Origin of the sequence: Maribacter vaceletii, from assembly GCF_003634105.1 — a bacterium.
In the GTDB taxonomy this organism is placed as follows: Bacteria; Bacteroidota; Bacteroidia; order Flavobacteriales; family Flavobacteriaceae; genus Maribacter_B; species Maribacter_B vaceletii.
The window spans coordinates 57,672-173,014 of the sequence record NZ_RBIQ01000010.1 but is presented as its reverse complement, the minus strand read 5'-3'; the positions used below and the strand labels follow the sequence as shown (position 1 = coordinate 173,014).

The 115,343-nt window shown below is 32.0% G+C and carries 108 protein-coding genes, 1 tRNA gene and 3 pseudogenes (1 of these 112 only partly in view); 78 read left to right on the top strand and 34 right to left on the bottom strand.

Features of this window, described 5'->3' with window-relative positions:
- Positions 1-13 precede the first annotated feature (13 nt).
- Positions 14-883: a family 16 glycosylhydrolase gene (locus CLV91_RS13730; RefSeq protein ID WP_121068793.1), complete on the top strand. Its 870-nt coding sequence runs from the start codon at positions 14-16 to the stop codon at positions 881-883.
- Positions 884-1,032: 149 nt separating this feature from the next.
- Here CLV91_RS13730 and CLV91_RS13725 read toward each other — a convergent pair whose 3' ends face one another.
- Genes CLV91_RS13725 through CLV91_RS13715 form a run of 3 tightly spaced genes read right to left on the bottom strand, consistent with a single transcriptional unit; the run spans position 1,033 to position 1,915 of the window.
- The gene (locus CLV91_RS13725; RefSeq protein ID WP_121068792.1) at positions 1,033-1,212 is read right to left on the bottom strand and encodes a hypothetical protein; all 180 of its coding nucleotides are present in this window, start codon (positions 1,210-1,212) and stop codon (positions 1,033-1,035) included.
- Between the two features lie 44 nt (positions 1,213-1,256).
- Positions 1,257-1,418 carry a DUF1328 family protein gene (locus tag CLV91_RS13720; protein WP_121068791.1) on the bottom strand — a complete coding sequence of 54 codons (162 nt, stop codon included), beginning with the start codon at positions 1,416-1,418 and terminating at the stop codon, positions 1,257-1,259.
- Positions 1,419-1,465: 47 nt separating this feature from the next.
- Complete coding sequence (locus CLV91_RS13715) at positions 1,466-1,915, bottom strand: ferritin-like domain-containing protein (RefSeq protein WP_121068790.1); 450 nt, start codon at positions 1,913-1,915, stop codon at positions 1,466-1,468.
- A 465-nt stretch (positions 1,916-2,380) separates the two neighbouring features.
- On the opposite strand from CLV91_RS13715, the gene CLV91_RS13710 reads away from it, so the two are divergent.
- The 4 genes from CLV91_RS13710 (at position 2,381) to CLV91_RS13695 (ending at position 5,493) form a co-directional block, all read left to right on the top strand.
- On the top strand, positions 2,381-2,890 hold the full coding sequence (locus CLV91_RS13710; RefSeq protein WP_121068789.1) for a Dps family protein: 510 nt from the start codon (positions 2,381-2,383) through the stop codon (positions 2,888-2,890).
- A gap of 52 nt (positions 2,891-2,942) precedes the next feature.
- Positions 2,943-3,824, top strand: a complete 882-nt coding sequence (locus tag CLV91_RS13705; protein WP_121068788.1) for a mechanosensitive ion channel family protein — start codon at positions 2,943-2,945, stop codon at positions 3,822-3,824.
- 40 nt (positions 3,825-3,864) lie between these two features.
- Positions 3,865-4,314: a hypothetical protein gene (locus tag CLV91_RS13700; protein WP_121068787.1), complete on the top strand. Its 450-nt coding sequence runs from the start codon at positions 3,865-3,867 to the stop codon at positions 4,312-4,314.
- A 150-nt stretch (positions 4,315-4,464) separates the two neighbouring features.
- Complete coding sequence (locus CLV91_RS13695) at positions 4,465-5,493, top strand: helix-turn-helix transcriptional regulator (protein ID WP_121068786.1); 1,029 nt, start codon at positions 4,465-4,467, stop codon at positions 5,491-5,493.
- Between the two features lie 70 nt (positions 5,494-5,563).
- On the opposite strand, the gene CLV91_RS13690 is transcribed toward CLV91_RS13695, so the two are convergent.
- The 3 genes from CLV91_RS13690 to CLV91_RS13680 are packed head-to-tail and all read right to left on the bottom strand — an operon-like array spanning position 5,564 to position 6,445.
- Positions 5,564-5,764 carry a hypothetical protein gene (locus tag CLV91_RS13690; protein ID WP_121068785.1) on the bottom strand — a complete coding sequence of 67 codons (201 nt, stop codon included), beginning with the start codon at positions 5,762-5,764 and terminating at the stop codon, positions 5,564-5,566.
- A gap of 1 nt (position 5,765) precedes the next feature.
- On the bottom strand, positions 5,766-6,113 hold the full coding sequence (locus CLV91_RS13685; protein ID WP_121068784.1) for a hypothetical protein: 348 nt from the start codon (positions 6,111-6,113) through the stop codon (positions 5,766-5,768).
- Entirely contained in the window at positions 6,113-6,445 is a 333-nt protein-coding gene (locus tag CLV91_RS13680) for a YtxH domain-containing protein (RefSeq protein ID WP_121068783.1), read from the bottom strand. The genes CLV91_RS13685 and CLV91_RS13680 overlap by 1 nt, the downstream gene beginning before the upstream one ends.
- Before the next feature lie 230 nt (positions 6,446-6,675).
- On the opposite strand from CLV91_RS13680, the gene CLV91_RS13675 reads away from it, so the two are divergent.
- From CLV91_RS13675 to CLV91_RS13640, 8 genes are all read left to right on the top strand, one after another.
- A complete protein-coding gene (locus tag CLV91_RS13675; RefSeq protein WP_121068782.1) occupies positions 6,676-7,053 on the top strand; it encodes a hypothetical protein in 378 nt (125 codons plus the stop codon).
- A 150-nt stretch (positions 7,054-7,203) separates the two neighbouring features.
- Entirely contained in the window at positions 7,204-8,010 is an 807-nt protein-coding gene (locus tag CLV91_RS13670) for an MbnP family protein (RefSeq protein WP_121068781.1), read from the top strand.
- A gap of 53 nt (positions 8,011-8,063) precedes the next feature.
- Positions 8,064-9,101: a cytochrome-c peroxidase gene (locus tag CLV91_RS13665; RefSeq protein ID WP_121068780.1), complete on the top strand. Its 1,038-nt coding sequence runs from the start codon at positions 8,064-8,066 to the stop codon at positions 9,099-9,101.
- Positions 9,061-10,068, top strand: a complete 1,008-nt coding sequence (locus CLV91_RS13660; RefSeq protein WP_245987193.1) for a transporter — start codon at positions 9,061-9,063, stop codon at positions 10,066-10,068. Before CLV91_RS13665 ends, CLV91_RS13660 begins: the two co-directional genes overlap by 41 nt.
- A gap of 265 nt (positions 10,069-10,333) precedes the next feature.
- Positions 10,334-11,950 (top strand): sodium:solute symporter, encoded by a 1,617-nt coding sequence (locus CLV91_RS13655; protein ID WP_121068779.1) that lies wholly within the window; start codon positions 10,334-10,336, stop codon positions 11,948-11,950.
- A 211-nt stretch (positions 11,951-12,161) separates the two neighbouring features.
- Positions 12,162-13,646, top strand: coding sequence for a xylulokinase (locus CLV91_RS13650; RefSeq protein ID WP_121068778.1), 1,485 nt, complete (start codon positions 12,162-12,164; stop codon positions 13,644-13,646).
- A gap of 15 nt (positions 13,647-13,661) precedes the next feature.
- Positions 13,662-14,987, top strand: coding sequence for a xylose isomerase (gene xylA / locus CLV91_RS13645; RefSeq protein ID WP_121068777.1), 1,326 nt, complete (start codon positions 13,662-13,664; stop codon positions 14,985-14,987).
- Positions 14,988-15,110: 123 nt separating this feature from the next.
- Positions 15,111-16,133 carry a LacI family DNA-binding transcriptional regulator gene (locus CLV91_RS13640; RefSeq protein WP_121068776.1) on the top strand — a complete coding sequence of 341 codons (1,023 nt, stop codon included), beginning with the start codon at positions 15,111-15,113 and terminating at the stop codon, positions 16,131-16,133.
- On the opposite strand, the gene CLV91_RS13635 is transcribed toward CLV91_RS13640, so the two are convergent.
- A complete protein-coding gene (locus CLV91_RS13635) occupies positions 16,130-17,539 on the bottom strand; it encodes an aldehyde dehydrogenase family protein (protein WP_121068775.1) in 1,410 nt (469 codons plus the stop codon). The genes CLV91_RS13640 and CLV91_RS13635 overlap by 4 nt on opposite strands.
- 200 nt (positions 17,540-17,739) lie before the next feature.
- Between CLV91_RS13635 and CLV91_RS13630 the strand changes: the two genes are divergently transcribed.
- From CLV91_RS13630 to uxuA, 8 genes are all read left to right on the top strand, one after another.
- A complete protein-coding gene (locus tag CLV91_RS13630) occupies positions 17,740-19,458 on the top strand; it encodes a GMC family oxidoreductase (RefSeq protein ID WP_121068880.1) in 1,719 nt (572 codons plus the stop codon).
- A gap of 4 nt (positions 19,459-19,462) precedes the next feature.
- Positions 19,463-20,179, top strand: coding sequence for a gluconate 2-dehydrogenase subunit 3 family protein (locus CLV91_RS13625; protein ID WP_121068774.1), 717 nt, complete (start codon positions 19,463-19,465; stop codon positions 20,177-20,179).
- Positions 20,180-20,194: 15 nt separating this feature from the next.
- On the top strand, positions 20,195-21,028 hold the full coding sequence (locus CLV91_RS13620) for a sugar phosphate isomerase/epimerase family protein (RefSeq protein WP_121068773.1): 834 nt from the start codon (positions 20,195-20,197) through the stop codon (positions 21,026-21,028).
- Between the two features lie 127 nt (positions 21,029-21,155).
- A complete protein-coding gene (locus CLV91_RS13615; protein ID WP_121068772.1) occupies positions 21,156-21,887 on the top strand; it encodes a M15 family metallopeptidase in 732 nt (243 codons plus the stop codon).
- Positions 21,874-22,809: an alpha/beta hydrolase gene (locus CLV91_RS13610; RefSeq protein ID WP_121068771.1), complete on the top strand. Its 936-nt coding sequence runs from the start codon at positions 21,874-21,876 to the stop codon at positions 22,807-22,809. Before CLV91_RS13615 ends, CLV91_RS13610 begins: the two co-directional genes overlap by 14 nt.
- Before the next feature lie 61 nt (positions 22,810-22,870).
- Positions 22,871-22,944: transfer RNA gene (locus CLV91_RS13605), tRNA-Pro, on the top strand.
- A 225-nt stretch (positions 22,945-23,169) separates the two neighbouring features.
- Positions 23,170-24,423 carry a site-specific integrase gene (locus CLV91_RS13600; protein ID WP_121068770.1) on the top strand — a complete coding sequence of 418 codons (1,254 nt, stop codon included), beginning with the start codon at positions 23,170-23,172 and terminating at the stop codon, positions 24,421-24,423.
- The gene (uxuA, locus tag CLV91_RS13595) at positions 24,401-25,228 is read left to right on the top strand and encodes a mannonate dehydratase (protein WP_121068769.1); all 828 of its coding nucleotides are present in this window, start codon (positions 24,401-24,403) and stop codon (positions 25,226-25,228) included. The genes CLV91_RS13600 and uxuA overlap by 23 nt, the downstream gene beginning before the upstream one ends.
- Before the next feature lie 292 nt (positions 25,229-25,520).
- On the opposite strand, the gene CLV91_RS13590 is transcribed toward uxuA, so the two are convergent.
- Positions 25,521-26,390: an AraC family transcriptional regulator gene (locus CLV91_RS13590; RefSeq protein ID WP_121068768.1), complete on the bottom strand. Its 870-nt coding sequence runs from the start codon at positions 26,388-26,390 to the stop codon at positions 25,521-25,523.
- 136 nt (positions 26,391-26,526) lie between these two features.
- On the opposite strand from CLV91_RS13590, the gene CLV91_RS13585 reads away from it, so the two are divergent.
- The 14 genes from CLV91_RS13585 (at position 26,527) to CLV91_RS13520 (ending at position 46,455) form a co-directional block, all read left to right on the top strand.
- Positions 26,527-27,933, top strand: coding sequence for a sugar porter family MFS transporter (locus tag CLV91_RS13585; RefSeq protein ID WP_121068767.1), 1,407 nt, complete (start codon positions 26,527-26,529; stop codon positions 27,931-27,933).
- Between the two features lie 37 nt (positions 27,934-27,970).
- Positions 27,971-28,663, top strand: a complete 693-nt coding sequence (locus CLV91_RS13580) for an RraA family protein (protein ID WP_121068766.1) — start codon at positions 27,971-27,973, stop codon at positions 28,661-28,663.
- Between the two features lie 2 nt (positions 28,664-28,665).
- A complete protein-coding gene (locus tag CLV91_RS13575) occupies positions 28,666-28,944 on the top strand; it encodes a UxaA family hydrolase (RefSeq protein ID WP_121068765.1) in 279 nt (92 codons plus the stop codon).
- Positions 28,944-30,134, top strand: a complete 1,191-nt coding sequence (locus CLV91_RS13570; protein ID WP_121068764.1) for a UxaA family hydrolase — start codon at positions 28,944-28,946, stop codon at positions 30,132-30,134. Before CLV91_RS13575 ends, CLV91_RS13570 begins: the two co-directional genes overlap by 1 nt.
- 10 nt (positions 30,135-30,144) lie before the next feature.
- A complete protein-coding gene (locus tag CLV91_RS13565) occupies positions 30,145-30,909 on the top strand; it encodes an SDR family NAD(P)-dependent oxidoreductase (protein WP_121068763.1) in 765 nt (254 codons plus the stop codon).
- 12 nt (positions 30,910-30,921) lie between these two features.
- The gene (locus CLV91_RS13560) at positions 30,922-31,932 is read left to right on the top strand and encodes a zinc-binding alcohol dehydrogenase family protein (RefSeq protein ID WP_121068762.1); all 1,011 of its coding nucleotides are present in this window, start codon (positions 30,922-30,924) and stop codon (positions 31,930-31,932) included.
- Between the two features lie 9 nt (positions 31,933-31,941).
- Positions 31,942-32,733 carry an SDR family oxidoreductase gene (locus CLV91_RS13555; protein WP_121068761.1) on the top strand — a complete coding sequence of 264 codons (792 nt, stop codon included), beginning with the start codon at positions 31,942-31,944 and terminating at the stop codon, positions 32,731-32,733.
- 63 nt (positions 32,734-32,796) lie between these two features.
- Entirely contained in the window at positions 32,797-34,374 is a 1,578-nt protein-coding gene (locus CLV91_RS13550; RefSeq protein WP_121068760.1) for an alpha-L-fucosidase, read from the top strand.
- 4 nt (positions 34,375-34,378) lie between these two features.
- Positions 34,379-36,667, top strand: a complete 2,289-nt coding sequence (locus CLV91_RS13545) for an alpha-L-fucosidase (protein WP_121068759.1) — start codon at positions 34,379-34,381, stop codon at positions 36,665-36,667.
- Between the two features lie 18 nt (positions 36,668-36,685).
- Entirely contained in the window at positions 36,686-38,941 is a 2,256-nt protein-coding gene (locus CLV91_RS13540) for an alpha-L-fucosidase (RefSeq protein WP_121068758.1), read from the top strand.
- 3 nt (positions 38,942-38,944) lie between these two features.
- Positions 38,945-41,473, top strand: a complete 2,529-nt coding sequence (locus tag CLV91_RS13535; protein ID WP_121068757.1) for a glycoside hydrolase family 2 TIM barrel-domain containing protein — start codon at positions 38,945-38,947, stop codon at positions 41,471-41,473.
- 118 nt (positions 41,474-41,591) lie between these two features.
- Positions 41,592-43,217 (top strand): alpha-L-fucosidase, encoded by a 1,626-nt coding sequence (locus tag CLV91_RS13530; protein ID WP_245987192.1) that lies wholly within the window; start codon positions 41,592-41,594, stop codon positions 43,215-43,217.
- A gap of 35 nt (positions 43,218-43,252) precedes the next feature.
- Positions 43,253-44,842 carry an alpha-L-fucosidase gene (locus CLV91_RS13525; RefSeq protein WP_211333226.1) on the top strand — a complete coding sequence of 530 codons (1,590 nt, stop codon included), beginning with the start codon at positions 43,253-43,255 and terminating at the stop codon, positions 44,840-44,842.
- 32 nt (positions 44,843-44,874) lie between these two features.
- Positions 44,875-46,455, top strand: a complete 1,581-nt coding sequence (locus CLV91_RS13520) for an alpha-L-fucosidase (RefSeq protein ID WP_121068756.1) — start codon at positions 44,875-44,877, stop codon at positions 46,453-46,455.
- Positions 46,456-46,581: 126 nt separating this feature from the next.
- Here CLV91_RS13520 and CLV91_RS13515 read toward each other — a convergent pair whose 3' ends face one another.
- The 13 genes from CLV91_RS13515 to CLV91_RS13455 all read right to left on the bottom strand — a co-directional run bounded on the left by CLV91_RS13515 (position 46,582) and on the right by CLV91_RS13455 (position 58,219).
- The gene (locus CLV91_RS13515; RefSeq protein WP_121068755.1) at positions 46,582-46,968 is read right to left on the bottom strand and encodes a nuclear transport factor 2 family protein; all 387 of its coding nucleotides are present in this window, start codon (positions 46,966-46,968) and stop codon (positions 46,582-46,584) included.
- Between the two features lie 22 nt (positions 46,969-46,990).
- Positions 46,991-48,079: an alkene reductase gene (locus CLV91_RS13510; protein ID WP_121068754.1), complete on the bottom strand. Its 1,089-nt coding sequence runs from the start codon at positions 48,077-48,079 to the stop codon at positions 46,991-46,993.
- A gap of 22 nt (positions 48,080-48,101) precedes the next feature.
- Positions 48,102-48,479: a DoxX family protein gene (locus CLV91_RS13505; RefSeq protein WP_121068753.1), complete on the bottom strand. Its 378-nt coding sequence runs from the start codon at positions 48,477-48,479 to the stop codon at positions 48,102-48,104.
- 12 nt (positions 48,480-48,491) lie between these two features.
- Positions 48,492-49,148 carry a peroxiredoxin family protein gene (locus CLV91_RS13500; protein WP_121068752.1) on the bottom strand — a complete coding sequence of 219 codons (657 nt, stop codon included), beginning with the start codon at positions 49,146-49,148 and terminating at the stop codon, positions 48,492-48,494.
- A gap of 90 nt (positions 49,149-49,238) precedes the next feature.
- Entirely contained in the window at positions 49,239-50,120 is an 882-nt protein-coding gene (locus tag CLV91_RS13495) for a helix-turn-helix domain-containing protein (protein ID WP_170146761.1), read from the bottom strand.
- Positions 50,121-50,261: 141 nt separating this feature from the next.
- Complete coding sequence (locus CLV91_RS13490; RefSeq protein ID WP_121068750.1) at positions 50,262-51,185, bottom strand: PNPOx family protein; 924 nt, start codon at positions 51,183-51,185, stop codon at positions 50,262-50,264.
- An 80-nt stretch (positions 51,186-51,265) separates the two neighbouring features.
- Positions 51,266-51,631, bottom strand: a complete 366-nt coding sequence (locus CLV91_RS13485) for a DsrE family protein (RefSeq protein WP_121068749.1) — start codon at positions 51,629-51,631, stop codon at positions 51,266-51,268.
- Positions 51,632-51,721: 90 nt separating this feature from the next.
- On the bottom strand, positions 51,722-52,306 hold the full coding sequence (locus tag CLV91_RS13480) for a TetR/AcrR family transcriptional regulator (RefSeq protein WP_121068748.1): 585 nt from the start codon (positions 52,304-52,306) through the stop codon (positions 51,722-51,724).
- A 253-nt stretch (positions 52,307-52,559) separates the two neighbouring features.
- Positions 52,560-53,873, bottom strand: a complete 1,314-nt coding sequence (locus tag CLV91_RS13475) for an NAD(P)-binding protein (RefSeq protein WP_121068747.1) — start codon at positions 53,871-53,873, stop codon at positions 52,560-52,562.
- Between the two features lie 53 nt (positions 53,874-53,926).
- A complete protein-coding gene (gene styC, locus CLV91_RS13470; RefSeq protein WP_121068746.1) occupies positions 53,927-54,412 on the bottom strand; it encodes a styrene-oxide isomerase StyC in 486 nt (161 codons plus the stop codon).
- Positions 54,413-54,461: 49 nt separating this feature from the next.
- Complete coding sequence (locus CLV91_RS13465; protein WP_121068745.1) at positions 54,462-55,157, bottom strand: OmpW/AlkL family protein; 696 nt, start codon at positions 55,155-55,157, stop codon at positions 54,462-54,464.
- 53 nt (positions 55,158-55,210) lie between these two features.
- Positions 55,211-56,641, bottom strand: coding sequence for an aldehyde dehydrogenase family protein (locus CLV91_RS13460; RefSeq protein ID WP_121068744.1), 1,431 nt, complete (start codon positions 56,639-56,641; stop codon positions 55,211-55,213).
- A 27-nt stretch (positions 56,642-56,668) separates the two neighbouring features.
- Positions 56,669-58,219: a long-chain-fatty-acid--CoA ligase gene (locus CLV91_RS13455; protein ID WP_121068743.1), complete on the bottom strand. Its 1,551-nt coding sequence runs from the start codon at positions 58,217-58,219 to the stop codon at positions 56,669-56,671.
- A gap of 181 nt (positions 58,220-58,400) precedes the next feature.
- Here CLV91_RS13455 and CLV91_RS13450 point away from each other — a divergent pair, with 181 nt between their 5' ends.
- A complete protein-coding gene (locus tag CLV91_RS13450) occupies positions 58,401-59,291 on the top strand; it encodes a helix-turn-helix domain-containing protein (protein ID WP_170146760.1) in 891 nt (296 codons plus the stop codon).
- A 1,019-nt stretch (positions 59,292-60,310) separates the two neighbouring features.
- Here CLV91_RS13450 and CLV91_RS17005 read toward each other — a convergent pair.
- Positions 60,311-60,391 (bottom strand): hypothetical protein, encoded by an 81-nt coding sequence (locus CLV91_RS17005; RefSeq protein WP_394340498.1) that lies wholly within the window; start codon positions 60,389-60,391, stop codon positions 60,311-60,313.
- Between the two features lie 410 nt (positions 60,392-60,801).
- Here CLV91_RS17005 and CLV91_RS16900 point away from each other — a divergent pair, with 410 nt between their 5' ends.
- Positions 60,802-60,978: a hypothetical protein gene (locus CLV91_RS16900; protein ID WP_170146759.1), complete on the top strand. Its 177-nt coding sequence runs from the start codon at positions 60,802-60,804 to the stop codon at positions 60,976-60,978.
- On the top strand, positions 60,975-61,208 hold the full coding sequence (locus CLV91_RS17100) for a helix-turn-helix domain-containing protein (RefSeq protein WP_170146758.1): 234 nt from the start codon (positions 60,975-60,977) through the stop codon (positions 61,206-61,208). Before CLV91_RS16900 ends, CLV91_RS17100 begins: the two co-directional genes overlap by 4 nt.
- Positions 61,209-61,620: 412 nt before the next feature.
- Here the strand turns inward: CLV91_RS17100 and CLV91_RS13430 are convergent, their stop codons facing one another.
- The 4 genes from CLV91_RS13430 to CLV91_RS13415 form a co-directional block, all read right to left on the bottom strand.
- Positions 61,621-63,153: an alpha-L-fucosidase gene (locus tag CLV91_RS13430; RefSeq protein ID WP_121068739.1), complete on the bottom strand. Its 1,533-nt coding sequence runs from the start codon at positions 63,151-63,153 to the stop codon at positions 61,621-61,623.
- A gap of 177 nt (positions 63,154-63,330) precedes the next feature.
- Positions 63,331-65,025 carry a RagB/SusD family nutrient uptake outer membrane protein gene (locus CLV91_RS13425; protein ID WP_121068738.1) on the bottom strand — a complete coding sequence of 565 codons (1,695 nt, stop codon included), beginning with the start codon at positions 65,023-65,025 and terminating at the stop codon, positions 63,331-63,333.
- A 35-nt stretch (positions 65,026-65,060) separates the two neighbouring features.
- Positions 65,061-68,486, bottom strand: coding sequence for a SusC/RagA family TonB-linked outer membrane protein (locus CLV91_RS13420; RefSeq protein ID WP_121068737.1), 3,426 nt, complete (start codon positions 68,484-68,486; stop codon positions 65,061-65,063).
- A gap of 224 nt (positions 68,487-68,710) precedes the next feature.
- On the bottom strand, positions 68,711-70,027 hold the full coding sequence (locus CLV91_RS13415) for a FecR family protein (RefSeq protein ID WP_147406425.1): 1,317 nt from the start codon (positions 70,025-70,027) through the stop codon (positions 68,711-68,713).
- Between CLV91_RS13415 and CLV91_RS13410 the strand changes: the two genes are divergently transcribed.
- The 20 genes and pseudogenes from CLV91_RS13410 to CLV91_RS13315 all read left to right on the top strand — a co-directional run bounded on the left by CLV91_RS13410 (position 69,991) and on the right by CLV91_RS13315 (position 87,345).
- Positions 69,991-70,590, top strand: coding sequence for an RNA polymerase sigma factor (locus CLV91_RS13410; RefSeq protein WP_121068735.1), 600 nt, complete (start codon positions 69,991-69,993; stop codon positions 70,588-70,590). The two genes, CLV91_RS13415 and CLV91_RS13410, sit on opposite strands and share 37 nt — an antisense overlap.
- 370 nt (positions 70,591-70,960) lie before the next feature.
- Positions 70,961-71,191, top strand: a pseudogene (locus CLV91_RS17095) (helix-turn-helix domain-containing protein); the annotation flags it as partial.
- Between the two features lie 45 nt (positions 71,192-71,236).
- A complete protein-coding gene (locus CLV91_RS13400; RefSeq protein ID WP_121068876.1) occupies positions 71,237-72,040 on the top strand; it encodes an integrase core domain-containing protein in 804 nt (267 codons plus the stop codon).
- Between the two features lie 796 nt (positions 72,041-72,836).
- Positions 72,837-73,172, top strand: a complete 336-nt coding sequence (locus tag CLV91_RS13395; protein WP_121068734.1) for a single-stranded DNA-binding protein — start codon at positions 72,837-72,839, stop codon at positions 73,170-73,172.
- 76 nt (positions 73,173-73,248) lie between these two features.
- Complete coding sequence (locus tag CLV91_RS13390) at positions 73,249-73,698, top strand: JAB domain-containing protein (protein WP_121068733.1); 450 nt, start codon at positions 73,249-73,251, stop codon at positions 73,696-73,698.
- A 12-nt stretch (positions 73,699-73,710) separates the two neighbouring features.
- Entirely contained in the window at positions 73,711-73,908 is a 198-nt protein-coding gene (locus CLV91_RS13385) for a hypothetical protein (RefSeq protein ID WP_121068732.1), read from the top strand.
- A gap of 446 nt (positions 73,909-74,354) precedes the next feature.
- Positions 74,355-74,867: a BfmA/BtgA family mobilization protein gene (locus CLV91_RS13380; protein WP_121068731.1), complete on the top strand. Its 513-nt coding sequence runs from the start codon at positions 74,355-74,357 to the stop codon at positions 74,865-74,867.
- 1 nt (position 74,868) lies between these two features.
- A complete protein-coding gene (gene mobB / locus CLV91_RS13375; protein WP_121068730.1) occupies positions 74,869-75,897 on the top strand; it encodes a MobB family relaxase in 1,029 nt (342 codons plus the stop codon).
- Positions 75,894-77,336 (top strand): type IV secretory system conjugative DNA transfer family protein, encoded by a 1,443-nt coding sequence (locus CLV91_RS13370; RefSeq protein WP_121068729.1) that lies wholly within the window; start codon positions 75,894-75,896, stop codon positions 77,334-77,336. Before mobB ends, CLV91_RS13370 begins: the two co-directional genes overlap by 4 nt.
- A gap of 106 nt (positions 77,337-77,442) precedes the next feature.
- Positions 77,443-78,282 (top strand): RteC domain-containing protein, encoded by an 840-nt coding sequence (locus tag CLV91_RS13365; RefSeq protein ID WP_121068728.1) that lies wholly within the window; start codon positions 77,443-77,445, stop codon positions 78,280-78,282.
- Positions 78,283-78,531: 249 nt separating this feature from the next.
- Positions 78,532-78,810 (top strand): helix-turn-helix domain-containing protein, encoded by a 279-nt coding sequence (locus CLV91_RS13360; RefSeq protein WP_121068727.1) that lies wholly within the window; start codon positions 78,532-78,534, stop codon positions 78,808-78,810.
- A gap of 102 nt (positions 78,811-78,912) precedes the next feature.
- Positions 78,913-79,359 (top strand): hypothetical protein, encoded by a 447-nt coding sequence (locus CLV91_RS13355; RefSeq protein ID WP_394340496.1) that lies wholly within the window; start codon positions 78,913-78,915, stop codon positions 79,357-79,359.
- Positions 79,360-79,391: 32 nt separating this feature from the next.
- Positions 79,392-80,057, top strand: coding sequence for a P-loop NTPase family protein (locus tag CLV91_RS13350; RefSeq protein ID WP_121068726.1), 666 nt, complete (start codon positions 79,392-79,394; stop codon positions 80,055-80,057).
- 136 nt (positions 80,058-80,193) lie between these two features.
- Complete coding sequence (locus CLV91_RS13345; RefSeq protein WP_121068725.1) at positions 80,194-80,787, top strand: DUF6088 family protein; 594 nt, start codon at positions 80,194-80,196, stop codon at positions 80,785-80,787.
- 2 nt (positions 80,788-80,789) lie between these two features.
- Positions 80,790-81,785 (top strand): nucleotidyl transferase AbiEii/AbiGii toxin family protein, encoded by a 996-nt coding sequence (locus tag CLV91_RS13340; protein ID WP_121068724.1) that lies wholly within the window; start codon positions 80,790-80,792, stop codon positions 81,783-81,785.
- Positions 81,786-81,792: 7 nt separating this feature from the next.
- Positions 81,793-82,140: pseudogene (locus CLV91_RS13335) on the top strand (ATPase); the annotation flags it as partial.
- Between the two features lie 118 nt (positions 82,141-82,258).
- Positions 82,259-83,302 (top strand): ComEC/Rec2 family competence protein, encoded by a 1,044-nt coding sequence (locus tag CLV91_RS13330; protein ID WP_170146757.1) that lies wholly within the window; start codon positions 82,259-82,261, stop codon positions 83,300-83,302.
- A complete protein-coding gene (locus CLV91_RS13325; RefSeq protein WP_121068722.1) occupies positions 83,299-84,006 on the top strand; it encodes a hypothetical protein in 708 nt (235 codons plus the stop codon). The genes CLV91_RS13330 and CLV91_RS13325 overlap by 4 nt, the downstream gene beginning before the upstream one ends.
- A 74-nt stretch (positions 84,007-84,080) precedes the next feature.
- The gene (locus CLV91_RS13320; RefSeq protein ID WP_121068721.1) at positions 84,081-85,673 is read left to right on the top strand and encodes a hypothetical protein; all 1,593 of its coding nucleotides are present in this window, start codon (positions 84,081-84,083) and stop codon (positions 85,671-85,673) included.
- On the top strand, positions 85,657-87,345 hold the full coding sequence (locus CLV91_RS13315; protein ID WP_121068720.1) for a hypothetical protein: 1,689 nt from the start codon (positions 85,657-85,659) through the stop codon (positions 87,343-87,345). Before CLV91_RS13320 ends, CLV91_RS13315 begins: the two co-directional genes overlap by 17 nt.
- Positions 87,346-87,464: 119 nt before the next feature.
- Here CLV91_RS13315 and CLV91_RS13310 read toward each other — a convergent pair whose 3' ends face one another.
- Positions 87,465-88,070 carry an N-acetylmuramoyl-L-alanine amidase family protein gene (locus tag CLV91_RS13310; RefSeq protein ID WP_245987189.1) on the bottom strand — a complete coding sequence of 202 codons (606 nt, stop codon included), beginning with the start codon at positions 88,068-88,070 and terminating at the stop codon, positions 87,465-87,467.
- 219 nt (positions 88,071-88,289) lie between these two features.
- Here CLV91_RS13310 and CLV91_RS13305 point away from each other — a divergent pair, with 219 nt between their 5' ends.
- From CLV91_RS13305 to CLV91_RS13260, 10 genes are all read left to right on the top strand, one after another.
- Positions 88,290-88,577 carry a hypothetical protein gene (locus tag CLV91_RS13305; protein WP_121068719.1) on the top strand — a complete coding sequence of 96 codons (288 nt, stop codon included), beginning with the start codon at positions 88,290-88,292 and terminating at the stop codon, positions 88,575-88,577.
- Between the two features lie 48 nt (positions 88,578-88,625).
- Positions 88,626-88,925 carry a hypothetical protein gene (locus CLV91_RS13300; RefSeq protein ID WP_121068718.1) on the top strand — a complete coding sequence of 100 codons (300 nt, stop codon included), beginning with the start codon at positions 88,626-88,628 and terminating at the stop codon, positions 88,923-88,925.
- 18 nt (positions 88,926-88,943) lie between these two features.
- On the top strand, positions 88,944-91,349 hold the full coding sequence (locus CLV91_RS13295; RefSeq protein ID WP_121068717.1) for a TraG family conjugative transposon ATPase: 2,406 nt from the start codon (positions 88,944-88,946) through the stop codon (positions 91,347-91,349).
- Positions 91,350-91,386: 37 nt separating this feature from the next.
- Positions 91,387-91,974, top strand: coding sequence for a conjugal transfer protein (locus CLV91_RS13290; RefSeq protein ID WP_211333225.1), 588 nt, complete (start codon positions 91,387-91,389; stop codon positions 91,972-91,974).
- Positions 91,975-91,977: 3 nt separating this feature from the next.
- The gene (locus CLV91_RS13285; protein WP_121068716.1) at positions 91,978-92,820 is read left to right on the top strand and encodes a hypothetical protein; all 843 of its coding nucleotides are present in this window, start codon (positions 91,978-91,980) and stop codon (positions 92,818-92,820) included.
- A gap of 42 nt (positions 92,821-92,862) precedes the next feature.
- On the top strand, positions 92,863-93,477 hold the full coding sequence (locus CLV91_RS13280) for a conjugal transfer protein TraK (protein ID WP_121068715.1): 615 nt from the start codon (positions 92,863-92,865) through the stop codon (positions 93,475-93,477).
- 39 nt (positions 93,478-93,516) lie between these two features.
- Complete coding sequence (gene traM / locus CLV91_RS13275) at positions 93,517-94,503, top strand: conjugative transposon protein TraM (protein WP_121068872.1); 987 nt, start codon at positions 93,517-93,519, stop codon at positions 94,501-94,503.
- 74 nt (positions 94,504-94,577) lie between these two features.
- The gene (locus CLV91_RS13270) at positions 94,578-95,378 is read left to right on the top strand and encodes a DUF4138 domain-containing protein (protein ID WP_121068714.1); all 801 of its coding nucleotides are present in this window, start codon (positions 94,578-94,580) and stop codon (positions 95,376-95,378) included.
- 592 nt (positions 95,379-95,970) lie between these two features.
- The gene (locus CLV91_RS13265) at positions 95,971-96,504 is read left to right on the top strand and encodes an RNA polymerase sigma factor (RefSeq protein ID WP_121068713.1); all 534 of its coding nucleotides are present in this window, start codon (positions 95,971-95,973) and stop codon (positions 96,502-96,504) included.
- Positions 96,505-97,302, top strand: coding sequence for an anti-sigma factor (locus CLV91_RS13260; RefSeq protein WP_121068712.1), 798 nt, complete (start codon positions 96,505-96,507; stop codon positions 97,300-97,302).
- A 1-nt stretch (position 97,303) separates the two neighbouring features.
- Here CLV91_RS13260 and CLV91_RS13255 read toward each other — a convergent pair whose 3' ends face one another.
- Together CLV91_RS13255 and CLV91_RS13250 are read right to left on the bottom strand one after the other, a co-directional pair.
- Positions 97,304-98,380: a VOC family protein gene (locus CLV91_RS13255; protein ID WP_121068711.1), complete on the bottom strand. Its 1,077-nt coding sequence runs from the start codon at positions 98,378-98,380 to the stop codon at positions 97,304-97,306.
- 7 nt (positions 98,381-98,387) lie between these two features.
- A complete protein-coding gene (locus tag CLV91_RS13250; RefSeq protein ID WP_121068710.1) occupies positions 98,388-99,080 on the bottom strand; it encodes a TIGR04283 family arsenosugar biosynthesis glycosyltransferase in 693 nt (230 codons plus the stop codon).
- A gap of 141 nt (positions 99,081-99,221) precedes the next feature.
- Here CLV91_RS13250 and CLV91_RS13245 point away from each other — a divergent pair, with 141 nt between their 5' ends.
- A complete protein-coding gene (locus CLV91_RS13245; RefSeq protein WP_121068709.1) occupies positions 99,222-100,013 on the top strand; it encodes a DUF547 domain-containing protein in 792 nt (263 codons plus the stop codon).
- A 1-nt stretch (position 100,014) separates the two neighbouring features.
- On the opposite strand, the gene CLV91_RS13240 is transcribed toward CLV91_RS13245, so the two are convergent.
- The 3 genes and pseudogenes from CLV91_RS13240 to CLV91_RS17000 all read right to left on the bottom strand — a co-directional run bounded on the left by CLV91_RS13240 (position 100,015) and on the right by CLV91_RS17000 (position 105,042).
- Positions 100,015-102,237: a TonB-dependent receptor gene (locus CLV91_RS13240; RefSeq protein ID WP_121068708.1), complete on the bottom strand. Its 2,223-nt coding sequence runs from the start codon at positions 102,235-102,237 to the stop codon at positions 100,015-100,017.
- A gap of 54 nt (positions 102,238-102,291) precedes the next feature.
- Positions 102,292-103,569: a tetratricopeptide repeat protein gene (locus tag CLV91_RS13235; RefSeq protein WP_121068707.1), complete on the bottom strand. Its 1,278-nt coding sequence runs from the start codon at positions 103,567-103,569 to the stop codon at positions 102,292-102,294.
- A gap of 87 nt (positions 103,570-103,656) precedes the next feature.
- Positions 103,657-105,042 (bottom strand): annotated as a pseudogene (locus CLV91_RS17000) (DUF4331 family protein).
- Positions 105,043-105,249: 207 nt separating this feature from the next.
- Here CLV91_RS17000 and CLV91_RS13220 point away from each other — a divergent pair.
- The 9 genes from CLV91_RS13220 (at position 105,250) to trxB (ending at position 114,328) form a co-directional block, all read left to right on the top strand.
- Positions 105,250-105,780 carry a hypothetical protein gene (locus CLV91_RS13220; RefSeq protein ID WP_121068704.1) on the top strand — a complete coding sequence of 177 codons (531 nt, stop codon included), beginning with the start codon at positions 105,250-105,252 and terminating at the stop codon, positions 105,778-105,780.
- A 159-nt stretch (positions 105,781-105,939) separates the two neighbouring features.
- Positions 105,940-106,380 carry a thioredoxin family protein gene (locus tag CLV91_RS13215; RefSeq protein ID WP_121068703.1) on the top strand — a complete coding sequence of 147 codons (441 nt, stop codon included), beginning with the start codon at positions 105,940-105,942 and terminating at the stop codon, positions 106,378-106,380.
- 2 nt (positions 106,381-106,382) lie between these two features.
- On the top strand, positions 106,383-107,366 hold the full coding sequence (locus CLV91_RS13210; protein WP_394340495.1) for an FAD:protein FMN transferase: 984 nt from the start codon (positions 106,383-106,385) through the stop codon (positions 107,364-107,366).
- Positions 107,363-107,575, top strand: a complete 213-nt coding sequence (locus CLV91_RS13205) for a DUF4266 domain-containing protein (protein ID WP_121068701.1) — start codon at positions 107,363-107,365, stop codon at positions 107,573-107,575. Before CLV91_RS13210 ends, CLV91_RS13205 begins: the two co-directional genes overlap by 4 nt.
- Before the next feature lie 22 nt (positions 107,576-107,597).
- Positions 107,598-108,926, top strand: a complete 1,329-nt coding sequence (locus tag CLV91_RS13200; protein ID WP_121068871.1) for a DUF3570 domain-containing protein — start codon at positions 107,598-107,600, stop codon at positions 108,924-108,926.
- 244 nt (positions 108,927-109,170) lie between these two features.
- Positions 109,171-111,201 (top strand): transketolase family protein, encoded by a 2,031-nt coding sequence (locus tag CLV91_RS13195; protein ID WP_121068700.1) that lies wholly within the window; start codon positions 109,171-109,173, stop codon positions 111,199-111,201.
- An 18-nt stretch (positions 111,202-111,219) separates the two neighbouring features.
- Complete coding sequence (gene fsa / locus CLV91_RS13190; RefSeq protein WP_121068699.1) at positions 111,220-111,873, top strand: fructose-6-phosphate aldolase; 654 nt, start codon at positions 111,220-111,222, stop codon at positions 111,871-111,873.
- A 242-nt stretch (positions 111,874-112,115) separates the two neighbouring features.
- Positions 112,116-113,243: a formylglycine-generating enzyme family protein gene (locus CLV91_RS13185; RefSeq protein ID WP_317124779.1), complete on the top strand. Its 1,128-nt coding sequence runs from the start codon at positions 112,116-112,118 to the stop codon at positions 113,241-113,243.
- A gap of 119 nt (positions 113,244-113,362) precedes the next feature.
- A complete protein-coding gene (gene trxB / locus CLV91_RS13180) occupies positions 113,363-114,328 on the top strand; it encodes a thioredoxin-disulfide reductase (protein ID WP_121068697.1) in 966 nt (321 codons plus the stop codon).
- Between the two features lie 58 nt (positions 114,329-114,386).
- Here trxB and CLV91_RS13175 read toward each other — a convergent pair whose 3' ends face one another.
- Both CLV91_RS13175 and CLV91_RS13170 read right to left on the bottom strand, forming a co-directional pair.
- A complete protein-coding gene (locus CLV91_RS13175; protein WP_121068696.1) occupies positions 114,387-114,833 on the bottom strand; it encodes a hypothetical protein in 447 nt (148 codons plus the stop codon).
- Between the two features lie 100 nt (positions 114,834-114,933).
- A protein-coding gene (locus CLV91_RS13170; RefSeq protein ID WP_121068695.1) for a pyridoxal phosphate-dependent aminotransferase family protein crosses the window boundary here: on the bottom strand, positions 114,934-115,343 show its 3' portion. The gene runs 646 nt beyond the window's last position; 410 of the gene's 1,056 nt are visible here — the last part of the coding sequence; its start codon lies beyond the right edge, outside the window; its stop codon occupies positions 114,934-114,936.

Here is a 115,343-nt window from a genome sequence, read left to right as displayed (position 1 = left end):
AAAATAGTTTATCATGAAATTAAATAAAGGTTGCGTTGTGTTAGTGGTATTGTTAGTTGTTAATATGACTTTTGCTCAAAATTCACCTTATTTTTTAGAAGGACAAGACCCAACAGATGGCGGTAAATGGAAATTAGTAAAGAAAATGTCTGATGAGTTTAATGGAAATAAGGTAGATGAAAGTAAGTGGCAAATCTCTGGTCAAGGTTGGATAGGGAGAGCTCCAGGGCTATTTCAAGCTGAAAACTTAAAGGTTGAAAATGGCAAACTTCAAATTACAACTAAAAAACTAACAGAGCCAATTATCAAAAAAGGAAAAAAATTTACCCATGGAGGTGGTTATGTAGGTTCATGGCAAGGAATGACTTATGGGTATTACGAGTGTAAAATGAAAGCTAATAAAACATTTATGTCATCTACATTTTGGTTAATCAATGAAGGAAGAGGGATTAAAGGGTGTGATAAAAGAACAACCGAATTAGATATTCAGGAATGTGTTGGTGAAATTGTAAGTGATGCTAAATGGATGATAGACTTTGATCAAAAAATGAATTCAAATACACATAGTAGAAACATACCAGAAGGATGTAATTTTGAAAAAGGATCTAATAAGAGTAGTGGACAAATAGGAGGGAAAGTATATGATGATTTTCATGTATATGGTGTTTGGTGGAAAAACAAAGATGAAGTATTATTCTTTTTAGATGGAAAATTAGTTAATAAGGTAAAGCCACCAGCAGATTATAATATTCCTATGCATTTAAGAATGGTTGTTGAAACTTATAATTGGAATCCGGTACCAGCTGATGGCGGAATGAATTATTCAGAGGAAGATAGAACTACAAGTTATGATTGGGTGCGTTCATGGAAATATGTTAAATAGATAAAAAAATAATAGATAAAGAAAGGTTGCCTATTTTGATAGTATTTCACCAAGTGTGTAAAAATTTAAAATTAATCAAAAAAATTATCGAAGGTTGTAACCCTCGATAATTTTTATTTACACACTTTATGTGATAGTGTCTATTATAATTAATTTTCATCTGTAGCATCATCAATTTCGTCTTCTATTTCTTCTACTCCTTCTTCAATATCATCTGCAACTTCTTCAATTCCATCTTCAATTTTTTCAGCTTTTGTTTTTTCTCTGCAACTAGATGCTGCAAGGATTATAACAAAAGTTACTAGTAATGCATATGCTGTTTTTTTCATTCTAATTTTTTTATATTAATAAATGCGATTAAAACTAAGTGTTGTTATACTTTTCTTCTTCCTGTTATTAGTGAAATAATAAAGAGAACAATAAAAATGAAAAATAAAACTTTAGCAATACTTGCTGCTCCTGCTGCAATTCCTCCAAATCCAAAGACCCCTGCAATAATTGCTAATAGTATAAAAGTAACTGTCCATCGTAACATAATTTATATTTTTTTAAGGTTAATAATTTATTTGTAGGTTTTTTATTTTAAGCTAAATCTTCTAGAGTTTTAATATTTGTAATCCCAATTTCAATAGCCTTTTTTTGCTTTCCTAAAACATGTGCTGTACTAGGTGGTAAGGTTGTTTCATTAAGAACCTCCGTATATTCTTTAACAGCTGCTTTTTCTCCTCTAATAGCTTCTTCTAAAATAGCTTCTTCATTGTCTGTTGCAAATAAAGTTTTTATATCTATCCAAGTTCTGTGTGCTTTTGCTGTCATACTATCTCCTGTTTCTATTTCTTGACCGTATGCTTTTATTTCCGTTTTAAGCTCTTGTCCAAAATTGTATCGTTCTTTAGTTTTGCGGTCAAAATATCCTTTTAAAAAAGCATTGTTTGTTTTTTCTGCTGCTTTTTTAAATCCTTTTTCAGCATCATATGTCTTTTCTAAAAGATTGTTCAATTTGTTTCCAATAGCTTCTCTGTAAGTATTCATGTTTTATGGTGTTTAAATGAACAATGATTTTGTTTAAAGATGCTCATTGCTTTACATCATAATTTCGTTTTTAAAACATTCTTTAAATTGTATTTTCTATTTAATAAGAAGAATGCAATTACATTTTGTATGTGTGTAATGTTTTATTTTTTTAGGTAGTAAAAATCTTATTTCATTTTAACTACACTCCAAAATTACAGACTATGTTTCTCTTGTCTTTGTTCATATGCAGTAATTCTTAACTCATATAAAAAAACCTTATTTTCCTAAATAAAATATAGGGTTGTATGTTTTTGCTAATAGTTACTATATAAGGTTAAGGAGTTAAAAAACCATTGTTTGAAGGCATATGTGTTAAGATATATTTTATATGAGCAAAGGTTTAAGTTATGCTAATTATAACTTTGTAGAGTAAAGGAAAAAGATATGAAAGTCATATCTGAAATGAATTAAAAGACAAATAAAATGAGTTATTTAAAATTAGACGAAAATAAATTAGAGCCTGTAGTGGATGAGTTAAATTTACTATTAGCAAATTATAATGTATACTATCAAAAACTAAGAAGTTTTCACTGGAATATTTTGGGAGAAAATTTCTTTGTTTTACATGATAAGTTTGAGGAATTATATACGGATGCTAGAATTAAAATTGATGAAATAGCTGAACGCATTTTAACATTAAGATACCATCCTGTAAGCGATTTTAGTTCGTATTTAAAAATGGGTAAAATAAAAGAAGAATCTGCTTTATTAACAGACAAGCAAATGATAGGGAGTATTTTGGATGATCACGGTCTTTTATTAGAACAAATGAGAGTAATTGTTTCTAAGGCAAATTCTGCAGGCGATGAAGGTACAATAGATATTATTGGAGGGTACATAAGAGAATTAGAAAAAACAAGTTGGATGCTTAATGCATGGAAAAAAGATACCCGTGAGCAGTTAAAAACCAATAAAATGGAAAGAGTTTCGTAACGATTATTTTTTTTTATTGAACATTGGATTTATAAATAAAAAAATATAAAAAATGAAACAAAATATAGAAGCATCTTTTTTAGAAATAATTGATAAACTTAAAGGGTGGCTAGGCGCTTTTATAGAAAATCTGCCAAATTTAGTGGTAGCTATTATTGTCATGGTTATATCCTTTTATATTTCTAGAAAAGTAAGTAAATGGATCACCAAATTAGCATCAAAAAAAATTCCCCAAGAAAGTATAACAAAACTTATTGGAAGAATATCTGCAACAGTAGTTGTTTTAATAGGATTATTTTTAGCATTAGGCGCTTTAGATTTGAGTAAAACCTTAAATACATTACTAGCTGGTGCGGGTATTTCTGGTTTAGTAATTGGTCTTGCATTGCAGGGTACATTGTCTAATTTGTTGTCGGGTGTTATTTTATCATTTCGAAAAAAAATACAGATAGGAAATTGGGTAAAAACAACGGGCTATGAAGGGGAAGTTGTAGATATTAGTTTAAATAGTTTTATTCTTAAAGAAGCAGATAATAGTATGGTTATTATCCCTAATAAAACAATAATAGAAAATCCTTTAAAAAATTACTCTCTAACCAAGACTATGCGTATTACTGTAGAGTGTGGTGTTGGGTATGAGTCCAATTTAGAAGAGGTAGAAAAAATCACAAAAAAAGCTATTGAAGGAGTTTATCACCAGAATGATGGAACAGAAGTTGAATTTTATTATATGAGTTTTGCAGATAGTTCTATAAATTTTAAATGTCGTTTTTGGGTAGATTCTAAAGATGCAAAAAATAGATTGGAAGCAAAAAGTGTTGCAATTATGGCCATAAAGAAAGCTTTTAATACTAATAATATAAACATTCCATTCCCAATTAGAACGTTAGAATTTAATAATACACTTGGTGTAAATTCACTAACAAAACAATAGTAGCTTTACCATAATTAATAATTTAAATAAAGAATAAAAAATGAGAAATATAAAAATAATAACAAGTTTAATGTTTGCTTTTTTGGTAACACAATTAAGTGCACAGATGACTCCTAAAGAAACAATGAACTCAGTGACAATTAATACCTTCAATTATATTAAAGACGGTGTTAAAAGACCATATACAGTTAAAGTTCAGGCAAGTAGAATGTATAATACAAGTTTAAAAAAAGAAAAAGATTATATTAATAAAAGTGTAAGGGTATCTAAATTAATAACAGTTAAAAATGATTTTGAACCTATGCATAGTAGAATATTATCTTTAAAATATAATAAACAAATTATAGATGATTTTGAATTGATTACTAATGAACATGGATTTACCATTACAGTACAAGGAAATAAAATACAATATATTATTGGTAAAGGAATTACTACAATAGATAATACTAATGAAGATTTTTTTATAATTGATGAGTACGATATCTAGAGCCAAATATTATAATTTACATAAAAAAGCCTCTATTTTTTAGAGGTTTTTTTATGTTTAAATGTTTATTTATTAATTATTCTTTTAAAAAAGAATAATTTTCTCATTAAAAGAATTAAATTGGTTTCTAATATTAACCAATAAAATATTTTGATAGAAATAGTAATAGATGCTAAGAGTGTAGAAGGTACAGTAAGGCAAATTAGGTCTGTAATTGGAGGAACTATAGAAGAGCAATGGGGAGAGTACACCTTAACTACTAATAGCAAACTTGCAAATGGTACTATTCGTTTTATCACTTTTGATTGGGGGGTTTCTCTTTTAGAATACGATATTACTTTTTTTGATGATATTTGCCTTGTTATGGATTCTTCAGAATACAATCCAATACATTTTACCTATTGTTTAGAAGGAGATTGTGGCCATCGTTTTGGGTATCAGCCAGAAGATGATATAAGAAAATTAGAGCAATTTCAATCGGTAATAATTACTAGCAAAGAAGGAGGATACAATTACGGTTATTTTCCAAAGGATAAAAAGCTAGCTATTAATGTTATTCAAATTAAAAGAAAACTTTTTTTAAAGAAAAGGCTTAATAATGTAGAAGAACTTAATAGAAAATTATACGAGGTTTTTTTAGATACAGATCATGATAATTCTTTTAGTTATTTTGGGACTTATAATTTAAAGCTTGCAGATAAAATAGGTGCTTTAAGAAAGATAAAAACTAAGGGTATTATTCGTATGATGAATATAGAAGGTATGGTTTACGAAATTTTATCTATGCATATTTTACAGCATGATAAGGCTATAAAGAATAAAAAACCAGCTACAAACCTTTTACGATCAGAACTGAAAATAATAAGAAGATTAGCTAAAAAAATTATAAGAAATCCATCTAAGGAATATACTTTAGATAGTTTAGCATTAGAATCTGGTTTGTCACAAGCAAAATTGCAAGAAGGTTTTAAAATCCTGTATAAGAGAACGGTTACAGAATATATAAGACATATTCGTTTAGAGGCTGCTAGAGATTACATAAGAACTACGGAAATGAATATTTCGCAAATAGTTTATACTATTGGCTTTAGTAGTAGAAGTTATTTCTCAAAAATATTTAAAAATAAGTATGGTATAAGCCCTAGTGAATTTCAAAACAACACCCTTCAAATAGGGTAGAAAATAGTTAAAAAAAATGGTGTATTCCCCACGAATACACCATTTTTTAAATCACCAACCAACTAAAATTTCATTTAATTATTTTTTTAATTAGATATAAAAAACCATATTTTTTTGCAACAGATAAAGTAGTATTTATCCAATTATATGGTTGTAAGTCTTGCTGAACATCTTGCTTAATTCCTTTAATTTCTTCTAAAGCAATTTGGCGTTCTAATTTAAGACGTTTTAAATCTAGACTTATAGATTTGAATGTTGTGTATGATTTCATTTTAATCAAAAAATTGTTTTTTTAATTTGGTAATAACTAGTTTGTTAATTTTTTCTCTAAACCTATATATAATAGTGCATATAATTAAAAGGCTTAATGCTATAATTATGCATGCATAAATCATATTACCAATAAGGTTGCCTAATGCTAATGTTCCTGCAACAATTAATAATGTAATGGATAAAAAAGCAAGACTTCCTATAATTGCTATTTTACAAAAAAGAGCAGTTGTTGTAGCAAGTTGCTGAAAAACTTTAAGGGTATAATACTCTTGTGTTTTTTGCACATATTCCTCACTATAATCAATAGCTTTTTTTGAAGTTTGATTTAAAGAATTGAATACTCCCATTATACTGTTTTCTGTAATTTTTTATTTTTATTTTTTAGAACAGTTAATTTGTTTTCTAAGGCTGTTATAACATCTTCTGTTTTGTAACTCACATCAGAAACAATGTTTTCTACTTTGGTTTCTAAAGTATCAGTATCTGTTGCTATTTTGGTAGACATTTTATCTTTAAAGTCTATCGCATTTTCTTCTAGACTCTTTTTTGTCTCACTTGCCATATCGGCTATATTTTTTCTTGTTACTTCTCCTTTTTCTGGAGCAAATAATATTCCTAATGCAGCTCCAATTGCTGTTCCTGTTATAACTCCAATTATCGTATTTCCTGTATTGCTCATGATAATAAATTTAAAATTTAGAATAATGACTTTCATTATTGCACACTACAAAGGTGTGAATATTATAAAAGTAACCTTAGCTCAAATGATGAAATGTTTAGCTTAAATACTAAAGAGGTATAATTGAAAACAGAATTTGCTAGTTGTATTAATATTAAGATGCCTTTACTAATAAGCACTTTTAACAGTAGTCATTATTTTATTCTAAAAAATAGAATTAATTTTGCAGCATGAAGCAATTTCTTTTTTTAATTGTAACCCTTACCATACTAATAAAGCCATTATGGCCATTAGTAGAGTATTGCGTTAATTACGATTATATAAAGAATGAGTTATGTGAGAATAAGGCTAAACCAATGCTAAATTGCGATGGAAAATGTTATTTAGCAAAGCAATTAGCAAAAGAATCTAAGGGAGAAGAAGATAACCCTTTTAAAAAGAACACTTCTAATACAGAGATAAAACAAGTTGTCTTTATAGAAGATTTATTAAAAATAAAATTAGAGCATCTTTTTGGCTCTGAAAAAGAAAAAAAAATAGTTTCAAATAGGACTTTAGTATCTACACTTTTTACGAAGGATATCTCACATCCACCAGAATTATCTTAATATAAAACTAAAACTATATATGTGTAAAAACCTTTACACGTAATGGTTAGTTTATCAAAAATTATTTCTTAAAGTTAATTTATTAAGAGCGTAACCACATAAAATAATGGTGGCTATGCTAATATTCTGTAGTTTAAAATATTCAAAAAAATGAAAAAGTATATAGTACCAGTTTTAGTGTTATTAAGTTTAGTTTCTGTCTCATGTTCTAGCGATGATGACGGAATGAGTGAAGAAAAATTAGAAGGCACGGGAGAAGTTTCTCTTACGTTTGATAATGGTTTTGGTGGTAATGATTTAGTTTTAAATACAGCTAACACAGCAAATGCAAATGGTGAGGTATTAACTATTTCTCGTTTTAATTATATAGTAAGTAATTTTAGATTAGTTACAAAAGATGGAGAAGAGTTTACTTTTGCAAAAGATAATAGTTACTTCATAATTAATCAAGAAGCAGGAGAAGAAACTGTTGAGTTGCCAGAAATACCTGCAGGAGAATATACTACTGTTAAATTTGGAATTGGAGTGGATCAAGAAAAGTTTCAGCAAGGAGCAGAAGGTCAAGGAGATTTTTTAGCACAAGCAGAGGCTAATAATATGATGTGGTCTTGGCAAGCTGGTTATAAGTTTTTAAATTTTGAAGGAACTTTTACTTCAGAAACAGTTACAGAAGCAGAAAATTTTAAAGTTCATATGGGCAGTCATGGGTCTAGCTTAGATAACTACAAAGAAGTTTCTATAGAATTACCTACAAATATTAAGGTTTCTAATGAAATGGACTCTAACATTCATTTAAAGATAGATGCTAGTAAAATCTTAATTAGCAGTACAAGTAATATCAAATTTTCTGAGCAAGCTGTTATTATGGTAGATGAGGTTAAATCTCCACAAATAGCTGTTAATGTTACTGAAATGTTTACGGTAGATCATGTACATAATGGTAGTGGCCATAACTAGATAAACAAAGCGATAATAGATACGTACTATTTGTTATCGCTTAATTTTTTTATATGAGATTATTTTATCTAGTATATATAGCAATCGTATTAGTTTCATGTTCTGCTCCAAAGGAAGATTACGTTGAAAATAATGAACTTTTAGAATTTTCGGTACCATCTAATTTTCCAGAACCAGTTTATCCCATAGATGCAAACCCACCAACAAAGTTTGGTTTTGAGTTAGGAAAAAAGCTGTTCTATGATGGTAAGTTATCTTCTAACGGATTTATTTCTTGTGGTTTTTGTCATGAGCAAAGAACCGCTTTTACGCATCACGGGCATCAATTTAGTCATGGTGTTGATGATAAAGAAGGAACTAGGAATACACCACCAATACAAAATGCGGCATTTATGCCAGAATTTACCTGGGACGGAGCCACATCACATTTAGACTTGTTTCCAATTATACCAATTACAAATGAGGTAGAAATGGGAGAGACAATGGGTAATGTTCTCTTAAAATTAAATGCAGATGAAGAGTACAATGGAATGTTTGCCGCTGCTTTTGATGATGGAGAAATTAATGCAGAAAATTTTCTAAAAGCACTTTCTCAGTTTATGGTAATGATGGTTTCCGCAGAATCTAAATACGATAAATATAGTAGAGAGGAAGAAGGAGTAGAGTTTACCGCTTTAGAAAAAAAAGGATTAGCAATTTTTGCTCAAAAATGCGCAAGTTGCCATAGTTCAGATTTGTTTACAGACCATAGCTTTAGAAACAATGGTTTACCACCAAATCCTAAATTAAATGATATTGGTAGGGCAGAAGTTAGTGGAGCAGAACAAGATAAGTATAAATTTAAAGTACCAAGTCTTAGAAATGTTGCTCTTACAGCACCTTATATGCATGATGGTAGGTTTGGAACACTAATGAACGTTCTAAACTTTTATGATAGTGGTGTAGTAAACTCTGAAACACTAGACCCAATTTTAAATAATGATGAATTAGGTGTAAAATTAGAAAATGATGAAAAGGAAGCTTTAATAGCATTCTTAAACACTTTAACAGATGAAAATTATATTAATGATGCGCGTTTTGCAGAGTATTAAACTATTTGTAGTAGTTATTTTTTTAGCAAGTACAACCTATAGTTTTGCAAACGATATTCCTTTTAAAAATAACCCAAAACCTTGTTTAAATTACAAACTTGGTTATTATGATTTTTGTGATACTTGCGGTTGTGGAAGTAGTGGTGGTAGTATGGGTTTTGGTACAGGTCTAAATAATAATTTTTTTGGGCTTAGATATATAAGCCAAGAATATAGATCTAGAGATGGTATTTTTGCTGATTCTCCATGGATAACTGAGAATTTTAATACTATCCAAGCATGGGGAAACATTCCAGTATCTAAAAGGGCTACTATAAATGTTATACTTCCTTATCAATTTCATAATAGACAATTTGTAGATAATACAGAACAAACTATAAATGGTTTAGGAGATATTAGTATTTTAGGAATGTATAATTTACTTAAGAAAACTCCTGATAGCATAATATCAATTAAACCAGAACATTATATACAATTAGGAGGTGGGGTAAAAATGCCAACCGGAAAATATGATAGTTCTAATAATACAGGAAGTGTAAATCCTAGTTTTCAATTAGGAAATGGTAGTTGGGACTATATTTTAGCAATTAATTATGGTTTTAATTATAGAAACTGGGGTGTTAGTACATTAATAAACTATACTATAAAAACTGAAAATCCTAAAAAGTATCATTTTGGTAACCAATTTAATTATGGTGTAAACATTTTTAAAAGCTATTATATTTCAGATTTTTCATTAACTCCTATAGTTGGTATTGCTGGTGAAGTATATGAAACTAATAAAGAGTTTAACTTAGAGGTAGCAAATACAAAAGGCGATATTTTCTTAGGAAAGGTAAGTTTAGAAGCTAGTTACAACAAATATTCCTTAGGAATTTTAGGTATGTTGCCAATTTCTCAAAATTTAAATAGTGGACGTGTAGAACTTAAAAATAGAATTTCAGTTTATTTAAATGTGAATTTATAAGTGTTATTTTTAAATATATCTTTGTTAAAGCTTTCTATTTTTTAGAAAGCTTTATTTTTTTTTAAACTTAGTATTAAATACGAAAAGGCTTTCGCTTCGTATTTATTAGCTAATATGTTCTTGTAACAGCCTTTATTCGTTACTATTTGTATTCTTGTTTTAATTAAATCTTCAGTGTTGCTAATTCCTTTAAAACCAAACATATCTACTGTAATTAGATATAAATTACTACATTAAATGGGTTAAATTAAATACAAGTAAAAGAATGACTACAATAATGGAAAATGCAGATTGGTGGGTTTTAGGAACCTATTTTGCTGCATTAATAGGTGTTGCTATTTGGGTAATACTTCAAAAAAATAAAGACACTGCAGATTATTTTTTGGCTGGTAGAAATGTTGGTTGGTTTGTTATTGGTGCATCTATTTTCGCATCTAATATAGGTTCAGAACATGTAGTAGGCTTAGCAGGAACAGGAGCAGAGTCTGGAATGCCAATGGCACATTATGAACTTCATGCATGGATAGTTTTGCTTTTAGGATGGTTGTTTTTGCCATTTTATTTTAGGAGTAATGCATTTACAATGCCCGAGTTTTTAGAAAAAAGATTTGATGCTCGTTCTAGGTGGTTTTTATCTGTTTTTTCTCTCGCAGGTTATGTAATAACTAAAGTATCTGTTACTATTTATGCTGGAGGTATTATTGTTTCCGAACTATTAGGAATTCCTTTTTGGTATGGCGCAATAGGAATTGTTGTTTTTACAGGGGGATATACAGTAATTGGGGGAATGAAAGCTGTAATTTACACAGAAACTTTACAAACAGTAGTTCTTATTTTAGGATCTGTAATTATTACGTATTTAGGATTACAAGAAGTAGGTGGTTGGCAGGTACTTAAAGAAACTGTAGGGCCAAGTCATTTTAATATGTGGAGACCAATAAGCGATCCGGATTTTCCTTGGACAGGAATGTTGTTCGGAGGTACAATAGTTGGTATATGGTATTGGTGTACGGATCAGTATATTGTACAAAGAACACTAGCTGCAAATAATATTAAAATAGGTAGGAGAGGTGCAATTTTTGGAGCATATTTAAAGATTTTGCCAATATTTATTTTCTTAATTCCTGGAATTATAGCTTACGCTTTATCGCAACAAGGAGTATTAAGTTATGAAAAAGCAGATCAGGTATTTCCAGTATTAGTAAAAACCTTATTGCCGGTGGGTTTAAAAGGTCTAGTGGCAGGAGGTTTAATGGCTGCTTTAATGAGTTCATTAGCTTCCGTTTTTAATTCTTGTTCTACCATATTTACCATAGATATTTATAAAAAACTAAAACCTAATACAGATGAAAAAAAATTGTTATCAATAGGAAAAGTAGCAACAAGTATTGTAGTAGTTTTAGGTATTATTTGGATTCCTATAATGGAAAAAATTGGAGGAGGAACCTTGTATCAATATTTACAAAGTGTACAGTCATATATTGCACCACCTATAACAGCAGTTTTTCTGTTAGGAGTTCTTTGGAAAAGAACAAATTCGCAAGCCGCAATAGTTACATTGTTTTCTGGTTTGGTAGTAGCTACTTTACGTATAATGGCAGAAATATACCAGAGTAGTCTTTCGGGTGGGTTGTTAGAATTTGCAACAATAAACTTTGCCCATATGGCTATATTTATGTTTCTACTTTCTATTGTAATTTGCATAGGAGTAAGTTTAGCTACCGATCCCCCAAATTATGCTGCTATCTCTGGACTTTCTTTTGGAACTTTAACTAAGGAAGACAAACGTGTAAATAAAGAGAGTATAACTACAATAGATATAATACTTTCTATAGTTTTAATAGTAATTGTAATAGCAATACTTTCCTATTTTGTTGGGTAATGTAATTAGTAAATTACGAAAAGCTTTTCGAAAATTTTCGTGAACAACGAAAATTTTAGTTAAGTTATTGTTTTTTAGGTTATTATGAAGTATGTTGAGTTGGTGTTAAGGTGTTTTTTTACTGTTTTATATATTGTATAAAAGAGAAAAGTATAGTGTTTATTTAGTCTTTAAATTATATTTGAGAAAAGTATTAACCATTTAAAAGTATATGTATTATATAGGTTTAGATATAGGAAGCTCTTCGGTAAAAGTAGCATTAGTAGCTATAGATACTGGTAAAAGTATTGGTGTTGTTCAAGAGCCAGAGACAGAAATGTCTATGTTAGCTATAAAAAATGGTTGGGCAGAGCAAAATCCTGAAGATTGGTGGCAGTACGCTTGTAAAGGTATAAAAGTAATCAAGAAAAAATACAATGTTTCTAGAACCCAAATAAAAGGTATTGGTATTTCTTATCAGATGCACGGTTTAGTAGTTGTAGATAAAAAAGGACAACCGTTAAGAGATTCTATTATTTGGTGTGATAGTAGAGCAGTAGCCATTGGAGATAAAGCATTTAAAGAATTAGGAGAAGAAACTTGTTCTTCAAAATTATTAAATTCTCCAGCAAATTTTACTGCTTCAAAATTAAAATGGGTAAAGGAGAACGAACCAGATATATATAAGAATATTTATAAGTTTATGCTTCCCGGAGATTATATAGCATATAAATTCTCTAATGTAATAAATACCACAATATCTGGATTATCTGAAGGAATATTATGGGATTTTAAGAAAGATAGTGTTGCAAATTTTCTTTTAGAACACTATGATTTAGATGCGCATTTGGTTCCAGATATCGTAGATACATTTGCAAATCAGTCTCAAGTAAATGGGCAAGGAGAAAAAGAAAGCGAATTAGCAGCAGGAACACCCATATTTTATAGAGCAGGGGATCAACCTAATAACGCATTATCCTTAAATGTATTAAACCCAGGAGAAGTTGCAGCAACAGGAGGTACTTCAGGTGTTGTTTATGCCGTAACAGATAGTTTGTCTAGTAAAGAGAGTTCTAGGGTAAATAATTTTGCGCATGTAAATTATAAAAAAGGAGAAGCACCAAGAATAGGTAAACTGTTATGTATAAATGGAGCTGGAATACAATATAGATGGTTATTAAATAATTTAGATGTTTCTTCTTATGAGGAAATGAATGTTTTGGCGTCTAAAATTCCTGTAGGTTCAGACGGTGTTTGTGTTATTCCTTTTGGTAATGGAGCAGAAAGAATGTTAAACAATAAAGAAATAGGAACAAGGGTAGTAAACCTAAATTTAAATAACCATACCAAAGCACATATTTGTAGGGCAGCTTTGGAGGGTATTGCCTTTTCTTTTGTTTATGGGATGGATATTTTAAAGACAGACGGAATAAAGGTAAACGTAATGCGTGCAGGGAATGATAATCTTTTTAGGTCCAAAATTTTTGCCAATACTATAGCCACTTTAATAGAGTATGAAATTGAAATTTATAAAACAACAGGGGCAATAGGTGCGGCAAGAGCTGCAAATTTATATTTAGGAGATTTTAAGAAATTTAGCAAATCTATAATGGATAATGATCATGTAATGACATTTATGCCATTAAAGGATAAAGAAGCCTATATAAAGGCATATGAAAATTGGAAACAAGAACTAGAGTTAATTACGAATAAATAAATACAAGCATATAAAATGGCAATACTAGGAGATAAAGAATATTTTAAAGGGATTGATGCAATTAAATTTGAAGGAAAAGAATCTGATAATCCGCTTGCATTTAAATACTATAATCCAGAACAAATAGTTGCAGGTAAAACAATGCGCGAACATTTTAAATTTGCAATTGCGTATTGGCATACATTCTGTGGTCAAGGGTCTGATCCTTTTGGGCCAGGAACTCAAAGCTTTGAGTGGGATAAAGCTGCAGACCCAATACAAGCAGCAAAAGATAAGGCAGATGCTGCTTTTGAATTCATTAGTAAAATGGGGTTCGATTATTTTTGTTTTCATGATTTCGACTTAATTCAAGAAGCACCAACCTTTGTAGAATCTGAAAAAAGATTAGTTACTATTACAGAGTATTTAAAAGAAAAAAAATCGGAATCTGGAATTAAATTACTTTGGGGAACAGCAAACTGTTTTTCTAATCCAAGGTATATGAATGGAGCTTCTACAAATCCAGATTTTAATGTTTTAGCTAGAGCAGGTGGGCAAATAAAGTTAGCCCTAGACGCTACTATAGCCTTAGGAGGAGAGAATTATGTTTTTTGGGGAGGTAGAGAAGGTTATATGTCTTTACTTAATACCGATATGGGACGAGAGTTAGACCATATGGGGCAGTTTTTAGCAATGGCTAGAGACTATGCACGTGCACAAGGCTTTAAAGGAAATTTCTTTATAGAGCCTAAGCCAATGGAACCTATGAAGCATCAATATGATTTTGATTCTGCTACTGCTATTGGTTTTTTAAAAGAATATGGTTTAGAGAAAGACTTTAAAATGAATATAGAAGTTAACCATGCAACTTTAGCACAGCATACTTTTCAGCATGAATTAGAGGTAGCGGCAAAAGCTGGTATGCTGGGTAGTTTAGATGCTAACCGTGGCGATTACCAAAATGGTTGGGATACAGACCAGTTTCCTAATAATATTCAAGAAACAACAGAAGCAATGTTGGTATTCTTAAAAGCTGGTGGTTTACAAGGTGGCGGAGTTAATTTTGATGCAAAAATTAGAAGAAATTCTACAGATTTAGAAGATGTTTTCTTAGCTCATATTGGTGGCGCAGATACTTTTGCGAGAGCATTATTAACGGCAGATAAAATTATTACTTCATCTGCTTATGATAAATTAAGAGAGGAACGTTATAGTTCTTTTGATTCTGGTAAAGGAAAAGATTTTGAAGCAGGTAAATTAAGTCTTCAAGATTTATATAAAATTGCACAGGATAATGGAGAGTTAAAATTACAAAGTGGTAAGCAAGAATTGTTCGAAAATATAATCAATCAGTATATATAAAAAAGACAAAAGCAGTTAAGGTTATGGTCTTAACTGCTTTTTTTAATTATAAGTTTAATGTATCTTTCTATCCTTCGTTAATTAGTTTTTGTGAATTCATAAGGCTATTATTAGAGTATTGTAATGAAAAAAATAACACTTAAAGATATTGGTAAGCATTTTGGGGTGTCTATTTCTACAGTATCTAAGGCAGTACGCGATAGTCATGAAATTAGCACAGAACTAAAATTAAAAATTCAAAAATACGCTAAGGAAAATAACTATAAACCTAATAAGGTAGCTCTTAGTTTGTTAAATAAGAGTACAAAAACAATTGGAGTAGTTATACCTAATATTCTTAATTATTTTTTTATTCAAGTTCTTTATGGGATAGAAAAAATTGCTAATGAAAAAGGATATAATATAATTAGTTGTATTAGTGATGAGTCTAATGAAAAAGAGGGTAAAACATTAGAAGTTTTAGATGCTGGTACAGTAGACGGGCTTATAATGTCTTTAACCAATGATTCCGATTTAAATAAAAATATTGGTTATTTACAAGAGATTGCAAGTAGCCAAATTCCTGTTGTTCTTTTTGATAGGGTTTCTGATGCTATAAACTGTGATAAAGTTATTGTAGATGATTATGAATCGGGTTTTAAAACTACAGAATATTTTATAAATATTGGGTGTAAAAATATAGCAGTAATTACGCCAATTGGTAATTCTAATATTGGAAAATTAAGAGTAGATGGGTATAAAAAGGCACTACATAAAAATGGAATTTCTTTTGATGAAGGAATGGTATTGAATATAGAGCCTAAACATGACTTAGATTTAGAAATGTCTTTTTTATTAAATTATAAAAAGATAGATGCACTTCTTTGTTTGGATGAAATAACTGCAGTAAAAGTTCAAAGCATAGTAAAAGAAAGAGGATATTCTGTTCCTGGAGATATATCTATAATAGGATTTACAAACGGTCAACTATCTAAATATGTAACCCCAGCAATGACTATGGTTAGCCAGCATGGTAAATATATTGGAGAAATTGCATCAAAAATGCTAATTAAGAGAATAGAAGAACCAGATGGTGGAGAACCTTTTGAAACTAAAGTTATAAAGACTAGTTTAATAGTTAGGGAATCTACCAAAAAAATAAATTAAAACCATCTTATAGCGCTGTAAATTAATTTCATTTTCTCCTTGGTATAAGGAGGGCACAAAAAATCTATAGCACTAATTGTATGTTGTTTTAATATAGAACGCATATTAGAAAATTCCTGAAAACCATAAATGCCATGAGCTTTTCCAATACCACTAGTATTGCTACCACCAAACGGTAAATTATGATTAGAATATTGTAAAACAACATGATTAATACAGGTGCTACCAGCTCTTGTGTTTTGTATAATAAAGTTTGTATTTTTTTTATTAGAACTAAACACATATAGAGCAAGAGGTTTACTTTTTGAGTTTATATAGTCTATAGTTTCTTCTATATTTTCATAAAAAATAATAGGTAATATTGGACCAAAAATTTCATCCTCAAGTAAAGAAGCATTGCTAGGTAAATTTGTGATAATTGTTGGGGATATAAAATTGTCTTCCGCATTTGTAACACCACCATAAGCAATAGTCGCATTTTTATTTTTAGCGTCGTTTAAATGGCTATTTAAGCGTAAAAAATGTTTTTTATTTATGATTCTACAATAAGAATTAGATTGTTTACTTTCTTCTCCATAAAATGTATCTATTTGGTTTTTTAAAGCAGATAAAAATTGTTTTTCTATTTTTTTGGATATTAAAATATAGTCAGGAGCAACACAAACTTGACCATTATTAATAAACTTACCCCAAGCAATACGTTTTGCAGCTTTTTCAATGTTGGCAGTTTCATCAATTATAACAGGAGATTTACCGCCTAACTCTAATGTTACAGAGGTTAAATTTTCTGCAGCAGTTTTCATTACAATTTTTCCTATTGCAGGAGATCCTGTAAAAAATATATGATTAAAAGGTAGTTTTAGTAGTTCTTGAGAAACAGTAGCATCCCCTTTAATTAAAGTAATTTCATTTTCTTTAAAAACATTTGCAATAATGGTTTGCATAATAGTAGAAGTAGCAGGAGACAATTCAGATGGTTTTATAATTACAGTATTGCCCGCAGCAATTGCAGAGACTAATGGACCAAAAGTTAAATTAAAAGGAAAATTCCAAGGGGATATTAATAAACAAACCCCTTTTGGTTCATAATGAATCCAAGAACTGGAGCCTATTAATGAAAATGGAGTAGTAACTTTTTGCTTTTTAGTCCATTTCTTTAAGTTTTTAATAGCAAATTTAATTTCACTTAAAACAGGGTAAATTTCAGTCAGTTCTGTTTCTGCTACTGGTTTTTTAAAATCTGAAAGTAAAGCATCACAAATTTGAGATCTATATGTTTTTTCTAATGCAAATTTTAAAGCTTGTAATTTTTTTATTCGGTCTTTGTAGTTAGAGTTTGCTATGTGTTGTTGGTTGTTTTTTTGTAAGGTAAATGCTTGCTGAAATTTATTTAAGAATTGGGACATAAGAATTTTATACGTGCTATTTAGTAGTACACAAGATAAAAATTGTTTTCAAATGGTAAAGTAAAAACACATGTAGGGTTTAAAAATAATGCTATTTGTTTTTGTATAAAAAAACTTTATAAAAGTTAACAACTGTTTGTTCAAGGTCTTTTTTATAAGTAAATAGTTGTAAATTGAAAGAATTAACTAATACGAAAAAAATGCAAATTAAAGAAACATCTAAAATTTATGATGTCATCATTGTAGGCTCTGGAGCCGGTGGTGGCATGGCCACAAAAATTTTAGGGGATGCAGGTTTAAAAGTAGCCGTCGTAGAGGCGGGTCCTTTTTTTGACCCCAAATCCCCAGAACAACAAACACAGCTAAAATGGCCGTATGAGTCTCCCAGACGGGGAGCAAGTACAGTAAGACCATTTGGCGATTTTGATAGCGCTTATGGCGGTTGGGAAATAGAAGGTGAGCCTTACACAAGAAAAAACGGGACAAAGTTTGATTGGTTTAGATCTAGAATGCTAGGAGGAAGAACCAACCACTGGGGGCGTATATCTTTACGTTTTGGTCCAGACGATTTTAAAAAGAAAAATATTGATGGGTTAGGAGATAATTGGCCCATTGGTTATGAAGATGTTAAGCCTTACTATGACAAAGTAGATAAACTTATTGGTGTTTTTGGAACCAAAGAAGGACTTAGAAATGATCCAGACGGATTCTTTTTGCCCCCACCAAAGCCAAGATTACATGAGCTTTTTTATATTAAAGGAACTAAAAAAAGTAACATACCAGCCATTCCTTCTAGAATGTCTATGTTGACTAAAAAAATTAACGAAGATCGTGGTGTTTGTTTTTATTGTGGGCAATGCGCAAGAGCTTGCCAAGTGTATGCAGATTTTTCTGCAGGTACATGTTTAATTTTTCCAGCACAGAAAAACGGAGGACAAATAGACCTTTTTGTAAACGCTATGGTTCGTGAGGTAACAACTAATGCAGAGGGGAAAGCAACAGGAGTTTCCTATATTAATAAAGAAGATAGAAAAGAATATAAATTAAAAGGAAAGATTGTTGTACTAGCAGCATCTGCTTGTAGTTCTGCTCGTATTCTTCTAAATTCAAAAAGTAAACAACACCCTAATGGATTAGGTAACAGCAGTAATATTGTTGGTAAATATTTGCATGATTCTACAGGTGCTAGTAGGTCTGCATTTATTCCAGATTTAATGAATAGAAAAACCTATAATGAAGACGGTGTAGGTGGTATGCATGTTTATACACCTTGGTGGTTAGATAATAAAAAATTAGATTTTCCTAGAGGATATCATATAGAACAATGGGGAGGCTTAGGAATGCCAAGCTATGGATTTGGATTTAATCCAAATGATTTAAATAAGTATATTGGAGAAAAAGTTGGTGGTTATGGGGAAAGTTTGCGAGACGATGTAAAAAAATATTATGGCTCCGTAATTGGTGTATCTGGTAGAGGAGAGTCTGTAGCAATGAAAGATAACTATTGCGAAATAGATCCAACTACTGTAGATGAGTTTGGAATACCAGTACTTCGTTTTCATTACAAATGGTCTAATTTTGAAATTAAGCAGGCCAAGCATATGCATGAAACCTTTGAGGAGATTATTCATAATATGGGAGGTCATATTTTACAAGATAGGCCTAGTAAAGAGCAAGAATATGGTTTGCTGGCTCCAGGTAGAATAATCCATGAAGTTGGTACTACAAGAATGGGAGATAATAAGAAGACTTCTGTGGTTAATAAATACCAACAATTACATGAAGCAGATAATGTGTTTGTAGTTGATGCTGGTCCTTTTGTATCGCAGGCAGATAAGAATCCTACGTGGACAATCTTAGCACTTTCTTGGAGAACATCAGATTATATTATAGAGCAATTAAAACAACAAAACATCTAGAGAAATGGACAGAAGAAAAAGTATAAAATCTATTATCCTTGGCTCTGTTGCAGGAGGTTTAGCTGTAAATGGTTGTAAGCCAGTATCCGAGGAGTCATTAATTGCACCTACTGTTAAGGTAGATGAAAAACATTTTGGAAGAACTCCTTTAGAGAAAGAGTTAATAGCAGAATTAAATGCAAAGACATTTTTTAACCCTCATGAGTTAGAAACTATAGAAGTTCTTTGTAACTTAATTTTACCAGCTACTGCAACTATTGGTGGTGCTTTAGAAGCTGAGGTTCCAGAATTTATTGAGTTTATGTCAAAAGATATACCAGAGTATCAACCAAAGTTAAGAGGTGGTTTAATGTGGTTAGATCATAAATGTAATACAGATTTTGGCTCAGAATTTAAATCATCTATAGAAACACAACAAAAAGAAATATTAGATGCAATTGCATACCCAGATATTAAAGTTCCTGAGAATAAAAGACCATTAGAAGTACAATTCTTTTCTTTAATCAGAAATCTTACGCTTACTGGGTATTATACCAGTAAAATAGGAATAGAAGATATTGGCTATAAAGGAAATACACCTAATATTTGGGATGGTGTTCCACAAGATGTTTTAGAAAAACATGGTGTTTCTTATAATGAGGAATGGATCGCAAAATGTATAGATCAAAGCAAGCGTTCAGACATTGCAAAATGGGACGAAAATGGAAATTTATTAACGTAATTAAGAATAAAGAATATGAAAATTAGTAAAAAGTATAGAACAGCATTAATATTAGCTTTAGGGTTTGGAACAATACAAAGTTCTGCTCAAGATATAGGGATACAGCTTTGGAGTTTAAGAAACCAATTTAAAACAGATATACCAGGTACATTATCTACTATAAAGAGCTGGGGTATTACTAAGATAGAAGGGGGAGATAGTTACGGAATGTCTTTTAAAAAATTTAATGGGTTGCTTAAAAAGAATGGTTTAGATATGGTCAGTATTGGAGCCTCTTTTAAAGAATTAGAAGACACTCCAGAAAAGATTTTAAGTAGCGCTAAAGCCTATGGAGCAAAGTATGTTATGTGTGCTTGGGTACCTCATAATGATAATGATTTTGCAATAGAAGAAACCAAACATGCTACAGAGGTTTTTAATAAAGCAGGTAAGCTATTAAAAGAAAATGGAATAACACTAGCATATCACGCGCATGGATATGAATTTAGACCGTATAAAGATGGGACTCTATTTGATTATATGATGCAGAATGCAGAAAATTTCACCTTTGAGATGGATTTATTTTGGGTGCAACATGGAGGAGAAGACCCTTTAGCGTTAATGAAAAAATACCCTAAAAAAGTTACATTACTACATTTAAAGGATATGAAAAAAGGAGTTGTAGGGAACAATACAGGGCATGAAGATGTAGAAACTAATGTAGTTTTAGGCACAGGACAAATTGATATTGCTGGTGTTGTTGCTGAAGCTAAAAAATTAGGAGTAGAATATATGTTTATTGAAGATGAGTCTTCTAGTGTAGTAGAACAGGTGCCACAAAGTTTAGAATACTTAAAGAGTTTAGAATAAAATAAGCGTTTAAATTTAGCATGAAAGCCAATTCCTATAGTTACTTAGGAATTGGTTTTTTGTTTTATACAATTTCTAAAAATAATAGTATCTTTCTATTTTTAACACACAATTTTTAAATATTAAAATGAGAGTATTAGCTATCCTATGTTTTTGTGTATTTTTCTCTTGTAAAGAGAAAGTAAAAGAGGTTAAACCAGGCGAAAATTTAAAGACAGCTATTGCGGATAGCATTAAAGAAGAAAAATCAATTTCTATTATAATTCCAGAAGAGCAAAAACTAAAAACGTTTAGTGGAGTTGCAGATTCTACTTTTATACGTTTGGCAGATTATAGTAATGATTTTGCATACGATATGCGTTATGCTACAGAGAACAACTTTCTAAAAGCAAAGGTGTATGATTGCGCGGAATGTTATACAAGAGCAAAAACAGCAAAAGCATTAATAGCGGCAAATAAAGAATTTCTTAAAAATGGCGTAAAAATAAAATTTTATGATTGCTATAGACCAAATTCTGTGCAGTATAAAATGTGGAAAATTGTACCAAATCCACAATATGTAGCAAACCCCAAAAAAGGTTCTATTCATAATAAAGGGGGGGCTGTAGATATTACTCTAGTAACTCTAAATGGGAAAGAACTAGATATGGGGACAGATTTTGATTTTTTTGGAAAAAGAGCGTATCATGATAATTTAGATTTACCAAAAGAGATTTTAGATAATAGAAAATTGCTAAAAGAAACCATGGAAAAACATGGTTTTTGGTCTATTAGAACAGAGTGGTGGCATTATAATTTAGGCTCTGCAAGTAATGATAAAATAGCTAATTTTAAATGGGATTGCAATGAAGTTCATTAGTATTAAAAGGTATTTAATTGTTGTTATGTCTTTAACTGTTTTTGGTTGTGCATCTAAAGAAAGGGTAATAGAACTTTGGCCAGAAGGAAAAATACCCAACCATATAAAAACGGAAGAGAAAGAAGTTCATGAACAAACTAATATTCTTAGAATTAAAAATGTTCAGACCCCTACTATAGAAGTTTTTTTACCTGATGAATCAAATGCTACTGGCAAGGCTATGTTAATTTTTCCTGGAGGAGGCTATGGTTTATTGGCGTACGATTGGGAGGGTACGGATATTGCTAAATTTTTAAATAACCATGGTATAGCAGGTATAGTGGTTAAATACAGATTACCGTCAGATAAAACACAAACTAAAAAACATACGGTACCTCTTATTGATGCTCAGAGAGCTATAAGGTTAGTTCGAAGTAGGGCGGAAGATTGGAATATTGATAAAAATGAAATTGGTATTATTGGTTTTTCTGCTGGTGGTCATGTAGCATCCACATTAGGAACGCAGTATAATAAAAATGTTTATGAACCTATAGATAAGATAGATGAATTAAGTGCAAGACCAGACTTTATGGCGTTAATTTATCCTGTGATAACGATGGGAGAAAAAACACATAAAGGCTCTAAAAAGAAATTGTTAGGGGAAAATCCTTCGGAGGCTTTGGTTAATGCGTATTCTAATCATCTACATATAAATAAAGAAACACCTGTAACTTTTCTTGTGCATGCTATAGATGATAAAGCTGTACCTAAAGAGAATAGTGAGTTTTTTCATGGGCTAATGTCTACACAAGGAGAAGGTATGTCTTCTTTATACCTTTATAAAAAAGGCGGACATGGATTTAGTTTAGCTAAAGAAAAGCCACATTTAAAGGAATGGTCCAAAAAATTAATTAGTTGGGTAAATGAATTAGAATCTGATTAAATTTTTTTAATAATACTATTTAAGTCTTTAACAACTTTAATATTTTTGCTAATTATAATTTCGGGATGTAGCGCAGTCCGGTAGCGCACTCGGCTGGGGGTCGAGTGGTCGCAGGTTCAAATCCTGTCATCCCGACAAAAAGGGTTCTAAGTAGAATCTAAAAATATCTAATCAAATGATTTTCAATGAATTGAATATTTTTTGATTTCATTTGATTGGCATTAATATCAAAACAAAAGTTACCTATTCGGTTACCTATTTTGAACCGATTTTTTTCATTACATTGTAACTACTTAGCGTTTGACTTTCGCTTCGATTTGACTTTCGTAAACAAATCGAGTATTCATTAAAAGCGAGAACATGCAGACTTCAAGAACTTTCAGTATTCATTTTTGGTTGAATTTAGCCAAGAAAAAAGATGATTTAGCCCCCATTTATGCGCGAGTAACAGTAGATGGAAAGCGTGCAGAAATCAGTTTAAAACGAGAAACATCGGTTACCTATTGGGATGCCAAATCCAAGAAAACAAGCTCCAGGACACCCGAAGGTAAGGAGTTGAATGCCTATTTGGATCAAGTAAAGGCTAAGTTGTTATTGTGTTATAAGCAGTTGACTTCTGGTTTTGAGTTAGTTACTTCTAATTCTGTAAAGGCTAGGTTCGTCGGTCAAGACGAGGAACACAAAACTCTATTGGATTTAGTGCTCTACCATAATGAAAATATGCAGGGTAAACTGAAAGAAGGAACCTTAAAAAATTATTACACTACCGAAAAATATTTAAAACGATTTCTCATTAAGAAAAAGAAAACAGCCGATATCTATTTAAAGCATTTGAATTACAGTTTCATTATCGATTTTGAGCAGTATTTAAGAAAAGGTCCTTCACTTCAAAATACTAGCCCATTAAATAATAATGGTATAATGAAGCATTTGGAAAGACTTCGTAAATTAATGAATTTTGCCATGGACTTGGAATGGTTGGACAAAAATCCATTTGCACGTTATAAACTTAAATTCAGTAAGTATAAAAAGGAATTTCTTTCCAAGTATGAACTAAAAGATTTTAGAGAGGCAGTAATTGATAATAATGGGCATCAGATTGTTAAAGATGTTTTTTTGTTTGCCTGCTATACGGGATTATCATATACTGATGTTAAAAATTTGAACGAGTCAAATATATTTAAAGGAATAGACGGTGACTATTGGATATTTACCCGTCGTGAGAAGAATGAACAACCTGTAAAGATTCCATTGTTTGATATAGCATGGGATATTCTAAAAAAATATAGTTCTTATTCGGAAAAGAATAATGGACAATTATTACCAGTATATTCTAATCAGAAAGTAAATGTGTATTTAAAAGAAATAGCTAGTTCTTTAAATATCAATAAAAATCTAACCTTTCATTCGGCAAGGCATACTTTTGCAACCACAGTAACACTTTCAAATGGAGTTCCTATTGAAACTGTATCAAAATTATTAGGTCATACTAAAATTTCAACTACTCAAGTTTACGCAAGGGTTTTGGAAAAAAAGATAAGCGATGATGTAAGACTTTTAAAAGAAAAGTTTCGTGTTTCATTTAGGCAAGATGACGGGATTAGAAGATGGTAGTATGGCTCTACGATTTGATAAAGTTGAAATGGCAATTTTTGAAAAATATATTATGAATGTCGAAGTGATAGAGGAAGCTTATACTTCGAATATATTAAAGAGGGCAGAGATACTTTTTTCAGAAATGACAACTAAAGAAAAGCATAACTTGCAAGAAAGGATTTTAATGGGACTTCCTGGAATTGTAAATGATTTAACAATACCGGTTTTTAAAATAATGATTGCACAATATGATAATTTATCACATTCAGATTTGAAGAGGAATTTATCCTATTTTCTAAAGGAAGTTATACCAGTCTGCGAGGAAAATGACATGACTATGGGAATCCATCCGGGCGATCCACCAATAGATATAATGGGCTTGCCGAGGATTATTAAATCAGAACAAGATTTGGAAGATTTGGTAAACTTTGTGGATAGTCCTGCAAACGGAATTACATTTTGTACGGGTGCTCTAGGTGCAAATCCTGATAATAATTTGCCAAAAATGATAAGAATGTTTGGTGATCGTATTCATTTCATACATCTCAGGAATGTTAGGCTTGAAAATAAAGGCAGTTTTTTTGAAGATAACCATTTGGAAGGTTCAACAGATATGTACGAAGTGGTCAAAGCTATTATTGAAGTTGAAACGAGACGAGGCTTGCATCTACCCATGCGTTCTGATCATGGACATCAAATGTTAGACGACCTAAAAGATATTAATGTTTATAGTGGTTATTCTGCAATTGGTCGTTTAAGAGGTCTAGCAGAATTAAGAGTTTTGGCTTTGGGTATTATAAAAGTCAACTATAGAAATTTTTGACTTTGCCCTAAATGAGTAATAAAAGGTGAAACAAGTGTGTATGTTACTCTAACTTTTTATAAGGTGAAATTTCCCCGATCTAATTAATCATTATCTCTGTTGATTTTAATATGAGTCTACTAATAATAGGATATTAACAAGAATAGAAATAATTAGTATGATAAAAAAAGATTTATGACTTTCTACTTGATAATCAATATTTAGCTAATCTCTATCATTGGCTGATTAAAACCAAAGGTTAATTAAAATCTTTTAAATTTGATTTATAGTCCACCAGACCTATAAAAAGGTATTAAATACCTGTAATAGCCTTTTTATACTTTAAAGGCAAAATACCCTTTATTTTTTTAAACGTTCTTATGAAATGAGAGGTATTATTAAAACCAGATTTATAACCTATTTCAGCCATGCTTATTTGTTCTTCAAGCATTAATTTACAGGCATAATCTAGGCGTAATTGATTTAAAAAAACCTTAAACGTTTTACGAGTATGTTTTTTAAAATACCTGCAAAAAGCATTAGGGGTTAAGTGGGCAATTTCAGCAAGTTGATTAACTGTAATATCTTCTGTAAAATTATTTGAAATATAATCGATAACCCTATTTAGTCTTTTTAAATTTTTGTCATTTGTAAATTGATTAGCCAGAGCTGTACTTAGAATAATTTTATCCTTATCGTCACTTAAAACATTTAATATACTTAAAAACTCTACAACTTTTTGTGATTCTGATAATTTTTGAAGCTCAAATAATTTTTTTTTTATGTTTTTAGTTGTCTTTTCGCTAAATAAAAGACCTTGTTTAGATTGAACAAGTAAATGGTTTATTTTTTGCATTTCAGGTACATTCCAAAAGGGTATCCCTAAAAAATTAAAATCAAAATGAACCACTATAGCTTGGGCTTTTAAAATAGAAGCATTTGAAAAATATTCTGGGTCATTCTTCCAACAATGCGGTAATAGTGAACCAGCCAAAACTAATTCTCCTGGTTTAAATCGCATCATGCTATTACCTATAAACCGTGTCCCAACACTTTTTACAATGTATGTAAGCTCTAATTTATGGTGAAAATGAAATGGATTATAAAAAAAAGGAACAATTTCATTAGATATATATAATGAAGTGTTGGTTTTTTTTGGTACTTGAATAAATTGTGGCTTCATATAATTGCATAAATTACCCAAAAATATTTATTTTATATTAAAAACTGGGTAGTTTAGTGTAATTTTTAGCGATAAAACATAAATTATTAGAAGAAGTATTTAATAATTTTATACCAATCTAATTAATTAAACAAAAATGACACAAGTGACTTCTACTGAGGTTAAAAAATCCTCTTTGTATTTATGGTTTATATGTATAGTGGCAGCCTGTGGAGGTTTACTTTTTGGTTATGATGCTGTTGTAGTTTCAGGAACAAACACTCAAGTAGTTGAGCAGTTTAATTTTTCAAAAGTACAATTAGGTTTTTATGTAAGTTGTGTGCTTTGGGGTTGTGCCATTGGATCAGGGGTTGCAGGTCCAATTTCTGATAATTATGGTAGAAAAAAAACTTTAATGATGGCATCTATTTTGATCTTTATCTCTGCTTCATGGAGTGGTTTGGCTTCTAGCCCGCTAGATTTAATAATTGCCCGATTAATAGGCGGATTAGGTATAGGTGCAGCAACTATGGTTTGTCCATTGTATATTTCAGAAGTTGCTCCTGAAAACCTGCGAGGAAGGATGGTAACTCTTTTTCAACTTACTATAACCATTGGAATTGTTATGTGTGTTTTTTCTAATTGGGGTATTTTTAATTTTTCAGAATCGCAAGTAAATTCAAATACACTTTCTCCTTTTTGGAAGTTGTTTGTTGTAAATGAAAATTGGCGTTTAATGTTTATGGCGGAGGCTATTCCTGGAGTTTTATTTCTAGGATGTACATTTTTTATTCCGGAAAGTCCAAGATGGTTAATAAAGAGATATAAAGACAAAGAAGCTAAAAGTATATTAACTAGAATAAATGGGAGTAAAAGAGCAGAGGAAATACTTTCTGAAATTAAAGAAACATTTAATGAGGATAGTAAAGTAAAGTTTTTTGATTTATTTGGAAAAAAATTAAAAAAGCCATTAATTCTTGCAGTACTTATTTGTATACTATCAGAGGCTTGCGGTGTATCTGTAATCTTTTATTATGGCCCGCAAATTTTTGAAAGCGCTGGTTTTGATTTAGGAGGTTCTTTAGGCGGTTTTGCATCCATAGCCATTGTAAATTTTATTGCAACCATTTTCGCTTTAGGATTTATTGACTCTGCAGGAAGACGCAAATTATTAACTGTGGGGGCTATTGGAGCTTTGCTTTCTCATGTCTCTATAGGAATACTGTTTATGAACAATATTACAGGGTGGCCTATTGTAATAGCTATTAACAGTTTCATTGCATTTTTTGCGTGTGCTATTGGACCTGTTAAGTTTGTTATAGTTTCAGAAATTTTTCCGAACCAAGTAAGAGGCAAAGCCATTGCCTTGGCTACTGTTTGTATTTGGATTACTAGTGCTTTAGTAGCGCAAGTATTTCCTATAATTGAAGATGTTACATCTCCAGGGGTAATATACTTGTTATTTGCGTTGGAATTGTGCTTACTTCTATTAGTTATTAAATTTATGATGCCAGAAACTAAAGGAAGAACCATTGAGGATATTGAACGCTCTTGGTTAAAATAATATTAAATAAAATTTAGAATAATAAAAGCTTAAAAATATGAATCTTTGGAAAGGTGATAACCAGTTGTTTCAACTAGCAAAACAGGAGTTGTTTGTAGCCTTAGTGGGTGACGTTATGGATAAAATGGGATTGTTACATCAATTCTTACCGCAACAAATAAAACCATTATCAAATGATATGGTAGTTATAGGTAGAGCAATGCCAGTTTTAGAAGCAGATGTATTTGCAGAAAAATTAGATGGAGGATCTAATCCCCTAATGGCAAAGCCATTTGGTATTATGTTTGAAGCCTTAGATAGCCTAAAACAAAATGATGTTTATATATGCTCTGGTGGCTCTCTTAATTACGCTATGTGGGGAGGTCTCATGAGTACAAGGGCAATTAAATTGGGGTCTGCAGGTGTTGTAGTTAATGGGTATACAAGAGATACAAATGAAATTCTTAGATTAAATTATCCAACATTTTCTGCGGGTACCTATGCTCAGGATCAAGGGCCAAGAGGGAAGGTTATTGATTATGGTTCTCCTATTGAGTTTGGAGGTATACGTGTGGAGCTAGGTGATGTAGTTTATGGAGATAGGGACGGTGTTATTATTGTGCCTAACAATGCAGTTGAGGAGGCTTTTACTTTAGCTTTGGAAAAATCTAGAGGAGAAAAAACGGTTCAAAAAGCTTTAGAAAACGGTATGTCAACAGTTGAGGCTTATGAAACATTTGGTATCATGTAGTTATGAATAAGGTAATATGTTTACATACATCGGATAATGTAGGGGTAGCTTTATCAAACCTTAAGAAAGGTGATATTATCTCTCATAATTCATTGCGTATTAAACTGCTGGATAATATTGATTTTGGTCATAAAGTAGCTTTAATGCCAATTGAAAAAGAAAAAAAAATAATTAAATACGGTGTTTCTATTGGTATAGTAACCCAGCATATTTTAGCGGGAAGCCATGTTCATACTCAAAACATGGAAAGCTTATATATGAAACAATTTACAAAAAAATAATGTTAAAAGGATATTTAAGACAAGATGGTAAAAAAGGCATCCGAAATTATATTTTGGTAGCTTATACTGTTGAGTGTGCACATCATGTGGCACGCGAAATTCAATATCCCTATCGAGAGAAAGGTGTACACGTTATAGGGTTTCATGGTTGTGCTCCAAACACCTACGCTAATAATATGATGGAAGCGTTATGTACGCATTCCAATGTTGGTGCAGTGCTAATTATGTCATTAGGTTGCGAAAATTTAAATAAAGAAAATTTACGAGAAGTTATAAAAGCATCAGGGCGTTCTGTTAAAACAATTACTATTCAAGAATCAAAAGGAAGTAAGTTGTCTATTGAAGAAGGTAAAAATTGGATAGAAAAACAAATCAGTATTTTAAAAGAAACTCCGCAAGTCCCAATGGCGTTTAATGAGTTAAGTATAGGAACCATTTGCGGTGGGTCGGATGCCACCAGCGGTATAACAGCAAACCCTGTAATTGGCAAAACGTTCGATAATCTTTTAAAGAAAGGTATCACAGCTATTTTTGAAGAAACAGGAGAACTTATAGGTTGTGAACATATCATGGCAGAAAGGGCTGAAACATCAGAATTATCAGAACAATTAATTAAAACTGTAGATAAAGCTAAAATATACTATCAAAATATGGGCTTTGGAAGTTTTTCTGATGGCAATGCCAAAGGAGGCTTAACCACTATAGAAGAAAAATCTATGGGAGCCTACAGTAAAAGTGGTAACTCTAAAATAAATGGTATTATAAAACCTACTATTCAACCACCAAAAAATGGATTGTACTTATTAGATGTTGTACCAGATGGATCGCCTATGTTCGGTTGGCCTAATGCTAATGATAATGCAGAAATTGCGGAATTAATAGCTTGTGGAGCTCATATTATTTTGTTTTCTACAGGAAGAGGTTCAGTAGTAGGGTCAGCTGTATCTCCAGTTATAAAAATATGTGCTAACCCTCAGACTTTTAAAAATCTTGAAGATGATATGGATATTAATGCGGGCTCTATTATTGAAGGAAAAGAAACTATAGATGAAATAGCAAAATTACTCGAAGAATATATTGTTAAGATTGGTAATGGAAACTTAACTAAGAGTGAAGCTTTATGGCATCAGGAATTTCAATTAGCATACAAAAAATTTGGCAACCTGGAACCTGGTTGTCTTCCAAGTTAATTTTATTAAAATGAATATATCTCAGTTTGGACTAAAAGGAAAAACCGCTTTAATCACTGGTGGTGGTTCAGGTATTGGTTTTGGTATAGCTTTGGCCTATGTTAATGCAGGAGCTAAAGTTATAATCATTGGCAGAACAGAAGTTACGTTGCAGAATGCTATAAGTGAATTAGGAGAAAACGCATCGTATTATGTTTTCGATATTACAAATCAATCTAAAATTAAAGAATTAATCAAAGAAATGGGAAGATCACATGGTGCAATTCATATTCTTGTGAACAATGCAGGTATTCATCTTAAGGCTCCTGTATCTCAAACAACAGATGAGGGCTTTTTAAGTGTTATTCAAACACATTTATTGAGTGCTTTTACATTAAGTAGAGAGGTGATGGAATCCATGAAAAAGTACAACGTTAAAGGTTCCATAATTATGATTAGCTCTATGACGGGTATTATGGCTATGACGCAAGTAGTAGCATACACTAGTGCTAAAACCGCTATGTTAGGTTTAATGCGAGGTCTTTTAGCTGATTATGCTCTTAATGGTATTAGGGTAAACTCAATTGCTCCTGGTTGGATTGAATCTAAAATGTTACATAAAGCATTAGATGGAGATGCCGAAAGAAAAAATAAAATATTGAATAGGATTCCATTTAAAAATTTTGGAAAACCAGAAGATATTGGAAATGCTGCTATTTTCTTAGGATCAGAAGCTTCGGCATACATAAATGGTGTTTTACTACCAGTTGATGGTGGAGCAGCTGTTGGATTTTAAAAACTAATAACAATGAAAAGTATTATAATCAATGCCCCAGGGAACGCTTCTGTAGGTTTAGTTCAGGATAAGCAATTGCAAAAAGGGGAAGTAAAAATAAAGCTTTATTACGTTGGTATTTGTGGTTCAGATTTAAGTACATATATGGGCAAAAACCCTATGGTTAAATACCCTAGAATACCAGGACATGAAATAAGTGGAGAGATAGTTGAAACAGGTGAAGGTGTCTCAAAGGAGTATGTAGGAAGGCAAGTTACTTGTACCCCATATACCAATTGCGGACAATGTTACTCATGTAAAACCGGTCGTACAAATGCTTGTAAATATAACGAAACTCTGGGTGTTCAAAGAGATGGAGCTATGACGGAATTTCATAATGTTCCGTTTAGCAAGTTGTTATTTGCCGATGGACTTAGTAGAAAAAAATTAGCACTAGTAGAACCACTTTCTGTTGGTTTTCATGCCGTTGCTAGAGGAGAAGTTATTGATAATGATGTTGTAATGGTTTTAGGCTGTGGTATGATTGGTGCTGGGGCAATAATTCGAAGCGTCTTGAGAGGAGCTAAAGTAATAGCTGTTGATATAGATGAAAGAAAATTGAAAATTGCAAAATCAATTGGAGCTACTCATACGATTAATGCTATGGATAGCGACTTTGAAAATCAAATTTTAAGGTTAACCAACGGTTTTGGCCCCAGTGTCACTATTGAAGCAGCTGGAAATATTAAAACCTATCAAACAGCAATCGCTCAAGTGGCATTTACAGGAAGAGTTGTATTTATTGGTTATGCAGGTAAAGAAATTGCTTTTCCAACACATTTATTTGTTCAGAAAGAATTAGATATGCGAGGATCCCGCAATGCAACAAGACTAGATTTTGAAGCTGTAATAAATTACCTTAAAGACAATGATGATAGTGAAAAACTCATAACTAAAGTAATTACACCTGATCAATTTTCTAGTGAAATTAATTCTTGGTCAGAAAACCCAGGGTCAGTAATGAAAATATTAGTAGAATTTTAATTAGTAATCATGGATTTAAACTTAAAAAACAAAGTCGTAATAGTTACTGGAGCAGCCGGAATGGAAGGAAGTATTGGAGAGACTATTGTGCGTACTTTGGCAGAAGAAGGTGCTATCCCTGTTTTGGTTGATAGAAATAAAAGAGGTTTTAACTATGAAAAGAGGCTAAATGATAAGGGTGTTGATTCAATATTTATACAAACGGATATGACTCAGCCAAATCAAATTGAAGTAGCCATAAACAAAGTAATTAAAAAATACGGTAGAATAGATGCTTTAATTAATAATGTAGGTGTGAATGATGGAGCAGGATTTAATTGCAGCTATGATGATTTTATGTATTCATTAAAATTGAATTTAGTTAGCTACTTTCTAACCACAAAGTTTGCTTTGCCAGAGTTAAAAAAGAGCAAAGGTAGTATATTAAATATAGGCTCTAAAGTAGCGCTTACCGGACAGGGAAATACTTCGGGTTATGCAGCAGCTAAAGGAGGAGTCTTAGGTCTTACAAGAGAATGGGCGGTAGATTTAATAAGTGATGAAATTAGAGTTAATTGTCTTGTAATAGCTGAAAGTTGGACACCTGCCTATCAAAATTGGGTTGATAAACAACCAAATGGTCAAAAAATTTTAAAGGAAATTGAAGACAAAATACCCTTAGCGAAAAGAATGACAACTCCATCAGAAATAGCTAATACAGCGCTTTTTTTAATATCCGAAAAATCATCTCATACCACTGGACAAAATGTTTTTGTAGATGGAGGCTATGTACATTTAGACCGTTCGTTAATTGGTGTTTAGGTACAATATAATTTTAGTAGTTATAATTAAAATATATAGGAAATTGATAATAAGTTACTCTATATGAATTTTAAATCATTTTTAAAACGGATTATTTTTATTCTTCTTGTAGTTTGTTTAAATGTAGTTAGTGCTCAAAATAAATTGAGCGTAACAGAAAGCAATGAAACTAAAGTACTCAAAGAAGCATATAAAGAAGAATGGTCATCCATAGCAAAACATTCAACTCCAGAATGGTTCCGCGATGCTAAATTTGGAATTTACACTCATTATGGCCCTGCTGTTAATGCAACACAATACAAACAAACCGAGTGGTGGGGATGGGCAATGTACAATACCAAACAAAAGTATTGGACCAATGCAGTGCGCCCAAATTCTCCAGATACAACCAGTGCATATAAATTACAATTAAAAAAATGGGGAAACCCTAACGATTTTGGTTATAAAGATTTTATAATGGAATTTAAACCAACAAAATTTGATGCTGAAGAGTGGGCAAATTTATTTGATAAAGCTGGAGCTAAATTCTCAGGGCCAATGGGAACACACCATGATAATTTTATGCTTTGGGATTCAGATGTTACTCGTTGGAACAGTGTAAGAACTTCTGGTGTTGATGTAGTAGGAGATTTAGAAAAAGCTGTTAGGAAAAGAGGAATGAAATACTTAATTACCTTTCACCATGCTTTTTCTTGGTGGTTTTTTAGCGAATCTTATAAATATGATGGTGGCGTGCCAGGAAATGAAGATTTGTATTGTAGACCACATACTTTTTCTGGTGATAATGATAGTTTTGGGGAGTATCCAGATGCTGAGTATGAAGAGTTATGGTTTAGAAAACTAGAAGAAGCTGCTGTAAAATATAATCCCGATTTGTATTGGTTTGATATGGGTCTAGAGCTTTTAAGTGATGATATTCGTAAAAAAGCGTATGCTAGGTTATTAAACCTTGCCAATGCTAAAAATCAGGAAATAGGAATAAGCTATAAAATTAAATTTCAACAATGTATTCCAGCATCAGCAGGGATTTTAGATTTTGAAAAAGGACGTTCTACACGAGCACTTGAAAAACCTTGGTTAACAGATACTCCTTTAGCAGGATGGTTTTATAATGGTAGACCTTCAAGATCTACAGAAGCAATTGTTGAAATCTTGGTGGATATTGTGAGTAAAAATGGATGCCTGTTATTAGATGTAAGTCCAAAACCAGATGGTAGCATTCCTGAAGATCAAAAAGAAACGCTATTAGGAATAGGAGAATGGCTAGATCAAAATGGAGAAGCTATTTATAATACAAGACCGTGGATAATTGCAGGAGAAGGTCCTACCGAATTAGATAAAGACGGACATTTTAATGAAAACTGGGAAGCTATCTATACAGAAAAAGATATTCGCTATACCAGAAGTAAAGATAGCAATACCTTATACGTAACAGTATTAGATAAACCTACAACTGCTAATGTTACTGCTACCCAATTGGCAAATATTTATCCTTATTTAGATAGAGATATTGCATCTGTACAATTATTAGGAACAAATGAAACAATAACATGGACTAGAGATGCCAAAGGTCTTCACTTGTCCTTTCCAGAAAATGCGCAAGGTAAACACGCTTTCTGTTATAAATTAAAATTAAAGTAAGTAAATGAAAAGTTTAAAAAGTATATCTGTATTACTTTTATTAGCCGTTTTTTTAGGTTGTAAAGTAGAAAAAAAAGAAGAAATAGTTCAAAAGTACGAACCCTCAGTAGAATCACTTCAGTCCTATGAAACTCCAGAGTGGTTTAACGAAGCTAAATTTGGAATTTGGGTATGTTGGAACGCTTATGCGCATACTGCCGTAGGAGATTGGTATGCAAGAAATATGTATATAGAAGGACATAAACATTATAAACACCATGTAGAGAATTATGGGCACCCTTCAGAGTATGGTTACAAAGACATTATTCAAGATTGGAAAGGAGAAGAATTTAATGCAGAGGAACTTGTAGATTTATTTGTAGATGTAGGAGCAAAGTATATTGTTGGAATGGCAAACCATCATGATAACTACGATTTATGGGACTCCAAACATCATAGCTGGAATTCTGTTAATTATGGTCCTAAACGCGATATTATGGGGGAGTTTCATAAAGCGGTACGCAAATATGAGAATCAAGGTATTCGTTGGGGAGTTACTAGCCATGTAGAAAGAGCCTCTTGTTGGTTTCAAACAAATAAAGGAGCAGATAAAGAAGGTCCTTATGCAGGTGTACCTTATGACGGAAATGATAAAAACTATGAAACATTGTATTTGCCACCAGATCCAAACGGTGATGCAAAACCAACACAACCATCAAACGCACCAACATATTGGAGAGAAAACTGGCTAGCACGCTGTAAAGACTTGTTTGATAATTATGATCCAGATTTCTTTTATGTAGATGGTGGGGTGCCTTTTCCAGGAGAAGATAAAGGACAAACAGGTTTAGATATGATTTCATATTTGTATAACCAAAGTAAAGATCGCCATAATGGAGAAAATGAGGCAGTAATGTGTATTAAAGATTGGTACAAAAAAGCACCTTATGGAGAATGGGGGTATTATTATGAAGGTATTGCAACCTTAAACATAGAACGCGCTCGCCTTCCACAAATAAGAAAACAGCCTTGGCAAACAGATACATCTATAGGAGATTGGACTTATGTAAAAGATGGTGACTATCGTTCCGCAACAGAAATAATTCAAGAGTTAATAGATATTGTTTCAAAAAATGGAAATATGCTTTTAAATGTTAGCCCAATGGGGAATGGTAAGCTAGATAAAAAAGCTTATGATTTGTTAAAAGAAATTGGCGCTTGGATGAAAATAAACGGAGAATCAATTTATGGAACAAAACCATGGTTAACAAGTGGCGTAGAACAAGAGCGTTTTGTAACCAAAGGAGATAACACTATCTATCTTAGTTACTTTGAACCCGCTAAAGATGGAAAAATAAATATTTTCTATTTCGCTCCACAAGAAGGAAAATCATTAGGGATTACTTCTATTACTATTTTAGGACATGAAGATAAAGCGGTAAAATGGGAATCTACAACTAATGGGCTTAGTCTAGAAATACCTTCTAATATAGAACACAAACATGCTCTTGTTTTTAAGATTGAAGGAAGTAAATTTAGTAATATAGATGAAAAACCTATTGAAAAATTATTTGATAGAACAGATGCTTTAATAGAATGGTTTGATGCACAAAATAAATCCGTTTTTGAAAACAAGTATACAAGTATAAGTAGCGATTACAGAGGTAATACTTGGGCTATCCGTGCGGCAGACAACGAGCTAGTACAATTAAAAAACGGAAAAGAAATTGCATTAGGGCTAAAAGCAAAAGATATAGGAGCTAATGCCGCAGGAACTGTTTATGTAGGTATAGACGGTAGTGTTAATTTACACATACCTAACAAATTAGAATGGGTAGACTTTCCTGAAGGAGATGATAGAATAACGCATAAAAGTACAGATGGTAAAGAATGGTTTAAACTACCAGGAATAAAAGTAGAACGTTGTGATATTACACAAACGGGTACTGTTTGGGTCATAGATGATAAAGGTACTGTAACCTATTATAATGATCTTGTTTGGAAACCTCTTGAGAAAAAAGCAGAAGACATTGCTTGCGGCGGCGGATGGGTTGGACTAGTAGCAGCAGTTAGTAATGGTCAATTAGAACGTTTTGATGGTACACATTGGACTAATCTTGGAGGAAAAAATTTAAAAACCTTAGATATATCAATAACCGAAGAAGTAATAGTAGCACTTAGTACAGAAGGCAAAGTATCTCTTTTTGATAAAATGGGAACAGTAAATCTTAATGAAAGTAAATCTTATAAAGATGTAGGCTGTGGACTTAATCAAGGGAACGGAGACAATACCGTAATGCTTATTTCAAAATAACGAACACTTTATAAACCAATGATTAAAAAGAATAATTATTTAGCATTACTACTTTTTTTACTAGTGGGATTTTTTTGTGATGTCAATGCACAAAAATTTGAACCTACTGTTGCATCTATGCAACAGTATCAAACCCCAGAATGGTTTAAAGAAGCCAAATTTGGTATCTGGACTTGTTGGAATGCTTACACAGTCCCTGCTGTAGGCGATTGGTATGCGCGCCGTATGTATGAAGAAGGACATCCACATTATAATTATCATTTAAAAAATTATGGACATCCCTCAGAATTTGGATATAAGGATATTGTGCATCTCTGGAAAGGCGAAAAATTTAATGCTCAAGAGTTAGTCGATTTGTTTGTAGAAACAGGAGCAAAATATATTGTAGGAATGGCTAATCACCATGACAATTTTGACCTTTGGGATTCAAAACACCACGAATGGAATTCTGTAAACTATGGCCCCAAAAGGGATATCATGAAAGAAATGCAGGATGCCGTTAAAAAATACGAAGATCAAGGAATACGTTGGGGTATTACCAGCCATTTAGAACGTACATGGAGTTGGTTTCAAACAAACAAAGGAGCCGATAAAAGTGGTCCCTATGCAGGAGTGCCTTATGATGGAAATGACCCTAATTATCAAGATTTTTATTTACCTCCAGATCCAAATGGAGATGCAAAACCAACGCAGCCTACAAATGCACCATTGAGATGGCGTGAAGAGTGGCTGGCACGTTGTAAAGATTTAATTGAGAATTATGACCCCGATATGTTTTATGTAGATGGCGGTGTCCCGTTTCCTGGCGATGACAAAGGAAAAACAGGTTTAGAAATGATCTCTTATCTGTATAACCAAAGTATGGAAAGACATAACGGAAAGAATGAAGCCGTAATGTGTATTAAAGATTGGACCAAGCGTATGCCTAATGGCGAATGGGGGTATTATTGGGATGATATTGCAACATTAGATTTAGAACGAACCCGTTTACCAAAAATTCGGAAAGAATCTTGGCAAACCGATACATCTATAGGCCCTTGGACCTATGTAAAAGGAGCAAATTATCGTTCAGCAACAGAAATTATTCACGAACTTATAGATATTGTTTCTAAGAATGGGAATATGTTATTAAATGTAAGCCCTAAGGCAGATGGAACATTAGATGATAATGCCTATAAACTTTTAAAAGAAATAGGAGCTTGGATGAAAGTAAATAGCGAATCTATTTACGGGACACAACATTGGGAAATCCCAGGGAATACTACCCAGCGAATCGTAAAAAAAGGAAATAATAATTTGTATTTAAGTGTGCTTGAAGCACTTGAAGATAACACAATTGTTGTGCCTTACCTAGCACCAAAAAAAGGAACCTCTTTAGGTATTACTTCTATTTCAGTTTTAGGAAGCGAAGACAAACTTACATGGGAATCAACCAATAAAGGTTTATTTATTAAAATTCCAGATAATCTTAAGTTTAAACATGCAATAGTTTTCAAAATAGAAGGAGATAGTTTTGGAGACTATAATGAAGCACTTTTAGCAGAAGTTAATAACCGTAGTTCTGAGCTTAAAGTATGGTGGGAAACTCAGCGTGTAACAAAAGTTTCAAAGGGCTATAAGAAAGTAGCAGCTGATGGCAAAAACCAAACCTGGGCTATAAATGCAGAAAATCATGTTGTTTTATTAAAAGATGGAAAAGAACTTCCTGTAGGAAACTTAAAGGCTCGTGATATTGGAGCAAGCCCAAGTGGAGTAATTTGCGTTACAACTACAGGTGAAGTATACATTAATAAACATTGGAAAATCTGGTGGATAGAGTTATTAAAATCCGAAAAAACGTCTTACACTTCACCTGATGGTTCTTCTTGGGTAAAGATACCGGGTATTAAGGCTAAGCGATGCGATTTAGGCAGAAGCGGTGGAGTTTGGGTTATTACAGAAGATAACAAAGTAGCATATTATGCTACAAATAAATGGAACGTCCTTGAAAAAGAAGCTGAAGATATTGGATGTGGGTGGCCAATGCAAATTGCCATTATAGCTAATGGGCAGCTTGAAAAATTTGAAGGCACAAAATGGGAAAACCTAGGAGGCAATAACCTTAAATCAATAGACATCTCCGTTAGAAATGATGTTTTGGTCACACTAGATAAAGAAGGGAAGATTGCTGTACATGACGGCTTGGGGTGGCATGCTATTAAAAATGAGGAATCATTTTTAGATGTATCATGCGGGCTTAAGAATGATGATGAAACTATAGCTTTGATTAAATAAAATATGAGACAAATACTTTTAATTACTATTCTAGCCCTTTCTATTGCTTCTTGTTCAAAAGAAAGTAAGGTTACGAATATAAATAGGACATCAGATTTTAATTTCGATTGGAAGTTTACCTTTTTAAAAGATACAACGTCTTTACTAAAAACGCCTTTAATAGATAAAGATTGGAGAGATGTTAGGCTACCACACGATTGGAGTATAGAACATTCCAGAGATTCAACTCTTGAAGGTTGTACAGGTTATTTTCCTGGAGGCGTTGGAGTTTATCAAAAACATTTTAAAACACCAGCTTTACCAAAAGATAAAAGTACTTACGTTCTTTTTGATGGGGTATACAATAATTCAAAATATTGGATTAATGGGCAGTATATTGGGGAAAACCCATACGGATATTCACCTGTTCATTTTAACTTAACAGACAAACTTAAAATAGACGGTTCAGACAATGTAATAACAGTATATGTAGACCACTCACGTTATGCCGATAGTCGTTGGTACACGGGTAGCGGAATATACCGAAATGTCAAATTAATAACCGTTGATAAATTGCATGTTCCAATATGGGGAACATATATTACCACACCAGAAGTTTCAGAAGAAAAATCCTTAGTTAAAATTGAAACAAAAGTTAAAAACCAACGAGATAAAGAAGCTAATTTTACGCTTTCTACCTCACTTTTGAATAAGGAAGGAAAAGAAATCGCCAAATTTCAATCTTCAGAATCTATCAAGGCAGATTTAGAAGGTAAGGTTATTCATGAAATTGAGGTTGTAAACCCAGAATTATGGAATCCTGAAAATCCAAATATGTATAAAGCAATTACTACCATTATCAAAGATGGAGAAATAATTGATGAATACATTACTCCATTCGGGATTAGAAATTTTAAGCATGATAAAGAAAAGGGATTATTTCTAAATGGAAAATCAATCTATGCAAAAGGTGTTTGTTTACATCACGATGGTGGATTGGTAGGAGCAGCAGTTCCTAAAGGCGTTTGGAAACGTCGTTTAGCAAAACTTAAAGAAGGGGGTGTAAATGCAATACGAACTTCTCATAATCCTTTTTCAGCTGAATTTCTAGATTTATGTGATGAAATGGGTTTTCTGGTTCAAAATGAGTTTTTTGATGAAATGGATAACCCTAAGGATAAACGTTTTAACAAAGAAAATAAGCACAGCGATTATATAACAAGAGGTTATACGATGCACTTTCAGGAATGGGCTAAAAGTGATTTGCAAAGAGTTATGTTGCGAGACAGGAACCACCCAAGTGTTTTTGAATGGAGTATTGGAAATGAAATAGAATGGACCTATCCACATTATAGACATGTAAGCGGATTTTGGGATGCAGATAATGAAACAGGCTATTGGAACGCTATTCCAAAATTAAGCCCAGAAGAAATGAAAGCTCGTTATGAAGCACTACCAGACAGAAAGTATAAACTGGCAGAAACAGCTAATGAATTAGCAAAATGGACTAAAGAGTTAGATACCACAAGACCAGTAACTGCTAATCTAATTATTCCTGTTGCCAGTTGTGCTACAGGCTATGCAGAAGCATTAGACGTAGTTGGGTTTAGTTATCATGTAGCACAATACAATTGGGCTAAAATTAATTATCCAGAAATGCACTTCACCGGAACCGAAAATTCGGGCTATTTAAGCGAATGGTTATCGGTTATTGAAAACCCTATGGTATATAGCATGTATATGTGGACAGGAATAGATTATTTAGGTGAAGATGTAGAGTTTTGGCCTCCAGCTAAAACCTGGGGAGGAGATATTATGGATTTTGGAGGCTTTACAAAAACTAAATGGAATTACTTTAAAAGTATTTGGGTAAACAAACCTCATATATCCATAGGTACACTTCCTCTAGAAGGGTCATATTTTAAGTTTGACCCATTAAAAGGAAAACCTGTGAAAGCAGATGCAAAAGCTTATAACTGGTATAATAACAATGCCCATTGGAATTATAAAAAAGGAGAAATGATATTGGTTGAGGTTTCTTCTAACCTCTCCGTAGTAGAACTGTTTTTAAATGGAGAATCTCTTGGTAGCAGAAGTATGTCTGAATGTCCAGATCGTATTTTTCGTTGGGCAGTCCCATTTAAAGAAGGAGTTTTAGAAGCTAAAGCTGGTTTTATAGGAGAACAAATAGTTGCTACTAGCCAAACAGCAGATAAACCCGTAGATTTTAAAGTTGATATTGATAAAACGGAGTTAAAAGCAGATGGGTATGATGTATCTCATTTTGAAGTTCAATTAATTGATAAAAACGGAATTCCAGTAAAAACAAAAGAAGTTAAAGTAACGTTTTTGGCTGATGAAAATATAAGATTATTAGGAGTTGATAATGGCTCTAGTGCTAATGTACAAGATTTTCAATCCAATTCACTAGTAACTTCAAAAGGTCGTGCTTTAGCAATTTTCCAATCAAAACGTATTAGTGGAGCAGTAAAAGTAAAAGTCCATGTGGAAGGGATTGGAGAAAAGGAAATGTTATTAAACGTAAATAAATAAATTAAATATTGTAGTAAATAACCTCTGGGTAAAACAGCAAGACATTTAAAGAAATATTTTTTTTTATAGATAAGCCTCAGAGCATTTAAATCTCGATTGTCGATCAAAACTATATATAATGTCAAATATGCAATTCAATAGGAATAAGTTAATAATAAGATTTTCTCTAGTCGCAAGTGTTTTAATAGGAAACTATGCCATAGCTCAGAACAAATTAGCTAAAAAAGAAAATGCTAGTGAAGTAGATCATATAGAAGAAGCTAAAAAAGCAGGAGGTGTTTTTAAAGAAGAATGGGCATCTATAGCAAAACATACCGTTCCAGAATGGTTTAGAGATGCAAAATTTGGGATTTTTACATGTATAGGACCAGCAACTTTGGCAACACAGAACCGTACTACCGAATGGTATGGATTTTCAATGTACGATACAAAAAATGTTTCTTGGACAAATACACCACGTGGAAAAGAAGAACCTTCTAGTGCTTTTAAAATGCATGAAGAACTTTTTGGTGGAAACCAAAACGAAGTAGGTTATAAAGACATTATTAAACAATTTAAACCAGCAAAGTTTAATGCTGAAGAATGGGCAGATCTTTTTCATAAAGCAGGAGCAAAGTTTACGGGGCCTATAGGTGTTTTTCATGATAATTATCTTAATTGGGATTCAGACGTAAGCCGTTGGAACAGTAAAGACATGGCAGGTGTAGATATTACGGGCGATTTAGAAAAAGCCATTCGTAAAAAAGATATGAAGTTTTTAATTACATATCACCATGCGTATACATGGTATTGGTACTACCATTCGTTTGCTTTTGATGGCGGTAATCCTGCCAATCAAGATTTATATGGTAAACCACATGCTTTTTCATCTGCCCCAGATAGTTTTGAGCCTTACCCAGATGCAGAATTTGAACAACGTTGGTTTAATATTTTAGAAGAATCGGCTTTAAAATACAAACCAGATTTATTTTGGTTTGATATGGGCTTAGAACTGTTAAGTGATGATATCAGAAAAAAGGCATTTGCAAGACTTCTTAATTTAGCAGAAAATAGAGGGCAAGATATAGGCATGGCTTATAAAATTAAGTTTGATGTTTGTATACCACCTAGCGCAGGTATTTTAGATTATGAAAAAGGACGTTCTACAGGATTAAGACCAGACCCATGGTTAAGTGATACACCTTTAGGAGGATGGTTCTATAACACTCGTCCATCAAGATCTCCAGAAGCGATTGTAGAAATACTATGCGATATAGTAAGTAAAAATGGCTGTTTATTGCTAGATGTTAGCCCTAAAGCAGATGGTACTATTCCAGAAGATCAAAAGAAAACTTTATTAGGTATAGGAGAATGGTTAAACACAAACGGAGAAGCAATTTACAATACAAGACCTTGGGTTATTGATGGAGAAGGACCTACAACCTTAAAAAAAGATGGACATTTTAATGAAAACTGGGAAGCTATTTACACAGAAAAAGACATACGTTTTACCAGGAGTAAAGACAACAATACATTATATGTTATTGTTCTAGATAAACCTACAACGAACAAAGTAGTAGTTAAAACTATGTCTACAGTTAACCCTTATTTAGATAGAGAAATTGATGCTATAACACTTATTGGAAATGAAAACAACGAAGTAAAATGGAAGAGAGGTTTAGAAGGTTTACAATTATCTTTTCCTGATAAAGCAAAAGGGGATCATGTTTGGTGCTACAAAATAAACTTAAAACCTAAAAAATAAAATTATTACTTATTAACTAACTAAATACTATTTGTATGATTAAATTAAAATTAAATAGGGCAATGTTTATGTCATTGTTTCTATGTGCTGCGATTTACAGTTGTAAAACTAATGACAAAAATTCAAGTTTGGAAGAAGAAAAACCACGTTTTGAAGCAAACTGGGAATCTCTTGCAAAAATTAATAACCAGCCAGAATGGTTTGAAGATGCTAAATTAGGAATCTATTTTTGTTGGGGGCCTTATACAGTGCCGGCATATAAGAGTGAGTGGTATCCACGTTGGATGTATATAAAAGACACAGAAGGATGGTCGCCAGACGTTTACGCTTTTAATAAATATGGATCTCAAGATAGAGCAACAGGAATTTATGAATACCACAAAGAAAATTTTGGAGACCCGTCTGAGTTTGGTTACCATGATTTTATTCCTATGTTTAAGGCAGAAAAGTTTGATGCCGCTGAATGGGTAGATTTGTTTGAAAAAGCAGGAGCTAAATTTTTGGGGCCAGTAGCTCAACATCATGATGGTTTTGCTATGTGGGATAGTGAGGTTAATATGTGGAACTCTATGGATAAAGGGCCTAAAAAAGATATTCTTGGAGATATATTTAAAGAAGCAAAGAAACGTGATATAAAAACGTTAGCAACATTTCATCACGCCAAAAACCTACAGCTAAATGCAGGTAACCCTAAAGAATGGGGCGGATGGGATAGTCATTTTCCATACCATCCAGACTATGCTACTTCTAGTACAGATGCAGAGTTAAAATATCTTTACGGAAACATACCAGCAGAAGAATTTTATGATTATTGGTTAGATCAGGTAAATGAAGTTGTTGATAAATATGGTCCGGACATTGTTTGGTTTGATGTATGGTTAGACAGAATACCAGAGAAGTACAGGCAAGAAATGGTAGCGCATCATTTTAATAAAGGAATTGAAAGAGATCAAGAGCCTATAGTTGTGTATAAACAACAAGACATTCCTAGTAATGTTGGGATTTTAGATATGGAACAAGCAGGAAGAACAGAAATGTCTCAGGTTGCTTGGATGACAGATGTAACTATTAGTTTATTAAGTTGGTCACATATAAAAGATCAACCCTATAAAACAGCCGATTTATTGTTAAGGAATATGATAGATGTATGGAGCAAGAAAGGTGTAGTACTTTTAAATGTTTCTCCAGCAGCAGACGGATCTATTAACCAGCAACAAAGAGATGTATTAAATGAAATGGGAGAATGGTTAGATACCTACGGGGAAGCTGTATATGGTACAAGAACCCACACAATACATGGTTATGGAATATCAGAGATTGAAGAAGGGTTTGAAGGGATAGGGCAATCTGCAACCCAAGAGTTTAATGCTAATGATATACGATTTACAAGATCAAAAGACGCTAAATCACTTTATGTTTTTATGTTGGGAATGCCAGAAGCTAATACAACAATTGAGTTAGAAGAAATATTACCAAATGTGACGAACAAAATAAAGAATGTATCTCTAATAGGAAGTGATGTTGCTATTGAATGGGAATTAAATGGTGTTCATTTTAAACTTAAAACTCCTGAGGAAAAAGAGATGAATAAAATAGCTACTGTATTTAAAGTAGAATTTGAATAGATGATAGTAATACCACAAATTTTGAACTTAACATGAAAAAGTATTTTTTATTATTTTTATTAATTGTGCCCGTTAAGCGAGCAATCTGTCAACAAAATCAGGGTTCTTCGGATGTAACTTCCTCCGGAGAACCAAGGTTTAAAGCCAATTGGGAGTCTTTAGCTCAAGTAAATAATCAACCAGAATGGTTTGAAGATGCTAAATTAGGAATCTATTTTCACTGGGGGCCATATAGTGTGCCTGCATACAAAAGCGAATGGTATCCCCGTTGGATGTATATAAAAGATGCTAAGGATTGGGCTCCTGATACTTATGCTTTTAACAAATATGGGTCACAAGATAGGGTAAAAGGAATTTATGAATATCATAAAGAAAATTTTGGAGACCCTTCAGAATTTAACTACCATGATTTTATTCCTATGTTTAAAGCAGAAAAGTTTGATGCCGCTGATTGGGTAGATTTATTTGAAAAAGCAGGAGCTAAGTTTTTAGGCCCAGTGGCTCAACACCATGATGGTTTTGCTATGTGGGATAGTGAAGTAAACATGTGGAACTCTATGGATAAAGGTCCTAAAAAAGACATTTTAGGTGAAATATTTAAAGAAGCAAAAAAACGTGATATAAAAACGTTAGCAACATTTCATCATTCTAAAAACAGACAACTTTATGCGGATGATTCTAAAGCATGGGGCGGATGGGATAGCCATTTTCCATACCATCCAGATTATGCTACTTCTAGTATAGACCCAGAGTTAAAATACCTTTATGGTAATATACCAGTAGATGAATTTAATAAATATTGGTTAGATCAGGTAAACGAGGTCGTTGATAAATATGGACCTGATATTATTTGGTTTGACGTTTGGTTGGATAGGGTGCCAGAAAAATATAGACAAGAAATGGTAGCGCATCATTTTAATAAAGGTATTGAAAGAAGCCAAGAGCCAATAGTTGTATATAAACAACAAGACATTCCTAGTAATGTTGGTGTAATGGATATGGAACAAGCAGGAAGGTCAGAAATGTCTCAAGTTGTTTGGATGACAGATATTACTATAAGCCTTAAGAGTTGGTCATATATTCAAAATCAACCCTATAAAAAAGCTGATCTGTTGTTAAAAAACATGATAGATGTATGGAGTAAAAAAGGAGTTGTGTTATTAAATGTTTCACCTATGGCAGATGGTACCATAAACCAACAGCAACGAGATGTTTTAGCAGAAATGGGTGCTTGGTTAAATACCTATGGAGAAGCTGTATACGGTACTAGAACACATACTATTCATGGCTATGGTATTTCTGAAATAAAAGCGGGATTTGAGGGGGTAGGACAATCTGCAACTCAAGAATTTAATGCTAATGATATACGATTCACAAGATCAAAAGACGGAAAAACCCTTTATGTATTTATGTTGGGAATGCCCGAAGCTAATACAACAATTGAGTTAGAGGAAATATTACCAAATGTAACGAACAAAATAAAAAATGTATCTCTTATAGGAAGTGATGTTGCTATTGAATGGGAATTGAATGGTGTTCATTTTAAGCTTAAAACTCCTGAGGAAAAAGAGATGAACAAAATAGCTACTGTATTTAAAGTAGAATTTGAATAACTAAAGCTTTTGAAAATAGACTAAATTTGCTTTAATAAAAATAATCCAGCATCATAATTTGATGCTGGATTATTTTGTTAATTAGCCATATTTTAATAAAATAGGATACGATTTGTCTAAGTTGTTTTATTCCAAATCTGGGCGTAAAAAAATAACTTCTCTAATTACTTGCCAACGATTATCTTCAAATAACAAGTCTATGCTTAAAGTTAGAATTTGGTTTACACCACTTAAATTGTTTTTTCTTGATAATAGTACATGTGCATTAGTACCATCAACATCAATTTTATGATATTTAGCCCACGTGTTCATTGGGGGATCTCCTGCCTCTTTTTTACTTTTAAAAATATTCTTAAAAGTCTCTTTGTCGGCTATATTAACATTGTCATCAATATCTATCATAACTACTTTAAGTTTGTCATGATAGATATTGTCTAATTTGCTAATATCATAAGTGGTTGCTGTTTGTATCAGATCGTCTATTACTTGTTCTATTTTTTCTTCTATACTCATAACTTTAATTATTAATGATATTTTAGTTTTTCAAGAATGGATAATCGGTATAACCTTTATAATTACCCCCATAAAAGGTATTCATATCTAGTTCATTTAAAGGGGCATCTTGCTTAAAACGTTCAGGCAAATCTGGATTAGCAATAAATGGTCGTCCAAAAGAAATTGCTGAGGCTGTACCTTGGTCAATACGTTTTGCAGCAGTTTCTGGATTAAAACCACCATTTGCAATGTAAGTTCCTTTATACAAACTACGCAACGTTTTATTTATATTTTTATTTTCTTCTGAAAGTTCTGTAAATGGCATAACCTCATTAACTTCTAAAAATGCCAAATTATACGTATTTAAATGATTGTATACATAGGTAAAAGTTTCTAATACATTCCCTTTTCCCATATCATTATAAGGACTTATAGGTGATAACTTAATTCCTACGCGATCATTACCCCATATAGCCACAGAATCATCCAAAATTCCTTTTAAAAAACGAAAGCGATTTTCTAAACTTCCACCATACTGATCTTCTCTTTTATTAGAATGATCTTGTAAAAAAGAATCAATTAAAAACCCACCAGCTGCATGAATTTCTACACCATCAAACCCTGCTTCTAATGCATATTTACTGGCAGTTGCAAAATTACTTCTAATTTCGGTAATTTCACTTAAAGATAAAGCATGTGGCATTGTTGGAACTTGCATTCCATCATAGGTCATTACTTCTTGCGTACTAGCAATAGCGGAAGGAGCAACTACTTGTCTTCCTTCTGGTAATACAGATGGGTGAGAAGCACGTCCTGCATGCCAAAGTTGTAAAAATATAAGCCCTCCTTCTTTATGTACTGCATCGGTCACTTTTTTCCATGATTTAGCTTGAGTTTCATTATAAATACCAGGACAATCAATACCACCTGCACCATCATTAATTTGGGTAGATTCTGCTACAATTAATCCAGCACTAGCACGCTGTTTATAATATTCAATGGTTATATCTGGATTTATACCGCCCTCTTGGGCTCTGTAACGGCTCATTGGAGCCATGAAAATTTTATTTTTTGCAATGTATTTTCCAATTTTTACAGGTTCGAAAATAGATTTTATTTCTGATAACATATTTGGTTAATAATTTTTTAAGTTATGATTTAATTTGTGTATAGTTTCCGTATACTTTTCTATCGTATACCCACGAAACAGTAATGAACACTAAGCTAATTATTGCAGGAACATGCTCTCCATCTTTAACTATTATATGAGCAGCTAACGCTAATATAGCATCAAAGAGAAAACCAGCATAGGCTAATTCTTTTAAAAACAATGATTTTTTAGAAATTATAGTTATAACTCCTAATATTTTAAGTGCCGCCAATGGGTAAATAATCCATATTGGGAACCCAAGACTTATAAAAAATTCATGTGCATGTTCATAGTTAAAAATATACATCATAGCACCTGAAAGAAAGAAGAAACTAAGAAGGCCCGTTGATATCCAATAGATGATTTTGTTTGTTTTCATAATTTTTTTAATTTATAAGTTACTTTTATTATTTTTTATAAAATTTAATACTTCCTTAGGTTCTATTCTTGTCATATAATCTGCTTCAAAATGTACAAAAATGACTTTTCTATTTTTATCTATTATGTATACTGCTGGTACAGGAAGTTCATAATTTTCATTACCGTGAATTTGAGTAAAATCCATTCCAAAACCAACATAGTCTTTTTTAGCTTTTTCATTTAATTGAAATACAATTCCAATTGCTTTCATAAACTCGGCATCTTTATCTGTTAAAACAGGGAATGAAAGAGTGTTTTTATCTTTGGTTTGTGAAGCTAGTGTTGGAACTTCGGCACTTATTCCTATAATATCAGCACCTGCATTTTTAAAGTCATCTTTAAGTCGCTCATATTCTCTAAGTTCCATATTACAATATGGACACCAACCTCCACGATAAAAATTAAGAACTAAATACTCTGAGTTAAAAACATCTTCTAATTTTACAGTATTACCATTAATATTGATAAGTGAAAAACCGGTAATTGTGTCTCCTATTTGTAGTGCTTTTTCTTTTAAACGATTAGTATTTATTTCCTCAATAGCTTCTTTAAAGGTTTGTATAATTGATTCAGGCATACGCATCATTACCGTATCTTTAACCTGCTTTAATTGTTCTGTAAGTGTCATATTTTGGGACTAATATGTTTATTATGACACAAAGTTAGAGGTAAAGAGCACCAATTGAATTGTCTATCTAAAAATTAAAATAGTCAATATCTAACCCAAGCTAGAAAAACCATTTATTTTTTGAAATTGATTAGGGGTTATACCAGTAAATTTTTTAAAAAAGCGAATAAAGTTTGAAGGTTCTTTAAAGCCCATTTTAAAAGCTATTTCTTGAGAAGTATGTATATTTTCCGAAATGTTTCTTTTAATTTCTAAAAGTAACCAATTGTCTATAAATGATTTTGCTGTTTGTTTGCTTATTTCTTTACAAATATCATTTAAATACTTATAAGAAACAGTCATTTTTTTTGCATAATCATTAGCGTTGTGACTATCTTGATAGTTTTTAGTAATCAATTGTTTAAATGTTATAAAATCTTTAAAGCGTTTACTTTCAAAAATCTCATGTTGGTAAACTGAATGACGTTTTATTTGAAAAAGTAACGCCATTAATATAGTTTTTATGAGTTCTGATTTTAAATTGATGTTTGTATCTAAATTAATATTTTTTAATAAATTTATTAAAGGGGTTAATACATGAAGGTTTTCTGCTCCAATTAAAATGGCTGGATTGTGGAAGAGCTGTAGAAAATGAAATAATTCTTTTTCGCTTATTTTTTGTGTAATAAAATGTTCTTCAAAAGAAATAACAAAACCTTCTACTTGTAATGGTTTTTCAAATGAATGAACTTGTTCTTTAGTGAGAGGAATAACAAGACCTGGAAATAGTTGTTGTTCCTTAAAGTCAATAATGTGTTTACCGTTTCCCTTAGTAATTATTATTAAGGCATTAAACTTTATTCTATGTGGATTTGATAAGTCATAGGCACTTTTTTTACACCGATCATAGAGTTCTTTAATTGTTAGAATTTCAAAAGGGATTTCTTGATTTACAAATCGTGAAAATATAATATTTTCTATTTCTCTTGGCATATTATTAAACTTTAGCATTAAGAAAAAAGAAAAGGAACAGCTTGGTTTTTATAAATTGTTTTTCTTTTGTTATTGCATAGTAAGTTAAGTTCTTTTTTTTTAAAGAATTTTACCCAATAGATATTTTTTATTTGAGACTGTTTAAACATGATTTGGGTTAAAAGGAGAATTATCTATTAATTCCCAATCTACTTTATGGTGTTTATTAGTCTGTATCCAAGCTTCTGTTTTAAACAACCAATAGCGTCCTGTTTCTGTAGTATTTACTTTGTCTTTGTCTGAAAATTGGTCAAATAGAAAAGAAGTTGTACCTGTTAGCTGTAGAATACTTCCTTTTTCAAAATCAATAAATAGAAGTCCAGCTTTAGGAGTTTCTAATAAATTACCAAGTGTGTTATACATACTGTTTCCATGATAATCAGGAATTTTTAAATCACCATTTTCTAAAATTTCAATAAAACCTGGATTTCCACCTCGGTGTGATGCATCTAAAAATCCTGATTTAGATTGGCTGCCAACAAAAAATGTATCTGATTGGGCTATCCATAATTTTTGCATTGAATTTAATGTAGCGCCATTTATTGAAGATATTAGTTCTTTTTCGGTATTAACAAAAGAAGGTATTCTGCGTTGAATATATTTAGGGCAGTTTGGGTAAGCTTCTTGAATGATAAAGTCTAAATGCGTATTATGGTGTTGTATGCGGCCATTAATTCGATATCTTCTTCGTGTACCTAGTTCAATAACGATCATTCCTACTTGATCATTACTTTTAATTTCTTTTATGATGTTGTCGGAATCAATACTGTTCATTTTATCTAAAAAAAACTTAATTAATCCTTCCTTTTTAGCATCAATCCAACCAGATTTTCCTATTAATATAGATGTCCAAATATTTTCATTACTATCTTTACTACTTAAAATAACAAAAGGCTGATTTTCTATAAAAGGAATTGCTCCTGGAATAATTTTATCTTTAATAACACGGCTAGCTCTACCAGCTATATCTGTTCCTCCAAATCTTTTTTGTAATTCTATTTCTCCTTGATGATATGCTGTATCCATGATTATTAATTTATTTTATATATAAAAAAGGCTTTCTTCTCATAATTTTTATTAAAAGAAAGCCTTTTGTTATTGGGATATTAAAACGTAAGTACGTTATAGCCTTCTTTTTGTAACTCTACAAAGCTAGACAATCCAGGGGTATTAGGTAAAGGATTATTAGCAATTAAATCTAAACCAGATGGATTAGCTCCCCAAACTTTAGCACAAGCAGATGATACTCCTTCAATATTTTCTTCTAGAATCTTATATAATTTATGTGCCATATGGTCTTCTTTTTGAAGAAGTTCTGGCCACCTAGTACCCGTACCTTGAAAAATAATTTTTACGTCATCTCCAGCTTCTTTATAGTCATAGGCTGCTGCTAAACCGTTTAAAAGACGTCCTACTGATTCTTCTGCACCTCCTTTTGGATCCGATAAAATAATAATTGCTGTTTTACTCATTTTAAATAATTTTTAATTTATATTTATTTTCTGTCTAAAAATGATAAAATTAGTATTGTAATAATCATTACAATATTTTATAAAAAAATATCAATTTAATATTTGTAAATTTAATTCCAATAACTTCGCCATTTCTTTATTAGTAAGGTTCATCCTTTGTGTTACATTAATTCCATTCCATAAATTAATTAAGTAAGCAGCTAGTAATTTAGGAGAATTTTGTGCACTTAACATTTCTAGACTTTGCGCTTTTTCTAAGGCTTTCTCAAATCCTTTTTGCAATTTAATTAATTGTTTTGTCGCAATTAATTTTGAATTCTCATCTAAATTACTAGATTCTACAATGGCATTTCCTAAATAACATCCGTTTTCTTTTTTATCATTTGTACGTAAAGTGATAGCATAGAAAAAATCTTTAATAAATTGAACAGGGTTTTCTGCTGCTGCTATTCTTTCATAAAACAATTTAATTGATTGTTCTAAAAATAGATTTAATGTTTTTTGATAGAGTTCATTTTTACCACCTGGGAATGTTCTGTAAAAACTTCCTTGACCAATATCCATAGCTTTCATTAAATCTTGTGCAGAAGAAGCTGTATAGCCTTTTTTCCAGAACACTTCTGTTGCCTTATTAATTAATATTTTTTCTGGATAATGTTTTGGTCTACCAACCATTTAATATTCAACTTTTGAACAAAAATACATTATTGTAACGATTATTACAATAATAATTCTATTTTATTTTAAATGGACTGTATTGTATTCGATATTTTGTAACGAGATTATGTAATAACAGTATTTGCAATCGTCTTTTTTAGCTATAGAAATGTTTAAAAATAAAGCATCCTGCACTTGTGGTACAGGACATTTATTAAAGTTTAACACTTTTTAAGACACTCTTATATAATATGATTGTTATAATTTTAAATTAAGATATTTTTGCTAATCTACTAACAGCTTTTTTTGTTGGGCCAGATAAAAGGGCTGCTTTTATGGCGTAACCAAAATATTGAAGCATAGGCTCATGGCTCATAAAATTTAATCTAGAACGGAACATCCATAAAGGAAAATGGCGATGAAAAACCAGTAAATTATTTATGGTTGTAGACATAGATTTTGGCCAATCTTCCTTAAATTCAGGATGGGGTACAGGTTCAATATTGTTTCTTGTTGTATCGCTTATGTTTGTTAGTTCTAAACGAGCTATTACTGCAGCACTAAAAACTTGCTGACAAAATAATACGGCTTGTAACGTTATTAATTTTTCAGAAAATATTGGTCTTTTTTCACGCTTAGAAAGTCCGTTAGCTGTACAGTCTACAAAGAGTGTGTTTTCTGGATAGGCAACAGTCCCTTTTTGAAGTTGTATTTCTTTATTTGTAATACTTTCTATTCTTCCTTTACGAATTATTTTTTTTATAGAGCGTAACAGAATTAATTCTTCAGGGCTTACAGTTGCACAACGCCACTTAACAGGGGCAATACTATTATCTATTCTAAAAATGCCCCCTTCTTTTTCCATTTCTAAAAATACATCATCTACTTTATTGGCGTTTTTTATTAGTTCTGCATGTTTTAGTAATTCTTTTGAAATTTTCCCAACTTGTATATGGCTACGATTAAACAACCAAGCATCGTTTGGAGCTATCCAGTTAATATTTTCTGCGTTAACTCCTTTTTTTAATAAATAGAGAATAGCATCCATTCCTGTTTTTCCACTTCCTATTACGTAGAAACTTCCCCATTTGTTATATTCAACATCAAGGTTATTTAATGGCTTTAAAGGAACGCCATTATCTACTTTATATTTAGGAGGGTGTGTAGAGGGTACCTCAACATTCATATACGTAGCATCGACTACTTTTTTATTGACTTGAAAAGTAATTATGTTTTCTGGATTATTGAGGTCTACTACTTGGTTGTTTCCTAAATAATTATGTTTTGGAAAAAATTTTACTCTACCACTAGATTCAAATTTTTGTATTATTTCTTTATAATAATCTAATATTTCTGGCTTTGAAGAAAGATGCGTAGTATTGGTACCTAATTCTTCCGAATTTACTCCATAGAAAGCTGCTGGTTGATGCAATCCAACAAAAGGGTATGCGTTATTCCAATGTCCGCCAGGCTTAGCACGGCGATCAATAAGAGTTATTGTAATGTTTGAATTGCGTGTGAATATTTCGTCTGCAAAAGCAATTCCCATAGCACCAGCACCTATGATTAAATAATCAGTCTTCATATTGTATGTAAAATTAAAAGCTATTCTTAATATTTAGAAATAAATTAGTTACGTTATTGATTTTTTTTAGCCATATTAAAAGCTTGTTTCATTAGTATCCATATAGCAACTAGAAGAACAAAAGCAAATATAAAAGCAGGTAATAACCCAAGAATACCTGCTATACTTGTTTCTCCAAGTTGATTGTTACCAAAAGTTAATGCACGATGTGCACCGGCTGCTAGTCCGCCCCAATAAAATAGGGTATTAGCATAACCAGTACCAATTAACATCCAGTATAGTTGATATGATGGTTTTTCTGGTAATTTCATGGCAAACATTACCAAAGCAACAAGTATTACTAGCATACCATTCATGATGCCTCCTGCGTGTGCTCTTGCCCATGCAGCACTATCTCCAGGAATGTCAAACTGTAATACATTTGTGGGGTAAATTTCAAACCCGCCAATTAAATCCATAATAAGTCCAAAACCCGCCAATAATCCAAAGATGAGAACAATGGAACCATGACCTATCATTTTAAGTTGTTTTTTGTTCATAATAGTATGATTTTACTTTATAATTCTTTTGTGTTAATTAAAAGGTAACTTATAGTTTATATACTAGCCCTAATTGTATTGCTAATGGATTTACCGTAACAGAGGCTTCCACTGGAGCTCCACCAAGATCAGGTATTGAAGGATCTACTGATCCTGTAAGGTCTGTTTTTATAAAATTCATTGTAGCAGAAGCATTAAAACCCCATTTTTTAGAAAACATAAAATCAAAACCACCTCTAATTATAGGTCCAAACATATTATCTGCTTTTAAATTTATAATATTTGCATCTTCTTCTTTAGAAATTATAGTATAATTAATACCTGCACCAATAAATGGCTTAAAGTTTTTTAGTGTAAAGTGATAATTAGCACTTAATATTATTGGAACAAAACTTACTTTACCAGCAGTAAGCCCATCTAAAGGTCCTTCACCAGTTGCTGTTGTTTTTGGAGGAATTGCTACTAAACTAGAAATAGAGAATTTTTTAGAAAAATTATAACCAAATTGAACAGATGGAGATGTATCATTAGATAATTTAAGAGATGCGCCTGGTATTGGGGCTCCAGCTGCACTCACCTCAGAATCTTCTAAGAAGTTTACTAAGAGTATCCCAGGTTGTATGTACCAGCCTTTATCTTTATCAGAATTATCTTGAGCTAAAAATACTTTTGGTACAAGTAGTAATGCTAAGGTCACTACTATTAATTGAAATTTATGTTTTAACTTATAATTAAATATTTTCATAATTTTTATGGTTATTAGGTTAGTACTATGTATTAATAGATTAGTTTTATATTTTAAAAATATTTAATTGTTAGGTTTATTAAATTTTGTTTAAAATCATTGTAGGGGGGTAGTAGTAGTTCTAGAGCATTAGGAATGTGCTGCTTTAATATGCCTCTTGGGTTAGAAAAAGATTGAAACCCGTGCCAACCGTGTCCTTTGCCAATGCCACTATTATTTGATCCCCCAAAAGGTAAATTGGTATTAAAAAAATGTACAGCGGAATGATTTATACAGCCACCACCTGCACGAGTATTATTTAGTATGTATTTAATGTTTTTGCTGCTTTTACTATAAATATATAAGGATAAAGGTTTTTCTTTTTCATTGATTTTATTAATGACTTCATTTAAATTAGAAAAAGCATATACAGGCATTATGGGGCCAAATATTTCATTAGTCATTAGGTCAGCATCTGAAGGGACTTCTGATATTACTGTTGGAGAAATATAATTTTGAGCATCGTCAAATTCTCCACCAATATTTACTTTTGCTCCTTTTTGAATAGCATCTTCAACATAACCTTTTATACGATTAAAATGACGCTCGTTTACAATACGTGAATAAGATGTTTCATTAGATATATCTTCAGTATAGAATTTTTTAATATATTTTTCTACAGTTTTAAGAAATAGCTCTTTCTTACTTTCATGAACAAATACATAATCGGGAGCTATACAAACTTGTCCATTGTTAAGGTATTTACCCCAGGCAATTCTTCTTGCAGCCATGTCAATATTAGCAGTTTCATCAACAATGGTAGGAGATTTACCTCCTAATTCAAGGGTTACCGAAGTAAGATGTTTGGCAGCCGCCGCCATAACTACTTTTCCAATATTTGGAGCGCCAGTAAAAAAGATATGATTAAAAGGTTGTGCTAGTAATGTTTTGGATGCTTCAATACTTCCTTCTATTAGTGCTACTTCATTTTCATTAAAAACTTCAGAAATAATTTTTTTCATTAAAGCAGAAGAATTTGGCGTATGTTCAGAAGGTTTAATAATTACGGTATTTCCGGCAGCAATGGCACCTACTAATGGTCCAAAAGTTAAATTAAAAGGGAAATTCCACGGAGAAATAATGAGTACTACTCCTTTGGGTTCATATTTTATATATGAACTTGACCCTAGTAGTGCTATTGGGGTCGTTACTTTACGCTTGCCCATCCATCTACTCAGATTTCTTTTTGCGTGTTTAATTTCGCTGGTAATAGGAAAGACTTCTGTTAAATCAACTTCACTAGGATGTTTTTTATAGTCTTTAAACATTACGTCCTTAATTTCAGGGCGATACTTTAAGATAGCTTTGTGTAACAATTTTAATTTGGCCTTACGTTGTGATACAGTAGTATTGCCAACAGCAAATTGGTTTTCTTTTTGAAGCTTAAATATTCTTTCCAATTCTTCTGATGTGACTTCTGGAACAGTTTTTATAGTTTCATTCATAATTAAAAGGTGCTAATACAGTTCTAATCAATTTGATTTTTTAAGCTCTTTTTTTAATATTTTACCAGTTGCACTCATAGGTAAACTATCCATAAATTCAATAATACGTGGATATTTATAGGATGCAATATTTTCTTTAGTCCATGCTTTAAGTTCATCTTCTGATATAGATTTACCTTCTTTTAATACTACGCATGCCTTAATTTCTTCTCCAAATTTTTCATGTGTATTACCTATAACTGCAACCATGGAGACATATTCATGTTTCATCATTATTTCTTCTACTTCTCTAGGGTAAACATTTAATCCTCCACGAATAATCATATCCTTTGTGCGATCCACAATAAAGAAAAAGCCATCTTCATCTTTTATAGCCACATCACCAGAATATAACCATCCATTCTTTAAAGTTTTGGCAGTATCTTCAGGTTTTTTATAATATCCTTTCATTACATTATGGCCACGATATATTAATTCCCCTTTTTCACCTATAGGTACTTCATTACCATTTTCATCAACAACTTTTACTTCAACCCCCCATACAGGTGTGCCTATACTTCCGGGTTTTCTTCCGATATCTATATGGTTAAAAGTAACAACAGGTGAACCCTCAGACATGCCATATCCTTCTAAGATTTTAATATTGTATTTGGATTCAAAGTCTTCAAGAATCTTTACAGGTAAAGATGCTCCACCAGAAATACAAGTTTTTAAATTGGTTGTAATTGTATCAAGATTAAATTCATCATTTTGATAGTTTAATAGTCCCCAATACATGGTTGGTACCCCTGCAAATATTGATATACGATGCTGTTGCATTAGATTCAAAACTTCTTTAGCATCAAAACGAGGTAATAACACACTAGTGGCGCCTTTATATATACCTGCGTTCATAAGAACAGTCATAGCAAAAATATGAAATAACGGAAGTACTATAAGTTGGTTGTCTTCATTTTGTGTGCTTGCAATTCCTGTGGAGAGTATGGCATTTTGTAGAAGATTAGAATGTGTAAGTTCTGCGCCTTTTGGTTTGCCTGTTGTGCCCGAAGTGTAAATGATTATTGCCGTATCTTCTGCACTGGTTGCTGTAGTGCTATATTTGGAAGATTGATTATTCATCAGCATTCCAAGTGTTTTTATTTTATCAATGGGAGATTTATCATTTAGTTTTTCGGTAATCACAAAAAAATGTTCACAAGTAGGTGTATTTTTAAAACCAGCATAGCCTTCTTCGACCATGGGGAGTTCGGTAGTTCCTGTAAAACAGAAATATGCTTTGGCATTAGAGTCTTTAAGGTAGTAGGTGACTTCATCTTTTTTTAAAAGGACACTTAAGGGGACAATAGTTGCGCCAGCTTTTAGAATTCCATAATAGACCATGGGGAAATAAGGGATGTTTAAGCAACTTAGGGCTATTTTATCCCCCTTTTTTATTCCTAATGATTTAATGCCGTTTGCAATTTGGTTTGCTATACTGTTTAGTTGTAGAAAATTAAGATGCGTGTCTTTGTAAATAAATGCATCTTTATTAGGATATCTTCTAGTGCTATCTTCTAAAATAATCGAAAGGTTTAACAAAATGGTAATTATATTTTATAGTTAGTAAAATGAATATTATGGCAATAATTATTGAATCATTAATTTAATTATGGTAAAGTATGTTAAAAATGAGAATTTAATATATAAGTATAGTCTCAAATTATAAAATGATAATATCAAAATAGTTTATTGTATATTAACAGGACTAAAGAATATGGTTATGATTAATTTTTCTAAGCTTTCATCTCAGGAATTTGTTTCTACAGTAGAATCTGCAGAGTTATTGGTTAGTTACAATGTAACTAATGAAAGTAAAGACTATCAATTTGATAATATTGTATTTGGACATGTTGTGAATGGGGTAAAAAACATTTCTGTTTCTAATCACGGTATTTTTGATTTACATCCTAATATGGTAGTCATGGGCGCGGCAGAAATGAGTGCACATGTAGAATTGCCAGAAACTAGTTCTATTAAGCCAGCTACTTGCTTTACTCTTGAAATATCAAAGGAAAAGGTTGGTAAAATATTAGATAAAATTAATGAAGATTTTAGCATGCCCGAATTGATGGAAGAAGAACAAAATCTTTCTCCTGTTGATTTGTATTATGGTTCTGGAGGGCAGTACGTATTGGAAACTTTAAAACAAATTCAACGCCTAATGATTGGGAATGTTAGGTTTAAAGACTATTGGATTGATATTAAGATAGAAGAATTAATACTATGCAGTTTACAGAGTAATATGTATAGAGTACTTATAGATAGTTATAAGAATAATAAGTTACTAGACCACCCAATGGCTTATGCTATTAAACATATAAAAGAAAATTTAAGCTCCAAAGTAGATATTAATACATTAGCAGATAAGGCTTGTATGAGTAAAGCTACCTTTTTTAGACAATTTAAACATCATTTAGGTACAACTCCTATTAAGTTTATTCATGAACAGCGAATGAAAAAGGCAAAAGGCTTATTAAAAAACACCAATAAATCTATAAGTGTCATAGGTTATGATTTAGGATATTCTAGTCCTTCTTATTTTACTTTGCAGTTTGAACGTGTATTTAATATTTCTCCATTAAATTATAGAAAAAAAACATTTAATCTATAGAATTCCTCGTGGCTCTGCCTCAGGGTCTAGCTGAAAATTTTGAAAAACGGAGAGTTTTCATTATACTTTGAAAATTGTAAATAATGATTTTGTTTTATTGTCAATGTGTTTGTAAGGAATGCTTTAGTAATGCTTGACTTTGTTTATATATATGACTTTTCTTATGAACAGTTCCCTTTTACATATTGTTTAAGGGTATACTTTTTTACTGGATGTGGTTTAAGAGTTCGATTTTCTATATCTTCAACCAATGAGTGTCTAGAATGATCACGTCCTCTAAAATACATATTATTTTACCCATTAAGTAGTGTTAAAATAGCTTTGTTGAGTGCTGATTTGCTGTGGAAGGTTTGATTTCTTAATGATGAAAAAACGCGTGTATAAATAATATAGACTGCATTCTCTACGATAGCTTTGTCTCTTGGTTTATAAGCTTTAGTTGGTAGTACTGCTGTTTCGTAATACTCTGAAAAGTCAGTAAAGGTTTCATTGATAAGGGGTTAAAAAACGGCTACTTTTTTTATTACTATTCTAAGGTTATCTGTAACAAGAGCGCTTGGAACGCCTCCATAATATCATAATGAATTTTCTGAACAACTGATAAAATCCGCTTTCTTTTGACTCTCACAGGCTTCAATGTAAGTGAATTGACTATTATCCAATACTAATACAAAAACTTCTAACTTTTGTATTCCTCCTGTATGTTCATCTACAATGCTTAGCTTTTTTTCTGTAAAATCAATAAATAGGTTATCACCAGCTTTATGTGTAAAATTTAACACTGGAGAGGCTTATTTATTCCATCCTCTGTACCAATATCTAAACTGTTAAAGATTAAAACCTTCTGGGTGGTTCAAAATAGATTCTTCCCATAAGAATTACTTAGTAACTCCTGTTTTACAAAGTTCCTTATCAAAATAAGGAAAGTACTTTTCTAAGGTGAGTAGTTGCTCGCTTTTAGTCTTTTTGTTCAATTTGAAGAGTTTGTCAAGTTCTTCCAAGGTCATTGCAGACACCTCTTAAGCGATCAACTGGTTACGTTGGAAAAAGTTGATGTATTTGGAAATCGTCTTACGCGATATTCCTAATCTGGAACTTATCTGTAGTTTGCTTATGCCCTTGCTGTACAGCCTGAAAATCTATTTTACTTTTCGCATAAATATCTGTTTATTGGCCATCTTCTTTTTAACATAAAAAGACCTTTGACTTTTTGCAAATAGAATCGACTTTTTTAGTGGTTAACTTTCGCCCGGCGAGGGAGGTATACAATAATCGATTTTTGAACCAGAAATGGACTTAATTGAGTTTTGCTACGCATTGAAGACAAATATTAGATCTGTCATATACCTGTTGTTTTACTTACTGCTTTGAATTCCATGGAACATAGAAGCAAAGGAGTCGAATCTGGAGCAGTTGCTTATATATACCAAAGCCATATAGAATGAAATTTCTTTTGTTAAGAATTGATAAATTTATTGAGTAGAGGGAGCTTATTAGAAAGAAGCTTCAAATGGAAGAAGAATTTACGCCAGAAACAAAAGTTTTAAATTCATTTGATGATGAATTTTTAAAATGCATAATGAATTTAATAGAGGGTAATATGGCCAATGAATCTTATTGTTTGGATGAGATAGCAGTCGATATAGAAACAAGTTATTTATCATATTTAGAAAGATTAAAAAGTTGAAGGGACATTTGCTTAATGATTTTATAAGATTGATTAAGCTAAAAAAGGTAGTTCAGCTTCTAGAACAAAATAGATATATCATTGCACACATTTGTTATATGATAGGGTTTAGTAATCCTAATTATTTTGGGAAATGTTTCCGTAAGTTCTATAGGAATACACCAAATAATTATAAAAAAAATTTTGTAAGTCGTTGTTTATGTTGCTATTTTATGGGATCTTACTCTTAAACCTTGTCAATAATATATAGAAAATTTTATTGCATACTCTATTATTATTTATACTTTTAAACAATTTCTCATTATTAAAATGGTAATTATTACAGATTGCCGATGGAACCATTTTAAGCCCTAATTTCCATCTTTTATACACAACTGTCATTTTTGATGGTCTTTATTTGGATTTGTTCTAATAATACTAAAAGGATAAACCCTTTCAAATATTTATTTGAAAGGGTTTATCCTTTTAGTCCGTAGATTTAGTTAAATTCTTTTAGAATCTATATTCCAAGCCTTTAAAACAGCGTTTGATTAAATACTTTTTACTAAATAAACTGTTAGAACAGCTTTACTAGGCCACAAAACAAATCCGGAACTATTATTCTTTTAACTTAATCTAAAAAAAAAATAGATTTTATCTCATTTAGTATTTTGATATAGATTCTGGAACTGGATTTAGTTCCGGAATAATCTTTAAGCAAACAGCATATTCTGACGGTAATTTTTGTGGTAATTTAACAACCAATTTTTCTTTTTCCTGAATAAATTCTATTTCGCCTTTAACACCAAGCATTTGAACCGATTTTATCTTATGATACAATGTACTTGAAAAAGCATTGATGTTTATATCTGTCTTAGTGGTACCACAAACAAATGCGTAGATAGTATCTCCTTTGGTGGTAAAACGGTAATCATCAGAACTAAGTTCTTTCATGCCAAAATGCTTTTCTGCTTTGGCTTTGCTACCAGGGCCTTCACCAAAAAAGGCATAGGGCCTTGATCCGTATATTCCTTCACCATTCACATCAAGCCATTTACCTACCTTTTTTAAAAGTGTTATTGCTTCAGAATCAAGTGTTCCATCAGCTCTTGGTGGAACATTTAATAAAAGATTTCCGTTCTTACTCACAATATCAATCAATTGGTGAACTACATACTTGGGAGTCTTGTATTCTATGTCAGTAGTCCAAAACCAATCTGCAATTGAAGTATCTGTTTGCCAAGGCAATGCATTTATAGATGATAATTGGTGTACTTCAACATCTTCAACAGCAATTCCATTTCGGATTTGATCACCAAGAAAAGGCCATTTTGTTGCAGTGTTTTTAACATTCATAACAGCTTCAAGCTTACCATTATTATCTTTAATGTTCTGGTTGTAATAATACGCCATAAGCTTTCTTCCTGTTTCTCCAAACGGGATACCACCATCAAAATAAAAAAGATCAGGTTTATGCTGATCGAGCAAATCTTTTTCCCGTAAAAAATAGTCTTCAATAACTTCTTGAGGAGGATTGACTGAAAACATTGGATTTGTATCATGATAGCCTTTATACTTTTTGAAATATAATCCTGAATATTTTGGATTGTTTCCGTCGTAAGGAATACCAGCATAAGGACCTTCCTTATCTGCGTCTTTGTTTACGCCGAACCAATTCCAGCTCCGCTCTAAATGTGAAGTAACACCCCATCGAAGTCCTGATTTACGAACAGCAGCTTCCCATTTACCAATAATATTTTGATGAGGACCATGATTAACACTGTTCCATTCATGATATTTTGAATCCCAAAGATCAAAATTGTCGTGATGCATGGCCATTGCAACAACATATTTAGCTCCAGCCTCTTTAAATAAATCTACCATATATTCAGGATCAAACTTCTTTCCCTTCCACATTTCAACAATATCCTTATATCCAACTTCCGAAGGGTGTCCATAATGCTCTAAATGGAATTTATATTGACGGGACCCTTCTATGTACATATTTCGTGCATACCAGTCGCCAGCTCCTGTAACAGCATAAGGGTTCCAACACGTCCATATACCAAACTTAGCATCCTGAAACCATTCTGGACATTGATATTGTTCCAATGATTTCCATGAGCTATCAAATTTTAATTCTTGCGAGTTTACCTGTAGAGCAAACAATAATATTATTACAAATATTTTTTTCATTTATTTAATCTTTTAGTATCCATTTTTCATTTACGTTAAAAATAATTCTATAATAAGTATATAAAACCATCTATAAGCTCTTTTAAAAAAAGCAATATATTATTTTATAAAAGGCATCGTATTGTTAATAACACAATACGATGCTAATTTTTAATCTAAATTAGATTTCTTAATGCTTTAATATCCGGTATTTTGCACCAGATTTGGATTTGCCAAAATTTCTTTTTGCGGAATTGGGAAAGCATAAAAATAGTCTTCAAATGTCGGAATTGCTGGATAATTGTTTCGCATTTTTGGAGTACCGTCCCAAAAATCTTCCATTAATCCTTTCAATGTTCCGTATCTTTTAGTGTCAAAATAAACATGTGTTCCAGCTTCCATAATTAACTCTCTTACTCTCTCGTCTAAGATATCTTCTAATATTAAAGAAGCATTAAGCTGAGTCATACTGACACGATCACGTACTATATTTATATTCTCAGCTGCGGCTTCTTTATCATTAAGTTGAAATTTAGCTTCGGCAAGCATTAATAATACGTCTGAATACCTTAAATAGTGTTGGTTTTTTGGACTGTCACTGCCCGGATCATAGTCACTACCAACTTCATATTTAATCGCACTGTAATTTGTTCTTCTCCAATAGGCATCACCAAAGGGTATATAATATCCTGGTTTGGATGCTCTGGTTTCAAACTTGTCATGTATATATTTTGATCCAATATACATAACCGTATAATCCAGTCTTGGATCTCTATTATCAAATGGTCTATCTAGATTAAAACTAGGGTCATCTGAACTGAAATTGTAAATATCTAAATATGTATAATTTTCTTTGCCAAGTAATTCAGTATTTCCAAGATAATCTGTAACCAAATAATTAGTGTCAGTATTTACATATTCACTTTGTACATCGTAACCATCAAGTGTTTGAAATTTATCAACTAACAATGAAGTTGGTTGGTTCTTGAAAAATCCTCTTACGGAGATACCTCCAGATGCAATAGGACCAATCCATTTGTTATAATCACTTCCAAGCCCAACGCCTGATTGAAATTGTATTTCAAAAATTGATTCAACAGAATTGTCATACTCAGGCCAAAAGTTGTCATTAAAATTGGGCAATAATTCATAATCGTTAGAGTTGACTACTTTTTGGAGTTCAGTAGCTGCTTCACTCCATTTTCCTTGAAATAAATACGTTTTTCCAAGCATGGTTTGGGCTGCTCCTTTAGAAGCTTTTCCTAAAAAGGCAGTACCTCTATATTCTGTAACAGAAGGAAGTAGCATTTCTGCGTTTTTAAGATCTTCCTCTATTTGAGCATATACAACGTCTACAGAGGATTTTGGAGTAAAAGAATCATTAAATTCCTGTGGATCTAATATAAGAGGCACACCTCCCAATTCAACACCATTATAAGATTTATTTCCATATAAATTAATTAAATAAAAATAGGAAAATCCTCTTAAAAATAGGGCTTCGCCCTTAATTCTATGTTTAAAGTTTTCTGGTAAATCAAGTTCTGGGTTGTCAATATTAGCCAGGATTAAATTTGCCCTAGATATTATTTTATAATATGTTTCCCAAAAAACCTCAACGGATGGCCATAACGCATCAGCATTTAAATTTCCAAAATCCCAATAATCACTAACAGTATCGTTACCACCGACAATGTAAGGAGTAATTGCATCTAACATCATAACTTCGTGTTGTAGATTTCGTAATGGCGCATACATTGAATTTGCTGTCATTTCAAAATCCTCTTTGGTTTTATAAAATGTTAATTCACTTAAGGAGTCTAGAGGTTCTTTTTCAAGAAAATCTTCACAACTTATTGAAAGAAAAACCAATAGGATTATATATATATATTTCATTTTATATGATATTTTTATTGTTAATTATTTTTAACTCAGAAAGAAAAATTTACACCAAATGTATAAGTGCGGCTTTGTGGGTATAAAGCCCCTCCATTTGAGGAGAGATCATTCGTTTCAGGATCAAATCCACGGTATTTAGTAAACGTATGTAAATTGGTCGCATTTAAATAAATACGTAGACTATTTATATTTAATTTATCTGAAAGATTGTCTGGAAAAGTATATCCAAACTGCATGTTTTTAATTCTTAAATAACTGGCATCTTCTAGCCACAGATCAGCTGCTATATTACTTTTGCTTGTGCCAACGGCTGGATATTTACCAGCCTGGGTTACGGCTGAAAAATCATCATTAAGAATTGTTCTTTCATCCCACAGATTTTTGAGAATATTCTCGAACCCTCTTCCGCTTAAATCATTTGCAAACGTACTGCTCATATATGTCTGTTTATCTGCTTCTCCTTGGAAGAATATATTAAAGTCAAACCCTTTCCAGCTAAGATTGGTATGAAAACCATAGTAGAATTTAGGATTTGAATTTCCTAATATTGTCATATCAGCGGTAGTTATTTGACCATCTGGAACTCCTTTTATAATATTTCCATTTTGGTCTGTACTGTTAATATCTGCTACTCGAATGTCACCAGGTTGGACATTACTACGAGATGGATTATTGTTTATTTCTTCATTTGATTGCCAGATTCCAAGAGTTTTAAAACCAAAATAAGAGTTTATAGACTCTCCCTCTTCTGTTCTATAAAAATCAGAAGTTATGGCAGGTTGCCCTCCCATGTCGGTCACCTTGTTATTATTTTGTGAGATGTTAAAACCTGCACCATAAGTTAATCCAGAGGCCGTTACATCATCAAAGTTAATAGCCAATTCCCACCCCTTGTTTTCAACAGCTCCAAGGTTAACAAACGGGTATTCATTTTCCTCTGAAAATCCAGTCGACAGAGGGACCGGTAAACGCAATAACATATCACTAGTTTTACGTTTGTAAAGATCAAATACAATGTCTAGTTTACTATTAAATAACCCCATGTCAACACCAATATTTGATGTTGATGTTTTTTCCCATTTTATATTCTTATTAGAAAACCCTGTTAAATAAGCTATTGGAACAACAGATTGCGAACTCCCCATAACCGTATTATCATTTGCACTTATAGTAGATACCCATTGGAAAGGGCTAATCTGAGAATTACCTAAAGTTCCATATCCTCCACGTAATTTAAGTTTACTAATTGAGGGGTTTTCTTTTAAGAAATTTTCTTCAGAAATATTCCAACCTGCAGAAAAAGAAGGGAACCAACCCCAACGGTTTTCCTTTGCAAAAATGTATGAACCATCTCTTCTAACATTAGCCTGAAATAAATATTTGTGATCATAGTTATAGTTTACACGGGCAAATTGAGATGAAATTGATGTTTCGGCTGCTGTACCACCTATTGTCCAATTTTCCTGAGCAACATTAAGAATTCGTAATTCATCATTGGGAAAATTTTCTCCTAATGCATTAAATTCCTTAGTATCGCTTTCCGCCATTTCAATACCAACCAAGGCTTCTATAGAATGTAGCCCTATTTTTTTTGAATAATTTAAAACACTATTGAGTTGAACTCTATAATAGGTATTATCAAAGTTTGATAATACTGCTCTAGGGATTTGATAATTAGGAGATAGTTGTTCAGTATCATCTACGTGATAAAATTGTAATTTCCTTATGTAATTCTGACGCCAACCATCAGAAATCAGTCCGCTAAACGTGGATTTCCATTTAAAATCCTTCAAGAAGCTTAATTCTGCAAATAAATCTATTTGAGTCCTGTTTGTAATATCTCTATTGTCAAAAGCATTTGCAGCACCTGCAGGAGTAAAGTCGTTAAGATTTAAAGTGTGTGCTGTTCCTGCTGGTTCTCCATCAGAATTATATATTGGCATTACTGGAGGAATACGAGACGCTCCAAGAAGTAGGTTGTTATAATCTGTTGTTGTATTATTTTGAGATCTTACAAAAGAAAAGTTTGCACCAACTTTAAACGAATCAGATATTTTTGAATCAAGATTTAATCGCGTATTAATTCTGGAGAAACTATTATCTCCATCCGTTTGCCCTAAGATTCCTTCCTGTTCAAAATAACCTAAGAATAAAGAGAACGTTGATTTTTCACTTCCTCCCGATATAGATAAGTCGTAAGTCCTAACTGGGGAAGTATTAAAAGAATAGTCCAACCAATCTGTATTTGCAAGATTTTCAGGAGCTAAGTCTCCGACCCATATACGATCAGTTCCATTACGTGCAGCAGAAGCATTCTGAAAATCAACCCAGTCATATTTATCTAAATATTCAACATTATTATTAGTAATTTGCTGAACACCATTTTCGACCTTTAAATTAACAGTGATTTTTCCAGCCTTACCTCGTTTTGTTTTTATTAAAATAACCCCGTTTGCAGCTCTGTTTCCATATATAGCTGCAGCTGAAGCATCTTTAAGAACCGTAAGGGATTCTATTTCGTTGGCGTTAATAAGGTTCATATTACCTGGTATTCCGTCCACTAATACCAATGGCGAATTGTTTGAGTTAATAGAACCAACTCCTCTAATTTTTATTGATGAAGATGCTCCAGGAGCTCCTGAAGATTGAGTAATTTGAACTCCTGACATACGTCCTTGTATGGCCTGACCAATATTACTAGAAGTAATTTTGGTAATATCATCACTACTAACAGTTGCTACAGAACCCGTTAAATCAGCTTTTTTCATTGTGCCATAACCGACTATTACAACCTCATCTAACGCTGACGAATCTTCCTTGAGCGTTATATTCAATTTAGATTGCCCATTTACAGTAACTTCCTTAGTAGCAAACCCAATATAGGAAACTACTAAAACACCTTTGTCATTGGACATGTTAATAGTAAAATTCCCATCAAAATCGGTCGTAACACCATTCGTTGTTTCTTTTTCCAAAATATTAGCTCCCGGCAAGGGTTGCCCGTTTTCATCTGTTACGGTGCCAGAAATAGTAAACTGTTGAATTTCTTTATTGGATTCTGGGTAATTAATATTTGAATAATGTACTTGCATTTCTTTTACCACAATAGTACTCCCATCCTTAAATTCATAAGTAAAGTTTATCGGGGTTAGGCATTTGTTTAATAGTTTACCTACCTTGATAGTTCCTTTTTTTAAGTTTATGTCAGGTGCGGCCTTAATTAAATCATGTCGGTAAATGAATTTGTAATCTGTTTGTTTATTAATTAATTGAAATACCTGTTTTACTGAAATGGTCTTGTTGGTATTAATGACAATTTTAGTATTTTGGGCTATTCCTTTTTCGGATCCGACCGCAAAAGCAATTGAGCAGCATAAAAAGATAAAGGTTCTCATAATTAGTTTTAATAGGAAGTTTCCATTATTGGAAAATAACCTTCTTCTAAATTTAATTTTCATAAATTTGTAATGGTTTAGTTAAACATTTAGTTTTAATTGATCTACTTGGAAAAAGGTTACTGCTGTGGAATGTACTAACCTTTTCCTTTTTTTATTTAAAATCTAACAATGAAGCTAGATTTTCTTGTGTTGAGCTCGTTTTATAACAGCCATTTTTGGTATTAAATTTTTAGCTTTTATAACTTCATGATTTTGTTCATACATTATTCTATTGTAAGTAAATATTATTTTACAATTATTATCTTATCATTAATTTCAAATTCTATTTGTCCTGTGCTGGTTTCCTCAATTAATTTGAGAATATTGTCAATAGATTTCGTCCTTTCTACTTTTCCCGAAAAAAGAAACTTTTTCTTCTCTTCAGATTTAAAAAAGACACTTACATCATACCATCTAGATAGTACTGTCATGATTTCCCCCAAGGATTCTTCATTAAAAGAAAATAGTCCATGTACCCAAGCAATTTCCACAGATGCATCTACCTCTTCAATATCGATTTTATCCGTATCTGAACTTGTTTTGGATTGTTGGTTAGGTTTTAAAACCTTGCTATTGCCTCCCTTTTGAACTCTTACTTTTCCTTCTACCAAAGTTGTAGCCATCTCAGTATCTTCTTTATACGTTCTAAGATTGAATTGAGTACCTAATACACTAATTTCTTGAGATTTGGAAAGCACACTAAATTTGGTTCCATAATTCTTAATACTTGGAGATACTTCAAAAAAAGCTTCACCATACACCAATTCTACCTGTCGTGTTTTCCCTTTTTGGAACCTTACAGGGTATTTTAATTTAGATTCCGAGTTCAACCAAACCTTGGTGCTATCCGATAATTGTACAAAGAATTGTCCTCCTTTTGGTATTGTCAGGTAATTGTACTTCAACCCTTGCTCAGAATTGCCTTTATTTTTGCCTGGAACATATATAAGTTCCTTTCCATCGCTCATCACTTTTCCTTCTTGGTATTCTTTTCCTTTTTCCAAGACAACTTCATTACCATTATCGAGTGTAAGAATAGCTTTATCTGAGCCTGCCTTAATTTCAATAGATGCCTCATTAGTAATTTCCAATTCAGACTTAGCATCACGCATCATAAAAAACGTGACTCCAAAAATCAAGGCAATAGAAGCAGCTATAGCTATATATCTATAAACAACTGTAAATTTTCGTTTTTGCTCCTTATTCTTTAATTTAAGTCTTATCGTCTCTTTTGCCTTATCAACATCGTATTCTGCCATACTAGAGGTACTTATAAATTCTGTTTTAACAAAAAGATTAAAAGTGTCAATGTTTTCTTCTTTTCTTAGGTACGCATCGAGAATATTCAGCTCCTGAATATTTGCTTCCCTATTTAGAAATTTTACGATTATTCTTTCTATTTCTAACTCTTTCATTTTGCGAATTATATATTTATTACGGATAAAAATAGATAACCCCTCTATTTTTAGCTGTTTTTTTTTTATTTTTGACAAATATCTACCACAATTACTTATTAATATACAACATGGAATCTCCTTTTGGAAATAACACTTTGCTTGCACAACAGTTGAAATTAGGAAACTCAAAAGCGTATGATTTTTTAATGGATTCCCTCTATAAAAAACTATGTGCTTATGCGTATACGTTGACCAAGAATCATGATAATGCTGAAGATATTGTGCAAAATGTATTTGTTGAGATATGGGTTAACCGAAAAAACATAAATCCTAGCTTTTCAATAACAAGTTACTTTTATAAGTCTGTTTACAATGGATTTATAGACCAATACAGAAAAAACCAACCGGTCATATATTTAGAGAAAAAATATTTAAAGGCTGTAAATTTGGTTGTTCAAAATGAACAGGATAATTTGGAGGAATTGATGGCATTAGTGAACTTAGAAATTGAAAAACTTCCTTCAAAATGTAAACAGATATTTTTATTGAGCAAAAAAGAAGGCCTTTCTCATACAGAAATATCCGAATATCTTAACATATCTTTAAAAACAGTGGAGGGACACATAACTAGAGCATTTAAAATATTAGGAAAAAAACTAGGAAGAAAAATACTTCCCATTATTTTTCTTCTTTTTGATTGCAAAAAGCATGTCAACAAAATGACTTAAAAAATAAACGGCCTTTAGCATATTTTGTAAACCTGTGCAAAAAAACAAAATGAGGTCTAATTGTATCGTTTTGAAAACATAGTTAAGAAAGAACTTTGCGAAGTTAAAACGAAAAATCATTGAGAGGAAATGAATGAAGTTGAGAGAGCTAAAAGAAAATAGTTTTCTGTATGACTTTATGTTGTAAAATAGAATTTGATAAGTGGGTACGTTAAAGGCACATAGTTTACACTTTTTAAAGACTAATTTTCTGAGTAAAATCAGAAATTATGCCTTGGAAAGTAACAACTACTATGGAACAAAAAATCGAATTTATTTGTGAATGGCATACAGGAAATTATACCATAACGGAATTATGTAAAAGTTTAAAATCTCTAGACCTACCACTTATAAGTTAATAAGCAGATTTGAAAATCAAGGGTTTGAAGGCTTAAAAAAACACTCTAGAGCTCCTGGAAAACACCCTAATGCAACTAAAGAGAATATCGTTGAAAGTATTTTAAAATTAAAAAAGAAATACAAGCTTTGGGGAGCTAAGAAAATAAGAGAATTATTGTTTAAAGAATTTACAACCCAAGAAGTGCCTTCGGTGGTTACGGTTCACAATATTCTTAAAAGGAACGGTTTAGTATGTCCTCAAAAAAGAATGCGAAGAGTAAAACCAGTCCACCCTATTTTTGACCCTAAATCTTGTAATGAAGTATGGAGTGCTGATTACAAAGGAAAGTTCTTAATGGGGAATAAAATCTATTGTCATCCATTGACAATTGCAGACTCCAGAAGCCGATTCTTATTCACCGCTAAAGGTCACTATAAAGAAAACTTAAAGTCTGCTAAGGCTGAATTTAAAAGGGTTTTTAGAATATATGGTATCCCTAAACAAATACACACAGACAATGGAAGTCCTTTTGGTTCTGTTAGAGCTATTCAACGATTTACACAACTCTCCTATTGGTTTATAGAACTTGGTATTGCTCCAGTATTTTCTGACCCTGCTAGTCCGCAACAAAATGGAAGACATGAACGTATGCATCGTGATTTAAAGGCCGCTTGTGCCAAACCTTCTGCTTATGACCTAAAGACTCAACAAAGACGTTTAAATCACTTTGTAAAGGAGTATAATAACATAAGACCACATGAAGCATTAGGCATGAAAACACCTGCCGATATACATGACTTTTCTACCAGAGCTTTTCCGGAAAGAATACCTAACTTTGATTATGATACTAAGTATAAAGTTCTTAAAGTAACAGAAAGTGGAGCTATTAGATGGAAGTCCTATTATTGGGTATATGTATCTGCAGCTTTAAAAGGAAAATATGCTGCTATTGAAAACCTTGGAAATGGAATTTGGAAAGTATTTTATAGAAACGTATTTTTAGGATACTTTGATGAAAAACATCTTAGAAAAAAACAACAATCGACAAGGTTAGAAACTAATTTAGTGTAAATCCTAATCTTTAATTTGTGTAAATTATGTTCCTTTACGAACAAACGCATCGAACTTTATAAAAGATTAAGGTTTAATACTTATATTGTGTTTAGGGTCTTTAATTGTCCTGCGAAAAACTTTTTCTAATTCAAAAGGTTTTAAAAGAAGAAAAGACTTTTTTTACAAAGAATCCCTTACCTAGGAAACTTTATTACATCTGTTTATTTGGCGTAATTTTAGTCGCTATGTATTTACCTATGTTTAAGTTAAGCAGTGTGGTTGGTAATTAAAATCATCAATTTTTTTGCTTAGAGCCAGTAATTATATTCAAAAATTGTTATTTCTGAAATTGAGAAGAATGAAATAGTTTCCGTTTTTAATTGCAGATACTATTTTATTTGTTGCCATATGGACTTTGTTGTTAGGTATAAATGTATAAATAATTTACTTAGTCCCACTCCCTTCCATTTTAAACTTCACATAGTTTTTAATTCACTTACCGAACCTCCATTATCACCTTTTTTTGTTAGCAAAACAACAACATTCTGTTTTGAACTACGGCATAAACCAGGCTCATACTTCGCTCTTTTTTATACGTCTTATCAAATCTGAATATTGAATAACACAGTGCATCAAAAAAAGGTAACAACGAAGGCTCTATGGGAAGTAAATCAAAATATCGAGTTATGAAATCATCTCAAAATATCCAACAAGGAAGTGGAACTAAAGAAAAATCAAAAAAGGAAAACACTCTGGATATACTAAGTAAATCACTATTAAAACAAATGAATATTAATCTTTTAAATCTATACGTATGAGTACTATTAAAAATCATGTACAGTTAATCGGAAATGTTGGACAAGAACCAACTATTACAAATTTGGAAAGTGGTAAAAAAGTAGCTCGTTTTTCTTTAGCTACCAATGAGAATTACAAGGACAGTAAAGGCGAAAAACAAACCGATACGAATTGGCATACGGTTGTTGCTTGGGGTAAGACAGCAGAAATCATTGAAAAATTTGTAAACAAGGGAAAAGAGGTCGGAATTGCAGGAAAACTAAAGACTAGAACCTACGAAACCGAAGAAGGAAACCAACGTTATGTTACCGAAGTAGAAGCAAATGAAATACTATTAATGGGTACTAAGTAAATCAAAAAAAGAAAGAGGGCATCTCTCGCAAAAGTTCTGCCCTCTTTTTCATTATTAATCTCTTAAGAAAAGAACAATGAAAAACAAAGTTAACGAAATACAAGTTAGTTACAAAGAGCGAGTGCCAGCCCCTTTTTGGCAAAAGATAAGTTCATCCCAGGATGCAAGTGATTTGTTATTTCAGCATTGGAATAAAAATACTATAGAGCTACACGAATCCTTTAAAGTGATGTTATTAAATAACAGTAATAAAGTAAAAGGTATTTATCAATTATCAGAAGGTGGTATTACAGGAACCCTTATTGATTTACGCATATTATTTGCCGTAGTATTAAAAACGGTATCGGTAGCTATAATACTATGTCATAACCATCCATCAGGAAAATTAGAGCCAAGCGAAGCGGATAAACGAATAACCGAAAAAATTAAGAAAGCTGCGGAACTTTTGGATGTGAAAGTATTAGACCATTTGATTATTACTCCAAATGGAGCGTATTATAGTTTTGCGGATAATAATCTATTATAATATACAGTAATCATGGTATACTTAAATTATAACAACCTAGACGAAGAAACACAGCAACATTTACTTTCCGTTTCTAAGAAAGAGGTAGAGCGTAAATTTGGCGAGGATTTAAAAGTTTATGCGAAGGAAAATCATATAGAGTATACTACCATTCTATATGAAGAAGCTGTCAAGAATTTATACAGTTATCACTATATTTTTAATATTTAATTTTTTAAAAAACCTCTTAGACCTTTGAATTTTCAAGGGTCTTTTTTTTTTGCTATTGCTGCATAGGATATTTTAAAACCTGACACTTTATTTTATACGAAATCTTCAAATCATATTCAATACCATAAAAACAGGGTATTTGGCATCATTCTACGTTTCAATTTCTCAATTCAAATAGATAGATTTATAAGGCTAGATATTTAGAAAAAGGCAACCGTTTTTTTAATCTGGTTGTTCGAAATTTTGTTCGCTTTGGGCGAACGAAAAGGTGAAGCAAGAGGATAACACGCAAAGCGATGTTTTTTATTCATTTTAGTTTTAACCTGCTGATTTTAAGCTATTTGCAAAACGTCCTATTGTGATGAAGATATGTGTTTGACGCAAAACGCACCCAATCCCAATAAAACAGTCATTTTTTGCGTCAAAAAAGGAGAGAATAATTAAAAATGGATACTTTTTCTACCATACGATTTAAAATAAAAGTTGCCAATAGGTTTAGGAAGTTCTCTAAGCAAGTTGCACAAACGCATACGGAGGCTATGGAAGCTATGCTCAATTTTTTCGATTGGAACGACCTTTCTCCAAACGATAATTTGGGAGTTAAAAATGAGCGAACCAATAAACGTATTAATGCTGTTATAGCTATTCTAAAGAATATAGAGAAGTACCAGACTAAACCAACTGCTGCAATGATACAAACCTTGTTTGAAGAAACTACTAAACTTGAAAATGAAGAAGAAAGTTTTGCAATTGAAACACCAAGTTTAATAACGGAACATGAAGAACTAGATTATTACCGAAAGGAATATTTCAGGGTTAAAGAAAACTACCAGGGGTTGAAACAGGATTTGGAAAGCATCCTACATAAAAAACAATATGTACGAAGCAACTTTGGAAACGGATATTTTAAAATAGAAATGGATAAAGAAACTTTGGAAGAACTAAAGAAAAAATTATAAGATGTATATCACAATTACACCACACAAAACCGATGGAAACTATGCGCAGAGTTCTGCGGATTTTGTAGCCTATCTAGAAAAGGAAAATGAAGGAAAGGCTATAATTGACCAGGAGCATTTTTTCAATCAATATGGAGAAGAAATTACTGGAGCAGAAGTTATAAAAGAGATTGATGGTAATACTGCAAAACTAAAGAAAACAGAACCTAAGTTTTATTCCATCACGATCAATCCCAGCCAAAGAGAACTTAAACAATTACAAGATCCTAAAAAGGATTTAAAAACGTATACACGAGAATTGATGAAGGATTATGCTAAAGCTTTTAATCGTGAAATCCATGGACGAGCTGTAACAGTAGAGGATATTAAATACTATGCCAAAATTGAAAAGGTGAGGACCTATAAAGGAACGGATAAGCAAATACAAGAAAACCAACCCTATGCCACAAAGATACTTCAGTTGAAACATGACATTAGAGAAATTCAAGCAGGTAGATTAGTGGGGAACGTAAAAACAATAGAAAACAAAATTGCGCAATTAGAAAAGGAAGCGCCACACCAACAAAATGGTAAACGTATTGTAAGAGGCATGCCAAAAGAAGGCTCACAGAGTCACATCCATATTATTGTCAGTCGCAAAGATATTTCCAATTCCGTGAGTCTTTCTCCTGGAAGCAAACACAAAGCTTCGGAAGTAACTATGCACGGTAAATCTGTAAAACGAGGGTTTAATAGGGATGCATTCTTTGCAACTTCAGAAAAGACTTTTGATAGTGTATTTAAATACAAACGAAATTATGTAGAAACGTATCAAGGTAGAAAGACGTTTCTTAAAAACCCAAAGTTATATTTCTCCGTCCTTTCAGGGCTTCCAACGAATGAAAAAGCTACTGCTTACAAACTGCTTTCTAAATCTGGAGTACCTATTATGAAGATTCCAACAAATAAAATACAGTTAGCCATTAAGGTCATCAATAAATTAAAACAAGGTTTAGACAAAGCGATACAATCTGGTTCTATTGGTACATGAGTATTTCTATTGCACATAGCATCCTTTACATTATTATTCCATTACTAATGGTAAGCATTGTTTTATATGTATTCTTTCATCAGGAGCGATCCACGACTACAGATAAAAAGTATAGCGTTCGTTTTAAATTAAAAAGAGGCACCTTTAAAATTGAGAATATTAAAAGAGGTGTTTCCATAATAGGAGCAGCTGGAAGTGGAAAAACGGAGAGTGTCATTTATAATTTTATGCAGCATTTTAGCAAAAATGAATTCTGTGGAATAATACACGATTATAAGGATTTTGAGTTAACTGAAATTGCTTATCCACTATTTGATAATAAGGACATTAAGTTCTATACAATTTCATTTGATGAAATTCATTTTAGAGTAAATCCTATTGCGCCCAGGTATTTGCCTAATGAAGAAAGCGTAAATGAGGTGTCTAAAGTGTTACTCGAAAATTTACTGGAACAGAATCTTTCGGAAGCTTCAGGGAGTAGCAAATTCTTTGCAGATGCCGTAGAAGGTTTATTAAGTGGTTTGATTTGGAAATTAAAAACAGCATATCAGGACTATTGTACTTTACCACATGTAATAGCCTTGTTTCAGTCCATGAATACAAAAAAGCTAGTTACTTTTTTAAGTTCCGATTTAACCTCTAAAAGTATGGCGAGTGCTTTTATTAATGGAATAGAATCTGAAAAACAAACCGCAGGTGTTAAAAGTACTCTAGCCAATGCCTTTAAAAAAATAAGCTCCAAAAAACTATTCCTGGTGCTGTCTGCAGATGAAGTTCCTTTGGATATTAATAACTCGGAAAACAAAGCAGTTATTTCTATAGTAAATAATCCGCAATATGAATCGGCTTATTCTCCAATCATAGCTATGATAATGCATACCGTAGTAAAACAAATGAGTTTGCGGAATCGAGAATCTTCATTTATTTTAATGGAAGAGGCTCCCACAATAAAGCTATTGAATATGCATCGTATTCCTGCAACCTTACGAAGCTATGATATTGCTACGGTTTATGTAATGCAAGACAAGATTCAGAATGATATGCTCTATGGTGAAAAAGCAAGTAAAGCGATTTTGAGTAATCTTTCGTATCAGTTCTTCGGAAAAGTGAACGACCCAGATACTGCCAAATATTATGAACGTTTTTTTGAGTTGGTAAAGATGGAAACCACAAGTGTTAATAAAGGGTTTAATCTCAATTTTGATACTCGAATTACCAAAGGGGAGAAGGAAGTATCTAAACGCAGGGCAGATATTTTTTTTAGACTGAAACAAGGGGAATTTATAGCTTTTGCCGATGGTAGAGATAAACGAGTAAATTTTAAATTACAGCCTATAATTAAGGAGCTTCCCAAAACTAAGAAAGACTATTCATCGGAAGACTTACGATTAAACTTTGAACGAATTTATAGAGAAATAAAAAAGATAATTGTAAAGTAACGTATGTGTATACGACTATGATTGAGAGAATTAACTTTCGTAGATGAAATTTTGGGAATTTTTGAAAGAATAATTATTTCTGAGAACATCGCCTAAGTGTGTATATATGGCTTACCAGAATATATTGTTAGATTTTAATACAAAGCTAAAGAAAATACAAAGTAGAAATCTTACTTTTTTAAATGAATCCAATTTAGTCAATGTACTTTGTATACAAACTTTAGGAACATTAAAAAAAGTGGTGCAAGAAAAAGGATTTAAAAATAACCAAGCAGAAATTCAATTCTTTAAAACCATTAAGGTAATTCCTATGAAGTATTTAATTTACTATACAGAGGTGCGCTCTTGTGAACTGCGTATGCCTAAGATTGGCGTATCTCCAAAACTGGAATTCCTAAATAAACAAATCAATAAAGTCAATACCCTATTTGGTAGGCATACCGAATTCCTATTGTATATGGAAGAAGGATATACACATTTCGATACGCATTATTTTACCAGAGAACATCTAAACCATATACCAATAGTTAAAAGCTACCCTTATTTTAAGGATACCGTGTTTAATACTTCACACGATGAAACATGGGCAAGAATAAAAGGGCTTGCAATTTTTATAAAGTATCTCAAGCATAAAAAAGAAGAAGTACAAAATGCAGATAGAATTATTAAAGAAAGTAAAATAAGTTGGACAGGGCCTTATTCTGCTTTGGTGGAATTATTATATGCCTGCCAATCTATGGGATATTTCAATAATGGAAATACTAGTAATAACCACATTTTTGATCTGTTTGCAGATTTTTTAAATATTAAGAAAGGAAATTTTTCAAGAACGTATAGTGAGATTAAAGCACGCAAAGGTTCTCGTGTAAAATTTTTAGAAGAAGCTGCCCAGAAATTGTTAGATAAAATGGATCAAGAAGATGGTTTTCACAAAGATGAATTGTAACCGAACTCGGTTGCACATCTGTTTTCGTTTTAGAAGCGGTTTATAATGTCTGTTTAATATAAATATCCCCTCAAAATAAGTTAAATAGAATCAATTTTTAGGAATGTTAAAATATAACCGAACTCGGTTATGACTCTGATTAAATACCAAGATGAACTATCATTTTTGTAGAACGAAAGTCAAATCAAAGCAAAGTCGTCATTTAAAAATTTGACCTTGGCGGCTTTGTTTTTAAAAACAGTTTTACAAATGGGAGCAACTATTATTACCACCGAAGATCTTCGAGAATTTAAAATGGAATTACTCGATGATATTAAACAATTATTAAATAACCAATCTGGACATTCCGCAAAAAAATGGCTAAAATCTCCAGAAGTTAGAGACCTTTTAGGGATTTCTCCAGGCACTTTACAAAATCTACGAATCAATGGCACTTTGCCCTATACCAAAATAGGAGGGGTACTGTATTATGATTATCAAGAAATCATGCAGGTTTTAGAGCAAAACAGAATTCATAACAAATTTTAGGGGTTGATTCTGCAAGAGATAAATTATATAAAACATCTCAATGGTGTGTTTGCGCAATTTTCCAAGGATAGTAGATTGAATCCAACCCATATCAGTTTGTATGTGGGGTTATTTCAAATTTGGAATACCAACTTTTTTAAAGAAGAATTCTATGTGAATAGGGCAGAAGTTATGGAGTTTTCAAAGATTGGTTCTAAGTCTACGTACCATAGATGTATAAAGGAATTAAGTCATTGGGAATATTTACTGTACACGCCATCGCACAACCCATTTAAAGGGAGTAGAATTAAGATGTTTCATTTTGGGACAAGTACCGAACAAGCTCTGTACCCAAGTCGTACCGAAATAGGTACAAGTGCTGGACAAGCATTGGTATCTATAAACAAACATATACAAACTATAGAAAACAGTAAAAACTTAAACAAACCTAAAAATTTTAAAATTTTAAATTCTCAGAATTCTAAAACAGAAGAAAAACAAAACGCAACTGTTTCATATCAGGACAACCTAAAGACCAGTTCAAATAAAAATTATGATGAGCCACTATGACTCTCGGTACCACAAACCGATGTCCTTAAATTATGAAGAGTAGAATATTACCACATATCATTGTAGAAGGGAGTGCACAATATACACTTGGAGATTTTGATGGCAGTAGTGTAATTTATGATTTTGATAAAATACTCATCTATCTCCAAGCAAAAGGGAAACTATTGTTTGGTAAAAACTTTAAAATTTACGAAGCAGACCGGGAGATACTTTTTAAGCTGTGCAATTACTTTATCAAAGACGAAGCAAATTGTAAAAAGCTAAATATAGACCCCAATAAAGGAATCCTACTTTCTGGGCCTGTTGGTTGTGGTAAGACCAGTTTAATGAAATTACTACGTCATATTGTACCACATCAAAAACCGTATAAAATCATTCCTACTAGAAACATTGCATTTGGGTTTAATCATATTGGTTATAAAACCATAGAAGATTATGGTGATAGCCAATACTTTTGTTTTGATGATTTAGGTGTAGAACCTATGGGGAGGTATTATGGAAAAGACTGCAATGTGATGGGGGAAATATTGCTTTCGCGATATGAGTTCTTTTTACAAACCAAAATGAAAACCCATGTTACTACGAATCTAAACGCGGCAGAGCTAGAAGAGCGTTATGGTAATCGGGTGCGTTCTAGAATGCGGCAAACGTTTAACTTAATAAGTTTTGACGCAAAGTCAGTTGACAAAAGATGTTGAATATTTACTCGCTCTGGCTTTTATATACACCCGTTTTCTGCTTAGGTCAATAATGCTCTCAAGAATAGTATTCGAAATAAGTTAGGCAATTGTCCCAAATATTTACTAAATTTGGGACATAATAAATAAATAAGGAATGACTAATTCAGTTCAAACTAGAATTGAAAACGAAATAAAATCAATGAAGAAAGGGAGTATTCTATTCCCTTCAAACTTTGATGATATGGGGAATGTTGAAGTGGTAAAAAAATCATTATTAAGGCTTGAAAACAAAAAGTTCTTAGTCAGGCTAGCTCATGGAATATATCTATACCCAAAACAAGACAAACTTTTAGGCGTTTTATATCCTACAATAGAAGAAATTGCAGTAGCAATTGCTGCCCGAGATAAAGCACGAATTATCCCAACAGGAACAACAGCTCTTAATAAGTTAGGATTATCAACTCAAATTCCAATGAACGTTGTTTTCTTAACGGACGGAGCTCCAAGAAGTATAGTAGTTGGTAAAAGAACCATAAAATTTAAACGAACCTCTCCAAAGAACTTAGCTGTAAAAGGAGAAATTACAAGTTTAATTATTCAAGCGCTTAAGGAAATTGGAAAGGACAATGTAACAGCAGCCCAATTAGAAAAAATTAAAATACATCTTGAAAAAGAAAAGCAAGAAATTATTGGACATGATGCTAAACTAGCACCTGCTTGGATATCAAAAATCATGAAGAATAATTAAACATGAAAGCGTTTATACAACTTAGCAATAAAGATAAACTGAACATATTCAATCAAGTCAGTGAAAAAACTGGGCTTCCATCTTCTGCAGTTGAAAAAGATTGGTGGGTAACTTTAGCATTGCATATTATATTTTCTTTGTCGTATTCAAAACATATTGTTTTTAAAGGAGGAACATCTTTGAGTAAAGCTTGGAATTTAATAGAGCGTTTTTCAGAAGATATTGACTTGGTAATTGACAGAAAACATTTAGGTTTTGAAGGTCAATTGAGTAAAACTCAAGTTAAAAAATTACGTAAGGCATCTTGCTCCTTTATTGGGGGTGAATTTTATAAAGACATCAATGCTGCTTTAACTAAACTAGGTGTTCCAGATTATGAATTAGTTGTTCAAGAAACAAAAGACACAGACACTGATCCTTTAGTTATTGAATTACGATATACATCTTTAACAGAAAAATCGGACTATTTAAGACCTAGAGTGCTGATAGAAGTTGGCGCACGTTCCTTAATGGAGCCAGTAGAAAACAAAGCTATTATTTCTATGGTTTCAGAGGTATTTAGAGAACTCCCATTTGCGGAAACAGAAATAATAATACCTGTTGTTTCTCCTAAGCGAACCTTTTTGGAGAAGGTATTCCTATTACATGAGGAATTTCAAAAAGACACTAAGTTTATAAGAGTAGAAAGAATGAGTCGTCATTTGTATGATTTAGAAAAACTAATGGATACAACTCACGGCACAGAAGCCCTGAAAGATGTTGAATTATACGATACAATTGTTGCACACAGAAAAAACTTTAATGCCATAAGAGGTATTGACTACGCAAACCATAGCCCCCAATTAATTAGTATTCTGCCGCCAGAAGAAACCATTAAAGATTGGGAGAAAAATTATAAAACTATGCAAGAAAGTATGTTTTATGGTACTACAATTAGTTTTGACAAGCTGATGGAAAGAATTACTGAATTGAATACTAGAATTAAAACAGTTTCATGATGAATGAAAACCGTATAAAATCATTCCAACTAGAAACATTGCTTTTGGGTTTAACCATATTGGTTATAAAACGATAGAGGACTATGGTGATAGTCAATACTTCTGTTTTGATGATTTAGGTGTTGAACCAATCGGACGACATTATGGTAAAGATTGTAATGTGATGGGGGAGATTCTGCTTTCTCGTTATGATTTATTTTGTCATCCAGAGCTTAGTAGAAGAGTAAAAACACATGCTACAACCAATCTTAATGCTCAAGAACTGGAGGAGCGCTATGGTAACAGAGTTCGTTCTAGAATGCGACAGTTATTTAATTTGGTAGCCTTTGATAAGGGTTGTGGGGATAAGAGGTAGTATTTTGATTACTCATTTGTAAGTGTCAGCTTGTCAGTAATTTAATATTGGAGAGGTTTTTGAATAAGTAGTAGAAATATCGCAAACCAATTTAATTATGAATCAATTAGAAATAGATATGCTTCCCGTTGGTGATGGAGAGAAAAGTGGAGATGCATTAGCTATGCGTTTTGGGGACTTTAGTAATAAAGAAAAAGAACAATACATCGTAGTTATTGATGGAGGTAGTAAAGACTCTGGAAAAAAACTAGTAGAACTAATTAAAAATCAATATGGGATGAACTATGTTGATTTAGTTATCTCGACACATCCAGATAGTGACCATACGTCAGGATTACGAGTGATACTAGAAGAAATGTCTGTAGGTAAATTATGGATGCATTTACCATGGAATCATTCTGACAGAATTCGTGATTTATTTCATGATGGACGAATTACAGACGAGAGTCTTAAAGAAAGGATGAGAAAGGCATATCGTTATGCATATGAACTTGAACAAATAGCTAATGAAAAAAACATACCGATAGAAGAGCCTTTTGCTGGTACTAGTTTTTTAAATGGGACTATTCAAGTTCTTGGGCCTACTGAAAAGTATTATGAGGAATTACTTGTAAATTCAGCTAAAACACCAGAACAAAAAATGGCAGGCTTAGTCGGGAGTCTTGAAAGAACTTTTGCTTCAGCAAAATCTACAGTTTTAAGTTGGATTGAAGAAACTTTTGATATTGAAACATTAGACGAATCTGGGGACACTTCCTCAGAAAATAATTCTAGTGTTGTTAACTTATTAAATTTTGATAATAAGAAGTTTTTATTTACAGGAGATTCAGGCATTCCAGCATTGAAGAAAGTCATAGAGTATTCTAAAGTTTATGGTATAGATATTTCAAGAGTTAATTGGAAGCAAGTTCCACATCATGGAAGTCATAGAAATATTTCCCCTTCAATATTAGATGAGATAAAAACGGAATATGCATTTGTCTCAGCATCAAAGGGAGCGCCGAAACACCCTAGTTATAAGGTAACTAATGCATATATACGAAGAGGTGCAAATGTTTATACAACTGAGGGTAATATTTTGAATCATCATTTAAATTGTAATACTCGCAATGGTTATGGTACAGCAGTTCCCTTCACTTTTCAAAACAAAGTTCAAGAATGATAAATAAATATGAGTTAAAAGCAAGAGTATATCCAAGTGTAATAACTTTATTGCCAATAATCATTGTTGGATTATACTTTTCAATTGATTACCAAAATATTTATAGTCTTATCGGAGGGTTAGGTCTGACAACTATTTTAACTTTTGTTCTAGGTCAGTTAGGTCGAGACAAAGGGAAGAAATCTGAAAATAGGCTTTGGAATGAATGGGGAGGAGCTCCGAGTACTCAAATTTTGCGATTTTCAAATAATTCTCTGACTAAATATTTAAAAAAAGATATTCATGCTAAAATGGCTGATTCTACAGGAATTGGTTCTGAAAACATGAAAAGCTTAGAGCGTAAGAACCCAGAAAAAGCAGATAACATTTATGAAACATGGTGTCATAAATTAAGAAGTTTAACTAGAGACACAGCGAAATATAAGTTACTATTTAATGAAAATATCAATTATGGGTTTCGTAGAAATTTATGGGCTTTAAAAGTACCTGCCATAATATTTATTATGGTTGGTGTTTTAATTATTTTACTATCGGAATATTATTCAAATATTAAGATGTTTAACCTAACATCAGGCGCAATTATTTCACTATCACTTTTAGGAATTCTATTAGTTTTTTGGATTTTTATAATAAAAAAATCATGGATTAAAACAGTTGCTTTCGCTTATGCTAAAAGACTAGTTGAGTCTTATGATACAACATAATGTTTTTGACAAAAAAAAAGAACTATTAACGCATTTATATATACATTCATTTTTTATTTAACCAAAGTCAAACAATGCTTAGTTTATTTTTAAAACGCTTGAAAGAAAATCCTGAATATTTTGAATTCTGGCAAGATTTTCATGCGTATTGTAGAGATTTTGATATACCAGATAAAAAAGAGTTTATTGAACTATTGCCACTAATATCTAATAGAATTAAGAATAATATGGCGGGCTATTCAATTTATGAATCACTTAGAAAGTATACCTGTAAACAACCTGAAGATGCAATCGAGATATTGCATATGATTGAAGAAGAGGGAAATCCGGATATTTTTGAATTTAACACTGCAATATTTGGTGGTCTATCTGAAAGCAAAACAGATTATCCATATCAAGATAAAATTTTATCACTTATTAATAGCTCTAGTGAAGATGTGACTCATTTAGGGATTAGTGCAGCTTATCAAGTTGTGATAAAAGACCCAAAAGAAGAACTAATATTTTTAAATAAAATTCAAGATAGCATAAAGAAGGTAGCAGAGAGGAATTCTAAAAAAAGCTTAGGAATTATAACAAGATTTTATAATAAGTACTTAAAAAAAATAGATGGCGCAAAAGGAATCATTATAAAGTTGTTATCACTAAAAAATATAGATGTTCAAAATGAAGTAGCTAGGTCTATAAATGAGGAATTTAAGCTTGACGAGGATAAAGATTACTTTCAAAACTGCTTGAATTTATTGACTTATACTGATGCTAAATACAAAGGTATTTATAGTACAATACAATATAGGTTAAAAAGCATAACAGTTTCACATCCTGATGTTATAGAGGAGTTTATTAATAATTGGGTTAATAATAATAATAATAATCTCAAAGGAATTTCAGTTTTAGAAGGTATAGTACAAGAACTTTATTTTAATCACCCCAAAGTTATCGAAAAGTTGTTTTTGGATTGGTTGAATTCTGATAATAATTTGTACAAATTTGCTTTACCATTCGTAATAAGTAACTTAAGCTCTAAAGTAGATAGTATTGGACTTGAGAAAGAATCACTAAAAGATTTTTCCGATGTAGATTCCGTTTATATAGTATATATGATTGTAGGTCATATTCTAGACAGAAAATATGCCTCAGAGATGCTTTTCAGTATTTTAGAGGTAAAATATAATAGTGAACGTGTAAGAAACCATATTGCAACATTATTTGTAAAATACTTAATAATAAATTATTACTCTGTCACAGAGATTTTAAAGAAGAAAAAAAAATCAGCGAACAAAGTCATTAAGTCTGTTATCGACCAAATAATCGATGCTTCGGAACAATATTATCAGCAAGTTTCTGATTTAGAGTTGGTAAACGAGTTTGAGCCTTCTGATAAACGAATGCAGTACTTTCTAAAACAACAAAACGTTCAAATACAAAAACTAATGGATACTTCTGAAAATAAAAGAGACTCCTTTTTGGATATGCTAACAAATGTGAATCTTAGAGCCGGTAAATCCTTTTTTTCAAAGCACAAAGGGGAATACTCTCAGGAATCTGAAATGCAAAGTTTCAGAAGCAGTTTCGAGGTAGCTCGTGTTCAATCTATTGACGAAATAGGTCAAGAGAAGCTTAGATTAATGTGGCAAAATATGAAACGTGATGAACTTTCTAACTAGCGAATACTTAGCATTATTAAAAGAAGATGGTGAACTTGACACTTTACTGATTGATATTCTCAATAGTAAGGGTATTACTCCTATATCTAAACCGCAAAAGGGTAGACAGTATGGTGTGGATATAGCAGCCATTGGAAAAGATAAGGATAAAGTCGAAAAATTATTTCTTATAACTGTAAAGCAAGGAAATATTGCTCGTTCTGTTTGGGACTCTGGACAAAATAGTGTTCGACAATCCCTAAATGAAATAAGGGAAGCTTACATAAACACATCATTAACTGCTCGTCAAAAAAAGCTTCCAAAAGTAATTGTCGTTGCTACAAACGGTGTCCTTGAGCAAACTATACAAATTAGTTGGGCTCAGTATACCGAAAAATTTAAAGAAGAAGGTCTTGAGTTCGATTTTTGGGGTATTGACGATATATCCAAAATGGTTTCAGAAAATCTTCTTTCTGAAAGACTCTTTAATTCCGAAATGCGTTCGCTTTTAAAGAAGACATTAGCTTTTTTGGAACTTAAAGATTATGACTTAAATCATTATAAAAAGCTCGTAAATCTAATTCTAGATAAACCGCTTAAAACAAAAAAACCTGTACTCAAGAGATTAAAACTATTACAAATATGCCTTAGTATCGTTTTTAAATGGGCAGAAGATAATGGTTACATTAAGTCAGCCATATATGCTGCTGATAAAACCATCTTAAAATCATTTGAATGGCTAAATAGTCAAGACCATTTTAAGGAAAAATATGTTTATTTAGAGTTTTACAACCTTCATTCTATAAGACGTGAAATAGGCATAGCATATTTCAATAAAGTTAATAATTATTATTTCGTTGAACATAGTTTACAACGTTATTCGAAAAATCAAATTGAATATAGTTTGACCGTTTGGGAAGAGATAGGAATACTTGCTAATATTGGTTTAACCGAAATTAGACATTATCAATATCATTTGAATCAAAAAACTCAAGAACTTGCAACAGTTTATGAGAGGTCAGTAATCACTATATCTGAAGCTTTGGTTTCTTTAATTAAGACAAACCCTCCATCTCACTACCCTCTTTATGATAATCATATAATTGATATTGAACCAGCAATGAGATTTCTCTATCTAACAGGGAAAAAAGATGAATGTATAAAATGGCTAAGGACATTAGTTGTAGGAATTCATGATGCAAAAATATTAAAGGGGTTCTTTCCTTTATTCAGAGAAAATTATGAAAGCTTAGTAGATTATTATATAGGTACTAAAAAGCAAGATGAAAAATCAAGTATGCTTCTTACGTTTCTTGCTGACTGGTGTGCTATATTAAATAGCAATGAAGCATATGAGGATTTGAAAAAAATTCTAGAACTTTTTGACAAAAAACTAAATCTTCAAATTTGGTTTCCGAAATCGGAAACAGAAGAATTTTATTTGAACAACTTGTATAGTAGGGAATCGGGTAAAGTTAAACATTCAATTACACTATATGATTTATTAGAAGATTATAAAAAAGAGATGAAAGAAGAAGTCGAACTTTTCTCATCAGAAAAAGAATTTGATTCCATTAAAGTCGGTTATGATTTTATTTTTACAATTACGAGTCTGTATCATCGTGAACTACCATTCCCATTCTTTTGGAGAAGGTTCATTGAAACGAGTAATGAAATGTATCCAGACACTTAACAAATTAAGAGGTTTTTCTATAAAAGTTGTTTGATAAAAGAACTAAATTCTTTTAATAGATTTAAAAACAGCTAAAATTAACTCCCTCAAACCCCTCACTATCTCAACAAAAAACTCTTTCATAATGCCGAATTTAAATAATTAGTAATCCCTATTAATACAGCCAATGCCATAGCCTTACTATTTTTAGGCTTTAAAAAATAGTCGGCTTCATCTGTATTGGTAATAAACCCCATTTCCACAAGCACTGCCGGAAAAACAGAAACTGTTTCCCGAAGTACCTGGAAATTAGCAAATTTTACCCCACGTTTTTTAAAGCCTAACTTTTCAGTACTTTCCTGGAGTATAGATAATCCTAAAGCAATAGACACCTTGGTATACAAATTATCTGAAGTATGGACGTAAACTTCCATTCCTTTAGAATACGTTGGTGAAGCATTACAATGTAAAGACACAAATGCATCTGCATGCAACCTTTTAGCTAATTGAGTCCTATCGGATAAAGAAATTAAAGTGTCTTTATATCGGGTTAAGTAGATATCAAAGTTACCCTCTAAAAGTGTTTTATTCAGTCTAATAATTTCTTTAGCAATATGTAAAACCACTTCTTTTTCTAGAATTCCATGTATACCGATAGCGCCAGTATCTTTTCCGCCATGTCCAGGATCTATAACAATCACTTTTTGTTGTCCAAAAAGGAAACACATTTTCAGTAGCAAAAGCATAAAGCTGACGTTTTGGAGCATCTTTTTCCAACGTATTTTCATAATCGAGATGATTTTATTGCAGGTTTCTAATAAGATTTGATTCGTTTTATTCTCCATTAAAAGCAAAACAATTCAAACAATATTATTTATGTAAAATATTGATAATCAGTTGTTTGAATTCAAATATAGTGTATTTTTATTACAACGAAAATGTAATATAATTTAAACTATTTGAGCATGAAAAAATCAATCTATCTAAGCGCATTTTTATTATTTATAACCAACTCCATTTTTGCACAAATTGGAGGTATTGAAGATTCTGTTACCGATGTTTCGGATACTATAAGAACCATCTTTCCCATAATTCTAGGAATAATTTTTTTAATAGGTTTTCTATTCAATGCAGGACATTTTTTTGGTGAAAATGCAGATTTAAAAAAAGGAATCACCCGGGTATTGGTATTTGTACTTATTGCAGGTGCAGTAGTAGGGATTTTCACTTACCTAATCGGTATCGTAGTCTAAGTCGCTAAGCGACATTAAGTATGAATGTATTATGAAAAATGATGTTATATGAAAAAATACGAAGTATATAAAAATATTAGAAAACGAGCGGTAATTATGGGTTTGCCCATATCGCTGTTTGCTTTAATGATGACATCCGTAATTGGTTCGCTATTGTTTATCATTTTTTCTTTTAGTTTTCTAGTCATCCTTTGTGTTTTCGTACTTAATGGAGTCTTGTATATAGCATTAACACATTTTACAAAGAACCCTTCGCTATTGCACTTTAAGAAGGTATTTCCGCAAACCATCAGTAATAAAAATGCCTGCATCGCAGGTATTTTAGAAGGTCATTCGGTTCTCAAATAACTAAAACTATTAATCTATATGAAAAAACTAAATCTATCCGCATACCATCCGATTATAGATATACAAGACAACATAATATTCGCTAATAATGGTAATGTTGTTCTTGGTTATAAAGTAGATTCCCCCGAAATCTACTGCTTATCCGAAAAAGACTTTGAAGATATGCACGGTTCGTGGTTTCAGGCTTTTAAATCCTTACCCACAAGCACAGTTATCCATAAACAAGATATTTACAAAAAGGACGAATATTCGGCAGATAAATTACCTAATAGTACTTTTTTACAAAGGGCTACAAATAGCTATTTTAAAGGACGAGAATACCTAGTACATTCCAGCTACCTCTATTTTATTTTGCCAAATAACAAAGCTTTGAATGCGGCTAAGTTTACTAACCCATTTCGGAAAGTAGAGAAAGGTATTTCTAAAGAATTAGATACGAATGTTCAGGAATTTATAGGCTCTGTAAAGGATGCCGTTTCTTTTATCAATAATAGCCGCAAAGTGGCACTAAAGCCATTAAACGAGAGTGAAATACTAAATGTATGCGATGCCTACTTTAATGGATTTAATGAAGGTTTTGATACGGATATACAACTGAAAAAAGAGAATATTGAAATTGGAAACAACCATTTTGATGTTCTGGCAGTCAATAGCGAACTCTGTTTTGGAGATGTAGTACAGAGTAGTAAAACCAATGATAAATTCACTTCCGACGATTTTGTATTCCATCAAGGTTTTATGGATGGATTAGGATTGAATCTGAATGAAAACCATATCCTTAATCAAATCATCTATCTAGATGATAAACACAAATGGAGAAAACTATTAGATAAGAAAATTGAAGAACTCAGTAAGAGTTCAAACTTCGGAACACAGAACAAAGTCATTCAAAAAAAGATTGAGGCTATTGTTGCTAAAATTAATGAAGATGACAGCTCAAGAATTATACGCGGGCATCTCAATATTATTTTCTGGTCGCAAGAAGCCCAACAGCTATGTACTATTGCCTCCAAAATAAAAACGGAATTTAAGGAATTGGATATTGTTCCGTACTACCCAAAAGGGGAGGAGCGGAAAAATTATTTTCTGAATTCCTATTGCTGTTTTTCTTCCAACTTCTCTAATGAAGATTTGTATGTAACAGATTTAAAACATGCCTTGTGTTTGTATATCAATAACACCAATTATAAATCGGATGCAACGGGCATCTTATTTAATGACCGGCAGCATAATATTCCAGTACTCAAAGATGTTTGGGATGAAAAGAAAAAGCGTATCAAAGCCAGAAATTTTGCCATTTTCGCTCCAACAGGAGAAGGGAAATCTTTTTTAGCCAATAATATACTTCGCCAATACTTTGAGGATGGTGTTCGGTTAGTGATTATAGATTTAGGAGGCTCGTATTCTAAGTTTGCCAAACTCTATCCAGACGATCATATTATTCTACGTTACGAACAGGGAAAAAACTTGGGAATTAATCCGTTTTATATTTCTAATGAAAGTGATTTAACTCCAGAACGATTAGAAGATTTAGCTGTATTTATACTAGAGCTGTTGGCTTCTGGAAAAGAAACTACCAAAGCGGAAGAAGTAGCCGTTAAAAAAGTGTTGTTGCATTATTATGCTACCGTTAGAACAGGACATTCCTTAGCTACTTTATATCAATTTGTAGATGCGAAAAAGGATATCCTTATGGAGGAAATCAAAGTAAGAGAAACACATTTCAGTGTCTACAATTTTCTACACATCCTTTCGGAATATGTGGATAATGGATTATACAGTTTTCTATTCCATGTAAGCGAAGATCAGACGTATAAAATAGAAGACAAGCGGATGATAGTATTTGAATTGGATGAAGTAAAAGATAATAAGGAAATCCTTTCGGTAATGTTAAAGCTAATTAAGTCCGCCATACAACGAACCATTTGGCGCAACAAAGCGGAAAAAGGCATCATTCTTTTTGATGAGTTCGCCAAGCAGTTGAAATTCGACAATGTATTAGAAAGTGTAGAATTCTATTATCAAGCGATTCGAAAACAAAACGGAGCTATCGGTATTATTCTACAATCGATTAATCAACTCCCTAACAATTCCACTTCGGCAAGTATTCTAGAAAATACCCAAGTGATTTATAGCCTGAATAATGAAAAAGGCTACGAAGAATTAAAAAATAGGCTTAGCCTATCTAGTCACGATTTAAATCAATTAAAATCTATCCGAAACAATCTTACTGGAGAACGAAAGTACACGGAGATGTTTATCAAAATAGGAAAGGAAAGCAATATTTTCCGATTGGAAGTCCCAAACGAAGTGTATGCCGCATACCTAACCGACGGTAAAGAAAGCGAGGCCATAATGGCCATTTATGAGGAAACTCAAAATATGGAGACCGCTATCAATGAATTTATAGAAAAGAATTATTAATAAAAACCAGGCAATGCCTGTTAAAATCAAAAAAATTATGAAACAGAAAATGAAAACATTAGGAATAGTACTGACTTTGACCTTAATCCTTTTATTGCCTGGCCGTGCTACGGCCCAAGGGGTGCCGGTGTATGATAATACCAATTTTATTAGCTTTATTAAATCCCTGTTAGAATCAGGGAAACAGACCTCTCAATTATTAAAAACCGTAAAGTTTCTAAAAAAGCAAAAGGAGAATGTGGAACAAGTCAATAATGTCATAAAACAATTGAAGGCAGTGAAGGAACTGGCAAGCAACAATCAAAAATTATTTGATATGGTACAGGTAGATTTACGTGAGATTTTTAATTCACCCTATATAAAACCGCATGAAGTAAATCGGATATCCGAGTCCTTTAATGCTATTATAGAAAATTCTATGGAAGGAATGGATTATATAGATCAGATACTCTCCAATGGCAGCCTAAAAATGAGCGATGCTGAACGGGCAGAAGTATTAAAAGCAAAAGAGCTAGAATCTAAAGAAATGGTGGCGGAAATAGAAGCAAAGACCAGGCGTTATCGAGAGATTATTTCTTTTAGAGAAATGCAGTCCGTTATCAACAGCAGGAAAGCAAAATACTAACGGATGTCAGGTCTAGCTTTAAGTATAGGATTAGAATATGTAGATGCGGTATTTACCACGATTAAGAATAGTGATTTTTCGCAATACACCATGACAGGAATGAAAACCCTTGCTATTCTGTTCTTTCTAATTAATATCTTAAAAAAATACAATGAAGGCGTAGCGAATAATGAAGGGTATACTTGGGGATTAACCCCAGCAGAATTAGCCAAGAATTTTGCGGTAATTATTCTAGTTATTTTTTCTACCCAGGTATTGACTGTTTTTGATACCATATTGGTAGCTATTGAAGGACAATATAGAGATACGGCTCCAGCACTCCTCCCGTTACAATTACAAGATGTGGACTTGGAACAGGATGTGGGTGCTTTGGAAGCCGCCAAAAAAGCAATGGCTATGCTTTATGAAGCCTTGGTAACCCCATTGTATGGTCTTAAAATGTTGTCCTTTATTGTAGCTATGTTTCTATGGTTGCTAGATTTGTTTATCTATCCATTGTTTCTGGCAGAACGTTATTTTTTATTAGGCATAATGCAAGCATTTTTTCCTTTGGTAATTAGTCTTGCCGTATTTGAGAAATTTAGAAGCCTAGCGTATAATTTCTTTAAACTCTATGCAGGAGTATATATGTTGGTACCCGCCTTTTTTCTTGTAAATGTATTTGTCAATAATCTCTATACAGAAATCAATACTAATTTTTGGAGTAGTCTTTTTGGCACCGATTGGGGAAGTAACTTTTTTGCACCATTATTACAATTTGGCTCTATAGGGTTTATAGTGCTATTAAAATTTAAACTCTACAGAAGAGCCACCTCTTTCGTCTTCAAACTTTTTTCAGGCGGATAAGTGGGCCTATGCACATGGAATAATTAAAAGAGTAAAACCATTATGAAAACACCTTATAAAAATATATATACTATTCTTCAACAAAATCGATTTATCGTTTTAACAGTAGTTATAGGGGCAGTACTTACCAGTATTGTTTCTATTTTGATGGTAGTTAAGTTGCACAAGGAAACCGTTAACAATGCCTTTGTTGTAAATACAGACGGTAGTGTAATTCCTTTACAGTTGGTTTCGCAACACGAAAATTTAGAAGTAGAATTACTGGCACATCTAGAGCTTTTTCACACCTATTTTTATCATATCGATGCCAGTAATTATGAAAAGCATTTAGAAAAAGCTCTGTGGTTAGGAGACAGTTCTGTAGATGCTTTGTACCAACAAAAAAAAACAGACGGCGTATACAACCGCATATTGCAGTATTCTTTGATACAAAAGGTGTTGCGCATAGATTCAAAAATAGATATTACGCAAGAGCCATATCGCTTTGAAAGTACTACCATTTTTGAAATTAATAGAGGATCTATAACAGATACCTATGAATTAACCACTTCTGGAAATGTAATGCATGTAGATAGGAACTTTCCTAATAATACCCATGGGCTTTTGATTACCAATTTTTTTGAAAATAAACTAAAAAAAGTCCCTAACGGACAGTAAAAGCCATAAGCCCATATTAGCATTAAAAAGAGGATGATTATGAAAATAGAAAAGAATAAAATAGTCTTTGGGGTAGTCTTATTATGTGTGGTTCTTTTTATTGGAGCCTATACCGCAATAATTCTAGGAGAAGAGGAAGAGTCAACTATGGAGAATAATAAAATACCAGTTCCTAAACTAGAAGAAGGACAAGTAGAATATGATTCTAAATTGGAAGCGTTAGATGCCTTAAAGGAAGTAAGAGAGAATAATGCACCTAGTATTTATGATGAACGATTATTAGATTCTACAGGAGTCTATGACGCCGATTTTTTAGATAAAGAAAAGATGCGAATGGTAGATAGTATCTATAGTCAAGGCCGTATTAATTATACCGATAGAGGGTATCGGCAATCGGAACAAAAACCTATTGCATCCCCCAAAACAATAGAAAAAGATACTATAGATAATGATGGTATTGCAGAAAGTGAAACGAATGTCGCCGCCAAAGAACGCAGTTTGGAACATCAGCTCTTTTTTGCTTCACACCCGATAGCTAACCAAGTAATGAATACCCAAAATACGGACGCTTTTATTTATGTACGTGTTGATGGGAAGCAAACCATAAAGAATAATTACCGCTTGCAAATGCGACTGACTAAGGCTGCCTACATCAATAATATTTTGGTAAGCAAAAACGCGACTATCTATGGTTTTGTAAGCTTTAAAGCGAACAGAACTATGATAATCATTGAAAACATCAATCATAAGCCAGTAAAGCTGAAAGCTTTTGATTTACAAGATGGGAGCGAGGGTATTTATGTAGAAAATAGTTTTAGAGCAGAAGCAACCAATGAAGTAGTGGGAGATTTGGTGGATGAAATAAATATTACCGGTGTGCCACAAGTTAGTGGTGTTAGAAAGATATTCCAGCGGAACCACCGAAATGTAAAAGTGACGGTAACCGATAATTACCAACTCATTTTAAGAACCCCGAAACCAACATTGAGCCAATTATTTGGAAAGCCCATAATGCCCAAGTATTAAAGGCTTTTAAAAAGCACTAATTAAAACACAACCTTATAAAAGCCCTTAAAAGAGCACTTGTTAAACGCACTCTTATGAAAACATATATTATAATCTTATTCATTATCTGTTCCAATTCAATAATAGCACAGCAATCATTAGATACTATTTATGCTAATGATAAAAAGAATGTAGCTTTATTTTTTCCTAAGCCTATTCGCCAGGGAATTACTGGAGCTACCCATTTTGTATTTACTTATAATAGAGAAAAGGAGCAGTATTTTGGATTACTCCAAGCAAAGCCAGGAATAGAAAGTAATCTGCTTGCAGTAACGAATAATGGAAAGGTGTATTCGTATATTTTAAAGTACGCTGAAGAATTACCAAAGTTGAATTATTTTATTCTCGAAAACGAAAGTATCGGTAACGAAGAGCCAAAGGTTTTACCGGCTATAAAAGAGAAGAAAGTAACTTATTTGAAAAAAGATAAAATGGATTATTTTTATAGAGCTTGCACCTATGTACTTAATTCTAAGTATGAGACTTTAGCAACGATACGAAAAGAAGGTATGCAGTTGCAATTGCAAAAATTGGTCTATGATGGTGATGAAGTATATCTGGCCATTGAAATCAAAAATACCTCGGAAATAAATTTTGATGTGGACTATCTTAACATTTACGTAACCAATGGAAACGCCAAAAGGAAAGCTTCTTACCAAAGCCTACAACAAGAAGTTATATACAAACATAAAATGCCAAAATCTATTATGAGAGGTTTGTATCAAAGATTTGTTTATGTGCTTCCTAAGTTTGTTTTAGGAGATAATGAAAGATTAGAAATTGAGTTGAAAGAATTAAAAGGGAGTAGGAAGGTGGTTTTGAATAAAGCGTTATGATTTCTTTTGTTAATTTCCTAAAGCGTCTATTAAGACGCTTTTTTTATGTCTAAAATGGTAGCGGTATTAGTCCAAAATATTTGATTTAGTTTACTTACTATTTTATAGTATCTTAGTACAATCAAAAAGAAATAGAATCAAAGCAAAAGTTACCTATTCGGTTACCTGTTTTGAAAAATAACAGTAACTATTTGATTATTAATGATATATGGATGGGTTGTTAGTTCTGTCATCCCGACTTAATAGTAAAATGAACTGTGTAAACAGTTCATTTTTTATTTTCTATAGTGTCAAAAACATAGTTTTTGTAAACGATTGCAAATAAAAAATGAGTAGGCGATAGCCTTCATTTTATCATTTGCAACGAGGGTTTATTAGGATTATGTAAATCCTTTTTCTTTTTTTGTAAGCGATTGGAAAAAAAATAAGTAGGCGATAGCCTTCATTTAGTTATTTGCAATGAGGGTTTATTAGAAATATATAATTTTTTGATTTTAATTTATATGGAATACTTCTCTAAAATAAAGAGTACTAATTAATAATACCTTATTTTTGAAGGTAACCTATTTAATTAAAGAGCCTAAAAAAGCTTATGCAATTAGAAGAATTAATAACACGTTTTCAGCAAAAAGATACTTTCGCTTTTGAGAGACTACATTCTATGTATGCAGAAAATATTTGTGGTGTAATTAATACAATAGTTAAAGATGATAATTTGGCTGAAGAAATTTGCCAAGATGTATTTGTAAAGGTTTGGAATAATGCTTTAAGTTATAATAGTTCTAAAGGTCGCTTTTTTACTTGGATAGTAAATATTGCAAGGAATGCAGCTATAGATGTAATGCGCTCTAAAAATTATAAAAACCAAAAAAAGAACCTTTCTGCAGATTACTTCGTAAGTATCCTTGAAAGCAAATCAGAAGGTGAAGAAAAAGAAGTTAATACGAAAGGCCTTCATAGTTTGGTTTCTAAATTAAAGGAAAAATGTATTCAAGTAATAGAACTTCTTTATTTTAAAGGATATACACAAAAAGAAGTGTCTGAAGAATTAGATATTCCTGTAGGAACAGTAAAAACAAGAAATAGAAGTTGTATTTCTCAACTTAGAGAAAACATGCAGTTATAAATGAATGTAAAAGAGTACATAGAATCGGGTATACTAGAGCTATATGTAGCTGGTCAACTTTCAGAAGATGAAAATCTGAAGGTGGCAGAGCATGCTAGTTTGTATCCAGATGTACAAAAAGAAATTATAGCTATAGAGGCATCTATTTTAGCACTTTCAAAAACTGCAGCTCCAAAAATGCCTTTAGATTTTGCTAAAGTTTACGATAAAATTAAAAATCTAAATTCCTTTAAAGTAGTTCCTTTAAAAGAAAATAAAACAAATTGGACTTCTTATATGGGTTGGGCAGCATCTATCCTTTTAATAATAGGTGGAGCGTATTTGTATAATCAAAATGAAAAATTACAATCTCAAATAGAAGTAGTAGAAGGGCAACGTATTAATTTGGAGGAGCAAATTTCTGACGCAAAAACTTCATTAGCTAAATCGGAAGATTTGTTAAGTACTATTAGAGATAAAAATATAACAGTTATTCCTTTAGGAGGTCAAGAAGTTTCTCCTACATCTTATGCTAAAGTTTATTGGAATAAAAAAGAAGAAAAACTTTATATAGATGCGCAAGGTTTACCAGAACCTCCAGATGGTATGGTGTACCAAGTATGGTCCTTAAAATTAAATCCGCTTACACCAACAAGTGTAGGTTTATTAGAAGATTTTATAGAGGATGATAATCGCATTTTTAATTTAACGAATGCAAATGCATCTGAGGCATTTGGAATTACTCTAGAACCTGCTGGAGGTAGTAAATCTCCAAACTTGGAGCAATTATATACTTTAGGGGTTGTATCTTCTAGTTAAATTAAAGGTCTTTTTTTACACGATGAATTCGCATTAATTTTATAAGCCAATTTGGTAAGGGTTTATGTTGGTCTCTCTTTTTTAGATTTATAAATAAGCCTAGTTTTTTTAAAATAGGAACTTTATGTGTTTCTACAAACTCTAATAGGGTGCCATCTGGGTCTTCAATATAACTAAAATGTCCTGCGGCTTCTCCCATATCAAAACTAGAACTACTATCTACAGTAAAAGGGTGGTTAAGTTTTTTAGCTTTTTCTCCTAAAGCTTTCATACCAGACACATCAAAACAAAGATGTATATACCCTAAATCTCCCCAATAGCGATTGGCATATATTTTTTTAGGAGTAGTATTTTCTTTCTGAATTAATTCTATTTCACAAGGACCTAAAAGGGTACCAAAACCTCCCACTTTTGTTTCACTTCTTCTTAGTAATGTTCTTCTATACTTATTTTCTTGATTCTCTACAAAAGAAAAATCTTCAAAGGTGTTATTTTCATTATATACAACAGTATCAAAGCCTAAAAGATTTTTATAAAAAGTAATAGATGTATCTATGTCTGAAACGCCTAAAGTTACACCTAGAACCCCACCACAATCTTCATCACTTTCAGTAAAATTTGTAGTACAAGCTACTATTTGTACCAAATTATCCCATGGGTCTTTAAAGAAAAAATGCTCCTGATTATCAAAAGTAGAAATAGGGGATAAGAGGTTTAAATTTAATGTTTGTAATTTCTTATGAACGCTAGTAATATTTTTACTTTTTAACTTTAAAATGTTTATCCCTAAATCTCCTAAGTTAATAGATTCTAATGGTGGAATAGGGTTTCTGTTAGTATATTGCCAAATTTCTAAACCGCCACCTCCAGCAAGGTTTAAGGACAAAAGAGCTTTTCTGTCCCATGCTTTACCACCAGTGTATTTTGTCATTAAAGAAGCAGTTGCTTCATCTTTAAAAACTAATAAATTAAAACCAATATTACGTCTATACCAGTTAAATACTTTATTAGCATCTTGAACTCCAATCCCTATTTGTTGAATCCCATTTAATGTAATTTCATCAGTCAACTCACGCATCTTGGTGTTATGTTTTGATAAGTTTAGAATGTATTTTTTTTAACTTTTTAGGGGAACAACCAAATTTAAATAAAACAACTAATATAAGATTTGATAGATTAACCCTTAAATAGGAGTTATGCTCATATTTTCTTGCAGAAACTATTAAATCGTTATTTATGATGGTGTAAGGTATTTTATTTTTTTTAATTCTTTTAAAAAACTCAAAGTCTTCCATTAAAACTTGTTCTTCATTAAAGCCTTTTAAAGCATTGAATTTTTTTGTCTTAATAAAGAGACACTGGTCTCCTCCTCCTGTAAAAATACCATCTTTACTAGTAAATGAAGCGTTTATTTTAAGAAAAAAATTAGTGCTATCAAATTTATAAGAGAAAAAACCTGCGTCTATATTTTTGGATAATGCTTGTTGAATATCTGATAAAAATGTTTTTGGGGGTAATACATCTGCATGTAAAAAAACAAGAATAGAACCCTTAGCATGTTTTGCAGCATAATTCATTTGAGCAGCTCTTCCTTTTTTTGGGCATTTTAAAAGTAGAATTTTTTTAGAATGTACAATAGAATTAGTACCATCTGTAGTATTTGGAGAAGTTGCTACTACTATTTCATAAGAAATGGTTGTTTTAAGATTTTCTATGTGCGGAAGTAGCTTTTCTAAATTTTTCTTTTCGTTATGCGATGGTATTATTATAGAAATCATTCTCATAAATATATTTAAAAGTACTGTTTATAAAAGAAAAGTGGTATACTTTTTATAATTATATATACGTAGGTTTGTAATAAGGGTTTTCTTTTTTCGACTTAAAAAACGATATATTTTCATATTAAGAATTTGTGAATTATGAATAAGCTACAATCTAAACTATTACTCCTTTTTTTAACAATCTTTTGTTTTTATACTAGTGAAGCATCAAAAGTAAATACTGGTATAGTTAAGGTAGATTATAATAAATTGTCTGAAGAGTTTCTTAACTGTGTTAAAGAGAAAGGAAATACGGAAGAGATAAGGAAAGAATTAGCAGAACTAAGTTTAGATGATTTAGAAAAAGGGTTGTTAACAGACGAGCAAAAATTAGCTTTTTGGCTAAATATTTATAACGGGTATATACAAGTTATTTTATCAGAAAAACCAGATTTATATAAGGATAGAAGTGCTTTTTTTAAAAAAGAGCAAATACCCATAGCTGGTAGTATTTTGTCTTTTGAAAAAATAGAGCATGGTATTATAAGAAAATCGCAATGGCCTTTAGGTTTGGGGTATGTAAGAAAGTGGTTTCCAGATAAGTTAGAAAGAAAGTTAAGAGTAAAGAAAAGAGATTTCCGTATTCATTTTGCATTAAATTGTGGCGCTAAAGATTGCCCACCTGTAACTATTTATACTACGGAACGTATAAATGAACAGTTAAATACTGGTACTAAACATTTTTTAAAATCCATGTCTAGTTATAATGAAGAATTAAATACGGTGACTGTAACTTCTCTTTTTAGTTGGTTTAGAGGAGATTTTGGCGGAAAGAGTGGTGCAAAAAAAATTCTTAAAGAGAATAATATAATCCCCACTACTAAAGGAGTAGAGATTATATATAAGAATTATGACTGGACTTTATATTTAAATAATTTTATAGCATTATAATTTAAAAAGTAAAAGTAAGATTCGCTTTTATAAAGAAAGGTGTGCCTGGTGTAAAATGAATTTCTTCTACAGGGTTAGTTTCATTTTGTAATCTAGTAGTAGTAGCAAATTGCGTTTCATTCCATTCTACATCAAAAACATTGTCTATAGTTATACCTGTACTAATAAAAGAACTCCACTGGTAATTTGCATTTAAATTAAATACAGTATACCCTTCTGCAACAATGCTATTATCCTCGTTTGCAGGTCTATTATTTAAGTGTTTATATTGTAAACCTCCAGAAAACTTACCTAAGTTCGTTACATTTAATCCGCCAACTAAAGTAAAGTCAGGAGCTAGTGGAATATAATCTTCCCCACTATTTTCATCAACAGAGCGAGCTACGGTATACGTAAGGTCTGTATTAAAAAACAACCAATTTGTAAATTGGTAACGAGCCCCAAAATCTATACCTAAACGTTTAGATGCACCGCTTGGTTCTACAATACCAGCATCGCCTACATAAACAAACTCTTGTTCGGAATATAAGTACCAAGCGGCAGCATTTATAAAAAAGTTTTTTGTGGGCTTTAATATAGTTCCAAGGTCTAGACCGTAAGCTTTAGGAAGTATTTTATGTCCATTTTGAGCAACGCTAACACGAGCGTCATTAGAATGAAAACCAATACCAGATTTAAGATAGTATTGTGTGTTTTTATTTGGATGATACACCAAATTTAATTTTGGAGAAAAAGCTGTTTTTGATACCGATTTATTATCGTAAACCTCAGAAAGAGCATCAGCATACTTAAAATTAAAATTATCTAACCTTAACGCAGGGGATAAAGTGAAATTACCTAAAGTAAAGTTGGCGTTTAAGTAACCAAAAATATTAGTTTCTTTAATATCTCCTAGCTGTATGTTATTTAAAGTTGTTTTTCTATTTGCAGTATGAGACAGTTCATTACCCGTGCTATTATCTGTTCTAAAACCAGAACCAAGTTCTAAATTTACATTAGCTTCTCCCCAGTTAAGATTCTTTTTTAATTGGGTGTTTAAACCAAATAAATTACGAGATTCTTCTTGTTTAATCTGGTCTCCATTTTGTGGGTCGTCTAAGAAAAAAGTAAAATTAGAAAATAACAAAAAGTTGTAGTTACTATAGTATGTATTTGCTTTAAAAAAGGTGTTTTTATCAATGTTTTTTTGTAAACCAATATTAAGGTTTGTTCTACTTGTTTTACCACCTTCGGTATCATCTATTGCACCAAATCTTGTTATTAAACCACTATTTACAGCACGTTCAGGTATTTGACCAGAGGCATCCCATGAACTAGTAAAATGAGAAACGCTTGTAAAAAATTTACTGTTGGCGTCTAAACGAGAAGAATATTTAGCCATTACATTAAATCTTTCAAAATTCTGAGAACTTTCAAAAGGGCCATCAAACCCTATTAACTCTGTTGCTATATAAGCTTTTTCTTTTTTAGTGTTTAGGACGTTAAATAATCCAAGATTTCTCTTATAACCATAATCGCCATAAGTAAATTTAACGGTGTTTTTTGTAAAAGCTTCTTTAGATGCAAAACCTACATAACCAGCTGTTGCAAAGTTTCCATATTGTGCATTATAAGGACCTTTCCCAAAATCTATTTTTTCTATGGTTTCTGGAATAACAAAATGTAAATCTGCATACCCTTGTCCATGTGCATGAGATACCATATTTACGGGCATATTATCAACATTTATAGAAATATCTGTACCGTGGTCAATATCAAACCCTCTAAGGAATAATTGTTCTGCTTTACCACCACCAGCATGTTGACCAATAATTAACCCAGGAACCTTTTGCAATATTTCTTGAGAAGAACCTACGGGGTTTGTTTGTAAATCTATTTTTGTTACAACAGATAAAGCATCAATTTTAGGGCTTATAACTACCTCATTTAATTCAAAAGGAGCTTCATTTAATACATAAGTGTTTCTTTTGTTAGATGTATTTTTAATAATTGTATTACTGTTTTTGTATCCTAAACTCCCAATTTGCAAACTATCTCCTAGGTTTGTTTTTTCTATTAAAAAGTATCCACTTTCATTACTATGTGCATGTTTCTGAGAGTTTTTATTAAAAATATAAGCACCTTCAATAGGCGTTCCATTACTGGTTTCTATATACCCTTGAAACTCTTGGGCAGATATATATAACGAACTGAAAAGGAATAGAATAAAAAAAATATATTTCATAGGTAAATTTTAAAATAGGAGGGATGTTTTTTATTTTAAAGACGGCAAAATTAATTAAAGCATTTCAATTTTTAAAGTAGTTGCTGGGCCAAGCTCATAGCTAGCATCTAATAGTTCTTGTTTTAGTTTTAATGCCTTTTTTTCTTGCCCAGAATTTTTATAAACTTCAGCAGCTTGTAGTAGTATATTTGGTTCAAAAGTTTTATTCTCTATATGGTTTGTTACAATTTGCAAAGCTTTTTTATTTTCGCCATTTTTAAGATAACTATAAGCTAAATAACCGTAAGATTCTGGCGTGGGTCTATTTTCTACTTCTTTTTTGGCAAGGGTAATAGCTTTTATATATTGTTGGGTATTTTCTAAATAAAGATTAATTGTATACGTGTTGTACATATCTCCATAATCTGGGTTCGTAACTTTACTAAAATATTCATCTAAGTTGTATAAATGTTCTCTTTCGTTTCCTAAATATTCTGCAATTTCACTTTTTAGAATATAGTAATCGGGAGCTTTATAATCTTGTGTTACAGAATCTAATATTCTAAGAGCTTCTTTAGGGTTTCTCTCGTGAGAAAAAACAATCCATGCAATTCCTTTCTTTGCATAGGCATTATTAGGGTCTAACTCTAAAGATTTTAGATAATGGTTATAGGATTTTTTTAATTCTCCTGCATGGCCATAATAATCGGCCAGATTGGTATAGGACCAAAGGATTAAATTTTCGTCTTTTTTAGCAACTGCAATAGAAGTAGCTTTTTCCATCATTTGTATGGTTATATCTAAATTACCAAGATGGTCATTCCATTTAGCTAACCTAATTAGGTAACCAAAATTAGAAAAGTTTTTAATTTTTTTTAGGTAGTTGTTGGCTTCCTCATAATTACCTAGTTCCATGTGAATATCAAACAATAAACTATAAGTGTCATCTACTCCATTTCCAATTTCAAGGGCTTTTTTTGCAAGGACCAAGGCTTCTTTAAATCTATGTTGTGATATGTAGTTTCTGGCAAGTGCTCTATTATAGCCAGCTCTTCCTGTAGCAGCAATACTCACAGCCTTTTTTAAAGATTGCTCTGCTTTTTTTAAGAATTTTATATCTCCAGTATTTTTAAAATATCTATTATATTCACTACCTACAATACCAAAACTAAGTAATTGCATACTGTCTGGTTGTATTTTAGAGTTCCATAATTCAAAATACTTAGAAGTTGTTTTAACTGTAGTAGAATGTAAATATTGGTTATAATCTTCTGTATTTGTAATACTATTTTCTTTTTCTGTATTACAAGAGTATATACTTAAGATTAAGAATAGTAGAGATATGTGTTTCATGGAAATATATTTTTTGGTTATTATAATTTAATTGGGAGGATAAAAGTTACCCTCCCAAAAAACTCTTTTTACAAGGTGTAAAAAAACTTATTCAGGAGCACCTAAATAAGGAAAGCTATCTGATGGTGTTGCGGTTAAAGAAACACCGTCTGAAGTAAGTCTAGGTAAATCTGCAGTACCATCGCCATCTGTGTCTTGACCACTAAAACGGTCTCCAGTTTCTCCTCCAAATAAAAGAATTAGAGAAACATCAATAATGTCATCCTGTAATGTTCTACCAGTTAAAGCAACTTCATCGCCATCTGGAACTAAAACACTACCATCCATATCTACATCTTCACCAGGGTTAAAATATGTTGTTGGTAAATCCGGAGCAATTTCTAAAACATCAGCAGCTAAATAACCAGTTAATGTAGGTGCATCTAAACCAAGAATATTATTTTCATAATTTACATCTGCTGGGTCTGCACCTAAAAGACCTGCATAAACATCATGGTATTGTTCTAATCTAGCTTCAAAACGCGCTTGAAAAGTAGCAGCCATTTCCGAAGGTATTGCTAAATTGTGTTCATCTTTTGTAGCGTCATCTGCACTTAAAACAGTATTAATGCCAGGCCTTCCCATAAAATCTACTTGGGTATAGGTTCCAGTAAAATCTGGCATCATCTCCTTTTCTTTAGGCATTGTAGAATCGTCATCGTTATTACATGCTACAAATAGAGTAGTAGCAGATAAAAGCATTGTAAAATAATAGATACTCTTTTTCATGTTATATGTTTTTAATAAAAATTATTATTGTTTTTTGTTTGTAGTTACCCACGTTTTGTAAACACTAAGACCTAAAGCATTTTGCCCTGTTGTAGCTCCCAATAGGCTATTTGGTACTTCTACAACAATAGACATTGTGTTAGCACCATCGAAAGTATCTTGTGCTTCGTCCGCAGTCTTAAAACCACCTGGAGCCATACCACCTATAACAGCATTAAACTGGAAAAAGTCAAAGAAAAAAGCATCTTGTCTAGGTCCAGCAAAAAGTTTAACACCACTAGCTGTGGTTTCTGTAATTGCATCGGTTTCCGAAATAGCTACAGACCCTAAAGGAGAATCTACAAGAATAGTTCCGCTTACACCAGTTGTAGAAGGTGCTGCTGGCCCAAAAAAGTACATTTTACCATCTCTAGGAATGGCTTGTATTACCATATCTTCTACTAAATCGTTATTAGTATCAATATTAATTTCGGTTAAAATACTTTCGTCAAATGTTCCGTATGCTAAATCTGGTAATACATTAGATTGTAAGTCTACCACAAATACGGTATTGTCAGAACCTGTACTTGGTTCAAATCCATAAAAATCAGCAATATCTGCTGTTGTTCCCATAGTAGAAGGCGCATCAATGTGATCCGCTGCGATTAATACACCGCCAATTAAGGCTAGTGCTCCCAGACCTGCAAAAAGTTTTGTTTTTTTCATTATTACGTTTTTAAAAGATTATTAATTCACCCTTACCTACGAAGTTAAATTTGGAGGGTTTGGTTTTAAATGTTAAAAAAATGTTAAATAGAAAAAGAAATAAAACCTAAGAAAAAAAGTGTTGTCTTGTTTACGTTCTACAAATAATAGAAGCAATATAATTTAAGTAGTTACGTTGTTGTAAATACTAATAAATCCCCTTAAAAAATGAAAAAAATAGTTTTCTTATTCTGTGCTTTAATAGCCTTTACTAGTTGCGATAAGCTAGATGATCTTACAAAATTTGATATGGAGTTTGATACCAGTGTGGTTATAGAGTCTGCAGTAAATGTAAACTTACCATTTAGTGTACAGTCTCCAGATGTAGAAACAAATTCAGAATCTGAATTTGAAATAAATGACACGCGTAAAGATTTAATTGAAGATATACGATTAAAGAATTTAAAGTTAATTATTACTACACCAGACGATGGCGATTTTACTTTTTTAGAATCTTTAGAAGTGTTTATTTCTGCTGAAGGTTTGGAAGATGTTAAAATTGCATCTATAACCGAAGTTCCAGATACGGTAGGTAATACTATAGATTTAGAAACTTTTGATATAGATATAAAAGAATATATAAAGAAAGATGTGTTTAGTTTAAAACTAGAAACGGTTACCGATAAAGTTATTACAGAAGACTATCATATTGATGTAGAAACTGTGTTCTTTGTAGATGCTAAAATTTTAGGTATTTAATACCCAAAGAAAAAAGTATTAAAAACCACTCTATTTTTAGGGTGGTTTTTTGTTTGTGTAATATTTGTAATTACTAGGCGATAAAAAAACAGTAACTTTAAATTGTAAATAGGCAATTTTGGTTTAAATTTTGATTATCTAAAGTTAAAAGATGCATATATGGGAAAGATAATTTTGGTTGTATTTTTTATAGTAAGCGCTACTAGTATGTTATTTTCTCAAGAATGGCAAACAGATTTTACACAAGCAAAGGAGCTTTCTTCTAAAAATAATATTCCTATTGTATTAGTTTTTCAGGGTTCGGATTGGTGTGCGCCATGTATTAAGTTAGATAAAGAAATTTGGAGTACAGAAGAGTTTAAAAACTATGCAAAAGAAAATTTTGTGATGCTACAGGCCGATTTTCCTAAAAAGAAAAAAAATAGTTTATCTGAGGAACAGGCTGAAAAAAATAAAGCACTAGCAGAGCAGTATAATTCTAAAGGATATTTTCCTTTTGTGGTAGTATTAGATAAAGATGGTAATGTTTTAGGGCAAACCAGTTATAAAAAGGTAACTCCTGCAGCATATATTAAATTGTTAGAATCCTTTAAAGGGTAATTTTGAAAAAAAAAACACTTATATTTTTAATCCTTTTTAGTTGTGTCTTAGTAAACGGTCAGCAAGCTTATAAGCAAACAATGAAGCTTATGGGGAGCCGTTTTGATATTACGGTAGTAGCTAAAGATTCTATTAAAGCTAGTTCTTATATTACACTAGCAGTTAGTGAAATAACAAGAATAGAAAAGCTTATTTCTTCTTGGGATAAAAACTCAGAAACTACTTTAGTTAATAAAAATGCTGGGATAGCACCAGTAAAAGTTAGTAAAGAGCTTTATGATTTAATAGAGAGGTCTATTAGTATTAGCAAGTTAACCGATGGTGCTTTTGATATTTCTTATGCTTCTATGGATAAAATTTGGCAGTTTAATGGTAGTATGACACAAATGCCAAATACTAAACAAATAAAACAATCCGTAGCTAAAGTAGGATATAAAAACATTATTTTAAATAAAGAAAAAAGTACAGTTTATCTAAAGCAAGAAGGAATAAAAATTGGCTTTGGCGCTATAGGAAAAGGCTATGCCGCAGATAAAGCCAAAGCATTACTTGTAAAAAAAGGAGTTGCTTCGGGTATAATTAATGCATCTGGAGATATGAATACATGGGGAAAGCAACCTAACGGAGAAGAGTGGAAGGTGGCCATTACAAACCCTATGAATAAGAATAAAGCCTTTGCATTATTACCTATTACTAATGGGGCAGTTGTTACTTCTGGTAACTATGAGAAATTTGTAATGCTTAATGGCAAAAGATATTCTCATATAATAGACCCACGAACAGGGTACCCGTCTAGCGGAATTATTAGTGTTACCGTTTTTGCTCCAAAAGCAGAACTTGCAGATGCATTGGCAACTTCTGTTTTTGTAATGGGTAAAGAAGTAGGACTAAATAGAATAAATCAATTACCAAATATAGAATGTGTAATTGTAGACGATATAGGAAAAGTTAGCACATCTAAAAATATAAAAATAAATACATTATGATAAAAGGTTTTGTATTTGCATTAGGTCTTCTTATTTGTAGCACTTCTTGTGTTGCTGTAAAAGAGTATGACAAGGTAAATTTAAATGATCCAGATATGATTTTGTCCGATAAAAAATCGGATCGTAATATTAGCACCTTTCATTCTTATAGAGAAGCAGCAGTAGGTGCAAATGGAGGAAAAACAGGTGGTGGTTGTGGTTGTAATTAATAGAGGAAAAGATAGTGTAATAATGAACAAAAGAAATAGTGTAATTGTAGTGTTATCTCTTTTTATAGGTGTTTTTGGATGGTCGCAAACACAACGTAAAGACTCTACACAAGTTTATAAAAAACGAGTTTTAGAAACTTCTGAAATAGATTTTTTAACCAGTTATTATACACAAGACGGAGATAATGCAGCTGTAAGTGGAGGATTAGGAACCGAGGAATTAACAGATGTAACGGGAGCGTTTATAATCTCAATACCTTTAAATGATGATGACGTGCTTACAATTGATGCAGGAATATCTGCATATACCTCTGCATCTTCTAGTAATGTAGACCCTTTTGATGGTGGTGCGCCTGCAGACCCTTTTGTTGCAAGTTCTGGGGCATCTAGCGCAGATGGTTGGGTAAATTTAACAGGTGGTTATTCGCATAGTTCTGATAGTAGAAATGATATTGTTTCTGCAAAAATATCGGTATCTAAAGAGTTCGATTATTTTTCTCTTGGTTTTGGAGGAGGATATACTAAATTATTTAATCAAAAAAACACTGAAGTTAGTGTAAATGCTAATGTATATCTAGATAGTTGGAGCGCTATTTATCCAGTAGAACTTAGACCTTTTACTTCTAATGGGAATGGTATTGCTAACGGACTTTTTTTAAACAATACTATTACAGGAAATACCAATTACAATCCAATATTTACTCCTTTTAAGGATGAAAAAAGAAACTCTTATGCAGTAGGTTTTGGTTTTTCACAGATACTTTCAAAAAAGTTACAAGGCTCTTTATTGGTAGATTTTGTACAGCAAGAAGGACTATTGTCTACACCGTTCCAGAGAGTATATTTTAGCGATGTGTCAGATTCATTTATAGATAATTTTCATTTGGCAGATGCTATAGAACAGTTACCAGATTCAAGATTTAAAATAGCCATTGGTGGGAGGTTGCATTATTATATTAATGAAGCTTTTATAGTAAGAACTTATTATCGGTTTTATTCTGATGATTGGGGAATTGATTCCCATACGGCGAGCATAGAAATTCCTATAAAAATATCAGATAAATTTACGGTTTACCCATTCTACAGATTTTACAATCAAACAGCGGCAAATTATTTTGCTCCATATAATGAACACCTGTCTACCAGTGCGTTTTATACATCAGATTATGACTTGTCTAAGTATACTGCAAATCAATATGGAATAGGGGTAACCTATACCGATATTTTTACCAATTTTCAGGTATGGAGATTTGGTTTAAAAAGTATCGATTTAAAGTATAATAACTACCAAAGAGACTCTGGTTTAAAGGCTAGTATAATTTCTGCAGGCTTTAAATTTTTAGTAGATTAATTCTTAAGATTTTTTAGTAAAAAATTGCGTAGAAAACCATATAGATAACCTTTAAAATTAAGGATAAGCCTCTGAGTATATAAATCTCGATTATCGAGTAAAAAGTTAGGTTTTTAATTACAATCTATAATTTTCGTTAATTAAGTTAATTCCGTGCTTATTTTTATTTTTAAAGAACTTCAAATCAGGTATATTTGCGGAAATTAGTATTTAGTATCTATAAAAATTAATCTTAAAAGAGGAAATGAACAAAGAATTAGATCAGTTATCGGCAGACAATATTAGAGCATTGGCAATTGCTATGGTTGAGAAAGCGCAATCAGGTCACCCAGGTGGACCAATGGGAGGAGCAGACTTTATGCACATTTTGTACGCAGAGTTTTTTAATTATGACCCTACCGATATGTCTTGGCCTTTTAGAGACCGTTTTTTTATGGATGCTGGGCATTTATCTACATTAATGTATGCACAATACTATTTATTAGGAAACTATAAGAAAGAAGATGTTGCTAATTTTAGACAATGGGGTTCTGTAACTCCAGGACACCCTGAAGTAGATGTAGCAAGAGGTATAGAAAATACATCTGGACCATTAGGACAAGGACATACTATGGGAGTTGGAGCTGCAGTTGCAGCAAAATTTTTGGCAGCACGTTTTGGAAATTGGATGGATCATAAAATTTATGGTTTTATATCTGATGGTGGTGTACAAGAAGAAATTTCGCAAGGAGCAGGTAGAATAGCAGGACATTTAGGGTTAAATAACTTTATTATGTTTTATGATGCTAATGATGTGCAACTATCTTCTATGACAGATGAGGTTACCTCTGAAGATACAGCAATGAAATATGAAGCTTGGGGTTGGAAAGTAGTTACTATAGATGGGCATGATCATGAGCAAATAAGAAAAGCATTAAAAGATGCTAATGCAGAAACAGAAAAACCAACTTTAATTATAGGTAAAACTATAATGGGTAAAGGTTCTGTTACAGAGGATGGTAGCATGTATGAAGGACATTGTGAGTTACACGGAAAGCCAATTGGAGCTACTGGTGCAGATTATACAAAGACACTTTTAAATTTAAAAGCAGACCCAGAAAATCCTTTTGATATTTATGGAGATGTACAAGAGTATTATAAAACTATTGTTGCATCTAAAACAAAGGATGCAGCTTCTAAAAAAGAAGTAATAGCAAACTGGAGAAAAGAAAATGAGGCTCTTGCTACAAAATTAGATTTCTTCTTATCTGGAGAAATGCCAAAATTAGATTTTGAATCTATTACACATAAAGATGGTCTTGCAACAAGAGCAGCATCTTCTAATGTGTTAGCATATATGGCAGAGAATGTAGAAAACATGATAGTTTCTTCTGCAGATTTATCTAATAGTGATAAAACAGACGGATTCTTAAAAAAATCATCTGTATTACAAAAAGGAGATTTTTCAGGAGCATTTTTACAAGCAGGTGTTGCTGAGTTAACTATGGCAACAATGGCCAATGGTATAGCATTACATGGCGGTATTATTCCTGTAGTTGCAACATTCTTTGTATTCTCGGATTATATGAAACCAGCAATACGTTTAAGCTGTATTCAAGAATTACCTGTGAAGTTTGTTTGGACACATGATGCTTTTAGAGTAGGGGAAGATGGGCCAACACACCAGCCAGTAGAGCAAGAAGCTCAAATACGTTTATTAGAGAAATTAAAGAACCATAGCCACGAACAAAGTTTTGTTGCATTACGTCCTGCGGATTCTCAAGAAACTAGTGTTGCTTGGAAAATGGCAATAGAAAACACAAAAACACCAACAGGTTTAATTCTTTCTAGACAAGGAATTAAAGATATTACACCTCAGGGGAATTCTAGATATAACGAAGCTTTAGGTGCCGAAAAAGGAGGGTACTTAGTAAAAGAAACTGCAAATGCAGATGTAGTTTTAATCGCTAACGGTTCTGAAGTTGCAACTTTACTAGAAGCGGCTGTTTTATTAGAAGAAAAAGAAGGGTTAAAAGTTAGTATAGCTTCCATTCCTTCAGAAGGTATTTTTAGACAACAAGATGAGGAATATCAAGAAAGTATAATTCCTGCTAACAAACCAATTTTTGGTCTTACTGCGGGTCTTCCAGTAAACTTAGAAGGTTTAGCAGGACCTAATGGAAAAGTATTTGGTTTAGACCATTTTGGATACTCAGCACCAGCAAAAGTACTAGACGATAAATTCGGATTTACAGGAGAGAAAGTATATCAAGAAGTAGTAAATTTTTTAAATTAATACGAAAAAAAAAGAATTATGAAATTTTTTATAGATACAGCTAATTTAGCAGATATTAAAGAAGCACAAGATTTAGGTGTTTTAGACGGTGTTACTACAAACCCTTCTTTAATGGCTAAAGAAGGAATTACCGGTGCAGATAACATTTTGGCACATTATAAGAAAATATGTGAGTTAGTAGATGGTGATGTAAGTGCTGAGGTAATTTCTACAGATTTTGACGGAATGGTTAAAGAAGGAGAAGCTTTAGCAGCTCTTAACCCTCAAATTGTTGTAAAATTACCAATGATTGCTGATGGTGTAAAAGCATGTAAGTATTTTTCTGATAAAGGAATAAGAACTAATGTTACTTTAGTTTTCTCTGCAGGACAAGCATTATTAGCAGCTAAAGCAGGCGCAACATATGTATCTCCTTTTATTGGTCGTTTAGATGATATTTCTACAGATGGTTTAGGTCTTATTGCAGATATTCGTCTTATATATGATAATTATGGTTTTGATACACAAATATTAGCAGCATCTGTACGCCATACAATGCACGTATTAGATTGTGCTAAAATTGGTTCCGATGTTATGACAGGGCCTTTAAGTTCTATAAAAGGATTATTAAAGCACCCACTTACAGATAGTGGATTAGCTAAATTTTTAGAAGATTATAAAAAAGGAAATTAATTCCGGTTAAATTTTATTTTAAAGCCTTCTATCTTAGGATAGAAGGCTTTTTTGATTAGAAAAAATTCTGAATTTTAACATCTCTGGTGTTTAATAACAGTAAACCTCATCTGGGCAGGCCTACGAGGCATTTCTTGGGAAACTAATTTTCATTTCGAGGCAAGCCTCGGAGCATATAAATCTCGATTATCGAGTAAAAAATAAAATAATAGAATTAAATTTGAAGATATAATTTAATGAAAATGATTAACAAGAAGATAGTTGTTTTAAGTCTAGCAGTAATAACGCTCTGTGTGCAATGTAAAAATGTAGACCCTAAAAAAGCAGATAAAACGAATAAGGAAGAAATTATAGCTTTAAAAGAAGATAAAGTAGTGCTACCAGATTCTATTAGAACAAAAATGCCAAAAGGAACTTCTATACCAGAAGGAATGGTTTGGATTAGCGGAGCAGAATTTTTACAAGGAGCAGTACCGCAAGATAAAATAGCTATGAAACATGAAAAACCTGCGCATAAAGTTGCTGTAGATGGTTTTTTTATGTCTACAACAGAAGTTACAAATGACCAGTTTGCAAAATTTGTAAAAGAAACAGGTTACATTACTGTTGCAGAAAGAGAAATAGATTGGGAAGACATGAAAAAACAACTTCCAGAAGGCACACAAAAACCTCATGATTCTATTTTACAGCCAGGCTCTTTAACATTTAAAAGAGCAAAAAGTTCACTACCTAATTTATATGATTTTTCGCAATGGTGGAGATGGACAATTGGAGCTAGTTGGAAACATCCTAATGGCCCAGGGAGTTCTATAAAAGGGAAAGGTAATTACCCTGTTGTACAAGTTTCCTATGAAGATGCCGTTGCCTATTGTAATTGGGATGGAAGCCGATTACCAACCGAAGCAGAGTGGGAGTTAGCGGCTAGAGGAGAAAATTTAGAGGCTATATACTTCTGGGGAGATGATGTTGCAGATTTAAATAAAAGAGCAAATACTTGGGAAGGAGAGTTTCCAGTTGTTAATACAAAAATGGATGGTTATGAAAGAAGAGCACCAGTAAAAAGTTATCCTGCTAATAGTAATGGTCTTTTTGATATGGCTGGTAATGTTTGGGAATGGACAACAGATTGGTATAACACAAATTACTATAAAGAGCAGGGAGCATTAAATCAAGTAACGTATAACCCAACAGGAGCAAGTAACCCCTTTACAGAAAACAATCCATACGCAAAAGAAAAAGTAATGAAAGGTGGTTCTTTTTTATGTAGCGATTCTTACTGCGCAAGCTATAGGGTTTCTTCAAGAATGGGATCTAGTCCAGATTCCTCTTTAGAACACTTAGGATTTAGAACTGTAAAAGATATTAAATAAGATTAAAAGTTGAGGTAGAGGTATAGTTTTACATTCTTATTACTAAAGTTTTAATACTTTAATTGTAAGGATTAGAGCCAAAAACCTACTTTTGTATAACTCAAATAAATTTATAAACTATGTCTGATAGTATAGAAAGAATAAAAACATTAATCATAGGTTCTGGACCAGCAGGATATACTGCTGCAATTTATGCTTCTAGAGCAGATTTAAAACCTGTACTTTATACAGGTATGGAACCAGGCGGGCAATTAACTACTACTACAGAAGTGGATAATTTTCCGGGATATCCAGAAGGTATTGATGGCCCAACAATGATGGTGCAATTACAGCAACAAGCAGAGCGTTTTGGTACAGAAGTTCGTATTGGGATGATAACTGCAACTGAATTAAGTGATAAAGTTGGTGGAATACATAAAGTAACTGTAGATAACGATAAAGTTATAGAAGCAGAAACTATTATTATTTCTACAGGAGCAACAGCAAAATATTTAGGCTTACCTAGTGAGCAAAAATTACGTGGAGGCGGAGTATCTGCTTGTGCGGTTTGTGACGGTTTCTTTTATAAAAAACAAGATGTTGCTATAGTTGGTGCAGGAGATACTGCGGCAGAAGAAGCTTCTTACTTATCTAATATTTGTAATAAAGTTACTATGTTAGTACGCAAGGACTATATGCGTGCTTCTAAAGCCATGCAGCACCGTGTAGAGAGTATTCCAAATATTGAAATTAAATACAATACGGAAGTTGATGAGGTATTGGGAGACCAAGTAGTAGAAGGTTTACGTATGGTAAATAACCAAACTCAAGAAAAAGAAGATATTGCTATTACTGGGTTGTTTATTGCAATTGGTCATAAGCCAAATACAGACATATTTAAAGGGCAATTAGATATGGATGAAACTGGGTATTTACTAACAGAAGGAAAAACAACTAAAACTAATTTACCAGGAGTTTTTGCTTGTGGAGATGCACAAGATAAAGATTATAGACAGGCTGTAACAGCAGCAGGTACTGGTTGTATGGCAGCCTTAGATGCAGAACGCTATTTAGCAGCTATAGAGACACCAGAAGAAGTAGCTTAGGTTCTTTTTCAATATAGTAAAAGCCAGCATTTTTAATGCTGGCTTTTTTGTTAATTTTTTAGTCTATACGTTTATAATTTTCTGAAAAAGTTGGATGCCCTTGCGCATCTAATGTAATTTGACTGAAGAAGTTTTTTTCTAAATGCAATTCAAATTTAAACACTTGAACAGTATCTATAATTTTCATCATAGATTTAGAGCCGTATTCTAACTTTTCAGATAAACTAGTATCGGTTTTGCTATAGGTGCCATACCCATACCATTCATTCTGGTCATCTGGTGAGTATCTTGTCCACATAACTTTGCCTTTACTGTAAATTTTTACCTGTCTATATCCGTTAATATTCAGAAGAGTGTCTGATACGTTTATCCCATCATAATGATACCGATTTACGAGTTCCCAAGTTCCTTCCATAGAAGGTTTAACATGCGATTTTGATGATGTAAAATTGGTTACAGAAACCAAAAGAAGCATCAAGAAAACCAATCCTAATAATTTTTTCATGGTTATCTATTTTTAAGATGTTAATTACTAATAAGTTACGTTATTTTTTTGAGATAATAACAATAAAAAATAGTTTTCTTTAAATAGATAAAAGGGTAGTTTAATTTTCTTCAGAAAATTTATATAAGCATTTTATTAAAAAGTCTATATCGTTTTTTAAGTGTAAAGCGTTTATTACTATTCTACTCATTAAAGGAGAGTTTTTATTTGGGTAGTTAAAATTTGTAACTATAACTTTGTTTTGCATTAAATAGTTGGTAAGTTTTTCATTTGTAAATGTAAAGGACGGGTGACCTTTCATAAAGTTAAAATAGCTTAATCTTTTTATTTTAGAGGTAAAATACGTAGTATTTGCATGTAATTTTTCTCTACTTATTGCATAGATAGCTTTAGCGTCTTTAAGCGTAGCTATGTTTGCAGGTGTTGCTGGACTAGCGCCACCAAAAAATGGAGTATTTATTAAATTAAAAATTGTTTTTTTATTTCCAAAAATAGCTCCTGCTTGTATGG

Bases quoted from the DNA above. Each gene is read 5' to 3' on its own strand.
- CLV91_RS13730 (WP_121068793.1), top strand. From the start codon at position 14: ATGAAATTAAATAAAGGTTGCGTTGTGTTAGTGGTATTGTTAGTTGTT.
- CLV91_RS13725 (WP_121068792.1), bottom strand. From the start codon at position 1,212: ATGAAAAAAACAGCATATGCATTACTAGTAACTTTTGTTATAATCCTT.
- CLV91_RS13720 (WP_121068791.1), bottom strand. From the start codon at position 1,418: ATGTTACGATGGACAGTTACTTTTATACTATTAGCAATTATTGCAGGG.
- CLV91_RS13715 (WP_121068790.1), bottom strand. From the start codon at position 1,915: ATGAATACTTACAGAGAAGCTATTGGAAACAAATTGAACAATCTTTTA.
- CLV91_RS13710 (WP_121068789.1), top strand. From the start codon at position 2,381: ATGAGTTATTTAAAATTAGACGAAAATAAATTAGAGCCTGTAGTGGAT.
- CLV91_RS13705 (WP_121068788.1), top strand. From the start codon at position 2,943: ATGAAACAAAATATAGAAGCATCTTTTTTAGAAATAATTGATAAACTT.
- CLV91_RS13700 (WP_121068787.1), top strand. From the start codon at position 3,865: ATGAGAAATATAAAAATAATAACAAGTTTAATGTTTGCTTTTTTGGTA.
- CLV91_RS13690 (WP_121068785.1), bottom strand. From the start codon at position 5,764: ATGAAATCATACACAACATTCAAATCTATAAGTCTAGATTTAAAACGT.
- CLV91_RS13685 (WP_121068784.1), bottom strand. From the start codon at position 6,113: ATGGGAGTATTCAATTCTTTAAATCAAACTTCAAAAAAAGCTATTGAT.
- CLV91_RS13680 (WP_121068783.1), bottom strand. From the start codon at position 6,445: ATGAGCAATACAGGAAATACGATAATTGGAGTTATAACAGGAACAGCA.
- CLV91_RS13675 (WP_121068782.1), top strand. From the start codon at position 6,676: ATGAAGCAATTTCTTTTTTTAATTGTAACCCTTACCATACTAATAAAG.
- CLV91_RS13670 (WP_121068781.1), top strand. From the start codon at position 7,204: ATGAAAAAGTATATAGTACCAGTTTTAGTGTTATTAAGTTTAGTTTCT.
- CLV91_RS13665 (WP_121068780.1), top strand. From the start codon at position 8,064: ATGAGATTATTTTATCTAGTATATATAGCAATCGTATTAGTTTCATGT.
- CLV91_RS13660 (WP_245987193.1), top strand. From the start codon at position 9,061: ATGAAAATTATATTAATGATGCGCGTTTTGCAGAGTATTAAACTATTT.
- CLV91_RS13655 (WP_121068779.1), top strand. From the start codon at position 10,334: ATGACTACAATAATGGAAAATGCAGATTGGTGGGTTTTAGGAACCTAT.
- CLV91_RS13650 (WP_121068778.1), top strand. From the start codon at position 12,162: ATGTATTATATAGGTTTAGATATAGGAAGCTCTTCGGTAAAAGTAGCA.
- xylA (WP_121068777.1), top strand. From the start codon at position 13,662: ATGGCAATACTAGGAGATAAAGAATATTTTAAAGGGATTGATGCAATT.
- CLV91_RS13640 (WP_121068776.1), top strand. From the start codon at position 15,111: ATGAAAAAAATAACACTTAAAGATATTGGTAAGCATTTTGGGGTGTCT.
- CLV91_RS13635 (WP_121068775.1), bottom strand. From the start codon at position 17,539: ATGTCCCAATTCTTAAATAAATTTCAGCAAGCATTTACCTTACAAAAA.
- CLV91_RS13630 (WP_121068880.1), top strand. From the start codon at position 17,740: ATGCAAATTAAAGAAACATCTAAAATTTATGATGTCATCATTGTAGGC.
- CLV91_RS13625 (WP_121068774.1), top strand. From the start codon at position 19,463: ATGGACAGAAGAAAAAGTATAAAATCTATTATCCTTGGCTCTGTTGCA.
- CLV91_RS13620 (WP_121068773.1), top strand. From the start codon at position 20,195: ATGAAAATTAGTAAAAAGTATAGAACAGCATTAATATTAGCTTTAGGG.
- CLV91_RS13615 (WP_121068772.1), top strand. From the start codon at position 21,156: ATGAGAGTATTAGCTATCCTATGTTTTTGTGTATTTTTCTCTTGTAAA.
- CLV91_RS13610 (WP_121068771.1), top strand. From the start codon at position 21,874: ATGAAGTTCATTAGTATTAAAAGGTATTTAATTGTTGTTATGTCTTTA.
- CLV91_RS13600 (WP_121068770.1), top strand. From the start codon at position 23,170: ATGCAGACTTCAAGAACTTTCAGTATTCATTTTTGGTTGAATTTAGCC.
- uxuA (WP_121068769.1), top strand. From the start codon at position 24,401: ATGACGGGATTAGAAGATGGTAGTATGGCTCTACGATTTGATAAAGTT.
- CLV91_RS13590 (WP_121068768.1), bottom strand. From the start codon at position 26,390: ATGAAGCCACAATTTATTCAAGTACCAAAAAAAACCAACACTTCATTA.
- CLV91_RS13585 (WP_121068767.1), top strand. From the start codon at position 26,527: ATGACACAAGTGACTTCTACTGAGGTTAAAAAATCCTCTTTGTATTTA.
- CLV91_RS13580 (WP_121068766.1), top strand. From the start codon at position 27,971: ATGAATCTTTGGAAAGGTGATAACCAGTTGTTTCAACTAGCAAAACAG.
- CLV91_RS13575 (WP_121068765.1), top strand. From the start codon at position 28,666: ATGAATAAGGTAATATGTTTACATACATCGGATAATGTAGGGGTAGCT.
- CLV91_RS13570 (WP_121068764.1), top strand. From the start codon at position 28,944: ATGTTAAAAGGATATTTAAGACAAGATGGTAAAAAAGGCATCCGAAAT.
- CLV91_RS13565 (WP_121068763.1), top strand. From the start codon at position 30,145: ATGAATATATCTCAGTTTGGACTAAAAGGAAAAACCGCTTTAATCACT.
- CLV91_RS13560 (WP_121068762.1), top strand. From the start codon at position 30,922: ATGAAAAGTATTATAATCAATGCCCCAGGGAACGCTTCTGTAGGTTTA.
- CLV91_RS13555 (WP_121068761.1), top strand. From the start codon at position 31,942: ATGGATTTAAACTTAAAAAACAAAGTCGTAATAGTTACTGGAGCAGCC.
- CLV91_RS13550 (WP_121068760.1), top strand. From the start codon at position 32,797: ATGAATTTTAAATCATTTTTAAAACGGATTATTTTTATTCTTCTTGTA.
- CLV91_RS13545 (WP_121068759.1), top strand. From the start codon at position 34,379: ATGAAAAGTTTAAAAAGTATATCTGTATTACTTTTATTAGCCGTTTTT.
- CLV91_RS13540 (WP_121068758.1), top strand. From the start codon at position 36,686: ATGATTAAAAAGAATAATTATTTAGCATTACTACTTTTTTTACTAGTG.
- CLV91_RS13535 (WP_121068757.1), top strand. From the start codon at position 38,945: ATGAGACAAATACTTTTAATTACTATTCTAGCCCTTTCTATTGCTTCT.
- CLV91_RS13530 (WP_245987192.1), top strand. From the start codon at position 41,592: ATGTCAAATATGCAATTCAATAGGAATAAGTTAATAATAAGATTTTCT.
- CLV91_RS13525 (WP_211333226.1), top strand. From the start codon at position 43,253: ATGATTAAATTAAAATTAAATAGGGCAATGTTTATGTCATTGTTTCTA.
- CLV91_RS13520 (WP_121068756.1), top strand. From the start codon at position 44,875: ATGAAAAAGTATTTTTTATTATTTTTATTAATTGTGCCCGTTAAGCGA.
- CLV91_RS13515 (WP_121068755.1), bottom strand. From the start codon at position 46,968: ATGAGTATAGAAGAAAAAATAGAACAAGTAATAGACGATCTGATACAA.
- CLV91_RS13510 (WP_121068754.1), bottom strand. From the start codon at position 48,079: ATGTTATCAGAAATAAAATCTATTTTCGAACCTGTAAAAATTGGAAAA.
- CLV91_RS13505 (WP_121068753.1), bottom strand. From the start codon at position 48,479: ATGAAAACAAACAAAATCATCTATTGGATATCAACGGGCCTTCTTAGT.
- CLV91_RS13500 (WP_121068752.1), bottom strand. From the start codon at position 49,148: ATGACACTTACAGAACAATTAAAGCAGGTTAAAGATACGGTAATGATG.
- CLV91_RS13495 (WP_170146761.1), bottom strand. From the start codon at position 50,120: ATGCCAAGAGAAATAGAAAATATTATATTTTCACGATTTGTAAATCAA.
- CLV91_RS13490 (WP_121068750.1), bottom strand. From the start codon at position 51,185: ATGGATACAGCATATCATCAAGGAGAAATAGAATTACAAAAAAGATTT.
- CLV91_RS13485 (WP_121068749.1), bottom strand. From the start codon at position 51,631: ATGAGTAAAACAGCAATTATTATTTTATCGGATCCAAAAGGAGGTGCA.
- CLV91_RS13480 (WP_121068748.1), bottom strand. From the start codon at position 52,306: ATGGTTGGTAGACCAAAACATTATCCAGAAAAAATATTAATTAATAAG.
- CLV91_RS13475 (WP_121068747.1), bottom strand. From the start codon at position 53,873: ATGAAGACTGATTATTTAATCATAGGTGCTGGTGCTATGGGAATTGCT.
- styC (WP_121068746.1), bottom strand. From the start codon at position 54,412: ATGAACAAAAAACAACTTAAAATGATAGGTCATGGTTCCATTGTTCTC.
- CLV91_RS13465 (WP_121068745.1), bottom strand. From the start codon at position 55,157: ATGAAAATATTTAATTATAAGTTAAAACATAAATTTCAATTAATAGTA.
- CLV91_RS13460 (WP_121068744.1), bottom strand. From the start codon at position 56,641: ATGAATGAAACTATAAAAACTGTTCCAGAAGTCACATCAGAAGAATTG.
- CLV91_RS13450 (WP_170146760.1), top strand. From the start codon at position 58,401: ATGATTAATTTTTCTAAGCTTTCATCTCAGGAATTTGTTTCTACAGTA.
- CLV91_RS16900 (WP_170146759.1), top strand. From the start codon at position 60,802: ATGGAAGAAGAATTTACGCCAGAAACAAAAGTTTTAAATTCATTTGAT.
- CLV91_RS13430 (WP_121068739.1), bottom strand. From the start codon at position 63,153: ATGAAAAAAATATTTGTAATAATATTATTGTTTGCTCTACAGGTAAAC.
- CLV91_RS13425 (WP_121068738.1), bottom strand. From the start codon at position 65,025: ATGAAATATATATATATAATCCTATTGGTTTTTCTTTCAATAAGTTGT.
- CLV91_RS13420 (WP_121068737.1), bottom strand. From the start codon at position 68,486: ATGAAAATTAAATTTAGAAGAAGGTTATTTTCCAATAATGGAAACTTC.
- CLV91_RS13410 (WP_121068735.1), top strand. From the start codon at position 69,991: ATGGAATCTCCTTTTGGAAATAACACTTTGCTTGCACAACAGTTGAAA.
- CLV91_RS13400 (WP_121068876.1), top strand. From the start codon at position 71,237: ATGCGAAGAGTAAAACCAGTCCACCCTATTTTTGACCCTAAATCTTGT.
- CLV91_RS13395 (WP_121068734.1), top strand. From the start codon at position 72,837: ATGAGTACTATTAAAAATCATGTACAGTTAATCGGAAATGTTGGACAA.
- CLV91_RS13390 (WP_121068733.1), top strand. From the start codon at position 73,249: ATGAAAAACAAAGTTAACGAAATACAAGTTAGTTACAAAGAGCGAGTG.
- CLV91_RS13385 (WP_121068732.1), top strand. From the start codon at position 73,711: ATGGTATACTTAAATTATAACAACCTAGACGAAGAAACACAGCAACAT.
- CLV91_RS13380 (WP_121068731.1), top strand. From the start codon at position 74,355: ATGGATACTTTTTCTACCATACGATTTAAAATAAAAGTTGCCAATAGG.
- mobB (WP_121068730.1), top strand. From the start codon at position 74,869: ATGTATATCACAATTACACCACACAAAACCGATGGAAACTATGCGCAG.
- CLV91_RS13370 (WP_121068729.1), top strand. From the start codon at position 75,894: ATGAGTATTTCTATTGCACATAGCATCCTTTACATTATTATTCCATTA.
- CLV91_RS13365 (WP_121068728.1), top strand. From the start codon at position 77,443: ATGGCTTACCAGAATATATTGTTAGATTTTAATACAAAGCTAAAGAAA.
- CLV91_RS13360 (WP_121068727.1), top strand. From the start codon at position 78,532: ATGGGAGCAACTATTATTACCACCGAAGATCTTCGAGAATTTAAAATG.
- CLV91_RS13350 (WP_121068726.1), top strand. From the start codon at position 79,392: ATGAAGAGTAGAATATTACCACATATCATTGTAGAAGGGAGTGCACAA.
- CLV91_RS13345 (WP_121068725.1), top strand. From the start codon at position 80,194: ATGACTAATTCAGTTCAAACTAGAATTGAAAACGAAATAAAATCAATG.
- CLV91_RS13340 (WP_121068724.1), top strand. From the start codon at position 80,790: ATGAAAGCGTTTATACAACTTAGCAATAAAGATAAACTGAACATATTC.
- CLV91_RS13330 (WP_170146757.1), top strand. From the start codon at position 82,259: ATGCTTCCCGTTGGTGATGGAGAGAAAAGTGGAGATGCATTAGCTATG.
- CLV91_RS13325 (WP_121068722.1), top strand. From the start codon at position 83,299: ATGATAAATAAATATGAGTTAAAAGCAAGAGTATATCCAAGTGTAATA.
- CLV91_RS13320 (WP_121068721.1), top strand. From the start codon at position 84,081: ATGCTTAGTTTATTTTTAAAACGCTTGAAAGAAAATCCTGAATATTTT.
- CLV91_RS13315 (WP_121068720.1), top strand. From the start codon at position 85,657: ATGAACTTTCTAACTAGCGAATACTTAGCATTATTAAAAGAAGATGGT.
- CLV91_RS13310 (WP_245987189.1), bottom strand. From the start codon at position 88,070: ATGCTTTTGCTACTGAAAATGTGTTTCCTTTTTGGACAACAAAAAGTG.
- CLV91_RS13305 (WP_121068719.1), top strand. From the start codon at position 88,290: ATGAAAAAATCAATCTATCTAAGCGCATTTTTATTATTTATAACCAAC.
- CLV91_RS13300 (WP_121068718.1), top strand. From the start codon at position 88,626: ATGAAAAAATACGAAGTATATAAAAATATTAGAAAACGAGCGGTAATT.
- CLV91_RS13295 (WP_121068717.1), top strand. From the start codon at position 88,944: ATGAAAAAACTAAATCTATCCGCATACCATCCGATTATAGATATACAA.
- CLV91_RS13290 (WP_211333225.1), top strand. From the start codon at position 91,387: ATGAAACAGAAAATGAAAACATTAGGAATAGTACTGACTTTGACCTTA.
- CLV91_RS13285 (WP_121068716.1), top strand. From the start codon at position 91,978: ATGTCAGGTCTAGCTTTAAGTATAGGATTAGAATATGTAGATGCGGTA.
- CLV91_RS13280 (WP_121068715.1), top strand. From the start codon at position 92,863: ATGAAAACACCTTATAAAAATATATATACTATTCTTCAACAAAATCGA.
- traM (WP_121068872.1), top strand. From the start codon at position 93,517: ATGAAAATAGAAAAGAATAAAATAGTCTTTGGGGTAGTCTTATTATGT.
- CLV91_RS13270 (WP_121068714.1), top strand. From the start codon at position 94,578: ATGAAAACATATATTATAATCTTATTCATTATCTGTTCCAATTCAATA.
- CLV91_RS13265 (WP_121068713.1), top strand. From the start codon at position 95,971: ATGCAATTAGAAGAATTAATAACACGTTTTCAGCAAAAAGATACTTTC.
- CLV91_RS13260 (WP_121068712.1), top strand. From the start codon at position 96,505: ATGAATGTAAAAGAGTACATAGAATCGGGTATACTAGAGCTATATGTA.
- CLV91_RS13255 (WP_121068711.1), bottom strand. From the start codon at position 98,380: ATGCGTGAGTTGACTGATGAAATTACATTAAATGGGATTCAACAAATA.
- CLV91_RS13250 (WP_121068710.1), bottom strand. From the start codon at position 99,080: ATGATTTCTATAATAATACCATCGCATAACGAAAAGAAAAATTTAGAA.
- CLV91_RS13245 (WP_121068709.1), top strand. From the start codon at position 99,222: ATGAATAAGCTACAATCTAAACTATTACTCCTTTTTTTAACAATCTTT.
- CLV91_RS13240 (WP_121068708.1), bottom strand. From the start codon at position 102,237: ATGAAATATATTTTTTTTATTCTATTCCTTTTCAGTTCGTTATATATA.
- CLV91_RS13235 (WP_121068707.1), bottom strand. From the start codon at position 103,569: ATGAAACACATATCTCTACTATTCTTAATCTTAAGTATATACTCTTGT.
- CLV91_RS13220 (WP_121068704.1), top strand. From the start codon at position 105,250: ATGAAAAAAATAGTTTTCTTATTCTGTGCTTTAATAGCCTTTACTAGT.
- CLV91_RS13215 (WP_121068703.1), top strand. From the start codon at position 105,940: ATGGGAAAGATAATTTTGGTTGTATTTTTTATAGTAAGCGCTACTAGT.
- CLV91_RS13205 (WP_121068701.1), top strand. From the start codon at position 107,363: ATGATAAAAGGTTTTGTATTTGCATTAGGTCTTCTTATTTGTAGCACT.
- CLV91_RS13200 (WP_121068871.1), top strand. From the start codon at position 107,598: ATGAACAAAAGAAATAGTGTAATTGTAGTGTTATCTCTTTTTATAGGT.
- CLV91_RS13195 (WP_121068700.1), top strand. From the start codon at position 109,171: ATGAACAAAGAATTAGATCAGTTATCGGCAGACAATATTAGAGCATTG.
- fsa (WP_121068699.1), top strand. From the start codon at position 111,220: ATGAAATTTTTTATAGATACAGCTAATTTAGCAGATATTAAAGAAGCA.
- CLV91_RS13185 (WP_317124779.1), top strand. From the start codon at position 112,116: ATGATTAACAAGAAGATAGTTGTTTTAAGTCTAGCAGTAATAACGCTC.
- trxB (WP_121068697.1), top strand. From the start codon at position 113,363: ATGTCTGATAGTATAGAAAGAATAAAAACATTAATCATAGGTTCTGGA.
- CLV91_RS13175 (WP_121068696.1), bottom strand. From the start codon at position 114,833: ATGAAAAAATTATTAGGATTGGTTTTCTTGATGCTTCTTTTGGTTTCT.